This window comes from Polynucleobacter sp. IMCC 30228 (genome assembly GCF_021395205.1).
In the GTDB taxonomy this organism is placed as follows: Bacteria; Pseudomonadota; Gammaproteobacteria; order Burkholderiales; family Burkholderiaceae; genus Polynucleobacter.
The window spans coordinates 1-115343 of sequence record NZ_JAJVCS010000005.1 but is presented as its reverse complement, the minus strand read 5'-3'; the positions used below and the strand labels follow the sequence as shown (position 1 = coordinate 115343).

95 protein-coding genes (1 of these 95 running past the window's edge) are annotated in these 115343 nt (G+C 39.4%); 31 read left to right on the top strand and 64 right to left on the bottom strand.

Going from position 1 to position 115343, the window contains the following annotated elements:
* A protein-coding gene (locus LZT21_RS09825; RefSeq protein WP_233990554.1) for a beta-1,6-N-acetylglucosaminyltransferase crosses the window boundary here: on the top strand, positions 1–847 show its 3' portion. It extends 41 nt beyond the left edge of the window; only the last 847 of its 888 coding nucleotides appear in the window; its start codon lies beyond the left edge, outside the window; its stop codon occupies positions 845–847.
* A gap of 30 nt (positions 848–877) precedes the next feature.
* Here LZT21_RS09825 and LZT21_RS09820 read toward each other — a convergent pair whose 3' ends face one another.
* Positions 878–2548, bottom strand: a complete 1671-nt coding sequence (locus LZT21_RS09820; RefSeq protein ID WP_233990552.1) for a methyltransferase domain-containing protein — start codon at positions 2546–2548, stop codon at positions 878–880.
* 94 nt (positions 2549–2642) lie between these two features.
* Between LZT21_RS09820 and LZT21_RS09815 the strand changes: the two genes are divergently transcribed.
* Positions 2643–4322 carry a DUF6311 domain-containing protein gene (locus LZT21_RS09815; protein ID WP_233990550.1) on the top strand — a complete coding sequence of 560 codons (1680 nt, stop codon included), beginning with the start codon at positions 2643–2645 and terminating at the stop codon, positions 4320–4322.
* A gap of 72 nt (positions 4323–4394) precedes the next feature.
* On the opposite strand, the gene LZT21_RS09810 is transcribed toward LZT21_RS09815, so the two are convergent.
* Positions 4395–6314: a hypothetical protein gene (locus LZT21_RS09810; RefSeq protein ID WP_233990548.1), complete on the bottom strand. Its 1920-nt coding sequence runs from the start codon at positions 6312–6314 to the stop codon at positions 4395–4397.
* Positions 6315–6386: 72 nt separating this feature from the next.
* Here LZT21_RS09810 and LZT21_RS09805 point away from each other — a divergent pair, with 72 nt between their 5' ends.
* Positions 6387–7613: a hypothetical protein gene (locus tag LZT21_RS09805; RefSeq protein ID WP_233990546.1), complete on the top strand. Its 1227-nt coding sequence runs from the start codon at positions 6387–6389 to the stop codon at positions 7611–7613.
* A gap of 4 nt (positions 7614–7617) precedes the next feature.
* Here the strand turns inward: LZT21_RS09805 and LZT21_RS09800 are convergent, their stop codons facing one another.
* From LZT21_RS09800 to LZT21_RS09785, 4 genes are all read right to left on the bottom strand, one after another.
* Positions 7618–8679 (bottom strand): hypothetical protein, encoded by a 1062-nt coding sequence (locus tag LZT21_RS09800; RefSeq protein ID WP_233990544.1) that lies wholly within the window; start codon positions 8677–8679, stop codon positions 7618–7620.
* 158 nt (positions 8680–8837) lie between these two features.
* On the bottom strand, positions 8838–9506 hold the full coding sequence (locus tag LZT21_RS09795) for a bifunctional 2-polyprenyl-6-hydroxyphenol methylase/3-demethylubiquinol 3-O-methyltransferase UbiG (RefSeq protein WP_233990542.1): 669 nt from the start codon (positions 9504–9506) through the stop codon (positions 8838–8840).
* 65 nt (positions 9507–9571) lie between these two features.
* On the bottom strand, positions 9572–10921 hold the full coding sequence (locus tag LZT21_RS09790) for an NAD(P)/FAD-dependent oxidoreductase (protein WP_233990540.1): 1350 nt from the start codon (positions 10919–10921) through the stop codon (positions 9572–9574).
* A 2-nt stretch (positions 10922–10923) separates the two neighbouring features.
* Positions 10924–11862: an NAD(P)-dependent oxidoreductase gene (locus tag LZT21_RS09785; RefSeq protein ID WP_233990538.1), complete on the bottom strand. Its 939-nt coding sequence runs from the start codon at positions 11860–11862 to the stop codon at positions 10924–10926.
* 69 nt (positions 11863–11931) lie between these two features.
* Between LZT21_RS09785 and LZT21_RS09780 the strand changes: the two genes are divergently transcribed.
* From LZT21_RS09780 to LZT21_RS09765, 4 genes are read left to right on the top strand one after another with little or no spacing between them, the layout of a single operon-like run.
* Complete coding sequence (locus tag LZT21_RS09780) at positions 11932–12921, top strand: hypothetical protein (protein ID WP_233990536.1); 990 nt, start codon at positions 11932–11934, stop codon at positions 12919–12921.
* Between the two features lie 56 nt (positions 12922–12977).
* Complete coding sequence (locus LZT21_RS09775; RefSeq protein ID WP_233990534.1) at positions 12978–14174, top strand: hypothetical protein; 1197 nt, start codon at positions 12978–12980, stop codon at positions 14172–14174.
* Positions 14162–15142 carry a rhamnan synthesis F family protein gene (locus tag LZT21_RS09770; RefSeq protein WP_233990532.1) on the top strand — a complete coding sequence of 327 codons (981 nt, stop codon included), beginning with the start codon at positions 14162–14164 and terminating at the stop codon, positions 15140–15142. The genes LZT21_RS09775 and LZT21_RS09770 overlap by 13 nt, the downstream gene beginning before the upstream one ends.
* A gap of 16 nt (positions 15143–15158) precedes the next feature.
* Entirely contained in the window at positions 15159–16010 is an 852-nt protein-coding gene (locus tag LZT21_RS09765; protein ID WP_233990530.1) for a glycosyltransferase, read from the top strand.
* A gap of 21 nt (positions 16011–16031) precedes the next feature.
* Here the strand turns inward: LZT21_RS09765 and LZT21_RS09760 are convergent, their stop codons facing one another.
* From LZT21_RS09760 to LZT21_RS09740, 5 genes are all read right to left on the bottom strand, one after another.
* Positions 16032–17114 carry a hypothetical protein gene (locus tag LZT21_RS09760; RefSeq protein WP_233990528.1) on the bottom strand — a complete coding sequence of 361 codons (1083 nt, stop codon included), beginning with the start codon at positions 17112–17114 and terminating at the stop codon, positions 16032–16034.
* A gap of 158 nt (positions 17115–17272) precedes the next feature.
* The gene (locus LZT21_RS09755) at positions 17273–18043 is read right to left on the bottom strand and encodes a hypothetical protein (protein WP_233990526.1); all 771 of its coding nucleotides are present in this window, start codon (positions 18041–18043) and stop codon (positions 17273–17275) included.
* A gap of 47 nt (positions 18044–18090) precedes the next feature.
* Complete coding sequence (locus LZT21_RS09750; RefSeq protein WP_233990524.1) at positions 18091–18231, bottom strand: hypothetical protein; 141 nt, start codon at positions 18229–18231, stop codon at positions 18091–18093.
* 126 nt (positions 18232–18357) lie between these two features.
* Complete coding sequence (locus tag LZT21_RS09745) at positions 18358–18798, bottom strand: hypothetical protein (protein WP_233990522.1); 441 nt, start codon at positions 18796–18798, stop codon at positions 18358–18360.
* Between the two features lie 4 nt (positions 18799–18802).
* Entirely contained in the window at positions 18803–19003 is a 201-nt protein-coding gene (locus LZT21_RS09740) for a hypothetical protein (RefSeq protein ID WP_233990520.1), read from the bottom strand.
* Positions 19004–19114: 111 nt separating this feature from the next.
* Here LZT21_RS09740 and LZT21_RS09735 point away from each other — a divergent pair, with 111 nt between their 5' ends.
* From LZT21_RS09735 to LZT21_RS09715, 5 genes are all read left to right on the top strand, one after another.
* Positions 19115–20137 (top strand): YqaJ viral recombinase family protein, encoded by a 1023-nt coding sequence (locus LZT21_RS09735; RefSeq protein ID WP_233990518.1) that lies wholly within the window; start codon positions 19115–19117, stop codon positions 20135–20137.
* On the top strand, positions 20134–20895 hold the full coding sequence (locus tag LZT21_RS09730) for a recombinase RecT (protein WP_233990517.1): 762 nt from the start codon (positions 20134–20136) through the stop codon (positions 20893–20895). The genes LZT21_RS09735 and LZT21_RS09730 overlap by 4 nt, the downstream gene beginning before the upstream one ends.
* Positions 20896–21012: 117 nt before the next feature.
* A complete protein-coding gene (locus LZT21_RS09725) occupies positions 21013–21864 on the top strand; it encodes a DMT family transporter (RefSeq protein ID WP_233990515.1) in 852 nt (283 codons plus the stop codon).
* A 14-nt stretch (positions 21865–21878) separates the two neighbouring features.
* Positions 21879–22571 (top strand): NUDIX hydrolase, encoded by a 693-nt coding sequence (locus LZT21_RS09720; protein ID WP_233990513.1) that lies wholly within the window; start codon positions 21879–21881, stop codon positions 22569–22571.
* A 9-nt stretch (positions 22572–22580) separates the two neighbouring features.
* Positions 22581–23639, top strand: a complete 1059-nt coding sequence (locus LZT21_RS09715) for a hypothetical protein (protein WP_233990512.1) — start codon at positions 22581–22583, stop codon at positions 23637–23639.
* A gap of 120 nt (positions 23640–23759) precedes the next feature.
* Here the strand turns inward: LZT21_RS09715 and LZT21_RS09710 are convergent, their stop codons facing one another.
* A complete protein-coding gene (locus LZT21_RS09710) occupies positions 23760–24626 on the bottom strand; it encodes a class I SAM-dependent methyltransferase (RefSeq protein WP_233990510.1) in 867 nt (288 codons plus the stop codon).
* A 275-nt stretch (positions 24627–24901) separates the two neighbouring features.
* Here LZT21_RS09710 and LZT21_RS09705 point away from each other — a divergent pair, with 275 nt between their 5' ends.
* The 7 genes from LZT21_RS09705 (at position 24902) to LZT21_RS09675 (ending at position 38711) form a co-directional block, all read left to right on the top strand.
* The gene (locus LZT21_RS09705; protein WP_233990508.1) at positions 24902–25780 is read left to right on the top strand and encodes a class I SAM-dependent methyltransferase; all 879 of its coding nucleotides are present in this window, start codon (positions 24902–24904) and stop codon (positions 25778–25780) included.
* A gap of 21 nt (positions 25781–25801) precedes the next feature.
* On the top strand, positions 25802–28240 hold the full coding sequence (locus LZT21_RS09700; protein ID WP_233990506.1) for a YfhO family protein: 2439 nt from the start codon (positions 25802–25804) through the stop codon (positions 28238–28240).
* Positions 28233–30179, top strand: coding sequence for a hypothetical protein (locus tag LZT21_RS09695; RefSeq protein WP_233990504.1), 1947 nt, complete (start codon positions 28233–28235; stop codon positions 30177–30179). Before LZT21_RS09700 ends, LZT21_RS09695 begins: the two co-directional genes overlap by 8 nt.
* A gap of 134 nt (positions 30180–30313) precedes the next feature.
* Positions 30314–33235 (top strand): hypothetical protein, encoded by a 2922-nt coding sequence (locus LZT21_RS09690; protein WP_233990502.1) that lies wholly within the window; start codon positions 30314–30316, stop codon positions 33233–33235.
* Positions 33236–33761: 526 nt separating this feature from the next.
* A complete protein-coding gene (locus LZT21_RS09685) occupies positions 33762–34565 on the top strand; it encodes an FkbM family methyltransferase (protein ID WP_233990501.1) in 804 nt (267 codons plus the stop codon).
* Positions 34566–34797: 232 nt separating this feature from the next.
* Positions 34798–37092: a DUF6044 family protein gene (locus LZT21_RS09680; RefSeq protein WP_233990499.1), complete on the top strand. Its 2295-nt coding sequence runs from the start codon at positions 34798–34800 to the stop codon at positions 37090–37092.
* Positions 37093–37103: 11 nt separating this feature from the next.
* Positions 37104–38711 carry a hypothetical protein gene (locus LZT21_RS09675; protein ID WP_233990497.1) on the top strand — a complete coding sequence of 536 codons (1608 nt, stop codon included), beginning with the start codon at positions 37104–37106 and terminating at the stop codon, positions 38709–38711.
* Between the two features lie 76 nt (positions 38712–38787).
* Here LZT21_RS09675 and LZT21_RS09670 read toward each other — a convergent pair whose 3' ends face one another.
* The 26 genes from LZT21_RS09670 to LZT21_RS09545 form a co-directional block, all read right to left on the bottom strand.
* The gene (locus LZT21_RS09670; protein ID WP_233990495.1) at positions 38788–40908 is read right to left on the bottom strand and encodes a hypothetical protein; all 2121 of its coding nucleotides are present in this window, start codon (positions 40906–40908) and stop codon (positions 38788–38790) included.
* Positions 40898–42496 carry a hypothetical protein gene (locus LZT21_RS09665; protein WP_233990493.1) on the bottom strand — a complete coding sequence of 533 codons (1599 nt, stop codon included), beginning with the start codon at positions 42494–42496 and terminating at the stop codon, positions 40898–40900. The genes LZT21_RS09670 and LZT21_RS09665 overlap by 11 nt, the downstream gene beginning before the upstream one ends.
* Positions 42497–42506: 10 nt before the next feature.
* Entirely contained in the window at positions 42507–43886 is a 1380-nt protein-coding gene (locus LZT21_RS09660; protein WP_233990492.1) for a hypothetical protein, read from the bottom strand.
* Between the two features lie 482 nt (positions 43887–44368).
* Positions 44369–44698 carry a hypothetical protein gene (locus tag LZT21_RS09655; RefSeq protein ID WP_233990490.1) on the bottom strand — a complete coding sequence of 110 codons (330 nt, stop codon included), beginning with the start codon at positions 44696–44698 and terminating at the stop codon, positions 44369–44371.
* Between the two features lie 172 nt (positions 44699–44870).
* Entirely contained in the window at positions 44871–45905 is a 1035-nt protein-coding gene (locus tag LZT21_RS09650; RefSeq protein ID WP_233990488.1) for an alpha-ketoacid dehydrogenase subunit beta, read from the bottom strand.
* A gap of 12 nt (positions 45906–45917) precedes the next feature.
* Complete coding sequence (locus LZT21_RS09645) at positions 45918–46892, bottom strand: thiamine pyrophosphate-dependent dehydrogenase E1 component subunit alpha (protein ID WP_233990486.1); 975 nt, start codon at positions 46890–46892, stop codon at positions 45918–45920.
* Between the two features lie 39 nt (positions 46893–46931).
* Complete coding sequence (locus LZT21_RS09640; RefSeq protein WP_233990484.1) at positions 46932–47324, bottom strand: GtrA family protein; 393 nt, start codon at positions 47322–47324, stop codon at positions 46932–46934.
* Positions 47325–47338: 14 nt separating this feature from the next.
* Positions 47339–48118 (bottom strand): glycosyltransferase, encoded by a 780-nt coding sequence (locus LZT21_RS09635; protein WP_233990482.1) that lies wholly within the window; start codon positions 48116–48118, stop codon positions 47339–47341.
* A 110-nt stretch (positions 48119–48228) separates the two neighbouring features.
* Positions 48229–48906: a bifunctional 2-polyprenyl-6-hydroxyphenol methylase/3-demethylubiquinol 3-O-methyltransferase UbiG gene (locus LZT21_RS09630; protein ID WP_233990480.1), complete on the bottom strand. Its 678-nt coding sequence runs from the start codon at positions 48904–48906 to the stop codon at positions 48229–48231.
* Between the two features lie 43 nt (positions 48907–48949).
* The gene (locus tag LZT21_RS09625; RefSeq protein WP_233990478.1) at positions 48950–49609 is read right to left on the bottom strand and encodes a class I SAM-dependent methyltransferase; all 660 of its coding nucleotides are present in this window, start codon (positions 49607–49609) and stop codon (positions 48950–48952) included.
* Positions 49610–49611: 2 nt separating this feature from the next.
* The gene (locus LZT21_RS09620; protein ID WP_233990476.1) at positions 49612–50148 is read right to left on the bottom strand and encodes a hypothetical protein; all 537 of its coding nucleotides are present in this window, start codon (positions 50146–50148) and stop codon (positions 49612–49614) included.
* Complete coding sequence (locus LZT21_RS09615) at positions 50141–50644, bottom strand: hypothetical protein (protein WP_233990474.1); 504 nt, start codon at positions 50642–50644, stop codon at positions 50141–50143. Before LZT21_RS09615 ends, LZT21_RS09620 begins: the two co-directional genes overlap by 8 nt.
* 25 nt (positions 50645–50669) lie before the next feature.
* Positions 50670–51518, bottom strand: a complete 849-nt coding sequence (locus tag LZT21_RS09610) for an FkbM family methyltransferase (RefSeq protein ID WP_233990472.1) — start codon at positions 51516–51518, stop codon at positions 50670–50672.
* 7 nt (positions 51519–51525) lie between these two features.
* On the bottom strand, positions 51526–53328 hold the full coding sequence (locus LZT21_RS09605) for a thiamine pyrophosphate-binding protein (protein ID WP_233990470.1): 1803 nt from the start codon (positions 53326–53328) through the stop codon (positions 51526–51528).
* On the bottom strand, positions 53328–54155 hold the full coding sequence (locus tag LZT21_RS09600; RefSeq protein WP_233990469.1) for an SDR family oxidoreductase: 828 nt from the start codon (positions 54153–54155) through the stop codon (positions 53328–53330). Before LZT21_RS09600 ends, LZT21_RS09605 begins: the two co-directional genes overlap by 1 nt.
* Entirely contained in the window at positions 54152–55159 is a 1008-nt protein-coding gene (locus LZT21_RS09595) for an NAD(P)-dependent oxidoreductase (protein ID WP_233990467.1), read from the bottom strand. Before LZT21_RS09595 ends, LZT21_RS09600 begins: the two co-directional genes overlap by 4 nt.
* A 27-nt stretch (positions 55160–55186) precedes the next feature.
* Entirely contained in the window at positions 55187–56452 is a 1266-nt protein-coding gene (locus LZT21_RS09590) for a nucleotide sugar dehydrogenase (RefSeq protein ID WP_233990465.1), read from the bottom strand.
* Between the two features lie 35 nt (positions 56453–56487).
* Positions 56488–57369 carry an NAD(P)-dependent oxidoreductase gene (locus LZT21_RS09585; protein WP_233990463.1) on the bottom strand — a complete coding sequence of 294 codons (882 nt, stop codon included), beginning with the start codon at positions 57367–57369 and terminating at the stop codon, positions 56488–56490.
* A gap of 8 nt (positions 57370–57377) precedes the next feature.
* The gene (locus LZT21_RS09580) at positions 57378–58286 is read right to left on the bottom strand and encodes a Gfo/Idh/MocA family protein (RefSeq protein WP_233990461.1); all 909 of its coding nucleotides are present in this window, start codon (positions 58284–58286) and stop codon (positions 57378–57380) included.
* A gap of 33 nt (positions 58287–58319) precedes the next feature.
* Positions 58320–59879 carry a PfkB family carbohydrate kinase gene (locus LZT21_RS09575; RefSeq protein ID WP_233990459.1) on the bottom strand — a complete coding sequence of 520 codons (1560 nt, stop codon included), beginning with the start codon at positions 59877–59879 and terminating at the stop codon, positions 58320–58322.
* Positions 59879–60880 carry a GDP-mannose 4,6-dehydratase gene (locus tag LZT21_RS09570; protein WP_233990458.1) on the bottom strand — a complete coding sequence of 334 codons (1002 nt, stop codon included), beginning with the start codon at positions 60878–60880 and terminating at the stop codon, positions 59879–59881. Before LZT21_RS09570 ends, LZT21_RS09575 begins: the two co-directional genes overlap by 1 nt.
* Positions 60877–61875 carry an SDR family oxidoreductase gene (locus LZT21_RS09565; protein WP_233990456.1) on the bottom strand — a complete coding sequence of 333 codons (999 nt, stop codon included), beginning with the start codon at positions 61873–61875 and terminating at the stop codon, positions 60877–60879. The genes LZT21_RS09570 and LZT21_RS09565 overlap by 4 nt, the downstream gene beginning before the upstream one ends.
* A gap of 24 nt (positions 61876–61899) precedes the next feature.
* Positions 61900–62622 (bottom strand): transaldolase, encoded by a 723-nt coding sequence (locus tag LZT21_RS09560; RefSeq protein WP_233990455.1) that lies wholly within the window; start codon positions 62620–62622, stop codon positions 61900–61902.
* The gene (locus LZT21_RS09555; protein WP_233990453.1) at positions 62619–63173 is read right to left on the bottom strand and encodes an HAD-IIIA family hydrolase; all 555 of its coding nucleotides are present in this window, start codon (positions 63171–63173) and stop codon (positions 62619–62621) included. The genes LZT21_RS09560 and LZT21_RS09555 overlap by 4 nt, the downstream gene beginning before the upstream one ends.
* Before the next feature lie 31 nt (positions 63174–63204).
* Positions 63205–63786 (bottom strand): SIS domain-containing protein, encoded by a 582-nt coding sequence (locus LZT21_RS09550; RefSeq protein WP_233990451.1) that lies wholly within the window; start codon positions 63784–63786, stop codon positions 63205–63207.
* 116 nt (positions 63787–63902) lie between these two features.
* Entirely contained in the window at positions 63903–66863 is a 2961-nt protein-coding gene (locus tag LZT21_RS09545; RefSeq protein WP_233990450.1) for a hypothetical protein, read from the bottom strand.
* Positions 66864–67145: 282 nt separating this feature from the next.
* Between LZT21_RS09545 and LZT21_RS09540 the strand changes: the two genes are divergently transcribed.
* Positions 67146–69386 carry a hypothetical protein gene (locus LZT21_RS09540; RefSeq protein WP_233990448.1) on the top strand — a complete coding sequence of 747 codons (2241 nt, stop codon included), beginning with the start codon at positions 67146–67148 and terminating at the stop codon, positions 69384–69386.
* A 59-nt stretch (positions 69387–69445) separates the two neighbouring features.
* Here LZT21_RS09540 and LZT21_RS09535 read toward each other — a convergent pair whose 3' ends face one another.
* The 10 genes from LZT21_RS09535 to LZT21_RS09490 all read right to left on the bottom strand — a co-directional run bounded on the left by LZT21_RS09535 (position 69446) and on the right by LZT21_RS09490 (position 80470).
* On the bottom strand, positions 69446–70639 hold the full coding sequence (locus LZT21_RS09535) for a glycosyltransferase family 4 protein (RefSeq protein WP_233990447.1): 1194 nt from the start codon (positions 70637–70639) through the stop codon (positions 69446–69448).
* 4 nt (positions 70640–70643) lie between these two features.
* Positions 70644–71756, bottom strand: coding sequence for a non-hydrolyzing UDP-N-acetylglucosamine 2-epimerase (wecB, locus tag LZT21_RS09530; RefSeq protein ID WP_233990768.1), 1113 nt, complete (start codon positions 71754–71756; stop codon positions 70644–70646).
* Positions 71757–71886: 130 nt separating this feature from the next.
* Complete coding sequence (locus LZT21_RS09525; RefSeq protein ID WP_233990446.1) at positions 71887–72906, bottom strand: polysaccharide biosynthesis protein; 1020 nt, start codon at positions 72904–72906, stop codon at positions 71887–71889.
* Positions 72893–73801, bottom strand: coding sequence for an SDR family oxidoreductase (locus tag LZT21_RS09520; RefSeq protein WP_233990445.1), 909 nt, complete (start codon positions 73799–73801; stop codon positions 72893–72895). The genes LZT21_RS09525 and LZT21_RS09520 overlap by 14 nt, the downstream gene beginning before the upstream one ends.
* Positions 73798–74979: a glycosyltransferase family 1 protein gene (locus LZT21_RS09515; RefSeq protein ID WP_233990443.1), complete on the bottom strand. Its 1182-nt coding sequence runs from the start codon at positions 74977–74979 to the stop codon at positions 73798–73800. Before LZT21_RS09515 ends, LZT21_RS09520 begins: the two co-directional genes overlap by 4 nt.
* Positions 74979–75881 carry a glycosyltransferase gene (locus LZT21_RS09510; protein WP_233990441.1) on the bottom strand — a complete coding sequence of 301 codons (903 nt, stop codon included), beginning with the start codon at positions 75879–75881 and terminating at the stop codon, positions 74979–74981. Before LZT21_RS09510 ends, LZT21_RS09515 begins: the two co-directional genes overlap by 1 nt.
* A 37-nt stretch (positions 75882–75918) precedes the next feature.
* A complete protein-coding gene (locus tag LZT21_RS09505; RefSeq protein WP_233990439.1) occupies positions 75919–76488 on the bottom strand; it encodes an SIS domain-containing protein in 570 nt (189 codons plus the stop codon).
* 19 nt (positions 76489–76507) lie between these two features.
* A complete protein-coding gene (locus LZT21_RS09500) occupies positions 76508–77491 on the bottom strand; it encodes a GHMP kinase (protein WP_233990438.1) in 984 nt (327 codons plus the stop codon).
* A gap of 54 nt (positions 77492–77545) precedes the next feature.
* The gene (locus LZT21_RS09495) at positions 77546–79501 is read right to left on the bottom strand and encodes an HAD-IIIA family hydrolase (RefSeq protein WP_233990436.1); all 1956 of its coding nucleotides are present in this window, start codon (positions 79499–79501) and stop codon (positions 77546–77548) included.
* 3 nt (positions 79502–79504) lie between these two features.
* A complete protein-coding gene (locus tag LZT21_RS09490) occupies positions 79505–80470 on the bottom strand; it encodes an NAD-dependent epimerase/dehydratase family protein (RefSeq protein WP_233990434.1) in 966 nt (321 codons plus the stop codon).
* 152 nt (positions 80471–80622) lie between these two features.
* On the opposite strand from LZT21_RS09490, the gene LZT21_RS09485 reads away from it, so the two are divergent.
* The 3 genes from LZT21_RS09485 to LZT21_RS09475 all read left to right on the top strand — a co-directional run bounded on the left by LZT21_RS09485 (position 80623) and on the right by LZT21_RS09475 (position 83637).
* Positions 80623–81435 carry an ABC transporter permease gene (locus LZT21_RS09485; protein WP_233990432.1) on the top strand — a complete coding sequence of 271 codons (813 nt, stop codon included), beginning with the start codon at positions 80623–80625 and terminating at the stop codon, positions 81433–81435.
* Positions 81436–81437: 2 nt separating this feature from the next.
* Positions 81438–82229, top strand: coding sequence for an ABC transporter ATP-binding protein (locus tag LZT21_RS09480; RefSeq protein WP_233990431.1), 792 nt, complete (start codon positions 81438–81440; stop codon positions 82227–82229).
* Between the two features lie 274 nt (positions 82230–82503).
* On the top strand, positions 82504–83637 hold the full coding sequence (locus LZT21_RS09475) for a hypothetical protein (protein ID WP_233990429.1): 1134 nt from the start codon (positions 82504–82506) through the stop codon (positions 83635–83637).
* 62 nt (positions 83638–83699) lie between these two features.
* On the opposite strand, the gene LZT21_RS09470 is transcribed toward LZT21_RS09475, so the two are convergent.
* The 3 genes from LZT21_RS09470 to LZT21_RS09460 are packed head-to-tail and all read right to left on the bottom strand — an operon-like array spanning position 83700 to position 87031.
* Positions 83700–85043, bottom strand: a complete 1344-nt coding sequence (locus LZT21_RS09470) for a glycosyltransferase (protein ID WP_233990427.1) — start codon at positions 85041–85043, stop codon at positions 83700–83702.
* Positions 85040–86101 carry a glycosyltransferase family A protein gene (locus LZT21_RS09465; RefSeq protein ID WP_233990425.1) on the bottom strand — a complete coding sequence of 354 codons (1062 nt, stop codon included), beginning with the start codon at positions 86099–86101 and terminating at the stop codon, positions 85040–85042. The genes LZT21_RS09470 and LZT21_RS09465 overlap by 4 nt, the downstream gene beginning before the upstream one ends.
* Before the next feature lie 30 nt (positions 86102–86131).
* A complete protein-coding gene (locus LZT21_RS09460) occupies positions 86132–87031 on the bottom strand; it encodes a hypothetical protein (protein ID WP_233990423.1) in 900 nt (299 codons plus the stop codon).
* Between the two features lie 73 nt (positions 87032–87104).
* On the opposite strand from LZT21_RS09460, the gene LZT21_RS09455 reads away from it, so the two are divergent.
* Positions 87105–88085 carry a glycosyltransferase family A protein gene (locus LZT21_RS09455; protein ID WP_233990421.1) on the top strand — a complete coding sequence of 327 codons (981 nt, stop codon included), beginning with the start codon at positions 87105–87107 and terminating at the stop codon, positions 88083–88085.
* A gap of 2 nt (positions 88086–88087) precedes the next feature.
* On the top strand, positions 88088–89014 hold the full coding sequence (locus LZT21_RS09450; protein ID WP_233990420.1) for a glycosyltransferase family A protein: 927 nt from the start codon (positions 88088–88090) through the stop codon (positions 89012–89014).
* A gap of 9 nt (positions 89015–89023) precedes the next feature.
* On the opposite strand, the gene LZT21_RS09445 is transcribed toward LZT21_RS09450, so the two are convergent.
* The 5 genes from LZT21_RS09445 to LZT21_RS09425 are packed head-to-tail and all read right to left on the bottom strand — an operon-like array spanning position 89024 to position 93251.
* The gene (locus tag LZT21_RS09445) at positions 89024–89812 is read right to left on the bottom strand and encodes a glycosyltransferase family 2 protein (RefSeq protein WP_233990418.1); all 789 of its coding nucleotides are present in this window, start codon (positions 89810–89812) and stop codon (positions 89024–89026) included.
* Positions 89809–90711, bottom strand: coding sequence for a glycosyltransferase family 2 protein (locus LZT21_RS09440; RefSeq protein WP_233990416.1), 903 nt, complete (start codon positions 90709–90711; stop codon positions 89809–89811). Before LZT21_RS09440 ends, LZT21_RS09445 begins: the two co-directional genes overlap by 4 nt.
* A gap of 9 nt (positions 90712–90720) precedes the next feature.
* Positions 90721–91434 carry a glycosyltransferase gene (locus LZT21_RS09435; RefSeq protein WP_233990414.1) on the bottom strand — a complete coding sequence of 238 codons (714 nt, stop codon included), beginning with the start codon at positions 91432–91434 and terminating at the stop codon, positions 90721–90723.
* Between the two features lie 7 nt (positions 91435–91441).
* The gene (locus tag LZT21_RS09430) at positions 91442–92590 is read right to left on the bottom strand and encodes a hypothetical protein (protein ID WP_233990412.1); all 1149 of its coding nucleotides are present in this window, start codon (positions 92588–92590) and stop codon (positions 91442–91444) included.
* On the bottom strand, positions 92583–93251 hold the full coding sequence (locus LZT21_RS09425) for a hypothetical protein (RefSeq protein WP_233990410.1): 669 nt from the start codon (positions 93249–93251) through the stop codon (positions 92583–92585). Before LZT21_RS09425 ends, LZT21_RS09430 begins: the two co-directional genes overlap by 8 nt.
* 141 nt (positions 93252–93392) lie before the next feature.
* Here LZT21_RS09425 and LZT21_RS09420 point away from each other — a divergent pair, with 141 nt between their 5' ends.
* Positions 93393–94487 carry a glycosyltransferase gene (locus LZT21_RS09420; protein ID WP_233990408.1) on the top strand — a complete coding sequence of 365 codons (1095 nt, stop codon included), beginning with the start codon at positions 93393–93395 and terminating at the stop codon, positions 94485–94487.
* 1 nt (position 94488) lies between these two features.
* On the opposite strand, the gene LZT21_RS09415 is transcribed toward LZT21_RS09420, so the two are convergent.
* Positions 94489–96651 (bottom strand): O-antigen ligase, encoded by a 2163-nt coding sequence (locus LZT21_RS09415; RefSeq protein ID WP_233990406.1) that lies wholly within the window; start codon positions 96649–96651, stop codon positions 94489–94491.
* Positions 96652–96786: 135 nt separating this feature from the next.
* On the opposite strand from LZT21_RS09415, the gene LZT21_RS09410 reads away from it, so the two are divergent.
* Genes LZT21_RS09410 through LZT21_RS09400 form a run of 3 tightly spaced genes read left to right on the top strand, consistent with a single transcriptional unit; the run spans position 96787 to position 100427 of the window.
* Entirely contained in the window at positions 96787–98325 is a 1539-nt protein-coding gene (locus LZT21_RS09410) for a hypothetical protein (RefSeq protein ID WP_233990404.1), read from the top strand.
* A 59-nt stretch (positions 98326–98384) separates the two neighbouring features.
* Positions 98385–99257 (top strand): NAD(P)-dependent oxidoreductase, encoded by an 873-nt coding sequence (locus LZT21_RS09405; RefSeq protein WP_233990402.1) that lies wholly within the window; start codon positions 98385–98387, stop codon positions 99255–99257.
* Between the two features lie 60 nt (positions 99258–99317).
* On the top strand, positions 99318–100427 hold the full coding sequence (locus LZT21_RS09400; protein WP_233990400.1) for a glycosyltransferase family 1 protein: 1110 nt from the start codon (positions 99318–99320) through the stop codon (positions 100425–100427).
* 47 nt (positions 100428–100474) lie between these two features.
* Here the strand turns inward: LZT21_RS09400 and LZT21_RS09395 are convergent, their stop codons facing one another.
* From LZT21_RS09395 to LZT21_RS09375, 5 genes are all read right to left on the bottom strand, one after another.
* Complete coding sequence (locus tag LZT21_RS09395; RefSeq protein WP_233990398.1) at positions 100475–102616, bottom strand: DUF6311 domain-containing protein; 2142 nt, start codon at positions 102614–102616, stop codon at positions 100475–100477.
* A 79-nt stretch (positions 102617–102695) separates the two neighbouring features.
* Positions 102696–104639 (bottom strand): acyltransferase family protein, encoded by a 1944-nt coding sequence (locus LZT21_RS09390; protein WP_233990396.1) that lies wholly within the window; start codon positions 104637–104639, stop codon positions 102696–102698.
* A 14-nt stretch (positions 104640–104653) separates the two neighbouring features.
* Positions 104654–106804: a DUF6311 domain-containing protein gene (locus LZT21_RS09385; RefSeq protein WP_233990394.1), complete on the bottom strand. Its 2151-nt coding sequence runs from the start codon at positions 106802–106804 to the stop codon at positions 104654–104656.
* An 8-nt stretch (positions 106805–106812) separates the two neighbouring features.
* The gene (locus tag LZT21_RS09380; RefSeq protein ID WP_233990392.1) at positions 106813–108960 is read right to left on the bottom strand and encodes a DUF6311 domain-containing protein; all 2148 of its coding nucleotides are present in this window, start codon (positions 108958–108960) and stop codon (positions 106813–106815) included.
* 30 nt (positions 108961–108990) lie between these two features.
* Positions 108991–110703, bottom strand: a complete 1713-nt coding sequence (locus tag LZT21_RS09375) for a glycosyltransferase family 39 protein (RefSeq protein WP_233990390.1) — start codon at positions 110701–110703, stop codon at positions 108991–108993.
* Between the two features lie 161 nt (positions 110704–110864).
* Here LZT21_RS09375 and LZT21_RS09370 point away from each other — a divergent pair, with 161 nt between their 5' ends.
* Entirely contained in the window at positions 110865–112022 is a 1158-nt protein-coding gene (locus LZT21_RS09370) for a glycosyltransferase family 2 protein (protein WP_233990388.1), read from the top strand.
* Between the two features lie 581 nt (positions 112023–112603).
* Positions 112604–113227 carry a hypothetical protein gene (locus LZT21_RS09365; RefSeq protein WP_233990386.1) on the top strand — a complete coding sequence of 208 codons (624 nt, stop codon included), beginning with the start codon at positions 112604–112606 and terminating at the stop codon, positions 113225–113227.
* A 26-nt stretch (positions 113228–113253) separates the two neighbouring features.
* On the opposite strand, the gene LZT21_RS09360 is transcribed toward LZT21_RS09365, so the two are convergent.
* Positions 113254–113772, bottom strand: a complete 519-nt coding sequence (locus LZT21_RS09360; protein WP_233990384.1) for an adenine phosphoribosyltransferase — start codon at positions 113770–113772, stop codon at positions 113254–113256.
* A 137-nt stretch (positions 113773–113909) separates the two neighbouring features.
* Positions 113910–115172, bottom strand: coding sequence for a hypothetical protein (locus LZT21_RS09355; protein ID WP_233990382.1), 1263 nt, complete (start codon positions 115170–115172; stop codon positions 113910–113912).
* Positions 115173–115343 lie beyond the last annotated feature (171 nt).

Here is a 115343-nt window from a genome sequence, read left to right as displayed (position 1 = left end):
TTCTCTTCAGGGACTTATCGAGCAGTTATTAAATCTACCTGATGCTCATATTTTTATCAATATCGATGGCCGCAGTAAAACCCTAATTTCACAAACGACAAATTATCTATTAGGATTAAATAACCCTCGAGTCTATTTGCAAACCCAAGTCGTACGTTGGGGTAGCTATGAGCATATGGATGTTTTTATGCAATTAGCACAATTGGCTTTTGATAAAGAATGTGACTACTTTCATACCATTACTGGTCAATGCCGAATTATTAAATCCCTTGCCCAATTTGAAGTTTTTTTTGAGCAAAATCAAAGGCATAGCTATATTCAATATTTTGGCTTGCCAGATGAAAATTGGAATGGACTGGGTGAGCCGAGACTCGACCGAGTTAAATACTATCAGCTTCACGACATCTTAGACGCAAGAAAGTGGGGTATTTTTTTTGTTGGAATTAATACGCTTTTTATTCAAATTCAAAAATGGCTTGGTATTAATCGACTACAAGATCGTAAATACTATGGCGGGATTGTTTATTTCTCCATTAACAAAATAGCCATGGAATACTTATTATCGCAATGGCCCAAACTTGAGCGCGAATTTCGCTTCACTTTCTGCTGCGAAGAAACTGCTCCGCAAACTATTTTGCTAAATTCGCCAGAAATTATCCGCAATACACTGGTTAATTTTGATCTCCGGTTTATTCTATGGACTACTCAGCATGGCGAAAATCCTGGTCTACTAGATGAGCGTAATCTTGAGCAAATTCAAGCAGGCGATTATTTGTTTGCTCGAAAATTTGATAGTCGATACTCTAAGCAACTCATTAAATCAATCAATCAATCAATTGAGCTTTAATGCTATCGTTAATTATCGAATACAACTATTTTAGGTGCTCTTTTTTTTCGCTACAATTAACTTAATATCACCCAACGTAACGGGTATTGCCCAATCTGGAATCCAGCGCACTAAGGTGCTTAATGGTCGATGGGAAAAAGTAGGTAGGCTATAAATTAATTTTTTATAGATGTATTGAACTGAAGCGTAGTGGCGATAGCCTGCTACATGCAAGAGTTCAAAATGATTTTTTTGCAGCATATCCTCTAAAACTGGTTTACGAAAATAATACAAATGCATTTCCATCATCCAAGGCCAATGCCTTCCCATTAACCGAGGAAACCATGAATCTAAATCCAGCGTAGAAAAGGCTAAAATACCGCCGGGCTTAAGACTTTGATTGGCCATTAAAAGCATTTGATTGGGATCGCGAACATGCTCAATGACATCCCATGAGACCACCGCATCAAATTCTTTGGGCAGGTGAATGGCGGCCTCCTCAAAATTCAGATTAAAAATGTGGGCATTTGGATTAGCTAAGCGTGAAAATTCTGCTGCCCACTTTGATGGCTCAATACCCCAACACTGCCAGCCCGCCCGTGTTGCTTCTTGTAAAAATAGGCCGCAGTACGAGCCAATCTCCAATAAAGTTCCTGGAGTGCTTCGAAGAAAAGGTCTAATTTCTCGCAGGGTATGAAGAAAAGTTTTTTGTTTGATTTTAAAATTTTCTAAATAATCACTATCCACTACTTCGCTATAAAGTTGGGTGAGGTCTTTAGGCTGCCTGGACAAGGGAATTTGTTCTAAGCCGCACTGGAGACACTGGGCAATCTGGGGCTTATTCACATGACCCATGCTGCTGCATTTATATAAATTAGATACATGTCCGCCTAAATGGGCTCCCATTAATTCAGGATACTTTTCATATAAAAAAACGCCGCCGCAGTTCATGCATACATCATCTAATAATTGCGATGGTGCGTCAGTACCATTGCTAGTAAAACTACCTAAAAATAACGTAAGTAGTTTGGTGGCGCCTCTAAAAATTTCAAGGCTTGGAATTTTCGATTTTCCTGAATGGCGATTATAAAAATGAATCGGCTCTTCTTTTAATTTAAGTCCATTAGCATGGAGACGTACTACCGACTCTAAAAAGAAAGAGTAGCCAAAGTTGCCAATCCAGTTAAATTTTACTTTTTTGAGCGAATCCACATTAAATACCCGAAATGAGGTCGTGAATTCGTGGATATTAATTCGCATCATTACCCGTGCTAGGATATTGGCGATGCGGCTGAGCTCTTTACGGTAGCCAACATAATCACATTTCCCACCTGGCGCGTAGCGTGAGCCAATTAAAAAGTCGCCATCTCCCAAACCCTGGACTAAACGAGGGATATCTTTAGGGTCATGAGATAAATCAGCGTCCATAGTCACTAAAAGATCATATTGACTGCGCATGGCATAAATCATGGCTAAATAATGAGCTGAACCTAACCCCAATTTACGGGGGCGATGAATGACCTTTAAGCGCTGATCACCTTGACTGATTTCATCTAAAAGCGTACCCGTACCATCGGGAGAATGATCGTCCACAATTAAGACGTCTGCCCAAGGCATCACAGCCCAAATATCAGCTAATAGCAGGGGAATATTTTGCGCCTCGTTATAGGTCGCAGCAAATACCAGAATCTTTTTTTGGTCCAATGGGGGCAAAGCCGTCATGTTGGGATATCTTTAGTTAAAAGCAAGGTAAAACTAATCTTCGTAACAGTTATAGATAAAATAAGGCATTTAAGGCAACCATAATACTGCCACTATGCCACTATTACATGTGCAAGCCATAGCTAGTCATTTTTTAAGAAACCCCATCATTTTGGTGCTGTTATTGGGTTTAATGGGATTTTTAACGCTGGTAGGCTATCGCGCGGTTTCTCCCACCAATATTGCGTGGCTTAACACTAGCGATCCCTCGACCTACTACTTGGGTTGGGAATTTTTTCGTTTTTCTCCCTGGGAATTTCCGCTCGGACTAAATCCCCATTACGGCTTGGGGCTCAGCAACGCCATTTTGTATTCTGACTCTAACCCGCTCTTTGCAATTAGCTTTAAAGTGTTTTCCGCTGTGTTGCCAGAACCCTTTCAATATTTTGGCATTTGGCTGCTGCTGTGTTTTTTGCTGCAAGCCAGCTTTGGCTATCTCCTCATGGGGCTTGCTACCCAAGACCTTGTACTGCGACTACTGGGTGCTACATTTTTTGTTTTTTCACCCATTCTTGCTTGGCGTCTACAAGAAAAAATTGGTCACCTCACAATTGCTGGCCACTTTTTTATTTTAGGCGCGCTTTACCTCACACTCAAAAATTCGACTCGCCCCAAGCGAGATGCGCTAGCTTGGTTAGCGCTTTTAGTAAGTGCAGCAGCAGTCAACTCCTATTTATTAATGATGACTGCCCTATTTTGGGTTACCTCTTTATGCACAGCCAGAGTATGGGAAAAACGGCAATGGCGCTTTACCTTTATCTTGATCAGCATCACAATTGGCCTCATTCTTTTGGTCTGTTGGCAAGTCGGTTATTTCGCCGTTTCTGGCGATGGCCTTTATATCATCTCCGATTACTTCAATTACTTTCGCATGAATGTACTAGGAATCATTGATCCCGGCATTCCTGATTATGGCCTCTGGTCTTATGTGCTACCTGATGTACCCGGGGACAACCACCAGCATGAGGGCTTTAATTTTTTAGGTCTTGGTTTTTTACTGCTCATGCCTTTTGCACTTTGGCCGCTCTGGCAAGGTCGTATGCTTTGGAAGGTGGATATTAAACGCTATGGAATTTTTATCTTGGTTCTTTTGGGCTTAGCTTTTATTTCTTTGTCACACAAAATTGGCATTGGTTCGTGGAACTACCAGCTAACACTCAATGAGTCCCTCTTAAAAATTCTCAATATTTTTCGCGGTCATGGCCGAATGTTTTGGCCCGTCTTTTACTGCATTTATTGGGTGGTCTTGGGTCTAATCGCCTGGGGCTACCCCAAAAAAATAGCGCTATGCATTCTGGGGATAGGCCTTTCCATTCAACTCATCGATACCAGCCGCGGTTGGTTGCCAATTCGTCAATATCTCATGATGCCCATCAGTTCAACCTGGCCTACACCCCTGACAAACCCATTTTGGCAGACTGCAGCGCAAAAATACCAACGGCTTTACCGCGTACCTGCAGGCAATGCCATCCCTCACTGGGTCACTTTCGCCACCTACGCGGGTAAGAACCATATGGCGACCGACTCAGTGTATCTGGGTCGTGTAAGCCCCCAAGCAGTGTCACTAACGCAATCCAAAGCCATGCAAGCAGTCTCTAGTGGAAATTACGAGGCAAACGCGCTGTATGTGCTTGATCCTGGGGTATTACCCCTGGCTCGAGAACACCTGGATCCAGAAAAAGCTGCACTACTATATATCGATGGCTTTTGGGTAGTAGCACCGGGGTGGAAATAAGTCCTGAATTGAACTTACTTGAACTTAGTTAGGACCTAGTTGGATTTCAAGTAACTTGTTGGCCCGGGTCTTTTAGGGCTGAGAAAAGATAATTTCTTTAAAGGTAATCTGATAGCTTTTTTCCCATTCCCATTTTTTATCAACTGGCCCAATAGAAAATGACTCGACTTTTTTTTCTGCTAGTGCCGCGCCACCTTTCATGACGAAATGAAAATCTTGAGAATTTTCAACGAGCGGAGACAATAAAAATCCAGCTTTAGCCATCGCGGGAATCAGCCGATAATAGCGGGTGGTGCCATCTTTAAGTCGCAATGAAATACGTATTTCACTGGTTTTATAGAAAATATTGATCAGCCGGCCTAAAAAAGAAGGCGAAATTGTGATCTCAGTAAAAACGTATCTCGCAGGGTTTGGTATGGTCACCCAGTCACCCATGAAATAATCTTTTTTTTCCAATATTATTTCTTGGGGAGCTATGTTACTTGCGCGCTTCTTTTTTAAAATTAAAAAATCATTAACGGTCATATCAAAGCGGTAATTTTCTAAAATAGTCGGCCAACTAAGACCATCATCTAAACTCGGCAGGCGTTCATCAATGGTGGCAACTTTAAATATGAGATTTTCTGGCGCATTTATTTTTAATAAATGCTGCTGATTTAGCCTCATCAAATCTGCGTTATAGGCTGCATAACTTTGAAAAACCGGCCGCGGATTCCACTCAAAGCCAGCAGCAATTAACCGAGCCTGATCATATGGGTAGGTATCTACTGTCCCCTCTAGTTTTGGAAAGACAATTTCAGCCCTAATTCTTTGGTTAGCGAGATTAAATTCAGTTTTTAAGTTTAAAGGCAAATTTAGACGATTTTTTACACCCTCAATAGCTGAGACAAAAAGCGCTTTACTACCAATAAGAAAGGAATTTTGGACGGCTTTATCATGATGGGCATCGATATAAAAACCGATCATGATGGATATCAATAGTAGCAAGATAGAAAAATAATTAGCAAAGATAATTAACAAGCATAAGCAAGCAAATATCAATGCAATCGCACTATGAATAGCATGACCGTCATGCCTAACGAAGCCACTTTTAAAACTAATCATGAGGTAAAGTGCAAAGAGCAACAGTAAAAAACAATTGGGCGCAGAATATCCGCCCCTCATTACAATTAAAGCCAGCATAAAAACGCCTACTAAGATAAAGCCAATAATTTCATAGGAATTACCGAATAGTGACATCGCCTCGCTATAGCCGGCAATAATTAAGCCCAAAGAGCCAAAGTAACTAGGCAGGCTAAGTAGAGGTTGTCCAGCATAAGCCCAAAATAAAACTAAGGATAGACAAATGGACGCGGGAATAATGACGGCAAGCCGCCAAGAGCCGCGCATTAAAAAAAGGCTAGCTGATAAAAAAGCAACCCCGAAGTACAAAATATAAAGAGTGCCCTTGATTAATGGATATAGACCAAACCCAGAAAATAAGACTGCTAATTCCCAAAAAATATGTCGCCGCTCTATATCAACAATATCCATCTGCGTGATTTGGTAACAATAAATTCCTACAACTAAGGCGTAGGCAAAAAATAGTGCATCATAAGAAAATTGCATGCTTAAAATGACAAAAGCAAAGAGCGGCAGAAAAATCCAAGGCCTGTTTTGCACTATCAATACAAGACTAAAGAAAAATAGTATGGCCAAATAAGTAGCGCCAAATACCATTAGATGGTCTGTCGCAGGATGGTAGGCTTTGGTAAAAATAGATGCATATGGGCCAAAGGTGAACAAAATAGTTTGTCCAAAAACTAACCCTTGCTCAACCGCCTGATTCATAGCATAGACCCAAGAGGGATCTAATGGGTTTATTGCCGAGGGCATCTCAGGCGCTAATGGCACAAAAACAACCAATAGCGTTAAAGCTAAGCCTGCGTACAGAAGCCATTCTGTAAATCGCCAAAAAGCCCGCGAATGCAAATGAAGTTTCATAGCAGGCATTTTAAGACTTTTTTTTATCTATCTAGCCTTAAAATATCTAAAGTATAAAGATTTAAGTACACTCTATTTGTCATGGTACTGAACAATAAGAAAAAAACTAGCCTAGTGGATGGAATTTTGATTAATTCTCTGCTGCTGGTAGCCCTTATTTACCTACTAACTATTCATCGCTTTGCCTTTAATCAACCTTATGGCGATGACTATGATGCGATTTTGGCATTTTTAAATCGCTATGTTCAAGTAAGCCCAAGCGAGCAAATTGAGTTATTTTTCTCCCAACATAATGAGCACCGTATATTGCTCACCCATTTGGCCGAGATTCTTGATTTATCTTTGTTTGGCAACATCAACTTTATTCATTTAATTTGGTTTGGCACTCTTGGCTGGTTTATGGCTATTTATGCCCTATGGTTTTTTTCTAAAAAATATGGCATTACCCTGACTGAATTTGCCCCTGCGGCCATTCTACTTTTGTCCTTCTCTCATTACGAAATGATGGTATGGGCTATGACCTCCATCCAACAGTACTGGCAGGTTACTTTTGGCATTATGGCAATTGGCTTTATGGTACATCGAAATTTTTATCGATCTATGATTTTTTATTTGGCTGCTATTTTTACTAGTGGCGGAGGAATGGCACTCGTCCCACTAATTAATCTCTATTATCTAGTGAACAGACAATGGAAGGATTTCTTCCTGTGTGCAAGTATCACTGCAGTAGTACTCTTAATCTATTTTGCTGTACTTCCATACCAAGCCCCGCCCACAAGACAAATTATTGAAATCCTATTTCATCCACACTTATTTTTAGCTTACTTTTTTGGTTTTATTGGGGGTCTTGGAAAAATTCAGAATCTAGGGCTCGCTTCCTATTTGCTCACTGGCCTTATGCTATTTCTCCTATTGACCAAAAAAGTAATCGAGATAAAAAATCGTTGTCCATTTTACTTTTGGCTCTGCAGTTATGTTTTATTGACAGCGGTCCTGGCTGCACTGAATCGTAGTATTTTAGGAGTGGAAACCAGTGGCGATAGTCGCTATTCTGAATATTCGCTCCTTTTTGCAGCAAGTACCTACCTTGCCTATATTTTTCTAGCCAAGGATAAAGATCGTACGCAGATTATTTGGCTTGGCTTTGCGATTGCCGTGGTGATTTTCACTTACTGGTATGAAACTTCTAAACCTTATTTAATTGACCAACGCTATTGGCTAGAAAACGGGCTGAAAACTCACCCAAATTGGGAGGAGGCTCAAAAAATAAGGGCACGCTCGATTGATTTGGGGATTATTAAAAAATAATTTGCTACTTTCTGTATAGCCAATCTTGTTGCAATAAAGTTTCACATTGCTTGCCAGTTAGGCGAAAACTCCAACTATGCTTGGCACTACCGGCATAATGTACTGGGAAGTCATGCTGCGCTGAATTGATGCAGATCGTAATTTGATCTTGCCAATGAAGTACATCATGCGTTCTCCCCAAGTGCGGAATGGCATTAATAATTGATAGTGACAATAAAATTCCAGCGACTGTTTTTATTAAAAAGCTCGTATCTAAAAATAGAACTTGTATCAAAACCCAACTAATTAATATATAAGGGAAAAAAAAGTACCTTGGGCCGGCATTAATGGGGTTCAGGATCGTGATATCCACCCGATAGATGGACATCAAAATACCTAGAAAACATAAGTAATATAGGGCGCCTAAAGGAACACTGCGATTACGTATGAATCCAATAATCATAAATATCAAAAGCATAAAACCAAAAATCCAATTCCAATTGAAATTCAAGTTCCCAATTAAATAGGATCCTAGAAATACAGGGATAACCAAATAGGCCGAACTAAAATTAAACTCAGCAGGCTTTCCATAGATCGCCATCACGCTGAGTTGGATCGCACAAAAAAGACTTGCAAAAATGGCAATCCAAAGCTCTGTAGAATGCCGCTTAAATATTACGGCCCTTGTCCAAAATAAGGGGAGCGTTACCAAGCAAACTGGCGATGATAAGGATGCTAAACCCAGTATACAAATCCTGAAAATCGTACCCTTATCTTCCCGCCAAAAGACCAGCACGAATAAAAGCAGAGCGCCCCACCAAAACGTATACATGGGTAGCCCAAAACATTCTGGATCAGAAGGGATTAAAAAACAGGCAATGGCTAGAAAATATTGGCCGCGTAGATAAAGCGGGGCTTTTACAATCACAAAAAATACCAAGATCGTAAATGCCCAAGCTAATAAAATACTAATCAGCGGATAGTAGCTAAACGAAATCTTTAGCGCTATAAATGAGATCAGTTTTGGAATTAAAACGAGGTAGCGGCCAACATGCCTAAAAACATCGATAAAGCCGTAATTAATCAAGCCATAAAGATTTTCCGTGCCATCTTATACCCAAACCTCAGGATAAAATAATCTTGGCCATGCTCTTAAGAGGAGCAATTTACTGGCAAGTAAAAAAAGGGCGAGATTGGAATCGAATTTTTTGGCAATTTTCCCCACTGAAAATAGCATCATTTATGCTATTGAATGGGCTTACTAACCACTATTAAAAACTGCTGCCCCATTAGCCTCCAAGCCCATGGAAAAAGTAAATAGAGTCGAACAAGCCATGGGTGGTTTGGCAATCGGTTCTGCGTGGTGTAGGGTAAAAACCGATCAATGCAAATGCCTGGCTCAAAGCCCTTCATTAACAATGCCTCAATTAAAGATAAGTGCGTAAGTCCGAGGTGATGATCGTAAAAATCCCAATAGATACCCGGGATATAACGCAAGTTTGGCCCCAAGATGATGTACTTACCCCCAGGCTTTAGAATCTCCATTACCTGCTCTAAAAATTCACTGAGGGTTTTTTTATCAGGTAAATGCTCCAAAAAATTAGATGTAAAGACCACATCTGCACAGCCTAAAAGATCATGATCAATTTGCAGGGCGCTACACTGATGAAACTCAATATCTGAATTTAAAAATTTGCGGGTATCGGGATTCATATCCACTGCAATTTTTCGCTTAGCAGTAATATTATTGATAAACTCGCCGTAACCACAGGCTATGTCTACAACTGTACTAGATGGGCTGATGAGTTTTTGTAAAAACTGTTGGCAAATCACCTGCCAAATGGCATTTTTGCGCGGTAACTGCTCTTCCGTAAAACGGATTTTATAAAGCTCGGATAAATCGCTGCCATTCATTATTACCGCCCTTGGTAAAACCTAAGTATAAAAGCAAGTCAAAACTAAACGCCTGCCCGTGGCGTTCATCCTGCCGTTGTCGGCATAGTCCCAGCTACATAAGGTGTCGATGCAGCTTTAGCCATTTTTCGACCAAAGTCTACACTCTCAGATATGCCCCGATCTTCTGGATAGTAATAAGAGGTATCCGCCAGCCATAGCCCATTAATGGGTAACTGTACGGGGGGCAAGGTATCAAGGTAACCGGGCTCACAAATAGGTTGCGCAAAGCGATAGCGACTCACCCGCATATCCAAGAAGTCAGTGGCAATTAAGCTAGGATTTAACTTCATGAAGTAAGCGGTTACCTTATCCATAAAGACTTGATCGGAGTCTTGGAATTTAGGATGCTCACCGGGCAAGTAAAAGGGAACGTAAGCAATATGCTCCTTACCCAGGGGACGTAAATTGGTATATTCGACAAGGCCTGGAATGTCCATTTCAGGATCATTCGTATTAAGCCAAAAATACTCAGTAACAGCTTTACGCAATTTAGCAATGACGCACACCACTGCAATATTTTTTTTCGCCGCTAATTGGGCTAACACTGCCGGCGGTAAATCTGGGATAATTTTGGGAATATAGGGTAAGGGAATCGTACTAATGACTTTATCGAAGGGTTCGAACTGACCCCCAGACTCAATACCTTGAACCTGTCCATTAGTAATACGTACGCGCGCAACGGGAGTGCTTAAGCGAACCTCACCGCCACGTTCTTGAATATACTTTTGCATCGCATGTAAGAGGGTTTGCGAGCCGCCATCCAGATAGCCGAGCTTCTCATGCATGAGGTTGTAACGCGAACGACCAAGACGGCGTACGCGACTCCATATCCACGCCGCCGAAAGATTATTGGTGTAGTCATAAAACTTATATTCAAATAAACCGCGCCAAAGTGCTTCATATGCTTCAGGGCCCACCCATTTCTTGACCCAAGTGACAGCATCCTCATGATCTAGCGCACGCCAATCATTGCGACGCACAGACATATAAGCGTGCAATCCATAACGAAATTTAGCAAGTAGACTCAAGCCTTTAAATTGCAGTAGTGCTAAAGGATTACCCCAGGCCTGTAAGCGATTGTTAAACCAAAAGCCCATCCTCGCAGGAACCCAGTGGAGTTGCTTTGATAAACCAAGCTCTCCTAAAATATCCATGAAGGCTTGATCAGACGTGCAATGAAAATGATAATAGCGCTCAATGGTGGTGCCTGAAAAATCAAAGGCGGCAGCCATCCCACCGACGCGGTCATCCGCCTCAAATACCACCGGCACATGGCCATCGAGCGCCAATTGGTAAGCCACCGCTAAACCCATGGGGCCAGCCCCAAGAACGGCTATACGTTCTTTTTTTTGGTTTTGCGAGAGCGTATTCATATTCAAAATTCTAAAGTTACTTTGCTGTATACAGGGTGGGTAAATGTTTCTGTAACGGCCTGTGCAAAAGGAGTTGGCCTAACCCCAAAAATACCGGGCCAATCGATCACTTCAAATTCATCTTTAGCTACTAGGGCTTGTAATTGCTGAGGAGTAAACGGCGGATTTTTATCAAAGCAACTCCAGATCCATAAGAGTCCATAAAATAAGGAATAAGGAATTTTAAGAAGAATTGCCTTAGCGTGAGTGGCTTTTTTAATCGAGCGAATCAAATCAATATAGTCAATTTTTTCAAGCCCAGTAATGTTGTAGATTTTCGCTGGAATGGATTTTTCTAAACAGGCAATGATAATTTCACAAAAGTCACCAACATACAAAGGTTGGCGCATAAACCGACCATTGCCAGGAATGGGAAAAATCGGCACCTTTTGGATAAAGCGCGATAACCAACCTAAATGCTTACGGTCAAACCAACCAAACATCAGCGTTGGACGCAAAATAGGGCAAGCAACATTACTGTCTAAAACGACTTGCTCTTGTTCAATTTTGCTGCGGGTATAAAAATCATCAGCAACTGACTCTACTACTGAAGAACTAATGTGGACCACTTTCGTAATTACGTGCGTACGAATAGCCTCCAAAATGAGACGGGTGGACTCAATATTATTGGCTACAAATTCATCGTAAAAAAGCCCACCTATTTGTGCTTGGAGCATGACTACCATATCAGCGCGCGCAAAGGTATTTTGCCAATCTCCACGCCTAGCTAAATCGACTTCGATTACCTCAACATCCGGATGCAGTGCGCGTAAGACCGCCACATTCTTGGGGTGTTTATCCAAAACAACAATATTGCAATAGCCTTGCGCTTTTAGCCTTGGGATTAAATTTTGACCGACTAAACCTGCGCCGCCAGGCAAAAAAATGTGCTGTGTTTTCATAAACTACGCTAGTTTAACGAATATAAGCTGCGTTTTAGTCTCCTGAGGCGATTCCTTTAAAATCCAGCAATGATTCCATCCAAATCGCCAATGTTTCTGATGGTACTGATTTATAGCTTTTTCTTAAGCCTTTGGCTAGTTTTTCAAAACCCCCTATTAGATAGTTATTTTGCTCTGGGAAATGTCGATTGGTACGCCAATTACGCTAAAACGATTTTTCATCCCGAGCACCTTGCTAAGGTCTTGTATTGGGGCGAATCCATCTTAATGCCCTTAATAGGCAATCTCGTAGGTGCTAGTCAAACGTTTATTGCCTATAAAGTCTTTTGCGCTACTTTACTCATTAGCATCTTGCCCTTCCTAGCTCTTTTATTTCAGCTCTACGGCCAAAACGCCCTCCAAACATTGCTGGTCGTTACAATCTTTGGTATTAGTTTTAAGTTACTGCAAACTGCTGGCCTGGGTTACCCCGATCCCTTAACTATTTTGCTACTGATCACCGCAGCCCTATCACGTAATAAAGTAGTCATCTTTTTAGCGCTGAGCCTTGCTGCGTTAGCGCATTTTTCTATGGCAGCAGTTGGCGCCATTGCTTTATCCCTCTTATTTTTTACGACATTTGAATGGAATAAAAAAACGGGGATACTCTTTGGCTTATCAAGCCTTGCGGGTCTTTTATTTGGCCGGGGGGTGCTGGAGCTATGGTACCGCCATTTTGATTATCTCTATACCAATGGCAGACTAGCAGCAGTCCTCGATAAAGGCATTCCCTTTTTTGCCCAACAATACGTGGCCGATATCTGGGGATTTTGGCTAACCCCAGGAATGCCATTTCTGATTGTTTATACCTGCATTCTTTTGTATCTACTCATTTATAAGCACTATCTTTTTATGTGCACTGCTGTAATTGCCCTTTTGCTAAGTTATGGTGTACTTTTTTTTACTGTCGATGGTCTGCGGGGTTTTGCTGTCACAATTGTGCCGGCCTACGTTTTTTTACTAGCGACCCTGAGTAAATCATTATTTAATAAAACTACATCAACTCCAAGATCGAAGTAAAACTGACGCTTACTCTATATGCACCCTTTTTAATACTCATAAAACCAGCTAATTGCATGCACCTCCTCAAAAAACCCCTCTTCATCATCGTCCTAGGAATTGCTTTAGCTATTTTTAATATTACCCAAGCAATTTTTTGCGATCAAAGTTTAGGGTGTATTGGGGCCTATTGGGGGCAATTTTGGATTACCTCTTACACCGATGGTTATACGCGTCGGGCATTTTTGGGTGAAACGCTCAGGAGCCTTTTTGGCCCTCAAATCTCCTTGATTGCACTGAATTTAGTTTGCCTTGCGATTGCCTTTTTAATTCTTGTGTTTTCCTATGGTCTTTACTTTCGCGCGAAAAAAGGTGCTAGCTATTGGCCATTGCTATGCGCCCTTGTCCTTAGTGGTCCTTACACTTCTTTACTATTTGAAGTTCTAGGCGATCCCTTGCAAGTCAGTATGGCACTCGTCATTGTTTATCTATTTTTGCAGGGCAATGTGTGGGTTGCCAGATTCTTTGGCATATTGATTGCATGCCTTGTCGTGGCTATTCATGAGGCCGCTATTTTTCTCATGCTGCCAGCGCTCTACCTAATCTACGCTTTGGCGCAGAAAAAAACTGTGCATTGGCTAGGTATTGCTCTAACCGTCTTTATCATTGCTATTGGCTATTCTGTTTTCTTTAATCACGCGCAGGAAATGCAAAATAGCATGGCAATTATTACCAAAAATGGCCAGCCATTTCGACTCTATGGTGGGGTATTACCTGATTTGATGACCCTTTTACAAGAGGAATGGCTAGCAAATTTTGGCTCAGTCAAATCCGTTTTTTATATGCTTCTTAAAATCCTGCGGGTATCTTTATGGCCTTTACTTGCCATCACACTCCTATCTGTATTTTTAAAAGATGGGTCACTACTAAAGCGTTTTATTTTCCTCTTAGTACTTTCCTTGCCTTTGTATTTCATTGCGCATGATTGGGGCAGATTTGAAATTTATACTTTTTTACTCAGTCTTAGTCTTGGGTTGATTACCCATAATCAAAAGCTATTACCCTTTGGGCTCGATTCTTTTTGCCAAAATCTATTACAGAAAATAACAATCCGTCCGCTGCTATTGGCTTTTTTCCCTTTTTTCTATCTCTCTTATGGCTATTACCGCGACAATGGCTTAAGCCTAGCAAATACGCTTTATTTACTCTGCACCCTGATGCTCTTTTGGTTTTTGTCTTCCTTTACAGAAAATAATAAACCATGCGAACCTTAATAAATACGGCGCGCGAAAGTTTGCGTCATGGCTTACTTACTTGGATGCTAAATGTAACGCCGCCACGTCAATTTGTGATTCGCAATACCCTCTTTAACTTACTACCCAGCCTCTTTAAGGGCACGTCTCAATTTAATCAGTGGCAAGAAGCTAAGCGAGTCTTACTAGATGGGCGCCCATCTTCAATTCACTTTATTGATTTACAGAAGGCATCTTTTTTGCCGGTATCCGCTGAGAAAAAAATCGCTATTCATGCCCACCTCTTTTATGCGGATCTAGCTAACGAGCTGGGAGGGCTTATTCAATCTTTGCCAATACCCATTGATCTTTTTATTTCTACGCCCCATGAACAAGATCTAGAGCTGATTGAGGCTCTTTTTAGACCGCTGCCCACGGTTAAACAGCTAACCGTTGCGCTCACCCCCAACCGAGGGAGGGACCTTGCGCCCCTGATTTGCACCTTTGGTCCCCAGTTAGCTGGCTATGATTACTTTGCCCACATTCATACTAAAAAAAGTCTCGCCGCCAATTCGTTTGGAGATACCTGGCGGGATTATCTATGGCAGCAATTATTGGGCAGTAAAGATCACCGTATAGAGAAAATACTCACGCTTCTGTCTTCCAATGCGCTTATCTATCCCCAAAAGTTTGCCCCGATTGATGTGATTAATTGTCAGTGGGGCCCAAACTGGGAAACGGCTAATCGACTTTGTGAAAAATGGGGCATTGCAGCACCAGTCAAAGGCTTTATTGAGTTTCCAGTAGGCACCATGTTTTGGGCTCAAAGTCAGGCGCTCGCTCCCCTACTCTTATCGGGCTTGCAGTATGCCGACTTTGATGAAGAACTTGGTCAAACTGATGGCACGCTTGCGCATGCACTAGAGCGGTGTATTACGCATCTAGTTACTTCGCGAGGCTTAGATGTCGCAATTCTTATAACCCCAACCTTTTTTAATCCCTACCCCTAAATGATGCAATGCACTAATGACTGAGCCTCTAATTTCCATTGTCATTCCCACCTATGAAATGAAAGGGCAAGGCGTAGCTTTTTTAAAACGGGCCTTAGCTTCAATTAAAAAGCAAACGGGTATTGATCCTCAAGCCATTGAAATTGTAGTGAGTGATCAGTCTGAGGATCAAGTCATAGAACATTTTTGTAAAACTACCTCACAGGGAGTTCAATATCATCGCACCACGACGCGCCGCGGCATTGCTGCACATAATCTCAATACCGCTATTGCATTAGCAACAGGAGAGTACATCAAAATTTTGTTTCAAGATGATGTATTGGTTGAGGATCACTATTTATCAACCCTTCTGACTATCATCAATATAGAAAAGCCCGATGGTATGTTGACGGGAGCTCTGCATACTACCGATGGAGAGTCTTTTACCAATCCCATCGCCCCGAAAAAAAATCCGTATTTTTTATTTGGTAATAATACTGCGAGCTCTCCCTCGGTCATTACGCTAAAGCGTGAAGTAGCCAAGGCATTACTATTTGATGAATCCCTCAAGATGCTCTTTGATTGTGATTTTTACTATCGCTTATTTGATCAGCACTTCAATATTCTCATCGCTGAGCAAATCCATATTGCCAATGGTATTTGGGAGGGCCAAGCCCAACATCAAATTAACTTTCAGCAATTTACAAAAGAAGTACGCTACCTCAATTGGAAATATCCCCAAGCTAAGCTTAGGGAGCTACTGCCGCCGTACCAAGCCTATTTTGGCAAACTCCATCCGACTGCGCCCTTCCCCTTTAATACCAATCTCAAAGCGAGCCTTTGGCAGCGGGCCTATTGGGCACTAACGAGTAAACAAACACCCGCTTAAACAGAATCTATTAAACAGCGTCTATTTTTTACTGGCCCCAGAAAGCCAATCTTTAAATGCGCGTAGCGGCGCAGTAATTCTCCACGAAGTAGAACTGCGCATCTGGAGGCAATGCTCTTGAGCAATTTTGCTTTCTTGCAAAGCAATCTGCAATTGATTTTGTGCCTCAATTGCCCCGGGTAAATAACTAAAGTCTGAGACAGTCTCTATCGAGAGTGCCTCTGTACTAATACGCTTAAGATAATCGGCAATTGCAGGAGCGGCAACCAAGGCTGGAGAAATCGTCACCTTGCGGATTTGCCACATCGAATAGGTCAGACGCGCTAAATACGCTTCGGTATAAAGGTGTCGATTGGTTTTTACGAACACCACCTCATAAGGGTGAACACTGCGCCCAAAATAGCCTAAGACCTCATTAGGGTCCCCTATTGTTGAGCTCGGATTCGGATTGGTATGGGGTAAGCGATAATCGGTAGCGTTTAGCTCAGGAAGTAAGGAGCGCAAGTTCCAACCAAGCTGTAATACAGATTGGGATAGATGGATTTCATAATTTTCAATCGCTAGTGTTTTGGTAGCATCACGCTCTTCCCCATAAAAGCCCTGTTCAATGAGTTTTTCTAAAACGGAGCGACGCAGGGCGTAGGCCATCGTTTGTACATGCGAATAGGGCGGTGTTCCACCAAAGCGCGCTTGATAATTCAGTGAATGGCGAAAGTCGGCTTTGATGGTGCAAATCGATGTCCCCACCATCCCCACATCCTCTTGCATTTGCTCTAAAAAGAGATGGGTCCAAGAACGTCCACTATAGGCAGGTAAAAAAGGGCCGCGCACCGACGAATTGATAAAAAAGATGTGCTCATAAGGGCCAAGGTCTAAACCCGCATTAATGACGTGTGCATAACCCCCAAAATCACTCTTTTTAGGGGGTGTAAAAAGATAACGTACATTTGGCAGACTTGGTAAGTCAACACTATAGTCACCGCTAATGACAACCAAGTAGTCAGTCTCTGTTTCTACCCCAAAGACCAAGAAATGCAAAAAGTTATCGCGGTAACTCGCGTCTTTTTCGAAATAGTGATAAATCACCAAATTGGGGCTAGGCATGGTCCTATCTTAATGCAGATTCACAGTTCATTTAAGTCTAGAGTCTCTAGCGCATGACTGGGAGTTCGTTTTGCAAAAAACGGTTTAATTCAGCATTGACCTACCAATCCTCATAGCCGAATAGGTAGGCCAAGGCCCAATTAAAACCGCCTGACTCCTTAGGCTGAAGTGCGTACCGTAAAGCTAGCGTCATTAGCTTGTCCACCAGCGGCTTTCAGTTCCACGTTTTTCGCCTCCACTAACTTAGGATCTTCCTTAAGGACTGGTGTGTCTTTAAGGACTTCTGGCAGCGCGATACAAATGCGATCTTCTTTTTGCCAATCTAGATGGGTTAAAGAAGCTAAGGCGTGAGTAGCTTTGATTTTACGGTTTTGAGCGGCAATTAAATAGCGCATCGTTTTCTCGTCAGACACAATTTGCGCCACTACCCGCGCTCGAATGCCGGCGATGATAATTTCGTACCGCTGCCATGCGTAAGCCCATATTAGATGGTGTTTATATTTTTCACCAATCTCATTACTGACTACCCCTAAATTAAGCGTTGGCGCTGACTGCTTAAACCGCGCGCCAAGTACCGCAATAAATGAGGCGCCTTCTCTTTGCCCGCTCATCACATACGAATACAAATTGGGGAACTCTTTGGCAATGGTGGGAACGATGTGATCGCTGTACATACGCTTCAGTTCTAATGCTTCTTCTTGCACTAAATCTACATATAGTGCTCTGCGTTTTTCTTGCTCACCCAATTCATCATCTTGAAAATACCAATGTGGCATCGAAAGATGGGTGCTGGGCGCAAAGCCAGCTTTTTGACAAAACTCCAGTGCCACATCCAAGCTTTGCATTGCCGCTTCAATTTGAATCCGCTCAAAGTTCATCGCCCGCGAGAGGCGCAGATCTGCCTCTTCGATATCGCGAATAAACGTCATGCGCTCTGGATGCTGATCAGCTTTCCAGGTTTTTACTAAACCTTGAACTAGAGCGTGCTGCTCTGTCGGGTCTTCCCAAGGTAAATACGCCTTAGCAAAGATGCCTTTGGTGGTTGCATTTTTGATGCAATGGCTTTGCCCTCTTGTGTTACTGGGCCAGTAGATACGGTCTTACGATTTTGATTCATGATAATTCCTTTATAAAAAAATAAAAAAGTGTCAAAACGACACCCTTAAATTTTCTTAAAAAGAACGGCTTTTTGACAGCCTATTGGGCCCAAGTACCCCCCGGAAATAGGGGTAATTTCTTCAGTTCACTCAGGATCGGATTCAATCAGCGCAATTGCCTTGGCACGATACGACTGATATTTTTCTGCATGATCGATAAATTTTCCAAATTTTTCCCGCTTCAGAATAGGCGCGGCAAATTTAGTAAACGGGGTAGGAAGATTGTGTTTGTTATTAATTTTGGGGTGAACTCCAAACTCTAAAACCCAGATCGAAAATAAGGTGGAGTACAAATATGTTCGCAAAGCCTCTTTATTTTTAGCACCACTTTTGCGTCTGCCTGTTTTGTCTACTTCACTAGGAACCTCTACCGGATTTGCAATATAGTCACGCACCAATAAAATAGCAGCTACTAACATCGCCTTAGCGCGAGCCGTCTTTTTGGTAAAGCCAGCACTCAGAAGATCTGCATCAATTTGCCCTTCTAGTAAAACCTGGGCGGGAGACTTTAAAACGGGGTGTTTCATGGTGTTACCGGGGTAACTTCCAACGCACCCCTGCTCCAGAGTCTGGGGTGCCTATGAATTCGATGCCAGCTGATTCAAAGGCTTTTTGAATAGCGTCCAGGGTTTTAGCTTGAGCGCCCGGTACACCCTCCCCTGGCTCTAGTCGCATTAGCGTAGAAAAAGCTACCCCAGAAGCCTCGGCAAGCTCTTTACCTGTCCATTTCAATAGCGCTCTAGCCGCTCTAATTTGCCCACTTGTAATCAAGTAATTAATACCTTATAATAGGTAATCATTACTCATTAAGAGATAATGATTATTTAATTTAGGAGAGTAAATATGCTTAATAATCAAGATTTTACAGCCAATCGCACCAAATACCTAGGCGGCTCCGATATCGGTGCGATTTTAGGGTTTTCTAAATACCGCACTGCTTTAGACGTCTGGCTTGAGAAAACTGGTCGTATAGTTAATAAGGTAGATAACCTGCCAGTGCGCTTTGGGTCTTTTGCAGAAAGCTTTGTTGCATCTGAATACGCCACTCAAACAGGCTACGCCCTAGTACATAGCGAAGAAGGTGTTGCTCACCCCACCTACCCCTTTATGGTGGGCCATATCGATCGCTTTATCTTTAAGTCAAGCTTGGATAGTGCCATTGATTCTGAACCTCTATTTAATCCTGATGGTTCTTGCGCTGCTGCCCACCTTTTAGAGTGCAAAACAGCCAGCCCCTTTAACCAATCGGATTGGGGCGAATTGGGAACTGATGAAGTGCCAATGAGTTACCTAGTGCAATGCCTTTGGTATTTGGCAATTACTAATTTGGAGAGATGTGATGTGGCCGTCCTTTTTGGTAAAAGTGATTTTAGAATTTATGAGGTCTATCGAGATAAAGAACTAGAAGATTTAATCATTACTAAAGCCGCTGCCTTTTGGAATGACTATGTATTGTCAGATACTCCACCACCTGCGCAGTGCGAAACCGACTACCAAAACCTCTTTAAAAAGGAAGTAGCTGGTAAAGCCATAGAAGCTAAACCAGTCATCTATGAACTGACTGCTAAGTTACAGCTGTTAAATAGTGAGATTAAATCTAAAGAGCTTGAGATCTCTCATATCAAGCAAACCATCATGGAGCAGATGGGGGAAGCTGAGCTTCTCACCTATCAAGGCCAAGTCTTAGCGACTTGGAAGAGCCCAAAGCAAAGCTATCGCTTAGATAGCAAAAGACTAGAACTAGAGCATCCTGAAATGATTTCTCAATACCAAGTGCCGATCCAAAACTCGCGAAGATTAGTGATTAAGGAGCTTGCAAATTCTGTAAAGGTATCAACTAGGATTCAGACGGGAGAGTGCGCATGAAAGCAAATCAAACCACAATTAAAAAAATGGGTAAACGTACCTATACCTTAAAAGAACTAGCACAACGCGATTTTGGCGTTTTACCCAAAACATTAACTGAAGCTACTTCACCTCATTTTTCTTTAGCCAATATCCAGGAAGATCTATTAGATGATGATTTAGATAAAGTAGAAAATAAGCCCGCAGCTACTTCGTCAATCAAAGAAGCTAGTGGTACTAAGGCGAAAAATCAACAAGCGATCAAAGCGCCACCTCCAAATACGCATCTTGTGCTACCCATTAAGCTGCTTACTAACTTGATTGAGAAAGAAATCGCGACAACAGCAAAGCATTTAGCTCTTGAAGTAGCCGAATTACAAGCGTGGATTGATTTACAGGTGTTGGTACCTAAACAAACCTTGTTAGCCTTGTTAAGACTGGCAAGAGCTAATAATTTAGACCCTCTAAAAGAAGAGGTGGCATTAGCCTTATATGAAGATGAACGTTGGCAAGCCTATATTACGGTTGAAGGCTATAGCAAGATCCTAAATAATCACCCCGCTTTTGATGGGATTACCTTTGCCCAATCGCCTGAACATACCAATGACATTCCCCTATGGATGGAATGCACGATTTATCGCAAAGATCGTAGTCATCCCATAGTGATTCGAGAATATTTTGAAGAAGTGAAAGGAGAGCAAGCTATCTGGCAAAAGATGCCTCGAAGGATGCTAAGACACCGGGTGATGAAGCAGTGCGCCAGATTGGCCATGACTTAATACAGTGCCTTAATCAATTGGGCAGAAAAACCAATAAGAATTATGGATAAACAACTAAAATGATGTCTATCACCCTAAAGCGGCCATTCTTTTTAATTATTATAAATACTGGATAAATTGGACATTTTTGTTGTTGCTGCATTAATCGCAGCCGCTCTCTTGCATGCCTCGTGGCACGCCCTCATCAAATCCAATAGTAACCAAATTATTGCCATCGGGGGCATGAGTGTGGCTACTACCTTGGTGTGTGGTCTTTTACTCTTTAAAGCAAGCCCACTATCAAACTGGGCATTTTGCATTATTGCCCTCTCCGTTCTGATTCATTTTGCCTATAAGGTTGCACTAGCAAAGCTCTATCAAAATACCCAACTAAGCCTGGCTTACCCCTTGGCTCGAGGATTATGTCCTGTACTGGCAGTGATCATTGCCTTTTTTGCCCTCGGAGAAAGGCCGGGAATCATTGCTCTTTTGGGTATTTTTTGTGTCTGTGCAGGGGTGTGTTTTTTAGTCACCGATGGATTAAAAAAGCAGGTAACTGTCTTTGTTTTTCTTTTGGCGGGATTTGCTGCAGCAACCGTTGCCCTTTATTCGGTTCTTGATGCCTATGGGGTACGTTATACCGGTAGTGTTTTCTCCTTTACAGCGCACCTTGTCTTTTGGGATGGCTTGGTTTTTATTGCCTACGCCCTATGGGCAACCCAAGGTAAAGCGCTTAAAATTTGGATCGTGGAATGGAAAAATACTGCGCTCACAGGCATACTGGGATTAACTTCCTTTTGGATTTTTATATGGTCTTTGAGTAAGGCCAGCGTTGGCGGGGTTAGCGCCATTCGAGAAACTAGCATTATTTTTTCTGTTCTCATTGGAGCGTTTGTCCTGAAGGAGCGCATTACGGCGGTGCGCTGGATAGGAGTAAGTACCGTAACGATTGGCGTCATGCTACTGGCAGTAGGTAAATTTACTAACTAATGAAATAAATACTGATGGATTCCTCTTTTCATAAACGCATTGAATACTATCTGGAGTTTGCAAGAAAACATCCCCATCACTTTGCCAACAATTTAGGTAGCGTGAAAATTGTATTTGATCCACAAAAAATATATGCCGCAGAACAAGCATCGCTTCTTCGCAATCAAGCCCTTGGCTTGCCTTTAGAAGGGTCACATGTAGGAATAATTTCAGAAGATCCTTGGGTAACTGTCATTCGAGATGCGGTGGAGTTTTCTGATGGCGATATTCGATTACATACCAGAACCATGAATCGTAATAATGAAGGGGTTGCTGTACTTCCCATTTTTGAAAATAAAATTATTTTAATTCGTCATTTTCGTCATGCCTTGCGTAAATCAATCCTAGAAATTCCGCGAGGAGCAATTGATGATATGGCGACAATAGAGCAAACGGCGCGCCAAGAACTCCTTGAAGAAATCGGGGGCGTTGCAGGTGAATTGGTACCATTGGGTTTTATTTATGGCACTACTAATTTGTTTGCCAATGGCTCCTATCTTTTTTTTACCAAACTAACATCATTAGGATCGCCTCAATTAGATGAGGGAGTAGAAGCAATTGAGCGCTACTCTGTGAAAGAGTTTGAATCTTTACTTTTGGCAAGTGAAATACAAGAAACTCATACAATCTCAGCATTTTGCCAAGCGCGCCTAAGAGGATTGGTGTAGCTAATAAATATGAAAATACTAATAATATTTATTATTAATATCTCCTTTACAGTTATCTTGTTTTTTCTAATTGAAGCAGGCTATCGATCATATATTTTAAAGACATGTGATATTAGCTGCGCATTCGATTATGTCAATACAAATACCGGCTATTTAGATGAAAATATAGATGTTGCGCTAACAAAATTTGATAAGCGCTTAGGATCACTTCCAAGACCATTTTTTGATAGTAAAGAAATTGAAAAATGGACAATGGGGCGTTTAACAGTAAATAAAAATGGATTTAGGGGTAATGGAAATCATATTAAATTCAAAAAAAAATTCTTTAAAATATTAGCAGTTGGAGATAGCTTTACTTTTGGTTACCAAGTTGGGGATCAAGAAACTTGGCCAGCCTGCGTTGAATACAATTTAAGGGCAGAAGTAGATAATGGTGGAATATTTGGTTACGGTGTAGCCCAATCGATACTGAGGGCAGACTTGGAGTTAATAACTAAACAATATGATGTAGTAATACTAGCAATTTTAGTGGGTAATGGATTTGCAAGAGATCAATTATTTTTTAGATCAGGTTTTTCAAAGCCTGCAGTAATCTTTGATAATGGAAAAATTGGCTACTCCATACCCATTTCAATTGAGGATTACAAAGCTAAACAGTCCGGTTTTATGAATTTAGCTGGCGAGCTTCGCAATAAATCATTTGTTGCTAATGAGGTGATGGATTATCTTGAAATAACACCCGCAGCCCCAAGAATGAGCCTTAAGCATCCTAGTGCTGCGTCCATTCCCGAGATAGTTAAATTTTCCCTTGAAAAATTTTCAACCATTAGTGCTAGAAAAATCTTAATATTTGACTATCAAGATCCCCGCCCCCAAGGGCTGACGGAAAAGGAAAAATCAGAATTAGCTCTTATTCATAAATTTGCTAGAAAATTGGACATAGAAATTATTGATCCTTTATCTAAATTTAGAAGTTTTCCTGAAAAAATGGTTTGGAATGGCCATCATACTCAATTTGGAAATAAGTTGATATGCGATTTGGTAGTGGACAAATTAAAACAAGATTAAATAATAAAAAAATATCCATGTCCTAAGAGCTTGTGATTGCTAATGAATGGTGAAAGTAAATATAGCACTAACTTTTCAAAATATACATTGCAGGCAGGCTTGTGTTGCAAAAAAATTCAGTTATGTAGTCCACTCATACTTTTTAACTTGAAATGGATATAAAAATCTTGGAACCTTAAAATTTGGCAAACTAAAAATTGGGGCAAATCTAAGTAGGCCCGAACTTCTATAGGTTTTTGTTTCAAAAGTAAATTCTATCCCCTTAAAAGCAGTAGATGCTATTTTTTTTAATTCAGACTCTCGCCAAAAATACATATCTAATTTTTCTTTGAGGGATTTTTTAAGCGCATTCCAGGTTAAGCCTTGAAGTAACCAAACAGGAAACCAAGGATTCATATCAAAAATTATGACTTTACCTCCGGGTCTTATTATTCTTGCGCATTCAGCAAGGACTTTACTGAGAATAATTTTATTTTGATTGATAGAAACTGAATTCATATGATGAATTGAATAAAACATCACCACACAATCGATCGATCTTTCAGCCAGAGGAAGATCTGTCGCCGAACCGCAAATACCGAGATCTATTTTACTATTTAGTCTTATCGAGGGATATGAGGGCTCAACTCCTATGAGATAGCTACCTTCTGGCTTTTCATAACAGGTAGATGGTCCACAACCAAGATCTAGAATCACATCTCCAGCTTTAAAAATTTTTTCAACTTCTAGCTTTTGTCTACGGTAACATAAGCTTTGAATTTCTGGTAATTCATTTCCAGACTCCATAAAATCATATTTCTTATCGAAGTATTCTGGGCTAATATTTTGATTGCTGATAAATATATTGTTATGAAACTTAAAACTTTGAGCACAAAACTGACAGTTTAGATTATTTTCTGCCTTACTAAAACTTGAGAAAGAATTCTTACAGCCTGGACAAACAAGGTTTTTAAAATTATCTAGCAAATCTAACTTTTGTATGTACATAACTTAAGATATATCGAATATATATTTTTTTGATTGAAAATTATATGTGATATTAACATAATGCCATGTATTAAAAAAAATTATCTAATTTAATAATTATTTAACTTCTAGCAAATGGCTTTTATTAGAGTCTATGGAACTTAAATATAGTGCTAGCCGTAATTAAAAAAATATTCAGTAATAAACTGAATGTAATTACTACTAATTAATATAAATATAGAAATAATAGGGTATAGTTAAAATTATAATCTCTCCCGACTTTAGATTGTCAAATCATGAACCCTTTTAGCCCCCTTAAGGCTGCCGCCTTTAGACCTTTATCACTCATGTCTCCCAATCCTTGGGTTGGTCATCTACCTTTCGCTTACTGGGTCATAGGAGCTACTCGTCCACCTATCTTCGTTGAATTGGGTACCCACACTGGTAATTCCTATTTTGCATTTTGCCAGTCTGTCAAGGAGCTCCAACTACCAACACAATGCTACGCTATAGATACCTGGCAAGGTGATAGTCATACTGGCCAGTACGATGACAATATTTTTAATGCTGTGAATACGCATAATCAAATGTACTACGGCGAATTTTCACATTTGCTCCGTATGACATTTGATGATGCGCTTACTCAGTTTGATAACAGTACTATAAATTTATTACACATTGATGGGCTGCATACCTACGAAGCGGTTAAGCATGATTTTGAGACATGGCTACCTAAGCTAGCTCCAAATGCTATAGTACTTTTTCATGACATCGTAATTCGCGATCATGGTTTTGGAGTATGGCAATTTTGGGAAGAATTACAAACTCGCTACAATGCTAATCTCTCCTTTCTACACTCAAAAGGCTTGGGTGTAATTTGCATTGGGAAACCAATCAATCCAAACTCAGCAAATTGGCTTGGAGCACCCCAACTAAATATTCAGGAAGTATATGAATACTTTACGGCTCTGGGAGATCGTCAACTTGAAGTATTTAATTTACGACAAGATGAACTAAAATTACGCCTTAATCATGAAGTCAGTGCCCTTTCTAAAGAACTAGAAGATCGGGATGCAGAACTTTCCGAACTTCGTCAATGGATTAACTCTTGGAAATTATTGATTGCCAGGGGAATCAAACTTTTTATTAATCGCCTTATAGGTATGAATTCATAATCATAGAATAACTAATTCGTCATGAATTTAAATTTATCACCTTCAAAAAAAATATTGCTAATAGATTATTTATTCATTGCTCTATTAGCATTACTTGCCATTTGGCTTTTTAGAAGCCACTTTATAGGAGATGGCTTATGGATTGGAAATCCAGATCGCCTTAACGGAAATCTCAAGTTTCTTAAACACTATATTAATACTTTACATGCGGGGCAAATTTCTGCGTGGGATGATTTTGAAATGATGGGATATGACAGCCTTGCCATGGTTGGTGTATTTCCAAACCCGTCAGTATATTTATTGGCTCTACTGGGAGCTGATAAAGCCTATATAGCTATAGGATACTTTGACATTGGTCTTCTAGCCTTATCTGGCATAAGTGCTTATTTCTTTTTACGTACTTATTTTCCTGCAGGTATACCAGCTTTTATCGGAGCCCTTTGTTATGAGTTTTCATCTTTAACTCTCTTAAAGGTAAGTCAAAATAGCATGAGTTTTGCAGTTTTTATCATGATACCGCTCTTAGCACTCGCAATACGAAAAATTAAAAAAAAATCAGCATTACCAAATTTTTTAATATTAACTATATTAATTGGGTGCATGTTACACCTGATGTTTCTCCAAAAAGCAGCGTATGCAATTTTACTCATATTTACTTATGCTGCTTGGTGCTCATATCGCCAGCAAAAATGGTCAATTTTTGTAATTTTTAGCTTGGCATTACTAGCTGGAATTAGTTTTGCTGCCCCTAGAATTTTAGGAATTGCTTTAGCTATGCGTGAATATAGTAGGGCAATTGATGGCCTAAACCTAAAAGACTTTGAAACCCTATACCAATTCCAAGGAATTTTTCCGTCTGAAATTTTTCGATGGTTTGACTATGGAATATTTGGAAGAACCATGTCCGAAAGGTCTGCGCTTGGGAACTCGATGAATCTTACTGAAGGATTTCTCATTTTTACGTCCCCTATTATTCCACTACTTCTGGCTATGGGGCTAATTAGAAACCCTAGAGAGTGGCTTTTATTAAATAAACAAAGTAATTCAGATACTCCTTTTTTCTTTTGGGTTTTTATTGCCTGTATTTCAGTTTTAATTTTCAAACCAGCAGCACATGCGATCTTCCTATTATTTATGAGGATGGATTTTACTCATGCACGGATATTGATCGCAGGACTACTACCACTTTCATTTTTAATTGCAATATCTTTAGAGGATCTTTCAAAAAAAACTGATTATTTGAATAAAAAATATACTTTTTTATTTAGTGTAGTTTTTGGATTATTTATTGCTATTTTAATTAACGCTATAGCATCACAATTTGGGGGTATATATACCCTTAAAAATTTTCCAGTTATGCGCCAAGAGTCTTTATGTAGAATTGCGCTCTCACTTATTACTTTCGTTGTATTTATAGTTATCTACGGCCTTCGAATTAAAAAATTTAATTCACAAAATATTGTCTATGCATCAATTTGCGGCCTTATCATTGGACAATGTTTAATTGGCGCTAACGCCCAAATTAATGACAGCTATGTCTGGAATTTTAAAAAACCATTTAATTCTGGGGACTTTTATTACGCTAAATCCAGCGAATTTAAACTCCCCAACAAAGAACAGCTAGAATCTCTCCATGAACGCATCAACCCGGATAGATTTCGGGTTGCTCTTGTTTGCGATAAAAATATAGCTGGTGGTTTTTGTGCGGGACATATTCCTGAGTTTTGGGAGCTCCGTACAATAGATGGCTACTATGGCATTGGTGTACCTTACAGGTTGAGAATACTTCCCTGGGGGAATGGTGCTAGCTTACGGACTATAAGCTTTACTGATCTTGCGACAATGCCATGGGATTTATTAGGATTTCTTAACGTGCGCTATGTATTAATAGGAGATGATGGATCTTATAGAAATATAAGCCTCAATAATGATCAAGTGACCGGTATAGCAGATCCCTCGAGTTTCAAAATAATTGAGTCTCCTGCACGAGTAACTCCTAGAGTTTTTTTTACAAAATCTGCTAAGTCTGTTATCTCTCCGAATGAAGCAGTAAAAGAAATTTTTCAAAAAAATGGGATCATCGATCCAGAAAAAGTATCATTTATTGAGGGTATTAATGAATCAAAGAATTTTGAAGATTCTGGCTTCATTACCTTAACAGGGGGCGGTGACTTCATCAGGCTAAATTTCAATAAGTCAGATTCTGAACGTTTACTAATTCTCAATGATCTTTACTTTCCCGGTTGGCATGCAGATATTAACGGCAAAGAAATACCCATTTTTCCTGCCAATGTTGTTATGAGAAGTGTAATCATCCCCCCAGGAGTAGATGAAGTAAATTTCAGATATACAACTTATTTAAAAACAAAAACAGCAGACTTTATTCGTATTTGTGCCTTATTTCTTATTGTATTAGTATCCTTTTTCCTCAAGAAATATTCTAAAAAATTGGATGAATAAGATTTCCCAGAGTAAATTTATCCACCCAAAAAATCATCAGTTATTTCTTTGGGAGCGCCATCTTTCTTTTATCTTAAGTTTAGGATTAATTCTTTTTATAATCGGTTTTTTTATTGCAACTCCTAAATACGGATTAATATTTAGCGAGTATATTATCAAACATCTTCCAGCGTTCACTGATAATCCTTTATCTAAAATTTTTGATTTTAATAATGTAGGGGATTCCAGAGGGCATATCATTAAAAATTTAATGATATGGATTAATATTCATTTTCGAAGGATATTATTACTATATACAGTTATTCATCCATCTTTGAGCTTTAATTGGGTAATTTACCCAACCACACTTTATTTATTTTATAAGGCAATTTGCCTTACTAGCAATAATAAACGACTGCCAATAATGGCAACGTTGCTTTATGCCTCATCCCCAGGGATGTTGGGCATACTTTTAGAATACTACTTGCCTGGAAAAGCTTTAGTAAATTTATTCTTTTCACTCGGCTTTTATGGAATTTCGCTGGCCTTTACAGTCCTTAAACCATCCCGTCCTTATATCGGAACACTTCTATTTATTTTTGCATTTTTAATGGGACTATTATCAGATGAAACGGCTATTTTCATTCCACTTAGTTTAATTTATGTATTAGCAAAAATAAATGTAAATAGATTAGATACAACTAAAATTACAATATTACTCTCAGGTCTATTAATTACAATATTCCTATACGTAACGACACTTACTTTAATTATTCCGCTTATAAATAATACGCTTAATCAATCGCCATTACAAATATTCGATTTAATATTTAAAGGTCCATATTATAATTTTGGTAATTTAATAAAATCTATAAGGCATTATGAGTTTTATGATCCCTTAAATTTATTTCAAGTAATTTTTTCTTCACATTACATACCCAATCGAATAGCCCCTCCAAATTGGGTAAGCAGCATACCATTTCCTAATTTTCTTGCCTGGTCATCTAGAGAAAAACTGGCTTACCTCGCCTATCTAATAACTTTTCTTTGTTTTTTTATCACCATTGAAAAAAATGAAAAAATTAATGCGGGAAAGATTGCATTCGCATTTTTTATATATTTATTTGTTCAAGAATTTTTAATTATATTTACAAATGGTTATTTACAGGATATAAGTTATTATGCAGCGATATCCTCATTTTTTTTATCTCTCTTGGTTGCGCACATTGCAGCTAATTCTGTTAGAAACATAAATTTCATACTTTTCGCATGGGTTTGGGTAGTATGTATCATTGCTTCACAAATTACTAATTTTATGGCTGGAGAGGAGCGTTATCCCTATTTTGGGAAAAATGATTTAACTTGGCATGATCTTAACGATATTAGAAACGAAGTTATTAGCAATCAAAATACCTGGAAAGGTAAGCAATTTTTTGACAGACGTTTTTCTTATGCATTTGAAACTGCTGCTGCTTTGGATTCTGCCAAAGATGTGAAGATTGATTTTCAGCCATTAGAAAATCCGGATCTAAGCCTTTCTAATTCAATAAAATTTCCCCCATATTTTCAAGATCAAAGTTTGCCAAAATTTAATTTTGGCAATTCATCATTCTCTGAACTTGACATGAAGAAAATAGGTGCGATTTTAGTTGGAAAGCCAACTTATTTAGACTATTTTAGCCAAAAAATTCTCTATAGTCATTTAAATGAATGGAATTTTAAGTGGCAGTTTGATGAGCTAAATAATGTGACACAATTATCATGGCGCCCGGGATTGATGCGCGTTTTTACTGACAAGGGAATTATCACAAAAAGAGATGATGAAGTTTGTGTCATTATTCAAGATCGGCAAGTTACATGTTTTTTTGCAATTTATAAATATAAAGATGTCTTCTATGCGTTTGATAAAAATGGCTCTTTAGTTATTAGATTTAAATTAGATCTATCAAACTCAAATTAGAATAGTCTAAATTTATGTTAAATCTAAAGAGCAAATGGAATCTAGAGAATTTTCCATATTTATATGCTCTTCTATTTCTGCATTCATTTTATTATGGCGCAATACTTTTATATAGTCATGGCCTACCATATGTAATGGATGCTAACGAAACTTATTCAGTTTACTGGCATTCATACAATTTATTACACTTTGATTTATTAAAATCTTTTGGGCTTACTGACGAGGCATATGGATTTAGTTCGGCGGCACACCCATATATGCATACACATCAAGGTAATATGCCTCGCCTTTTTGGTGCGTTAATATATTTTCTCGGCGCAACTAGTATTGAAGCGCAAGTCTTAATCACCACCTTTTTCATAGGTACGCTATCTTTAATTTTTTCTTATTTAAGTCTACGGCGTATTGCAAATCCATTATTTTCATTTATTTTTTCTGCGCTCCTATTTACAGATTACTTGCAAATCGGGCAGTGGCAAGTTGTAACTTATAGGGTTTGGTATGGCTTTCTATTCTTTGGAATACTTGCCTGCATTACTAACTTAGACTCTAAATACCCGATTAAGTGGCTTGCAGGATCTTATGGCTTATTTTTCCTAATGTTCTACAACGAGTTAGTATTCGCGGTAATGATAGCAACTTTCGCAATACTTTTTACTGCGTATTGGCACCGCTTAAACATATCTTTAATTTTGAAAATTTGGTTAGCTCAAGCTTTAGGAGCCTTCTCTGCTTTAGCTCTGCTATTTTCACAATTAATTTTAAAATTTGGTTTATCAGTTGTAAAACAAGATTTTTCGACCACCTTTAATATGCGAAATTTTGGCAACAAAGAGGATTGGGCTAACTCATCAATGACTTTTTTTAGTACCAATAAAATAGTTTATTGGACTAACCACACAGATTCTTCTCCCTTAAGAAATTTATTTTCGTTTATTCACGCCCAAACAATGTATGTCTTTCAAATATATACCCCTTGGTTAACCCTTATTGTAATTACAATCCTAAGTGGATACCTTTTTTCTTTAATTTGCAATTCAGATAAATTCAGTAAATTTAATTTAAAAATAAAATACTTATTTACACCGGCAGTTTCGTTTAGCAAGATCTTGCTATTTCTATTTACTTTAGTAACTATAGTTTTTTCCTTAACATATATAAAATTATTTAGTAGTTTTGAATTAATCGATGCTGTCTTTAGTTCCTTGATAGGCTTGATTTTTATGGGTATTATTTATGCAAATCTGACTAACGTAGATTATCTAAAAATTAAATCAAAGTCGGAATATTCTAAGTGGAATAGCTTTAAACCAATATTATTAATACTAACTACCTCTTTTTTAATTTTTATAATTTTTTATGGTCCGAGCCAATTTGTCTCTACTTTTCAGCTACTTGTATTTATATCTACTTGCTTAATTATTTTGTTATTAAATTTAAATAAGATTAAATGGTTAGGAAACATAAAACTATCTTATTTAATTAATTTCATTCTTTTATTTATAGTTATATTTTTAATATTTTTTACACAACGAATTTTTGGATTAAAAATTTTAGCTAATTATATTAATCAACTTAAATCTGGGGTTTACTATATAGTTTTTTTGTCTATATTTTTAGCGGCTCTTATATTTCTAATCACTGAATTATATAAAGATAAGATCATTAATAAGTTAGGCTTAATAAAATTAAGCCTAACTTTGAGAAAAACTTTAGGAAATCATTTATTCACTCAGACTACCTATCTTAGCTTCATAATTCTGATTCTACTCTTCCATTGGCGTCTATATGACCAAGATTATTCAACGGTTTGGATGCGTCCCTTTAATTTTTTTGGCGGAGAACTGCTCGCTCGTTTACTATCAATTTTCAGTATTGTATTTGGATGTTTATTCATTAGCATGAGTCCATATCAATTTCTGTCTAAAAAAATTATCACGCATCTAACTAATGTTTTCATACTTTTTTTTATTGGAGAAATAGCCTTCTTTATTGTATTTTTGCTTTCTCCTGGATACGTAATTAGTGGATATTTACAACGAACTGCTCCATTTTCAGTATTTTTTACAAGTATTCCATTGACAATAGCTATTTATTTATTATTTGCTGTTGGTCTAAATTTAAAAACTAAAGTGTTTTACGATTTTGAATTTTATGAAATTTCTAAACAAAAAAAATATGTGGGATTTACAGGCATTAGAAATCAGTATGTAGCTACTTTATTTTTATCAAGCGGAATTTCATTGGCTCTAATACTCTATTGGGCTGCATTACAATTTAGTTATGCTACAGCGTTACCTCCGAACTACTTTCCCTTTTTAAAGCAATTACAAAAACCTCCTTTTCTTGGAAAATCAGCAATTGTTATGACCTATGCTGCTCCAGTTGCAGCAATGACTGGAAGTTGGGCTTATTTTGACCCCTCTTCTCATTCACACAAAACGACTAAGACAGAAAATGGTTATGAAACAGAGCGGGATATGAAAAACTTTTTATGGTTAGCTGATGGTAATATTAATTTAGATTATAAATATCCCGACTATTTTATCTGCATGTGGCCTCAAAGCTTAAGAAATATTGTTGCAGACCGTATGAAGGGTTTTGAACCCTTTGATAATGTTTGTCCTAGAATGCCAATCGTAATAGAGGCTCAAAATAAATCGAGTGCCATGAAGCATGAGTTGATTGATTTTGATTTATCCCCAAGAGGTTCTTGGGCTATAGTTAAGCTTGATCATGAATTACCACCTTTAGTGAAAGATATAAAAGCAAAAGTTATACGAAAAAATGATGGTTTTTATATACTTCCAGAATATATTTATATTCAGCAACAAGGAACAGCTGAGCAAGATAGCTTAGTGGAAATAATTAGCCTAAATAATTTAGAATCAAACTCACGTGATCAGAATGCTAAAGTTATCGCAAAAGGCTATGGTAAAAAACTGATAAAAATACCTTCTAGTTTTAAAGGGATCATTGCCTTACGCATTACTCCAATCAGCATAAAAAAAGAAGGGGAGTCAACTACCTCAAGCAAATTATATATTTCCGAATGACTATCTTCCTCTGCAGAGTTTTAACCATAATATTATATTAACGTCATAGGTTTTAGTTACTTACTGAAGTATTTCTTATTTCAATTATGTTTGCTTTATATTCAATGATTAATATTAATCTAAATATAAAGCATATTTAGCGGCTCGAATTTATTTTATTTACTAGCTAATGTTAATATATTTCCCTTCATTTTAATTCTTTATTGAATATTTTATAAAATGATAAACTGAATTCTTTAACACTTCTACTATCAATACGCATGAAATATCTTTTATGTAAAAAATAATTCTGTACTTAATTAAAGCAGTCCACTAGCGTATCCGATCTTTCAGTCTTTTAGCACTCTCCTGCCGATATTTCTTATGAAGAATCATTTGATAAGATAGAGATTTCTGGTATAAATACTTCACTATTCAGTTTCATAATCTTGTGAAATAAAAATGATGGTAAAAATCGTAAGACTTTAACGAAATTCTATTGTAAATATTACAAAAAGTAGATAGCTCATGTATCATCAATATTAATATGAATATACTTAGCCAGCTCAAACAAATAACAATAAGCTTACTTGAGTCTCACCCTATTGGTTATATATTTGGACTTAAATTATTGGAATGTGGAAACTTCTTATTGCCCCATGAGTTTGATTATTATGGATTTGAAATCCTTGTTAATAATGGCTATAAAAATAATAAATTAATTTTAGATCTTGGTGCAAATAGAGGACATTCTGCTCGGGGATTCATGAAAATTTTACCAGATTGGAATGTATTCTCTGTAGAGGCAAATTCATTGCATATAAACGCACTCGAGAAAACTAAACAAGCCAGTAAAAATAGAATGGATTACAAAATAGCTGCGGCTGGAGATATAACTGGCCAAACTATTGAACTATTCACCCCAATTTATAAGAATATTTTTTTACATAGCGCAACGTCAACCTCCTATGATGAGGCTAAAAACGCAGTAATGGAGGCTTTTCCGCATTCCTATGGCGCCATAGGAGTAGTGAAATCTATTTCAAATACTATTGCCTTAGATGATTTAAATTTAAAACCAGGCTTTATAAAACTAGATATTCAAGGCGCGGAAAATGCAGCTATCACAGGACTAAAGAAAACTTTAACTATGCATCAGCCAATCTTACTTGTTGAGCAAAATTCTTTATCAGTCGAAACAAATATGATGCTGAGTTTACTTGGATATAAGCCATGGAGTTTTATTGCTAACTCTAAAACTTTCAAGCGTGGGCTACAAGGAGCGTCGAAGGGCCATAAAAATATATTCTATTCTCAGCAACATCATGAGAAATTTTTTAATTTGAAGTGACTTTAAATAGTCTTTAACGCTATAATACGATAATTTACTTATTCTATAATAATATTTTTTTTAATATAAATTATCATATTAATTCTCATTAGTAAGAATATAGCCGTATGCTATCAGATTTTAAGTAGCGCTAATTTGAAAGCCCTAGTTTTATTCTATTGTTTAATAATTCTCCACTTTTCTCATTTGAATTTGACTTAAGATGGGATATTAATTTCAAACTAATCTAAATATGTTGAGTGCATTTATAAAATATTTTAAACTTTACCCGCATTTTAATAGAGACCTTCTTTTTTCCACTCTAATAGCCTTCCTTTTCTCTTTTGAGTCTTGGCTATTAGGTCCTCTTTCTTGGATGTATGGCTATGGTAGCGGACTAGAAACTATCCCCGCCCTCAAGGCTTTATCGTTTGAAGATAGAAATCTTTCCCTTTGGTCTCCATTTGTAGCGGGTGGACTAGATAGGTTAGCCTTTTGGGGAAATGCTAATCCTTATGGCCCAGAATATTTTCTATTCAAATTTCTTCCGGCTTGGCTAGCAAATGGTATGCATCGGTTTTTACAGTATTTCGTGGCTTCTTACTTTGCCATCAAGGTTGCAAAAGAACAACTTAAACTTGAAGAATCATGGGCTTTTTTAGTTGCCTTGCTTTTTGCTTCTTTTTCTTTTTATACAGTAGGAGCTTTATTTACGCTTCCTGGAATTCCCCTAATTCTTTGGCTACTCGATCATTCAATACATGGGACCAAAAAATACTTTAAATGCTTTCTAAGTGCTTTATTAATTTCCTTTACTACAACTTTTACCTTTGGCGTTCCTTATATTTTATTTTTTTGTTTTTTATGGTTTCTAATAATACGTAGAATTAAGATAAGCCATTTTTTTTGGCCTTTTCTAGTTTTCACTTGTGTACTTTGTATTTTTACTGCGCCCCAATTATTAGCAATTTCAATCAATGGGTCACAATCGCATAGAGTTGGTTGGGACATTGAATCTCTCTCATTCTCAGTTGATGGTCTATTTTATAGACAGCTTCAATTTGATTTGTTTGGTCAAAGTAATTTCTTAACCTTATTAACAATGAATCTTCCAGTATTAATTTTTATGGTTGGGATGGTATTAAGTTTTTATAGTATGAAAATTTGCGGTGAAAGTAAAAGAGTATCTATTAATTTTTTTGGAGTTTCAGCAATATTTTTTCTCCTTTCCCAAAAATGGGCATGGATTAGTTTACAGTTAATTTTATCGAATCTTTTGCCTTTTATTAAAGGCGTTTATATGGGAAGGTTTTTTCAAATACCAGCCCCCTTCTTAATTGCATGTGGCTTAACATTATCTTTTCGTCTAGCTTGGCTGTTATGGAAAAAAATACTACTAGCAAAATTTTTAATCGTGATTTTTACTGTATCACTAGCTTTAGTTTTACTTATTACGCCAAAAATTCATTTATTTTATGATTTGGGGGTTCATGATTGGGGCGAAAAAAATTATCAGATAAAAGCACTTGATGAGTTACGAGAAATTCCTGACATTTTTAGGGTTGCAAGTGTACTGCCATTACAGCCGGCATATGCATATGCTCAAGGGCTAGAAACAGTTGATGGTTGGGCCAATCTTTACCCAAGTGTATATCGTGATCTGTGGCTAAAAATGTTAACACCTACTTTTAATATAAATCCCTATAACAAAAAAATATTTGGTGTTGACACTGGAAAAGCCGAGGATAATTTTATCTTTCTAGGATCTGATTTATTTTCCCCAGGGCTTGGGTTATTGCCAAATGAGAAGATCGAAGTCGCTCTTAAAGAAGGATTTAATGTTGAAAATAGATATAACCTAAATTTGCTAAGATTATTGAATGTACGCTTTTTACTATCCTCATACCCCCTCCAAGGAGAGGGGGTTAAGCTTTATCATGATATTTCTAATAAGCCCACTTGGGCCGAGAATCGCAGCAGAAACACTGGTCTGGTAGTGGGTGAGCGGCAACCCCCCGAAATGAGGCTGCCTCAAAACATCTCATTCTTTCAGCCATTTTGGGACTATTATCAGTTCAATAAAAAAAAGCTGAAAGGTAAAGATATATATATATATGAATTAGAAAATAGTCTACCAAGATTTAGATTAGTGGAGTCTATTAAGCTAACTTCAGATAAGGCTGATACCTTGAATCGCTTATACTCAATGAGCCTAGAAGAACTAAGAAAATCTGTAATCATACAAAAAAGTGATACTTTTACTCCCAAGAAAAGCAATAATCTTTCTAGCGGGAAAGTTATAGTTATGAAATATTCTCCAGATGAAATTATATTAGCAACTAATGCAGAATATGATTCATTTTTAGTCATAGCAAATACATGGAATCCATACTGGATTGCTGAAGTTGATAACTATAAAACTAGATTAGTTAGGGTAAATCATGCGCAATTTGGCTTAGAATTAAGCCCAGGCAAACATACAATAGTATTGAAATATATGCCTCCATATAGCTTTCTTAAGAAACCAATCGATTGGCTAGCTAGATAATTTTTATTTATATGAAAATCTCACAGAAATCCAATTATTATCTAGAGATAGGGCTAGCACTTTTTGCGGCGCTTATTTATGCAATTCCACTTGAATTTTTGATTCTCACCGGAGGATCGCAACTTCCATTTTCTAATGAAAGTATTGCATTTCGATACTTTACGGCATTACGGATTTTGAGTGGCGAAGGAGGAACGGTCTGGACGGCACAAGGACAGTTTACTAGCTTAATACAACTCTTAATTTTTTGGGCAAGCGAAAAGGTTAATGGTGCGGGTCTAACTAAAGAAAATCTAGATATTTTTTCAATTTTAAGTACTGCAGCTACAAATTTATTTATGCTGATAATTTATTTAAAAGTTGCAAGAGATCAGTTCCTTACTTTTTCAGATAAAGCCTGCATTTTCTTTCTGGGCCCAACTATTTTATTTGCAACTGTAAATGCTGGCTTTTATTACTTTTTACTGCCAGATTATTTAGCATTTTCAATGGTAATAATTTCATTATCTGCATATCTCACAATTCATGTATATCGCAAAGATAGTAAATTCACTTGGAATCATTTATTAATACTTTCATTTATATCTGGATTGGCCGCTTCAAATAAAATTACTTTACTTGGTATATCAAGTATTCCTGTGTTGTTAATGATATTAAAAAAACCTCTAGATTCAAAAGTAATTTTTATGCGTATGATATTTTCGGGATTCACCACAGTAAGTGCATTTGTACTTATTTTTTATTTTCTATACCTCTTCAATCTTCATGCCACATTAATTGCACTTATTAATGCAGCTGGCTTTCTAAAATCAATAGGCGGGGAAACGGGATTTTGGGCTCAAAACTTTAAATTATTTCAAACTGCATATGGCTATGACAAAATTTTTTATTTTTGGCTAGGTTGTACAATTTTTATGGCTGTAGAATTATGCCGAAGAAGAGAGTTTCGTGGGCTACCAATAATTGCTTCCTGTATTTTTACAGCCTTACTTTTGGGAATAGGCTTGTATAAAAGAGGGGCCGGAACGACATTCTTTGAATTATCCTGCATTCTTGGAGGGCTCACCTCAATTGCAATATCTATTGCAATTGGATCTACTACAAAAAATATTTTTATTAAATTTATTCCTATCCTTATATTTATCATCTCTATTTTTAAATTTGATTACGCCCATAATTGGATAGTAGTCAATAGATCGGTTGGGCTTTCTGGAATCTCATGGGAAGTATTTGATTATTTAACAAGCCTTAAAAGACCAGTTCAAGTCATCATAATTAATGGAATGGGAGAATATGAAACCAGTGGAGTCATAGATTTGAGTAAAGGACTAAGACTACTGAATACCAATGAATTTTCAAATGATTACCCGCTTGTTAAAAAAGTATTTCCAAATATTGAATTTTTGACACAACCGAAAGTCTTTGAATCAGGGACTGCAGTAATGTGGGTTGAAAGATGGGACCCTATTTTAAGCGCCCCGCTAAAGATTAGCGATCAATCCGAATTAGATCATTTAAATATACTAAACGAAATTGCTAGTAAAAATAATTGTAGGGAGTGGCTTACGGGCTACTCAAATCAACAAAAAATCCATGCTTGCATTATTGATAATTTATAAATTCATCCTTACCCGAATAGTGGACATATAATGAGAATAATTCTAAATTTTATTATATTTAAAACATTAGCTTTATTTAATCTTCAGAATTTCTGATTCGATATACATTTACACCACCAAAAGATTCAATTGCAGTTAATTTGTTTTTATCTTTTAGCATTTGAAAAATTTCTTGTTCTAATGGTTGCCTGGACATATCACCAACGATTATTACTTTGCCAACGCTACTGATGTCATTAATATTAGCGTATGCTCTTGCTCTCAAAATTTGAGACCTATCATCTACCATTGAATGCGTTAATCCCAATGGGTTATTTTTACGAAGAGCAAAAAAGAGGGTTGCGGAGTCCCATGTAAAAATATACCCATCACTATCACTGAACCACTTTTTTGCCATTATATACATTGCAATATTTTCACCTCCCATTCCTGTCGGAATTAATTGCCAAAGATTTTGGGAGGCGCTAGAAGTAATTGAATTTGGCCCAATAAAGCCAGTAGGCCATTGAAACTTATCTTTAATTCCTGCATAAAAACTACGTTTGAAGCAGTCTTTATTTAATTTGGGCAGAAAACATTCGCGCAAAATTATGCTATTAGATCTTATAGGGCTTACTGGTCGAAATAACCTATCAAATAATACCCCGCCAAATAAACTAAAGCTAATTATAAAAATAAAAAATAATATTGCTATTATATTTTTTGGTGAAAAGAGATTTGTGCTGATCTGCCAAAATTTATATTCCGATATTAAGCGGTCATAAAAATAAATAGCAATTATTACTAAAGGGAAAGAAATAAACACTAGGACTGGAGTTACAGCTCTTCCTGCATAATAGGAAAGCTGCATAATTCCAAGTAAACTAATACAGCCTAAGATAATTACATTTCTTAGGTCGCGGGAATCTCCTTTCAAAGTCCATAACTTAAATGCAGTATAGCCAACGCTAATAGAATAAAATAAGCCAAATAAAATGTAAGTACGAATTTGTGGATCTGGGGCTACTATCCAACCGCTAGAGGATACTTGGCTTTTTATAAGCTCAAAATAAATATCGTACCTTGGCCAACTCTTGAAAAATAATAAACTTAGCGTAATGAGGCATAGATGGGGAACTAAAGATAGTAATTGTAATTTTCCAGATTGGATTAGCACCCTTTTAATTTGGAAAGAATTTTTTGATAATTCTTGAAAAATAATATAGGCTTGGTAAACAATTAAACTATAAATAAAAGATTCTAAGGACCATAAGCAGGCGACAAAAAAAATACAAACAGAAAGAATTGAAAAGGTCTTGTTAAAATTTAACCTTGTAAAGCTATATATTAAAAATAAAGGGGGGAGGTACCGAAATGAAAGTGCTGATGGTGTATATGTGGGGTTGTATAAAAATGCACTAATTAAAAACAATACTAAAAAAGAAGCTAATACTGTCGATCTAATCTTATTTCTAGAAATACTGATGCAGATTAATATGACTACTAATATATAAAATTGATCCAATGCTGCTACGACCAAACTTACACTAAATAAGGACCAAGGCAAAATATACAAAGCTAAAGTAATGAGAAGGTAATTTAAGCCATATTGAGAAAAAACGTCAGTAAATGGACTTAAACCAAGAGCAACTGAACTCGCTGGTCCTATATATGGATCATAGGATAAAGTATCATGTCCCATTTCAGGCCTAAATAATGACAAGATAAATATAAAGATAAATCCTGCTATTACTATATTTTGATATTTAAATTTTTTAAAATTAAAATAAGTTACGGCAAGTAGACTTATAAAGCTAACAACAAACCCATAAATAAATCTTTTATTCGAAAACTGAAATCCATCTATATCTAAAATATTCTTGTATTCGAGTGAATATACAACACGATCTATGCCAATTAATCCATATGAAAATACAAACAGGGGTAACAAAAAAAATATAAAATTTATTTTTGAAGAAGACTTATATTTTTGATAAAAATCTGTACGTGCTATGAAATTTCCCAAGAAGATAGCTAAGGGTATAAATAAAACCATGCCAGTAAAAAAGGCTACGTAAAGATATAGTTGATTACTGACAAAGGTTGATTTAATTAAAATATAAAAAAAAGATACTATTATTAAAATAAATATCCCAATAAATCTCAGCATTTGATCTTGGTCATTATTTTGCATAAAATATATCTTTTTATTTAACATCTTTTCCCCCCAATAGAGGGAGTAATGATGCTAATGTAACTAAAAATAAGGGTGTTGTAAGTGCAAGTTCGGCTATAGTATGCGGGGCAGCGTATCCTACAATAGAAGGGACCATGCTCCCGAAAAATAGTATTCCAGATGTTGCCACTACAGGTATGGCTTTTTCCTTGCAAGGGTATATTCTTGCTAACAAATAAAATAACAACGCAAAAAAAGAAATTCGTAAGATCCAATAAAAACCTCTTTCTCCGTATCTATCCAGTTGATTAGAGGTAAAAATAAATTGTTCTTTTACTACGTTACCAATTTCCTGGTGTTTCGAAACAAATAAATCTATATTTGGAGGATATTTCTTCAATCCATACACCCAGGCAATAGTCCCAATCATTGCAATAGGTTTATACCAAAAAAAACTAGTAATACAATCTAAAAAATATGATGAACAGCGATCAACTACTAGCTCTTTAACGACTAAATCATAAGGAGTCCAACTAATAGTTGTATAGTTTTCGGAAGGTCCATTAATAATAGCCCATTCATTAGCTCGTCCATTATCTTTTAAGAATTTTTCAACTGCCTCTAGAGTGGTGAAGTCATCGATGCGTAATTGCTCTCGAATAGAAAAATTTGGATTAAAAGCAAACCCTGAATATATGTTGTGCCAAAATACTCTTGTTGCAATTTGCCCTTTTTTATAGTACTCATCCGGCAATCCTCTGTACAAAAATAAGTTTAACGTTGAGTAGAAAAATACTAAAAAAGTAAGAATTAAGGCTGCGGGATATATTTTGAAATGATATTTTTCTATATTGATTAAATTAGGCTCTTTTCTCAATGTAAGAACAACAATACTAATTATTATAATCAGAGCAAACATCCAAACTGTTGTAGATCTTACAAAGATGATGAATGTAAGTAACCCAATCTGAAAAAATACCAATACAAATTGTAAAAGCCTAATCTTTTTTTCAAAAAAAAATAATATGCAGTGTAATAATGGTATTAGAGCTAATAATGGAATGCATCGCAACGCCAAAACTCCTGCTAATTGTCCATCATATTTAATCATCGGAAGAATAAGTCTATGACAGAAGTAAAATGTTGCTAATAATAATAAAGCATAAGGATTATGACGATAAGCATAAGCAAATATAATCCCAGCAAATCCTAATATTAAATAATAAATATAAAGAACGCCCTCCACCTTAAAGCCAAATAATTTAAATGCAAGCTCAATTAGAATAACAATACCTTTATCCTCTCCTGGCATCGTCAGTTCTTTCATTTCACTTGTTTTTTTAACATTTTTTAATTCAGCCATCCCCTTATTTATCGTAGCTGCGCTAGTATTAATAGTTCCATCATTAAATTTTATATGTATAAAATCTAATGTCATAAATCGACGCGTTCCAAATGCTACATTTGAAAACGCAGGCGGAACTGCAGCCCAAACCCAATAAGGTGGCTCAGTATCCATTTTTAGCTTTAAAGCAGCATTAAAGCTAATAAAAAAAGTAGCTATGGATAAGCAAATAAAAAATATAGACAATATGAATTTTTTTTTGTTTGGGGCTATAAAAAATTTCATATTGTCTATATTATTTATTAGAGCTTAAGCCTAATATTTTTCTAAGTCTTTGTGAGTAATTATCCGTTCCCATAGGATTTGCAATGTAATATTCAAATTGCTTTCTAAGCTCTACTTCTTGTAAGAGATTTAAATCTTTTAATAATCCGTCATATCTATTAACAAGTAGGTTGGAATTAAATACCAATGGATTAATTGTAACTATTGGATAGATATGAATTATTTTTACAATTTCATTGATCTTTTGAAAATTATTAAAGTTAGTAAATGTGGTGTACATACAAAGTAAAGCCAGTAAATAAAGTGCATATTTTGAAATTGGCTTTAAGTTTAGGTATATAGAAATTACACATAAAATAGAAAGGGGGGCAATTGAGGCATGGTAATAATAGGTCAATTGACCTAAGTTATTTTTAGTAGTATTAACTCCATCAATAAATGTGAAGAAAAAACTAGTTAAGCTAATTGCAATTAGCCAAATAATTACTAATGACCATTTTTTGTAAAAACTAAAGATTAAGGTAGCCACTAAAATTAAAGCCGTAATACTAATTGATGGACTTATAAAACCAAAAGTAACTGAAACAGCTGTCGCTAAATCCTCAATAGCAAGATTCCAAAATTTAATAGTAAAAATATTCTGGAATAACCCAATAATCATTTCTGAATTTAATACACTATTTCTTGGACCAGTTTTACCGAATTCTTCGTATATTGGCGGTAATAAAACTTTAGAGACTATAAAAAATATTGGCGGAAGAAGTAAATACCATATCTTATAATATTTTGTAGAATAATTCCAAATCAATAGTCCGAGAATCAACCAAAATATATACCCAGCTTCATCAGAAAAAAAGTTACAGAATGTCACCAAAAGTGCAAGTCTAATATACCAATCTTTTCCAGTTAGCCTATAGCGAAATGCAAAAAAAACTAAGCAGCACAATCCTAGCATAGCCAATCTTTTGGCAGGCCTTATGTATGGTACAAAACTAGATAGATATGCTATTGAAGAAATAAATAAGCCAGTGAAGAGTAGCGCCTCTATTCGTGATAGGCCCATTGATCTAATTGCTCCATAAAAGAAAAATGGCGTTGTAATAGCAATTATTAAACTTGTAAATGTAATGCTTGGATGATGTGAAAATAAATTATTGGAATATGGCCTAAATATTGCGTCAATAACCTCAAGGAAATCACTTAATATGCGTAATCTTGTGGGATTAGAATCGAAGTAGGTCCAGTCAAAAATTGCCTGCAGCCCTCTTGAGCTAGCATATTCTGAAATATTTAATAGCTCAAGGTGAAACCAGCCACCAACAATCCATAAATATAGGGCTGTTACTGCAACAGCTAGCATCCAAAGTCTGGATAAACCATATAAATTCATATTTTATATATTTATATTGCTAGTTAAATTCTTGTGTCTGAAGAAATTTTTCATATAAAAAAAACTTTTATTGAGTACTTTACCTTTATTAGTAGTACTTAATACTCCATCAATTTCAATTAAAAATTTATTATTTAACAATCTAGCTACCCTAGCATCTACCATTTTTTCATAATTAGTAATTTCGTTACTAATTTTAATTTTTTTATTAAAACCTATGTCTAGAATTAGATTTGCAGAAATACTACTCATAATTAACGTGAAAAAGAAAATATATAGTTCACACATAAAGAAATAGGAAAATAATATTGATAAAGATTGAATTGATATAAAAAAATCTAAATAAGATTTCCAAAATAAAATTAAGCCTAAAAAACTGCTAATGATAGCAAACGAAATAACTGAATTACATTTAATATATCTCTGCACTATGGAGTGAACTATTACTGATATAGAGAAAAATAAAGCCGAATATATAACTATCATTTTATATGTTGATATTTACCATTCACTAACCAATGAATAAAATTTAAAACGGTAAATACTAGCCTTCCTTTTGGTGTTAATTCAAAGTTACCTTTCTCTTCAAGCAGAATTTTTTTATTCAATAGTGATTGAATTCTGTTCGTAAATTTTATCTTTCCTATTGTTGCTAATTTATTTATATCGGGTTTTCTATACTCGTATTCAGCAATCCTAATTTCTTCAATTATGGATAGCGAATACCCTCCTTGAGCAAGTGACCAAAACTCCAAAAAGGAAATTGCATATATTCCATATAAGCTAATACAAAGTATTAGGTCAGCTAACACTATGTTCTTTAATGTAAACCATAAACAGATAGCAATTCCAGTTATTAGCAAACCGGGTATTAAGTGATATAGGAAAATTCCTTTTTCAGATTTAAAAATATAAAGATTTCGAACTATTAATATATATAAAATAAATTGTATTAATATAAAAATTAATACGTAATAAAACATATCAATAAGGCCCCTTAAAACTTTCAGTTAAATCAATTAAACCAAACTCCTTGGACTCAACTCCAAGCATTGAACAAATGGCTTTTATTAAAGTTGATGATGATGGATAAAATACTTTTTCAAGGGAATTCGAAACAGGGGCTGGACAATCTGCTATTGTTATTCTCCTCGCCGGGCATTTCAAAAAATTAAATGCTTTTTCTGCAGCTAAAGCTACTATTTCACTTGCAACTCCACACAGTTCCCAGCTAGTGTCTGCGACTATTAATCGACCGGTTTTTTTTACTGAATTTAATACGGTTTCCTCGTCTAACGGACGTATACTTCTTAAGTCCACTACCTCGATTGAGATCCCGCTTTCTTCTAATTTTTTAGCCGCGTTTAATGCTTCAAGTGACATGAAGGACGTTGCGACTATCGTTAAGTCTTTGCCTTCTTTTATGACCTTTGCCTTACCAATTGGTGTCGGAATTGGTTTTTCAGATACTTCTCCCATAGTATCGTATAAAGTACGATACTCCAAAATAACAACTGGCCCAGTATGTCGTAGAGCACTAATCATTAATCCTTTAGCATCCTCAGGAAAGGCGGGCATAACTACTGTTAAACCAGGGAAGTGTGCTAAAGGAGCTTGTATACTTTGGGAGTGTGTCGAGCCCTGCCCCCAACCTCTACCTATAATTCCTCGAATTACGATAGGTACATTTCCAGCATTTCCACCATACATATATCTCCACTTTGCAGCCAATTGCAGGAGCATGTCAAACGAAAGGAACATAAAATCTACCCTTGGATGAACGAGTATTGGCCTTTTACCAACGGCGGCGGCACCAATTGCAATACCAGTTAACGCATTCTCCATTGCAGGTGAATCAAAAACTCTGGAAGGTCCAAACTTTTTAAATGCCTCTATAGTTGTTCCAAAAATGCCCGAAGGATAATCGACCGCTATTCCGGTAATAAATATATTTGGATTAGACTCCATTTCCTGCACGATTCCTTCTGATATAGCCTCTGAATACTTAATACTTCTCATGGTTATTCCTAATCAAACATTTTCAAAAAGAGTTTTTGGATCTGGCCAAGGGCTTTCATATGCCTTTTCTAAAGTCAGAGATATTTCTTGTTCTATTTGATTATTCCAATTATCAATGGCTTGAATAGTGGCTATCCCTTCATCAATCAAATATTTACGAGCACGAATTACAGGACATTTTTTTATCCACTCATCAAGCTCTTCTTTTGTTCGATATGTTCTATTTATCTCGTAATCCCACATGGGGCCTACATGTTCCCGCCAGCGATATGTCATACATTCTAAAAACATGGGGCCATGACCATTTCTACAATAATTTAGTGCATTTATTGCGGCATGGTAGACATCAAAAACATCATTTCCATCTATTTTTTTAGCTTTAACTTGAAAAGATTCTAACCTTTTGCATAAATCAGCTTCACTGTGCTGTCTTACAGACATCGGGCTTTCAGTAGCATACAAATTATTTTCACATACAAAAAGCACCGGTAACTTATTGACAGAGGCATAATTAAAACATTCCCAAGCGGCCCCTTCATCGCAAGCCCCCTCTCCAAAGAAGGCAACAGCCACTTTGCTAGTATGATCCATTTTAAAAGCCAGTCCAGAGCCACTTGCTAACGCTAAAGAGTGTCCAAGAATTGGTGAGGATCCCAAAAATCCAACAGAACGATCAACTAAATGAACTGAACCGCCCCGCCCCTTTGAGCAGCCCCCGTCTCTTCCCAAAAGTTCTGCCATAAGCCCAAAGAGACTTCCACCTTTACCTAGGTAATGCGTATGACTGCGGTGGTGCGTATAAATCACGTCATCATCATTAAGTGCAGCGCAAACCCCAGTTGCTATGGCTTCTTGACCAATTCCAAAATGGGTGGGTGTTTTCATTACCCCTTTCCTATACTCATCAGATAATATTTCCTCAGCTCTCCTGATGTAGAAAATATTTTTATACAATTTAATAGCAGTATTTTGATTAAAATTATCCATATTTTTCTTACTTTAGCTTTTAAATATCAGCATGGTTGTTTAATGCTTCGATTTCTTCCAAACCCAAAAAAAATTACTATAAAAACTAATTGTGGTAGACAAAATAACGGCTACTGTACTTGCTATCAAATAATGCATCCCTAAGATAGCAAAAACATTTACGGCAGTCCACCATACCGCTATCGCAGCTAAATTGGCAATATGATATTTAATTAAGTCTCTAATACTTATTTTTTCCCTGAAAACAATATAACTATTTGCAAAATAGCGTAATATTGTTGTTAATTCAACCGTAACTAAAGTTGCTACTAAAATGGAAAAATACAATACCTCAACGAAAAAGAATAAAATTAAATTAGTAACCCCAAGAAATATTAATCCCATGCATAACCATAATGCTATTTTTTTATAGTTTTCTTTTAAATAAAGCATATTTTTTGACAATTCTATTTGGGCAATACTTCGAACTCAAAGTCTACTCGGCTGGGCCGTTTTGTATATTTAGAATTTGACTTTATATGCACTTCATAGATTAAATGCAGATAGACTTTTATTACTTCAATGAAGCTTATAAAACTAGCTGATGTACTCCCTAACATGCCGACCTGCCTTGAACTAGGCAATTCAAGAAAACTTAATCCTTGACGCAGCAACTTTACATTAATTTCCACAACAATACTAAATCTTGTTGACTTAAGTTTTAACTCTTGCAATAGTTTAGTAGGATAAACTGCGGGCCCATTAACATAAAGCATATATAAATCAAAAGAACTTGTGTAAATCACTTTAAATAAAGAAGATAAAAGATATCTTTTTCTACCGCGACATTCATCATTTGGAAAATACGTCATTACAACATCAGCAAAAAAAGCATTACGAAAAAGTAGTTTTAGGGTAGATAGTGGTAGATCATTATCCCCGGGTAAAAAAATAAATTTTTCCATTTGAGCGCATTGAATTGCTTTCTGAATAGAAGCCCCAAGACCTAAATTCTTTTCATTTTGAATAAGTGTAATTTCAGGATGAATTCTGATTTGATTTAACACAATTTCGGAAGTAGCATCGACGGATCCATCGTCTATTACTAATATCTGCGTTTTCAAATTTGGAGTACTTGCCAGAGCATCTAGAGTTGTTTGGATAGCTTCTCTTATAAATTCTTGCTCGTTATACGCACAAATGGCAATAGTAAGAGAACCTTTACTCAAAGATGGATTGATTAACAAAAGAGGCCCCTTTTAGATACTTGTATATAGTTCTATTATACTAAATATCATTTAATGCATGAAGAATAATATCTAAAAAATTTTATATACTTAGTATTGGGTTTTATTTTTTACTTCTTATTGCACCCAATAGCAAATAGGTAATGTGCCATCTTATAGTAACCTGTATGAATTACCTCATCATTCATAGAAAACATAAAAACGTTATTAAAATATTTTTGCATAGTAGATTTTAGGTCGGGCATGGATTTGCAGTTCACATGCCCCTCCTTGCTCATTGGTGATGCATAATCTTGTGACTCCAATGACGGCATTCCGATTACCAAGACTCCATTTTCAGAAAGTGAGCTTACAATGTTTCCTAGGAACAAACTCTCATTTGCAGGCAGAATATGTTCCAACACATCCAAAGCATAAATTCCATCAAATTGATCCTTAATCGGACCTTTTAACATATCGTGCACTAAGCAGTCGAAAGCCCACTTGTCACCCATCCTTGCAAGGGTATCCTCAACAAATAATGGATCAAAGTCAATTGCAGTTAACTTTTCAACTTCCTGCTTTACTATTCTCGTTGCAAAAGCATCGGCACACCCAACCTCAAGAACATTTTTGCTTCCTGCCAACATCTTCGCAGCAAACTTATATCGTGCTAAGGTGAAGGTTAAACGTTTTGGGTCATCATACCAAGCCTGACTTGTCATCAATCCAAGAGACTCTAGGCCCTGCTTATCTCGGTAATCAAGCATGACCGTATATTGCTTTTCCTGTGTGTGCATTTTACTCATTTGCTTAACTCTCTCTCCAAGAATTTAAACGTTTAATTGCAATTCAATCTACTTCTAGAATTGTCCAATAATAATCCCCATTAAACCCTGCTTCTTTAAAAATTTTATTCCAATCATTAGGTGTTCCATAGGTTTTTGCAGTAAGCATCCAATCCTCAAATATTTTTTTTTCACTTATATTTCGATAGGCATCAACTTGAACGTAAGATCTTCCTGGGGCTACTCGCTCAATCTCCCCTAAAGCAGCAATACAGTCTATGCGTTCAAGATTGTGAATGGTATTAATTGAAATAACAGCCATAAAGCTATTATCTGGAAAAGGTAATTTTGTGGCATTGCCCAGATGAAGTCGTCCTATAACGTCGGGGTGTGCATTGAAAAGTGCATACTCAGATATATCAAGGCCATAAACTTCTAGGCCAGGAAGGGTCCTCATTAAGTCATGAACTAAAAATCCTTTTGCACATCCTATATCTAAAACCCGGTCACCGGGCTTGAGATTAAAATGCTGGATTATATCTTTAGCAATGGGCAACCATCTGCCATCATAATAATATCCTCCGTACCCCTGCTCTCGATCTCCATCAAAATATTCTTTCCCAAATTTTAATGCGACTTCACGAGCACTCTCTTTATTTTTAATTCTATTTTTTATAATACGTTTAGACTGTGGATATCTAGATAAGAGGTTTTTTTCAGACATTTCTATCTTTTATTTCTTAATAAAATAAAACGCAATCCATTAAAAAAAACTGCAATCATTGCTACACCACCTTTTCTTGCAAAGTATCGATTGTCATTTAAGTAAATTTGATTGCCTGCTGTTAGTCGCTCAATACGTACCGCTAAAATTTCGCTCGCTGAATATTTTCTGAGTAAAACCTCATCCGATAGTCCTTTTTCACCAACTATCGCATATTCTTTTAGCATTCTAACCCTCAAAGAAGAAACATTGGCATTAATAATATTAAAAAGAATAAATGCAAACTCAAGATAAATAATGCAATACAGGATGCCATATGAAATATTATTAAGAAGGCTTAATTCTGCATCCCATAATAAAAAAATTAAGAAAGATAAAGTGACAATTAAGCCAATTGCTATTGAAATAAATTGAGTACCTACATGCGCACCTTTCTTATTTATTCTACTTAGAATTATATGCGCAATAACATCAAGCAAGATGCCAATCAAGGGACTAATCGGTAAATAGTTAATAAAACTACTATTAATGTTATGCATTTCTTTTTATATTAAAAATCTTAGATATCAGAGTCGCAATTACTGCGGCCTTTTGACCTTTTGAAGTTAATTGATACTCACTGCTTTCTGCAATTTGAACCAAAATGCCATTGCGCCTCAAAGCATTAATTCTAGGTTTAATGAAAGTATCATCAGTAATTACTTGGGCCAATTCTTTACTGGTGCAGCCTTTTTGTATATTTTTTTGGAGTGCCCAAAAAATTGCTAAGGATGGGCTTGTTTCCTCTACCGCCGTATAAACTATTAAATAGCAGCCTAAAGTGCCAAGATAAAACATTGAAATTCCAAGCAAAAGTGGAACACTAAAAGTGTTCACTAACCAACTAGGAAATAACAAAATAAAGCATACTGCTACAAAAATAAATATCTTGATTAATGCTAATGATTGATTTTTTGGTGTGTATATTTGCCAAAGCAGAACATGAGTAATCCAAGCAAAAATAAATAGGCCTATTGATAGTAATAATGCATTCATATGTGCTTAGCTATAGGAGTTACTTTTATTTCCATGGCATTTGAGTCTTGCTTGAAATAAACAAACTACCTTCACGATGAGAAATAGGCATATCTTCTACTTTAGATACAGCACCCCATCCAAGCTTTTGAGAAAACATATTTACGCTTGTACCATTAAAGTGCTTAAATACTGCTTTTGCATTTTCTGGATTACCAATTTCTACGATAATATCAAGGCTCTTCATTAATTCCGGAGTAGCTGCTTGTAGCAATTCCTTTTCATGACCTTCTGCGTCTATTTTTGCTAAATCTGCCCATTCAAACAGTGGCTTAACAGCACATACTGGAACGATAAAGGTTTCTTTTTGTCCATAAGAATCTTTTGATCCCGCAAGATGACTTCCTGTTGTATTGCCTAAAACACGGACAAATTCAGCCTTGCCATCGCTTATCGATACTGCCTGTTTAAATGATGTTACGTTCTTTGCGGAGTTTGCAATTAGATTTTTTGTCAGCATTTCATAATGCCACGGATCTGGCTCGAAAGATCTAACGCTATAATCGCATCTAGACATTACAATAGAGTGTAACCCCAAGTTTGCGCCAACATCTATTACTCTTTTATATCTATTACGATTTACATGATAAAAGGAGAAAATGATTAGCTCATCTAAACCAAATAAGTCTAAAGAATTAATTGCTCCCATTCTAGTAAAGGGCAAAGAAATATCCCCAAACGGCCCAAATGAACTAGGTCTTCCCTCTGGAGAATTAAAAAGGTCTTCGATTATCTTCAGAACAACCTCCTTATTAAGCTTATAAAATGCTGATGAGCGATAGTGAAGGGACGGACTCTCTATGAGAGCATCAAATACATTTTCTAATAGTTTCATAATTTTTTTAAGTTAAAGAGATTGGAAGGGGTTGGATTATCATATTTTTTAAAAATTCTTCGCGCTCAAGTAGTGGTTCAGAATCTTCATTTGGTCTACCAAAACGTACTTGAGGGGCAACACCAAATTCAGGATTTATTTCCACATTCACCAAACATGGATCACTTCCTTGTAAAATGCTTTTAATCTTACTTATGCAATCGTCGCTTGATTTAATAGATTCAACACGAAAGCCATATGCTTTTGCAATTCCTATAAAGTCCGGATCAGGTAACCCGCCAGCAGTAGACGTTGCATAGTGATTACCATCTAACCACATATCTTGAGTCTGCCGAACCATTGCGTGCCCATGATTATTAAATAATATAATTTTAATTGGCAACTTGTGATGGGCTATTGTAGCCAACTCTTGAATATTCATTTGGAGACTTCCATCTCCAGTTATACAAATAATATTTTGTTTCGGCCTGGCAAATGCCGCTCCAATTGCGCCTGGAACGGCATAACCCATTGGTGTGCTATTAAATGCGTGGAAAAAACGCTGATCTTTTTTAAAAATAAATCCTTGCATCATCCATGCTAAAGCACATCCAGTATCGGCAAAAATAATTTCCTCATTATTAAGTAAGGAAGAAAATTGCTCCATAAACCAGTATGGATTAACTTCACTATTTTTTATATCTTTTTTTACATAAATTGGGTATTGAATTTTCCATTGATTAATACGTGAAACCCATTCAGAAAAATCAGGCATATCTTTTGCTAAATCTCTTTGCGCAAGATTGCCCAAGAGAAGTCTTAAAAATTTTAATGCGTCTAAATTGGCTGGCACATCAATCTTCACATTTAAATGTTTGAATTTATTAATTTCGGTGACATCGATATCAACCATAACCAACTTCGCCTCACGCGCAAAACTAGTTGGGGGCGTGCCTGTTGCCTTTGTATCTAACCGCGATCCAATGGAAATTACCAAATCGGCATTTTGTACTGCAAAATTTGCTGGGCGCGTCCCATGCGTGCCAAATCCACCGGCAGCAAGCGGGTCTACAGACTCCAACAAATCACGCGCTGCCCATGTTAACGCAATTGGTATTCCCAGTAAATGGCTTAGCTCAATCGCTTCATATTGAGCGCCAGCTAAATGCACCCCCCAACCATATATTAGAATTGGTCTTTTAGATTTTTGAATCAATTTAACCGTTTTATCTATGATGGACATCTCTTTTTTAATTTTCTCAGAAGTTTTAACTTCTTCAAGAGGGGTATATTTCTTTAGCTTTGAAACATCGATATCCATTCTTTGAATATCGTCTGGTATATCAACCAAGACTGGCCCTGGTCGGCCAGTTTTTGCAATGTGAATAGCCTTTCCAAGTTCAAACAATACTTCATAGGGATCTTGAATAAGTACTCCATATTTTGTAATCGATGAGCACATATCAACGATTTCCGTCTCCTGAAATCCCATTTGTCTCACGCCAGTATCTTTTTTAGATCTAAATGTAGCTACCTGTCCTGTTAAAAAAAGTACTGGCACCGAGTCATAGTAAGCGCCAGCAATTCCAGTAATCAAATTAGTTGCACCTGGCCCACTGGTAGCAATAGCACATCCAAGATTGCCAGTAACTCGTGAATAGGCATCTGCTGCAAAAGCCCCTGATTGCTCGTGCAGTGGGCATACATAATCAATGCCAGTGGTAGCCGCAATAGAATGAATTAGATGCAGTGAAGCTCCGCCAGAAATAGCAAAAACATGATAGATTCCCTGATCTTTTAAAAATTGAGCTACTACATCAGATAATTTCATTATATTTTATCCATATTTACATTTATATCGTTACCAAATCTACGTAATTTATACATATCCAGATCTTCTTTCAACGCATTTGAGAGTGAGACTCCTCCGTCTACACGCCATGCATCATAGACAAGTGAAATATTTCTACCTCCAATAACAGCTTTACCCTGATGCATACACCACATCAAACACTCAAATATTTCTTGATGACTCGTTCCCGGGCTGCCAGAATCTAAAAATTTCATTAATTTTAAATAATTTGGACCACTTTTGATAGGCTCTTTTAATGTCTGCTCGTGAATCTTGGTTCTTACAATTCCAGGGCCAATGATAAAAAATTGAATATCAGGAGTTTCTGCATCCAATAACTCGCACATCTTAATCAGCATTATTTTTGAAGCGCAATAAGCAGAATATGCGGGAGCAGCATTATTTGTACCCGATCCTGAAAAAAACACAACACTTGAAATTTGGGCGGTATTTCGCAGTAAATACAAGTCTCTAATCATTCCCAGGGGGGCTAGGGCATTCACGCGAATGCTTTCATTCCATACCTCTTCAGAACTATCCCAAAAATTTCCAATAGGCTCTTCAGTACCAGTCGCAATAATAAATAGATCCCAGGAAATATTGTTTTTCTTTAAGTGCTGAAGAAAGCTATGCCTTGTTGAAATATCCAAAACATCGCAAGGAAATATATTAATGCCCTTTGGGAAACTAAAGGACGGCTTAGTACGATAAGTTCCCCATATTTCCCAGCCATCTTTAGCCAATCGAACAGCCAATTCATAACCTATATCACTACTAATTCCAATAATAATGGCTGTTTTTTTCATTTTCTGGCATCCTGATTGAGTTTTTCTTTATCAGCTAAAGCCTTTTGCTCGGCATTTACTAACTCTGAAATTCCTTCTTCCAAAGACGTAAATCTAAATTCAGGAAAAGAATTAAAGATAGCTTTATTAACAAAAGTTCTATGTACGATGGATCCAATGGGGCGCCCTAAATTATAGATAAATCTAAAAATTTGAGTAAACTTATATGGTCTATGAACTACGGGAACAAGCCTTGGTAAAAACTCAATCCTTACGGAAGTATTTAATTTCATGCGCACTATATTAGCTAGTGTAAAAAAAGTAGTGGGAGGACTAATAGCTACATTTAATACGCCTACACTTTTATTTTTTACTACAAGGCCCACTAGGCGAATAAGATCATCAATAAAAACAAAACTTCTTTTTTCCTCGCCTCTCCCGTATATCTTTATATTTCCATCGGTTAATGCGCTTCGTACAAATTGATTTGGGCCATAGGCATTATGCGTATCGCCAAATCCATAAATTGCTGTTAAACGTAAGATTGTTAATGGTGCTCCAGGAATATTTTTTTGAAAAAAATCCCCCAAAAGAATCTCACGAGCAGAATGAGATAGCGCATATAAACTTATAGGCTCGCGAGAGGAATCTTCATCTAGTGGTATTTTTTCAGCATCATAAACTGCATCAGAACTCAAATATATAAAATGACCGCATTTTATATATTTGAGGGCAGTACAAACAGTCTCTACCATTCTTAAATTTCGCATTACAGATTCATAATCTAACCCAAATTCAGGGGTAAGCATTGATGTCATTACAATTACATCGTCCTCACGCAACAAAGAGGATAAGAGCTGAGCGGAACTAAAGTCAGCTAAGTCAACCTCATCTTGGCCAATTAGCCTACATTCAATATGATTGTCTTTGGACCACCGAGCAAGGTGGCTCGCTATAAAGCCATGTGCACCTAAAATTACCAGCCTAGTAGGGGGGACAGGAGAGGAATTTAGGTTAGTCAGCATATTATCATTTGATAATTTAGAAAATTACTATTTTCCAAGCGTCACATACTCTACATTTAAATCATCAATTTTATTCATCTCTAGCACCCCGTAGGGATCGATGATTAACTTCCCTCTCAACATCTCAACAATATCATTAGATCTTAAGGCTGAAAATTCTTTCCATGGGGTCATTATTGCTACCGCATCCGCATCTTGACAGGCATCCATTGCAGATGATGCCCCGTAACAATTAGGATGATTAACTACCGAATTTGAAACCAATGGATCAAAGACTCGAATATTACACTCTTGCAATTTTTTGATGAGCGCTATTGCGGGAGAGTTTTTAATTGAATGGGTATCTTCTTTATATGCCAATCCCAAAATTGCAATTACTGGTGATTTTGACACGGTCAGCAATTTTTCTTTAATAATCTTGAAGGGCCATTCCTTTCGATACTCACTATTTTTTATCCATGCTCTTACAACACCTATATCGGTACCATTTTTTTGTCCAAAATGACATACGGTAGCTAAGTCACGCTCTAAATTTCCGCCTGATATTCCAAGTCCTGGAGATAGGTAAGAGAACTGCCCTATTCGGCGATCTAACTTTAATGCAGGCACAATTTCAGACCAATCTGCTCCAATCTTCTCGCATAGTTCGGCAAGCGTATTTGCAGTAGACACCGAAGCAACTAAACACATGTTGATAGAGATTTTGGCTAGCTCAGCACTTTCAAAGCGCATCGGTAAAATCGGGCAATCATGCGCCTCCAGGAATTGCGCAAACGCTAAAGGAATCGGTACTTCAGGATTCTCACAGCCAATGATGTATCGCTCAGGATGTAAGGCGCGATGTATAGCTTGACCAAAAATTAATGTTTCAACTTGATAATAGAGAGAACGGCCAGCTTTTAATTTTCCGCGTGTAAAACCTGGCGGCACTTGGGAGAGAACCACAATCACACATTCGAATCGCGTGGCCTCTAAGGCAAGATCAAGTAATGCGGTAATGGTAGTCAAGTCACTCTCACCTTGATCGTTTGTAGAAACATCAGGTGCAACATAGACTACATCACATTTTTTTAATTCGTTAATATCAGAAGTAAAGCTCAAGTGGGACTTATTTTTTTGCGCTAACTCAACTAGCTGTGGTTCAGATACCGGAAAATGACCAGAATTAATTTCGCTAATTAATTGCGCGCTTGGATCAAAACCAATGAGCTCAAACCCTTTTTCTGCAGCGGCAATGCAAGAATTTAACCCTAAGTGGGTCATTCCTACAAAGCCAATCACTGGTTTAGACATAAAGCACCTTACTATTTACAAATTTTATATATCGATTATCCCACTGCATTGGCATAAACCTCGGTAAGGCCTGTGTGCCAATCTCTAAATTGAAAACCTGGGAAGACTATTGATGCAACAGATGGCTCAAAGGGGCGATATCCATCATGGGGCATTACCCCAACACGCTGCGTTTCAATGACGACGCCTGTTGAATGAAAGAAAGTAGTAGCAAATTGCGCTAACTCATTAAAGGAAACAGTTTGATTTGATACCGCATTAACTACCCCAACCGCGCGATGCAAAATGAGTAAACGAACTAACTTAGCAATGTCTTCTACATACACATGGTCACGTTTTTCCTCGCCCTTACCAAATAAGACAATCTCGCCGCCCTCTTTGGCTAAGCGTCCAAAACGATTAGGGCCATATCCATTGTGCGGATCCTTGATGCCATACACTAAAGTTGGGCGCACGATAGCAAAGGGGCCCTGGTACTGCTGCCTTAAAATAAGCTCCCGGGCTAAATGCATTAATCCATGCAAACTCTGCGGCTCAGCACAAGATTTTTCAGAGATAGGCTCCTTAGAGTCTTTATAGACCGCATCAGAACTAATGTAAATAAGTTGAGCAACGCTTTGTAAGCTAAGTGCTTTGCCTACCGCTTTAGCCATTTGGATATTATCTTGCAACATATCAACATCTTTACACGGTGCTTTAGCAGAAGCAAAAACGAGTACATCGTCTGCGCGTAACTTTAGTGCTAAGTTCTTTGCAGCATTATCGTCAAGCAAATTCAGTGAACTACTCTTGAGAGTTAAAACCTCAATTGAATCAGCAACTAAATGCTCGGCAATAGCCCCGCCGATAAAACCGCTGCCTAAAATAACTACGCGCCTGGGCTTAAGAGGAGATGGCTGCAATAGTGTCAGTGTCATTTTAATCTTTACAAGTTTGTACTAAGATTATTCAGAGTTCGATTAATCCAAATATCATTTTTTATATTACTCGTACCGTGTTTACATAAATCTTTAAAATGGGCATACTCCAAAGCCCAAGTTGGATCCGACTCAATCAAAGTAATTGACTCCTCATCAGGTCTACCACTAGGTAACTTGCGATCCCGATATATAAAAGTACTAGGTCCCCACTTACACAAGGATTGGATATGGGCCGTACCCTTTTCTGCATAAACATCTGCATAAAAATGATTTCGCCAAGAAAGCAAACTCACTTCTAACTGCACAACCGTATCTGCATTAGCCCCAAACGACACATGATCATAGGCCAGGTTCTCAAAACGGTTTGCAGAGTAAATAGAAAATCCCTCAACCGGCTTTCCTAACCAAAAATTCACGGTATCTAATAAATGCGACCCTAGATCGGGAAGCACACCTGTACCTTGATCACGCCAGGCAGAATCACGCACTAGCCGCGCAGTGCCATTGCCGTAAAACATTCGAATGCTATAAATCTTGCCTAGTCGCCCTGAGTCAATTAATGCTTTCATGCGAATAAAATGCGGCTCAAAACGGTGGTTATAGGCCGTATAACAAACCACACCATTCTTTTTTGCTAACTCTTCTAGCACCAATAAATCTTCAGTGCGATTTGCAAATAGGGGTTTTTCTACGAGCAAATGTTTCTTATTTGTCAGTAGATATTCCAACATAGCTATTTTGGGCTCATCGGGAATGCAGAGTAAAGCTGCATCATAACTTTCCAAAGGAACATCTTCAATTTTGCGATAAGTCGCATCAGGATGCACAGGATCAATAGTAGCCACGACCTCTTCACCAGCAACGGCCTGTCGCTTTTTTCCCTGGACACCAAGACCAACTACAATGACGCGCATGAACTATCCCAAGCAACAGCTAAATGTAGTTGTTCATGTCCCATAACGCGCAATCTTTTCTACGGCGTCAATTTTATGCATCACCATTTCTGGGGTAACGGGAATATTACCTTCTTGCTCACACTCAATACCAGCGGCCATGTTACCCAAAATAGCAGCAATCACTTCATTTTTTGTTGCCATCATGGATAAAGTTGCATAGGAGAGCAACGCATCTCCCGCACCGACTGCATCAACCACCCTACCAGCAAAAGAGTCAATCGCAAAAAATGCGCGGTAGTCATCTGGGGAATCCATCCGGTAAGTCACAATTCCTCTATCGCCGCACTTCAGGATTAGCAATTTTGCATGGGATTTTCTAAATAGTTCCAAGGCTAATGGGCGCACTACTGAATCTTGATCTCCCAAAGAAAAGCGGGCCTCTTTTTCATTGGGGGTAATTAAGTCAAAACCTTGAAATTCTAAAATATTGCCCCAGCGACTAGCTACCTGACTATCGGCAACTCGAAATACTCCCTCAGGAATACTAGCGCACAAAACTGGTGCTGTTGCACGATTAAAAATACCATGTCTAAAGTCAGAAAAAACGATTGCATCTGTTGGAACAGTTTTAATTTGACTTTGAATACGCTCTAGAATTTTGTCAGAAATTGAGCGGTTATCTAAGGTATCCACCTTTAGTAACCGGTAAGTATCAGCAACAATGGCATTCTTATTAGTCGTAGGACGCGTTTCATCAATTATCGGAGTGCAATGAATCCCCGCAGCCTCTAGGTCTTTTAATACTAATTCTTGCAAAGCATCTTTTCCTAATACAGTTGTAAAAGTAACGTCCGCTCCTGCTGCTCTAACGTGCTTTGCAACTACTCCTGCACCACCTACATAATCGACTTTTTTCTCAAAGAGCACACTCATGGTTGGTGTTTTCGTCATACCGCCAATTAAATGACAATAGGTAAAACTATCGACAATCGTATCGCCCACCACATGAACCTTCAATCCCTTTAACTTACTTAAAGCCATACGCAAGTCATTAAAATTTAATTTTTCACTCTCCATCAGCGAGAGCAATTTATCAACGCCGATAGTTGGAGGCGCTAACTCTATTAATGCTGATGAGGAATAAACAATATCACCTGGCGTAAAAATAACTTCGCCGCCATAACTTTCTAAAACAGCAATCTCTTCCTGGGTCTTAGGATTTGTAGCGCCTGCAGTATATTCATAGCCCTTAGCAAAATAATCTGGTTTGATCAGTTTAAGATTTTCTAAGGGGGTAGGATCTGCATCTATTAATACGTAATCCACCATTTCTAAAGCGGCTAAATTGACTGCGCGTAAATTTTCCGGCACATAAGGGCGTAAGTTGCCCTTTTTAATGTGCTCATCTGCAGTTAAGCTAGCAATTAAGATTGGCGCCTTGGTTTTTGCATAAAGAAGATGGCGAACATGCCCGGGATGCACCACATCGAAAGTGCCGTGACACATAATGGCTTTTTTGGAGCGTGGGCGATCTCCAATTAATTGGGCAATTTCAGCTGCCGTTTTAATCTTATGAGAAAACATCTTTTGGCTTTCGTGGTCCATCGCCATTACCTTTCAGACATAAATTCAAACCATAATTTTGTGGCGCCCTCAATAGATTTAGGATCCCACAAAGGCGCGTTTTTCCAATAGTCAATATTAGCTAAAATTTTTCCTACGCCCTCTTCAAAACTGACCTCCGGCTTCCAACCTAATTCTGCCTGAATGCGCGTGATATCAGCAAATGTGCAATCTGGTTCACCTGGTCTTTTAGGTAAATGCAAGACCTCCCCACCGCCGAGCAATTCAACCAAACGATTGACTGATTGCGGCTTTCCGGCCCCAAGGTTGTAAACCTGTCCTACTGTTTTGGATACTCCAGCAGCATAAAATGCTTTAGCCACATCGGTGACATATAAAAAGTCTCGTGTTTGTGTGCCATCACCCACTACCGTGAACGGTTGCTTACCAATTTTTTGGCGTAAAAATACCCCAAAAACTGCGCCATACGCTCCAGAAGTGCGTGAGCGCGTTCCATAGGCATTAAAAATACGGACAGCATTGACCGGTAACTTATAGACCTGATGCCAATGAAACGCTGCTTGCTCGCCTTGATACTTAGAAAGTGCGTAGGGATACTTGGTTTCGATGGGATGATCTTCTGTGGTTGGCGTTTTAGCTAAGCCATAGCAGGACGAAGAAGCGGCGTAAACAAATTTATCGACACCAGCATGCCGAGCACACTCGAGCATGCTGACGGTACCCTGTACGTTTGCTGACATATACTCAGCCGGATTTTCAATGGAGGGCACAATATCGCCAATGCCAGCAAAGTGAAATACCAATTTTGCCTTTGTAAACAAAGGGTCTTTGGCAGAAAAGCTGCGAATATCGCGCTTTTCTAGAGCAACATCTGAGTTGGCAGCATACTGGGAAAGATTTTCTTCGCGTCCTCCAACCAAACTATCAATTACTCTTACGGCATAGCCTTGATCGACCAAATGATCAACCATGTGGCTGCCAATAAAGCCAGCTCCCCCTGTTACTACTGCAATGGGTTTAACACTCATTTAGCACCAATCAATTTCATCGTGCGTACATTGAAATACTTATCATCATCAAAACTGTTTGGGATCTTGCCGTCTTGAAAGGCTTGGCATAGGCCACGCACTGCATCTTCTACGGAATACTTAGGGGCAAAGCCCAAGACCTGCTTAATTTTGTCCGAGTTAATATGGTAAGAACGATTGTCATTGGATTCGGTCACTTCAATTGGCAAATTGCCTTTCTCAGGGAAAAATTCTTCTACGACCTTTTTCACTGCTTTAGCGATATCCATAATGCTCATATTCTGGAAGCCGCAATTGAAAATTTGATTGGCTACTTTATCCGCTGGTGCTGTAAGCAGCAATTTACATAAATCGGCGTAATCTTGTACGTGCAAATTAGGACGTAATTGAGCGCCACCAAACACCATGATTGTGCCTTTATTCACAGCAAAATTAGTCAAAATATTGACGGATAAATCTAAGCGTAAACGTGGGGCATAACCGCATACGGTTGCAGGTCGAAATACCACGCCCACAAAATTCTTATCAGTGTGCTTTAGTAATAATGGCTCGCACATTCCTTTGTACTTGTTGTATAAGGTCAATGGGATTAATGGATGGTCTTCAGTCACGTTGGGTGAATCTGAGACACCGTAAACCGAGCTTGATGATGCAAAAACAAAACGTTTAACACCAGCCTCTTTAGCGGCAATGACTAGTGGCTCAAAAGAATCTAAGTTCACTGAAGTAGACAAGTTTTCATCAAGCTCAAAACTTGCATCATTAGAAATACAGGCTAAATGAAGTACGTGATCGCGATCTTTCAGGGCCTCTTTAACAGCCTTAATATCCCGCACATCGCCCTTGATTAAGGCAAGGTTGGGGTTCTTAGGAAAATGATCAGTACCATACCAAAAGGTATCGAATACCCGCACGTCCCAACCCTCTTCTAATAACTGAGGAACTAATAAACTAGCGCAGTATCCACCGCCGCCAAAAATAACTAATTTCTTCACAAACTACTCCTTCGATTAATAAATTTAAATTTGAATATCAAACCCGGCTGCTTGGGCATCACGATAAAACATTTCAACTGTCTCTAATGAATAGGCATCCAGGTTTTTATCAACTAAGGTTAATTTTTTCAAAATATCATTTGTTGCTGTAATAATGTGACAACCTACTTGATGCGCCTGGAAAATATTCAGTAGCTCTCTTGGACTAGCCCAAATTAACTCTGCTTTAGGTTTAGATTTTAAGATTTGCACTGCCTCAGCCATCAGCGGAACTGGATCCACCCCGGTATCGGCAATCCGACCTGCAAAAATCGAAACAATCGCGGGTGAATTGATATTCAGATTCTCGACAATTTTTCTTACTTGATCCAAAGTCATGACAGCAGTGACATTCACATTAACGCCTGCATCTGACAAGGTTTTTACCAAAGGGCCGCAAAATTCACCTTTGGTATTGGTTACGGGAATTTTTACATTCACATTTTTACCCCATGATGCAATCTCTTTGGCTTGCTTTTCCATGGTCGGAAAATCATCGGCAAAAACTTCAAATGCCACTGGCAGCGTAGGTACGATCTCCAATACCTTTAAAGCAAAGGCTTTGTAATCGGTAATGCCAGCCTTGCGCATTAAAGTAGGATTGGTCGTAAAGCCGCCAATCATTGGGTTTGAGGCCATTTCGGCAATTCCAGCCAAGTCTGCCCCATCAGCGAATAACTTTACTTTTAATTTTGTAAGTGTGCTCATACCTTTTCCCTTAGTTTTAGTAATTGGGTTTCTTCTAAAATAATTTGTACGGCTTCGCCTAAAGTACGCACGATAGTATATGGAGGCTCAGGTTTTTTTTTACTATAGCCATAATCAATAAAAAAATTAGTTTTGCATCCTGCTGCCTGACCGCACTCGATATCCCTCCACCGATCGCCGATCATATAGCTTTGAGTGATATCGATACCATACTCTATAGCTGCACTCACGATCATGCCAGGTAGGGGTTTTCGACAATCGCAATGATCAGCCTCTATATGTGGGCAAAACTTGATGTCATCTATTTTTAACTCAGTAAAACAGCATTCTTGAATAAGGCGAAATTGCTCCGAATCTATTTTTCCAGTGCTAATGTCTGGCTGATTGGTCACCACAATATTCATCAAGCCAGCATTTTTTGTCAGTGATAAGGCCTCTTTGACTCCTGGCAAGAAATTAAAATCAGCGAGTAATGTTGGCGCAAACGGTCTACCATTTTGTACGAGAGAGTGATTAATTACACCGTCTCTATCTAAAAATAATGCACGCATAAGAGAGTCTGACTAAGGACTTAGTGAAGACCTACCACTTTGTGGCCATTTGCTGCAAAACTGGATGGGAAACAAGACAATGCCATACAACACCTTGAAAGGCTTCGGCATGTGGAGTAACACGGCTTGCATCTACGGTAGGCACCACCACTACGCAATCACCCACCTGTTTGGTATAACCACCATCGCGTCCAACTACGCCAAAAATTTTAAGGCCTCGCTCTTTTGCTAGCTTTAGACCCTGCACAATATTGGGACTAACGTTTTTTTCCAGGTTGCCACCACCTACAGAAAAGACCAAAACAGCATCATTTTTATTGGCCTTACTAACCTTAAGCCAGCCTGAAAAAATGGTATCCCAACCTTCATCATTGGTTCGGGCGGTAAGCTCCGATACATTATCCACTGGCGCGTAGGCTTCGATGCCGCACAGCTTTCTAAAATCATTGACCGCATGGCTACAGTTACCAGCGCTACCACCAACACCCAAAATAAAGAGGCGTCCATTACGATCCCTTAAGTCCTTCAGTTCATGGGCTAGGGTTTCAATCGTATTTAGATCAATCTGCTGAGCAACTTCAACAACTTCTTTGAAAAATACTTGGGTATGCATGTTAGGCCATCTCTTAAAATTAAATTTTTCCCTCAAAAAAGCGGTTAAAACGGTAATTTCCGCAGGCTTTTTGGGCGTTTTTTTGATTTAATTATTATAAATGATTGGCTTTGGCCTTAGGAAGTGCTTTTTTTGGCGATCTTTAGAGCTGGAACATGAGTTGACCAGGGCGAGCAGGCCCAATCGGTGCATCCCCGTATCCGGATAAAGTGTTGTTGGGCGTCTAGAACGGGTCCAACATTTAGATCCCTTTTTTCACCGTCTATTAAGGTTATCCCCGTAAAAAATTGCCCATCGAGGGATTTTTGGACCTCAAAATACCTTACATTCTCCCCTGTGCGCCAACTTAAGGTTGCCCGCCTGCCATCTAAATTTGATTTGACTTCGATATCTAGCGGTGACTCAATTGGAATTCCGTGTCCACAATACACAGGTGTAGTGTCAGCCATACTAAATGGCTCACTCCAGAAAGTCTCCCCATACTTAGTGGTTGATTTTGGCGTTACGGAAACTTGTAATGTCCCAGTTCCCAAATGAGCTAAGGCAATAGTGGGGGCAGTTGTAGAAAAAATGAGCTTTGGATCATTGGTTTGATTGCAAGAGTTCAGCCTATATAACCTGATAACAGAATTCTCCTCAGCTTTTTTGAACTGCTGCTGATATTGATAATCAATTCGAATTCCATTACTAGTGCCAACAATATTGATGAATCTAGGATTATTTTTCAATGCTAAAAAGGGTGGAAAATCATTATCCAGCGCTACAATCGCCCAACGTCCTGAGCCACTGGGGTCTGAATCAATTAATTTATGGTCAATGAGATCTGAAAAATTTTGATTTTTTACCCCACTCATAAGATTTTTGATGAGTGGAATATCGATATCGCATCTTGGATTAAATCCTACTAAAAAATCATAATTTGCCTGCAGAAAGCAAATGAAATAATCTGGATTTTTATAAGCATTATTTTTTTCTTTATCGCTAAGCCAGATATATTTATCTTCTATTTCATAAAAATACCCATCATTAGTTCGGTTAATTCTTCCCGAAGAAAATGTTGGGCTAAAGTACGCCCATTGATTGGTTTGAACTGCAAAAGGTGCTGCATAAGTATTGGCAGCAATACTAGCAAATTGATATCGGGGGCTGGCTAGTTTTTCCAAAAGAATATGATCTGTTGTTTTAAACTCCTTAAAATAGATTGTTTGTAAGCCAACCCAAGTACCAATAATAAATAAGAAAACGATAGTTAAAGGTAAAATTTGGATGCTATTTTTAATCGCCTTAATCAGTGCGTCCTGAGTAAGGCTAAATTCTTGAGTAATTCTAGCAACCGCACCTTTAACTAAAAGTGATAAAAGATAGATGGGAATAACAATGAATAAAATTGTGTTGTACTCAAAAAGTGGTGCGTACCGCATGTAATACCCCGACAATATGTATCCTGGTACTAGCCACCAACAAATACCCCAAGCTAAGAACCCTGAAATAATAAACGGCACTAAATTTAAAATTCTTTCTGCCTCTTTGGGTAATTGATAAAATCGTTGGTTTAATATAATGAAAACTCCAGTTAGCAAACTAAAGCACCAAATTATTTTAGGAACTACTCCCCTTAACTCATCAAAAAATAATATTTTTTTCCAGAGTGCCTCATACACCTCTATTGGCGGACCAAACGATTCAAATAGTTTGTGATTTATTAATCCAAAACCCAATAAAAGGCCAATAAGCGCAATGATGATTAATACCTCGTAGAGCTGCACGCTTACCTCAGAGGCGTCTCTAAGTCCTCGCCATACCCAGGCAGTGAGAATAATTAAAGTTGATAATGTTACAAAAATTGATGCTTTACTCATTGCATATTGATGTATGTCAATATGTGTAACGATGGTAGTTTTGAGGGTAACAAATAAAACGATACCGAGCATCAAAACCGCTATACCAATTTTATTAGTATTACTTTGAGTATTTAAGATGGTGAGTAGGTAGTGTTTGTCACTTTTAAAAAAAGACCTATCTCCAAACTTATTGGCAATAAATTTAAATGCAAACACAGCGTTAAATATCAGTAGCACTAAAATTAAAAAAGGCGTATAAATCATTAGGTTATATTTAAAATATAACTGGATTGCCAAAAATAGAGACCTTAGATTTGCAGAACTTAAAACAAAGTTATCCCAAAATACTAACTTTTTAGCGTCAACAAAATCCCAAATTTGGCTTGTCATCGCTGCAAATTCAAATTGATTAGCTATGTTGTAATTTCGGGCTATGAAAGTTAGCCTTAGGTCATTTAAAAACCCATCTAATCCGTGGTAATAAAAGATGGTTTGGGTTATTAGCACACTAAATCCTAGAATTACCCCAGTAAAAACTAAACTAATTGGGTAAAACCACAATTTTGGTTTTTTCAATTGAAAGATCAACATTCCTGCTGATAAGATGCTAATAAATACAGCAAACGTCATTTCAAAATAGGCTAGACAACTGAAATTTAAGAGCAATAGCGGGATGTAAATTTTATTACTCATCGTTTTGTATTTTTCAATTAACAATAGTGATGAGAACATAAAGAAACAATGCCATACTCGCCAGGTATTGAACTGCCATTGAAAATGCATCACATAATCAGTTAATAAAATGAGGCAGTAAATTAAAGCAAAAATAGGGGCTATTTTTTTTGCAAAAAAAGTATAGGCAAAATACAAGGCTAGTGTATTAATTATGGCTATATGAGCAATAATTTGCGACTGAATGCTTTTGAGTCCCAATAAATAGAGAAAGGCGGCAAATAGTCTGGGGAAGTTCCCTTGGTGTGTATATACATAGGGATGGGCACTTTCTGTGACCCCATAACTTTCATCAGTCAAACCAAAACTTTTTAAAAAATCAAACTGGAGCAGATTTTTAGCATGAATGATCGATGAAAAGGATTCATTATTATCAAAGACGTAAGGCAGGCCCTGGTATTGAATTAGGTAGACAATCACCAAAACTATGTAAATCGACCCCAAAATCAACAAACCATTACGATAGGATAGATTTTTTTGCTTTTGCAATAAGGGTTCAAGCATCTAATGAGTGGTCTTTTTATAGTCTTAAGTAGTTTAAGCGATGAACCGACTTGAAAAAAGGCTTTTAACTATTTTGCTCAAACTCCATGCCCCAATGAGGATGCCTATTCCAATACCGCTACAGACGCTATTTTGAAGCATAGACTGTGTCAAACTAGGCATGCTTGCGCCATTTTAATAAGGAATGGCCATGCGCTTCTTTTTTTGGCGCTTTTGGCCTTATTTACAATTTCACTGCTTTAATGAACGCTCTTAAACCTGCCTTTATCTCTACTAAAGCCCATGCGTATAAACCTTAGTATTGCGAACCCGCAGCTAAATGGGTTAACCCTAGCAATTGGCTTTCTTTGCCTTCTGAAGCTAACCTACGCTTACTTTATCCCCCTTAACCTTATTCCCTACCTCATCCACGATGATTTTTTATTCTATCGACTCGCTAGCCACCTAGCAGAACTGAAATGGCTTGGCCCTTATGAGGCCACGACATTGATTAAAGGGTTTGTCTATCCTGGGTTTATTAGTATCTCGTTATATACCCACCTTCCCATTCGGATTTTAGAGGCGGCATTAGTTTGCCTTAGCTCCTACTATTTCCTTCGCAGCATGCAAACGTTTTGGAATAAAACACTGCTCGTCCTATTATTTGCGACGCTACTTTTTTACCCATTGCAATATGGGGCGACCGAATTTCGCTTGGTACGTGACACCATTTATCCGCAACTGATGTTGCTCCTTGTGACATCGTTATTTTTTATCTACCTTCAGCCGAAGATCCAATTTAATTGGCGCAAGAGTTTTCACGCGGCAGTTTTTGCATTAGCCTTATTTTTATTTCTCAATACTCGAGAAGAAGGTATTTGGATTTTACCGGCACTAGGCTTTCTTTTGCTCTTTATTGTTGTTCGGTATTACCAACAAAAAAATCTGCTTTCTTTACTCAAATGTACTATTGTGGCGAGCGTTGTTTTTGCAGTCTTGCACCTGGGCCTTTTGGCTACCAATGCCAGGGCTTACCACAGCGCTGTGACGACCATCTTTCAAGATAAGGCATTTAAACATGCTTACCCTGCTTTACAGCGTGCATCTTCTGCTCGCTTACCCCTTGACGGCATGGCTAACCGTGACTGGGAAAAGTTATATCTCATCTCGCCTGCCGCCTTAGAGCTTAAGCCTTATCTGGAGAGTAAGCATTACGCCAACTGGGCTAAAGTCGGTTGCGCCACTCTTCGCTCCTTGGGTCAAGATATGTCCCAGTCTAATTGTGACCAAGCGGTTCCCGTAGGGCATTTTATGTATGCATTTTTAGATGCCATTGCCAGTGCTGGATACAAAAGCTTGCCGGAGGTGCTGGGCTTTTTAAACCGCCTTAGTGGGCAAATTAATCAAGCTTGTGATCAAGCACGCATCATTTGCAAATCCTACAATACGAGCACGATCGACTTTGCATTACTTAAGGAGCCTGGCGCAATGGGGAGTATTGCGCACCTTATCAAGCAAGCGCTCATGATTACCGTCAGCTATCAAAATCCAACCCTAGCCCAAATCACTCCAACACTAGAAGGAAGGGAGCCTTATTACGAGATGAAAAAACGTTTGCGGGCCTTTGGTTTTGATAGTCCATTTAAAAATCTTCAATTACACTCAGAGCAACTTACACTCAGTGCCTACCCATTAGCAATGGGTGGTAGTGGTGTAGTTGATCGAATTAGTTATGTCAATGGCATTTTGACGGTGGGTGGCTGGGCAATGACCCAAAGCAATCAGCCTTTTAGCCTAATAGAAGTTGAACTGAATGGGCGTCCCCTGTGCACTGTTAGTCCAGATGGATTTCGCCCTGATATGGCGCATCTTAGTACCCAAAACCTCGGCTTTTTATGTTCAGCAGTGGCCGCAATTACCCCGCAAAAGCCAGTTGTATTGCGCGCCTATGGAGTTGATCCTAACACCCGCACTAAATTCCCTTTAATTCTTTCAGATGCAGTGCGTGCCAGCCTCACGAACGAGTGGAATGAGGCTTGTTACCTTGAGGCTAACCCAGCAATTAAAGAAGCGGTAGTGGCTGGGCGTATGACAGCACTGATGCACTGGAATACCTTTGGCGTGCATGAAGAGCGGCCCTGTGCACCCCTTTTTAATCCCCTATATTCACCCCAAAAAACTTACTGGAATGCGCGAGTGAGTATTTTGGCCAACTCGCTCTTAGAGACACTCTTTTTTTGGAACTCGAAGCTCTATCACTATTTTAATCTGCTCTTTGTACTAGTAATACCGCTTTCCTTTGGGCTTTTGTATAAACAAAAAAATAGTGCACTACTCCTTTTAAGTAGTACTTTAGCGCTGCTATTTTTCACGCGCATTGTAGTAATTTCTATATTAGATTATTTAGGTCTCGCGCCCATTTGGCCAATCTACCTGATGAGTGCTTTTTATGCCTACTTTATCTTGGGCTGCGTAGCGCTTGTGCATCTCTTATCCTTGTTACCAAACTATTGGCAACAACTACAAGGTCGCAGATCTATCTAACTAATAGAATTGGCTACTTATGCTAATAACGCAAAACTATCTTCGCCGCCAGATAAAACCTAGCGTTTAAAGTGTTTGGCAATCTGCTGCATAGCTGTTGTTGCAGAAAAAAAAGTGGTAGCTAGCTCGGTGCACCGTGCACTTAGGTTGGCATCGGTTTGACGTAGGTGCTGCACAGTCAAAGTAGCTTCTAACAGCTGAGCTGAATCAGTGATTGCTACTCCCACTCGGTTTTTTTGCACCACCTCTAGTAAATCATTATCAGGATTAACAAGCGCAACAATGGGTAAGCCAGACTGTAAATAGGTTAATAACTTACCCGGAATATTGTGGGTGGTGTGCCTAGAATCTAAGGCTATCAAGCCGATATGGCACTGCGCAAAAAGACTAGGAATAAACGCCGGATCAATTTCATCTAAAAAGAGGATATTGGTTAAGCCTGCATGCGCAGCACTCGCTTTTAAGCGTGGGACTTCGCTACCGCGCCCAACAAATAATAGGCCCAAGTTAGAATACCCCTCCAAGGACCGAGCTAAATCTAGGAGCGCGTCCATTCCTTGGGCTAAACCCATATTGCCAGCGTAAACCAAGATTGTTTTACCTTTAAGTAGGGTATTTGATAGCGTTATAGGACAATTCAATAGCGTCGGTGCACCGATCCAGTTCCAGAGCACCTCCATCTTTTTATTAAGATCAGGAAATTGGCGCTCTAAATACTGAGCGTTATTAGGAGATTGTGCGCCGATCACATTAGCCTGTGCATATTGATAGCGCTCCACCTTTTTTAAAAAGGTATAGATCGGGCCTTTTTTTAATACCCCTAAATCAAGCGCCCAATCAGGAAAAAGATCGCGCAAAATTAAATAAGCAGGGCAGCTAAACTTTTTTTTAAGGCGACGTACCAAGGGTCCCCAGAAAATCGTGGGCGAATACCAAATTACACCATCAATTTTTTTATGCTGAAGTGCAGAAGTGCTTTGCAAATAAAACCAAATCCAAAAGGGATTGATGAACTCGGCTAGAGTGCGGCGCACGTAATTAACATCTTTGGTTTGAAAGGCTCGCACCGTAATTACTTCGCAACCGTGGTGCACCTCACGTTTAACTCTATTAGCCTGTGAAGCCACTGGAACAATCACTGTGATTGCGTGGCCAGCCTTTCGAAACGCTTGGCCCAAATCAAAGAGTTGCACAGCGCCTGAGGTACGCATCGGGGGATACGCATCGGTCACAATTAGAACGTGAAAAGCCAAAAACTTAATCCTGTTTCCAGGTTTTTTGATTGATGAAGTCGGTGTAACTCAACAGAATACGTAATACCTTTGCAGAGACGTTGGTAGCAGCGTAATCGGCGACCATCGCCAGCCCGCGCTTTGTCCCGCGGCCTTGTGTTTTTAAAACTGCCAAGGCTTGTAATACCCGCTCTGGATTCAAGCCTACCAACATCACTGCGCCCTCCTCCATTCCCTCTGGACGCTCATGCACGGCGCGCAAATTAAGGGCTGGAAAGTTTAAAATAGAAGACTCTTCGGTAATCGTGCCACTGTCTGAGAGTACACACTGCGCCTGAGTTTGCAGTGCGATGTAATCAAAAAACCCAAAGGGTTTATGTAAGCGCACAAGGGGATCAAGTTTAAGTTTGGCTGCAGCCAAACGGGCTTGGGTACGCGGATGAGTAGAAAAGACAATCGGTCTTGAAAATTGCTTAGCCAAGGTATTTAGTAAGCCAACAAGTTTGGCAAGGTTTTGAGGGACATCAACATTTTCTTCACGGTGCGCGCTTACCACAAAATATTGCAATGGCTTTAAATTGAGTTTTTTCAAAATCCGTGAGCGCTCAATTGATTTTGCATAGTACTGGAGCACTTCACGTAAGGGGCTTCCGGTTTGAATAATCTGGTCGGGTGGTAAGCCTTCGCGAAGTAAATATTCTCGCGCAATTGTGCTGTAGGGTAAATTAATATCTGCAATGTGATCCACAATGCGCCGATTGATTTCTTCGGGCACACGAAAATCAAAGCAGCGGTTGCCAGCCTCCATATGGAAAATGGGTATGTGACGCCGTTTAGCAGCAATCGCAGCTAGGGCACTGTTGGTATCACCCAAAATCAACACCGCTTGGGGTGCGTAGCGTTCAAGCGCTTGATCGGCCCCCATAATCACCTGACCGATAGTGATGGCTGGTGTCTGGCCGGCAGCCTCTAAAAACACATCGGGCTTACGAATTCCGAGTTCTTCAAAAAAAATCTGATTTAGCTCGTAATCGTAGTTTTGCCCGGTGTGAACAAGTACATGCTCACATTCGCTATCAAGCTTAGCAATCACACGTGACAGGCGAATAATTTCAGGGCGAGTACCCACGATTGACATGACTCTTAGCCGCGCACTTGCTTGAGACTCACGCGTACCTGGGCTAGATTTTTTGAGCTTGGCGGGGGTTTTCCTGCTTGGCTTAGTTGCTGACTTAGTTGCTGACTTCGTTGCTAACTTCGTTGCTGGCTTAATCATGTAGCACCTTTGTAATCAGGGGCGACTGCATGAGGAGTGCTTTAATCGCAGCTACATCCAAACGCTGGGTATTGTGTGAGGTGTAATCATCTTGTTGAGAAAGCGCTAGCTCGCCTTCACTAAAGTATTTGTCGTAATTCAAATCGCGCCCATCTGCTGGAATCCGGTAGTAAGCTCCAAGGTCTTCGGCGCGCGCCATCTCTTCACGCGAAACCAAGGTTTCATAGAGCTTCTCGCCATGTCGGGTACCAATGATTTGCAGTGCATTGGGTTTTTGCAAGAGTTCAGTAAGTGCCAAAGCTAAATCACCGATCGTTGAACTTGGTGATTTTTGGACAAAAATATCACCGGGCCGTGCATGCTCAAAAGCGAACAAAACGAGATTAACGGAGTCATCTAAAGACATTAAAAAGCGGGTCATATTGGGATCGGTAATTGTTAAGGCCTGACCGCTTTGCAGTTGCTTGATGAATAATGGGATTACGGAACCCCGCGAGCCCATCACATTACCGTAGCGGGTTGCACACACCACGGTTTTATTATGCTTTCCCAGATTTGATAAACGCGCCTTAGCGACCATCACTTTTTCCATCATTGCCTTTGACAAACCCATGGCATTAATCGGGTATACCGCCTTATCGGTACTTAGCACTACGCAGCGCTCAACCCCACTGGTAAGTGCAGCGCGTAGTACATTTTCAGCGCCCAAAATATTGGTCTGCACGGCTTCCATCGGATAAAACTCACACGATGGCACCTGTTTTAGTGCGGCAGCATGAAATACGTAGTCCACGCCCTGCATAGCGTCCATCACACTATCAAAATTACGTACATCGCCAATGTAAAACTTTACCCGCTCGTTTTTTAAAGCAAGGCGCATGTCTTCTTGTTTTTTTTCATCACGACTAAAAATCCGAATCTCACCCACATCCGAATGCAAGAAACGCTCCAACACAGCGGTGCCAAACGAGCCTGTGCCACCAGTAATTAAGAGGGTTTTATTTTTGAACATAGCAAGTCCAATGGGTGTGCATACGCGAGATTAATTCAGGCCAATCTGGCGTATGGTAACCAGTCGCTTTTTCAAACCGCGCGCCATTTAAGGATCGATCCAAAATCGGGTTGGCAGAAGGCACTATCGCAATATCCATATTAAACGTGTTCGCAACCATCTGTAGCAAATCGAGTTTCGTAATGGGCTGCGCAGATACCTGATATAAGCCGTTTAGCTTGGTATTGGGTATAACTACATCGCGCAGAATTTCTGCCAGTATAACGGTGGGTAGACCTGAGAAGACGGCCCGGCTATAACCAGGGCAAGAGCCAGTTTGAGCCATAAACCAAGCCAATAGGCCATGGCTGGCTTGACTGGGTAATTCCGGACCAATGATTGAGGTGCGTAAGGTCATGGAATTGGGGCTACTTAACTCGCCCAAATACTTGCTTTTGCCATACCAGTCTTGCGCATCGCAAATATCCTCTTCGGTATAACCCCCTTTTTGCCCTGAGAAGACACAATCAGTACTAATGTGAATCAAGCGCACGGCGTGCTTTGCACACCACTGCTCCAAACGGTGTGGCAAAAGTGCATTTAGCGTAATGGCCGCTATTGGATCATTAGCGCTTTGGTCTTGCTTAATTAAACCCACGCAATTAATCACTACATCGGGTTTGGCTAAATCTAAAGCATCTTCAAGCGCTACTAAATCGGTAACATCCACACCTGCGATCACCTTGTCTGCATAAGCCGGCAAAATACTCTGAAGCATTTTTTTGGCTTTGCTACTTCGTACGGTGCCTACTACATGCCAATCTCTCACGCTAGAGAGTACTTCAAACAACATGTGGCCGAGCATGCCATTGGCGCCCAAAATTAAAATTCGTAGTGATTGAGAAGCAGAATTCATGCAAGTGTCGATCGGTTTTGCATAGCTATATCACCTAAAAAAGTAAATGTTTCTGAGGCACACTGCTGCCAAGCATACTCTTTTGATAACGCTAACGCCTTTGTTTGGTTGGCTTGTCGCAGCTCAGGTGAATGAATCAAGGTATCAAGTGCATACATTAAAGATGGGGTTGATTCAGGATCAAAATAGGCTACGCAATCTTTGGCAATTTCAGGCATAGCGCTACGATTAGCGCAAGCCATGGGTAAACCCATGGCCATCTCTTCGAGCAAAATAATGCCAAAAGTTTCACACGAGGAAGCAAAAACGCCCACTTGCGCTGCTTGATATTTGGCCTTTAAATCTTCCGTTAAAAGTGGGCCTAGGTATTGCGCCCACTCGCCCTGTGGATCTAAGGCATGCAACTGCGACTGCAATTGCCTAAGGACCTTTGGAACTGCTGGGCCGATAAACTCCAGCCGCAAGGGTAATCCCTCCTTACGTAGGGCTGCCACTGCTTTTAATACTGTCCCAGGGTGTTTATAGGCGTCAATATTGCCCACGCATAAAATTAAAAACGGCTGCGCTTGAGAATATTGATTAATTGACAGCGGCATAGTTAGCGCTGCCAGATCAATCTGAAAGTTAGGAACGAGGCCATGCGCAATCACTTGCGTTGGACAAGCTAAAGAGCCAGTTACTCGTTCAACTGCAGATTTTGCGTAGCAGCTGAGAAAAATGAGACCTTGTGCTCGACGAAAACTAAAGGTCTGCACCCACCGTAAAAGTAACATTTTGAGGGTGTATAAAGAAAAGCTACTTCGGCAAAGCTCACGCCACTCAAAGGGAAGTAAATTTTGACTCATGAGCACCCGCGGCGAAAAACTGCCAACAAATGAACCACCTGGCACAAAAAGAATATCGCATTGATTAGCACGTACTTGTTCACTTAAATAGCGCACCTGCCAAAATATCCGCCATAACAAACCCCGATTAAGCATTGCAATGCTCATTTTACGTAGCCACGGTGCGTCCGGTAAACGGGTAAGCGTTATATCCCCACCCCAGACAATGATCTCTGTAAAGGTATGGCTCTTAGGACTAACCGCGCGTAATAATTCAGCTAAATGGGTAATGCCCCCACCTTGGCGTAAATTACTCGCATCAATGCCAATACGAATAGGTTTTAGTAAGCCCATTAAAACCCCTGCACTAGTTTTGCCAGTACGCGTGCACTAATCCATGCTGGCGTCTTAGCTAGAGCACGCCAACGAATCGGTGTATCAGATTCACTACTTAATAAATGCGCAGCTAAAAGTAAGTAGCCAAAGCGGGGCACTGGTAAATCTTGAGGGTTCCCTAATAGATAGGTTATGGCACTAGCTAATTCGGGAATTTGAGTGCGTACAAAATTGCGACGTAAAGCATGCATGGCAGCTCGATTCTCACGCGCATTTACCTTTGAGAGTGCACTGGGTAAATTGCGATATAAAAAAAGGGTTGAATTTACATTACCTAAACGCGCACCACTTTGTACCATGCGACACCACAAATCATAATCTTCTACGGGTACGCCAGGATGGTATTGTAGTTGATGCTTTTCTAAAAACGCTGCGCGCAGTAAAACCGAGCCGTGGGCAAAAGGGACGGTGCAAACGAGTGTCACCAAAATACTGCTAGAGGAAAGGGGCATTGGAATAGCCTGGCCCCATCGTCCATTTGCATCGATTTGCTGCACATGACAACCACAAGCATCCAAATTATCTTTTTCCATAAGCGCTACTTGAAGAGCTAAACGCGTAGGTAAACTCACATCATCTGCGTCCATACGGGCAATAAATACTCCTTTAGCTTCTTGCAAACCTAGATTCAATGCGCCCGTTAAACGCTTGCCTAATCCTTTAATAATTCTCACCCGCGCATCGCGCGCAGCAGTTGCTTGCAATATCGCCAGCGACATATCACTTGATTCGTCATAGACCGCTAGAAGTTCAAAATCCGTGAAAGTTTGAGTAAGGATACTCTCTAGCGCTTCTGATAAATGCGCTGCTGCATTAAACACCGGCAGTACTACTGAGACTCGGGGTGATATTTCAGGCATGTGCGCCATTACTTAAGTACAAAAAGAAGTCTATTACTTACTTTGCACATAAACGCTGCATGACAATATGACCAAAAACAAAATGCACATCTTCAGCCAGCTGCATATCATCAGCGTCTACCCAAATTACCTGCTGCGCTTTTTCTTTGAGTCGCCCGCCCCGGTAACCACAAAGCCCCAAGGTGATAGCGCCATGACTATTGGCGTAATCAACGGCACGAATCACGTTTTCCGAATTGCCACTGCCAGATAAGGCAATCACCAGATCGCCTGGCTCTAAAATATTTTTGAGTTGCTCACTAAATACATCCTCAAAAGCAATATCGTTGGCGTACGACATTAATAAACCCACGTTATCCACTAAGCTACGACCCCGAAAAGGCACGCCATGACTTAAATAAATGCTTTTATTCCAATCGTTAATATAGTGTAAAGCCGTTAAGGAACTCCCTCCATTACCAAGCGTAATTATTTGTTTACCTGCCTTCCAAGCGGATTCAATAAGAGCCACAGCACGATCGATTGCTGCGTGATCGAGTTGTTTTAAAACATGACTTAAACGCTCGGTATAGGTTAGCGCACTTGTTTGATTGGTAGAGGTATTCATAGACGGTTTCTTTTTATATTTACGCTTGCGAAAAAATTATTTGACTTCCCAAAGCCTCAAACTGAACAGGTACCCGGCGGAGTGGCGCTAGGGCTTTCTCAATAGCAGGGTGGGTTTCTGGCGGGCCATAGAGCATTAAAAACCCCCCTGCCCCTGCTCCCAGTATTTTGCCACCCAATGCTCCTGCATTGCGGGCCTTCTCATACCAGGAATCGATCGTATTCTCACTAATGTCAGCCAGCAGGCTTTTTTTGAGCATCCATCCCTCATGCAATATAGAGCCAAAGCTATCTAGCTGATTATTATTTAAATCATCTCGCAAGCGATAGGCTAAACCCACCATCTGGGCCATCACTTCTTGACTAGTAGAACTTTCAATCAGTAACTGTCCTTGGCGGCGCAATAAATCACTAGCCAAGCGCGTTTTGCCGGTATAAAAAAGTAATATTCCTGCTTGCAACTGGGTTTGGGTCGCAGCTGAGCACATCATGGGCTCAACTACAACAGATCCATCAGAAGCAAACTCAATAAAATTAAAACCGCCTAGGGCACTCGCATATTGATCTTGCTTACCTATGGGGTCATGGCACAAATCTAACTCTACATGACAAGCCTCTTGCGCCAATTGCAATGCAGAAACGGAGTCGCCCAAATATGCATGTAGGGCATTTAAAAGGCCAACCGTAAACGTACTCGAAGAACCAAGGCCAGTTCCACTAGAGGGAATATCAGCAATCGTAGTAATTTCAATTCCACCATGAATTTTTAATAAGGTTAGCGCATTGCGTACCAGCGGATGCTCAATCTGCGCGACCTCTTTGACTTCTTCATTTTTGGCATAGCCAACCCGAATACCCTGATCAAATTTAGGATTGACATTGACATACACAAAATGATTAATGGCTGTGCTAATTACTGCACCGCCAAATTGCTGATAGTAAGCAGGCAAATCACTGCCGCCACCGGCAAAGCTCATGCGTAAAGGAGTTTTACTAATAATCATTTTTTCCGTAACTTATGCCAAGTCTCATCCTAAGCCTTGTCCTTAACTTAAACCTTAACCTAAACCCAAATCCAAAACGCGTTGGGCGTTCTTGCGACTCTCTAGTACGACTGGATTTTCATCTAAAAGGCGCTTTTCATAAATACTAACAGCCTCCTCTAGCGTTTTAGCACGTAGGGCGTATTCGCGTAAGACCCGCTCTTTACGCACTAACTCGTCAATCTCGACAAACCAGGTATGTACGCCAGGACACTGCACAGCCGGCGCTAGGGCTGCCCCCACTACACCCTCAATGATGATTACATCTTGAACGCCTATCGTGAGACTTTGTTTTATTGCTTGAGCCGCGCGGGCCTTTTTATCGTAAATCGGTACTGCTAGGGTCATGGGCTCATGACGATTAACGCAAGCCTTAAGTAAGTTCGTAATTGCCTGCACATCGTAGCGACCCAAGACACCATACTCACGCTCATCTTCTGGCCTTAACCAGCCATCTAAAGCAAGGGTATGCGTAGTGATGCCGCGCTCCATCAGCGCTTCTTTTAAGGCGCTAGCGAAAATACTTTTGCCGCTACGCGATAGTCCGCCGATCACGATCACCTCTCCAGGCATCACCGGTAAAACCCATTCTTTACATTGCTTTAAAAGCTCGGGGTGGGTCTTGAGAATAAATTCCACTGCCATCGCTAAATTAGGCAAAGTGTAATCAGCCACAATGGGATAGCGCGCGTCAAGTCCGCCATAACCGGTTTCTAGAAGAATGGAACGCACACCAGCATTGTGGGCAGTTTGCATATCCACTGTGGTGTCGCCGATAAACCAAGAATGTTCTAGATCGATATTCCAGTCTCTCTGCGCCTCTTCAATCATGCCAATGGCAGGTTTGCGACATTGGCACGGTATTTTTAGTGCGGCAACTTCTCCAGCAAAGCCTGCATCGGGATGATGGGGGCAATAGAGGATACGATCTAAATAAGCCCCTTCGCGGCCGAGTAAAGTCTCTAACTTATTGTGAATGCCTTGTAGCTCATTAACAGTGCAATCACCCCGCGCAATCACAGGTTGATTGGTAATCACAATAGCGCGGTAAAGCGACTCATTTAAGCGTTTGAGCGCTGCGCCCACTTGCGGTAATAAGCTCAACTGCTCTGGCTGATGCAAATGATGTACCTCGTGAATTAATACGCCGTCCCGATCTAAAAACACGGCCCGTTGTGGCTCCTTCAAACTAAAGGCAGTAATGCGCCCACTAATAAAATCCTTTGTTACTTTATCTAAGCGTGCAGGCGTGCCACAATCCTTAATGTATTCAGGGCTGATATATCCCAGCAGCTCTTTGCTTTCAGTTAGTAAAGCAGGGAAAAGATCGCGCCCAAAATCCATGAGCTGAGGCGAAGTCTGCGAAGTGAGCTGCAGCGTGGTCTTAAGTTTGGTTCGCCACGTAGTCTGCCAACTCGCTAATGCGTTTTTACGTACTACATATAAACCGGCATTAACTAAATTAGGTAAAAAAACTTCTGGCGAATGCGGATAAGGATGAAAGGCGATCACCTGCCCAGTAGAATTAAGTTCTACTAAATCTGAGTCATGGGGATGATCGTTAGGATGCAAAAATAAAGTTGCCGCCACTTCAGGATGCGACGCGTGAAACTTAGTCATGCGCGCAAGGTCCGCCTCTAACATGGTGTCACCATAGACTACTAAAAAATCATCAGCTAAATAATCCCATGCTGCAAAGGTTGCCCCGGTAGTTCCTAAAGGTACACCATCATTAATGAATGTGATCTTTAAACCCCAGTTTTGATGCGTCTCACAAAACTTATAAATCGCCTCGGCCTGATGATTTATAAGTAAAACTACCTCATCAATACCAGCGTATTTAAGTAACTCGATTTGGCGTTCTAATAAAGCTTTGCCGGCAATATCGATGAGTGGTTTAGGTAAACCGTTTAAACGCGCTGCTAAACGAGTGCCTTTACCTCCCGCAAGGATGACAGCTTGCTTTACCATCGACTACGCACCCAATATAGCAGTGGCAATCTGATCAACGGCTTTTTGTACAGCTTGGTTCGAATGTAGTTTAGGTTGCCAACCTAAACTGCGTAATTTTTCAATCGAGTAAGTAAATTTAGGTACATCTCCAACCCAGCCTTTATTACCCTGCCCATAGTTAATTTGCGCCTGTGAAGCAACCCGCGCTACGACTAATTCGGCAATTTCTTTAACGGTAATACCACCATCATCTGCGCCAATATTAAAATAATTGAGTGGGTCCTTAGCATGCTCTGTTATAAAAAACATCGCATCTAGCAGTTCTTCAACATGCAGATAACTTTTTTGTTGCGTGCCATCACCAAGGACGGCTAGTCTTTGCGAATTACTTTGTAATTTATGAATGAAATCGAGAATGACGCCGTGCGTAGCGGGTAAGCCAATTACATTAGGAAAGCGAAAAATAAATGCCTGGGGTAAATAATCTTCTACTGCGGCGCTAATGAGTGCTTCAGAAGCGAGCTTCATAGCCCCGTAATTAGAGATGGGGAAAAGTGGTCCCAAATCTTCGGTGAGTACTTGATTACCAAAATCGCCATATACGGCTGAGGATGATGCAAAAGCTAGGCTAGGGATTGACAATTGCTTCATCACTTCAAGCGTATTAAATGTCGTCAAAAAAGTATCGCGTAGATCCACGCCGGCATCAGCAATACCTGCCGGAATATCAGAGTTGGCGGCTAAGTGCCATACTACTTTGATCGGGTCTTTCGCATGATAGCTACCAATGCTACTTTTTAACGCGGAAAGATTGTTTAAATCTAATTCGGCAAAGGTAAAGCGAGCATCCGCTTGGTAAGCACGCAAATTATCTAAAGTGCCGCGACTCAAATTATCAATCGCCAGCACATTATTTCCCCGTGAAAGACATCGGGCTACTAAATTTGCGCCAATAAACCCTGCTGCACCAGTAATTAGGATGGACATTGAAAAATCGCGTCGCCTTTTCTCGTAAGCGCCTATTTTACCACTTCAGCAGCCTACTTTAAGGAGACCAAACTAAGCTTAATCATTGAATTTGCAAGCATTTTTAGAAAAAATTGGGCCTAACTAGGAGTGATGCCGATATAATTTGAGTCATGTTGATTCTTGAAGCCAAAACAAACCCGAAGAATTACTGGAAGGCTATTTGGCAGCGTCGTTCTTTGCTGTTTTATGTCACGCGCCGCGATTTAACGGTGCGCTACAAGCAGACCTTAGTTGGCATGAGCTGGGTTTTAATTCGCCCAATTCTAACCATGCTGATCTTTAGTCTACTTTTTGGCTCAATCGCTAAGCTCGATTCAAGTGGCTTGCCCTACGGCTTTGTGGTCTTTGCTGGCATTGTGCCGTGGTTTTTATTTGCTAATCTCTTTGGCGAAACTAGTAACTCGATCATTGCTAATGCCACCATGTTCACTAAAGTCAACTGTCCCCGGTTAATTTTCCCCATCAGCACCTTAGTTGTTGGTCTAGTCGATTTTTCTCTCGGATTTATTCTGCTGCTAGCAATGATGCTCTGGTATGGCATACCGATTCAATTGGAAATTATTTGCTTTCCTATTTTTATTTTATCTGCTGCGATGCTGGCAATTGGTCTTGGATTAATGGCGGCAACGCTCAATGCTCGGTTTCGAGATTTTCAACAACTCATTCCCTTTGTGTTGCAAATGGGTATCTATCTCTCACCCGTTGGCTACCTCAATCAATTAGTGCCAAAAAAATGGGAGCTGCTTTATGCCCTTAACCCCGTTGCTGGAATTATCAACGGCTTTCGCTGGAGCTTAACGCCCAATGTTATCGCGCCTTATTGGCCTGGTCTAATTTATTCGGTGGTGATTAGTATTGCGATGCTCTATTTAGGTATTAAATTTTTTCGCGCAGCCGAAGATAATTTTGCGGATACGATCTAATCTTGACAACTGCCATTCACATTGAAAATATTTCTAAGCGCTATGTCATTCAGCATGGCTCTGCAGCTGGCTCTCTAAAAGAGTTAGTAGAGCACTATCGACGCCTCATTACCCGTAGATTTATTCCGAACTTCAAGCGTGGGCAAAAAGATCCATATGAAGTGACAACAGAAGAATTTTGGGCTCTAAAAGACGTTTCGTTTGATATTCCTAAAGGCGATAAGCTTGGCATTTTAGGTCGTAATGGCGCTGGCAAATCGACTCTTTTAAAAATTATGAGCCAAATCACGAAGCCTACTGAAGGGCGAATTGTGATTTATGGCCGTATTTCTAGTTTGCTGGAAATGGGTACGGGCTTTCATAGCGAGCTTTCGGGGCGGGAAAATATTTTCCTCAACGGCGCACTTTTGGGGATGGGTCGCACTGAAATTACCCGGAAATTTGATGAGATCGTTGCATTTTCAGAAATCGAGCAATTTATTGACACCCCTTTTAAACGCTACTCTAGTGGTATGCAAGCGCGTTTGGGGTTTTCGGTTGCGGCCCACTTAGAGCCCGATATTCTCATTCTTGATGAAGTGCTTGCCGTAGGAGATGTGCAATTCCAAAAAAAATGTCTCATCAAAATGGAATCCATTAGCAATAGTGGTGCTACCGTGATTTTTGTAAACCACGGCATTGATGCTATTAAGCAATTTTGTAAACACGCCATTGTGCTCGAAAAAGGCAGGCTCATTTTAGATACGCATGACGTTGATGAGGCAATACGTTTATATTTAGGTGAAAGCGTGTAGCGCACCACTATCGAACTTAGGTTTCCAAATAAACTAACGGTTTTGTCAATGCATATTAGCTATTTTGAAGTAGTAATATCAACAGAGATTTTTTCTTAGACTTATTTGAAGAAATATTTCATCATAGGAATCAAGTACATTTTTTAGTAGACAGATTTTTGTCATTGAACTTGTTGATAAAAGATTACAAGAATTAAAAAACTTTATGATTCGCTATCCATTTCTGTTGCCAGCATTCTCTTCGCTTATAATGCTATGGTGTATTAGCTATTGGGTGCCTATTAATTTAAATGCCCCATCGATTTACTTTGGGGTAGATAATTTTCATGGGATTCAACCTCGAGCAATAATTGGAAGTTTTATCTATTTATTGCCTCTTGAAAAAAATAATGTTAATTTCATTGGTAACCTTATAAGATTGGTTTCTACCTTTGCTTGGTTATTTTTTATCCACTTACAACTAGGCCGATCTATTTTTAGCACCAAGCTAAAACATATTGAACTCAATAAGGCTATTCTTTATCTAGCGCTAGGATTTATTTTTGCCGCCTCATCAACTAGTTATTTATCTTTTAGCTCTTCAGGAATTATTGATGCCTTTCCCTCGTCAATCATTGCTCTGGTTGTAACTTCAGAATATTTAATTGGCAGCAAGAATCAATGGCCCTTTAAAGTGTTCATTATTAGTGGACTTCTCGTACTAGCGACATGGGCGCATGAAAAAACTCTTTATGACATTGCAATTTTATTTGTTTGGTTTTCCTATCGATGGGGATTAAAGCGGTCCTCTTTATATTTCTTGCCAGGATTATTTTTATCCCTAGCCTTGATAGTTCGCATGGCTCATAAAGTCACATCAGGAGAAACTCCTGCAGGATATCTGGCAATTCTTTCTTCTGGGGTTGAATTTTTTTGGATACATGCATTTAGTATCTCTGGCGCTGCCATCGGTGGTGGCGCTCTTTGGGGTATCTATTGGCTTGCTTCTTCGAAATTAATTCGTACTACAAAATCTTCATGGGACTATTGGACGGCTGTATTCAGTATTTTCCTGATGCTTGTGATTTGCTTTTTACCTTTACTGGTTGCATTAGATACTAGTCGTTTATGTGCGCTTATTTGGTTGCCGGCTTTATTAGTTTTAAAAGAGATTAATCCGACTGAATTATTTTCCTCCACGACTCGTAAGTGGGTTCTATTGGCTCTGTGTATTTTACAGGCCTTGATTCCGCCAATGTTGGTTTACCAGAAAGGAATTGCGCCATTTAATTGTTATGGCTTATGGCTGGGACAATTTTTACCCCCTCGATCCGAGGTTGATATACGGTCTTTGGGTCTATTTGTCCTATCTACCCATACGCGGCCAGACTACACGGATTTCTTTATTAATCAGTGCCCAAAAAAGTAGGGTTTTCGTTCTCTTCATGCCTTTATGGCGGCTAAAGGGTAACTAAATTATAGGTTTGCTATTTAAGTTGTTTTGCGGTATATCTCTCTAAACCAATCGATGTAGCGTTGAGCTTGTAACTCCAGAGTAAAGTGTTCGGTAACCCGTTTAACACTCGCCACCCCCAACTGGTCTCGTATTTTGGGATTAGCCAAAACATATTCCATCTTTTTACTTAAAGCTTCACTATCACCAGAAGCCACTAGATAGCCCGTGTGACCATCGATAATTTGCTCAGGGATACCTCCAACGGCTGTGGCAATAACTGGGGTAGCACAAGCCATCGCTTCTAAAATGCTATTCGGAAAGGTATCGGCTTTAGAGGCATGCACATACCAGTCTGCTGCTTGGTAATACTTTGCGACTATTTTTGGATCTGATACTTTCCCAAGATAACGAATGCGTACTGAATCTATTTGCTCATCTGGTACTTCTTCACCTAGGGCAAGGAGCAAAATATCTTGGCTTGTTCGCTTAGCTAGTAATGCAATGGCAAGGTGTAGGGTTTTGTAATCTTTAAAGGGATTACGACGAATGCCATTGGCAGTAAAAAGAAAAATGGCTTGACTATTTGGTAGACCTAATTCCAGCCGCACATCAGCTTGCGTTCGAGGATAAAAAATCTGCGTATCTATTCCATTCGGAATGACGCGCGCCTCTTTTATAGCCGGGGCCAAAATTGAGTCTTTCACTTGATTCATGAGCCACTGTGAAGGGGTAGCAATATAAAGGTGGCTACGTGCATAGATCCTTTTTTTGCGCTGCCAATTTAGCGCTGTAGAGTCACGCGACAAACCTGGGTAAATATGAATATCGGGGCAATTTCCGCAGCCCATTTGCCAGCGCGCGCAGCCTAGTGAATGCGCGCAATTGCCACTTAAAAGCCAAGCATCATGTAAAGTCAGTACCACTGGAACCTGCTGCGATAAATCTTCTAGTGCGCGTAAATCAAAATACCCCCCATGTAAATTGTGCATTTGCACAATATCGGGTGAAAATTGGGTAAGCTCAAGTAACTGTACTGAAGCGGGAAAATGAAACTCTTCCATCCCTAACCAGCGTGGTATCGCGTCGATCCCAATTGCTAAATCGCCAAGCCATTGGCGCATTCGCGCAATCCCGCGAATTTTGCCGTGTGCAGGCATGAGCCACTGCTGCAAACCCAAACAAAAGCGTGCCCACGGAGTTTTCCTTTCGCTTTTGGCTATTTGGATGACCGCAGGATTTTCGCCTCGCTTCTCGCCAACAGCCAATAAGGCGCTATGCTCAGTCTGATTAATCGCTTGCGTGAGGTTTATAGCAATCTGCTCCGCACCGCCGCCCAAATCATATGTATTAACTTGCAATACCTTCAAAGACTGCTTCATGGCAAAATTCGCTTTTTTAGCGACGCCCACAGTTGAATCAAAGAGCGGGTGCGCAAAATATAGATGAGACGCTGCAATTGCCAGGTTTGTTCCATATAAGTGTAGTACTGATAATCTAATTCAGACAGTTTTGCTTTTGCAAGACGAAGCACCTGAGGCTCATTAAAGCGCTGTGCAATTCGGTTGGCGGCTTCTTTTACACTTGCGCGAATGCGCACGTAGTTTGGTTTTGGGCTCACTCCCGCAAAGTACCAATGGCATAAAGCCCCAAAATCACGATCTTCTAAAGTGGGTTGTGACCGTCCGCATGCAAAGGCTAGATTTTCTGCAGAAAAAAGGCTAATACGCGACAAGATAAGTTGTGCTTTCTGATTATCAGGTAAGCGCAAAGCACTGGATTCGCTTTGGGGTGTCTCACGATAAATCAGCAAATACTCCGGCAAATTGGCGAGCTCAAATTGACGTGCTACCCGGGAAACAAATTCAAAGTCTTCCATTGGTATCCGACTTGACTCTGTAGCGTACATTCCAACGGTTTCTAGCAACTCCCGGCGAAACATACAGGAACTTAGAACAAAGGGTGAATCAAAGAGTAAAGCAAATGCGAGCATCCCCGGGCTCGTGGGATGATCATGCGTTCGTGAGGTAGAAGTATCGCCCATCCAAATTTGGGCCCGCGTGCCGACGTAAGCACATTGAGGATGGGCTTGGAGATGTTCAACCTGCTGCGCAAACCGAGTAGGTAAAGATATATCATCGTGGTCGTGGCGCGTAATATATTTGCCGCGCGCCATAGCTAGACCTCGATTAGAAGCTCTAGAAACCCCTTGATTCTCCTGCTTTACAATTCGCATACGGGTATCCCGATAGGACTCTAGTATTTGCCAGGTATTGTCAGTGGAGCCATCGTCGATCACGATAAGTTCAAAATTACTAAAGGTTTGCTGCAAGATCGAATCGATTGCCTTTTGCAAAAAAATCCCGCCATCTTTTACTGCCATCACTACCGAGAGTAAAGGCGTGGCACTCGCTTGCGACCCGACTACAAAATCAAGCATACCTGACCCCAACAGAAAACATATTTCATTTCAATTTGACTGCGGTGGTTTATTTTTGTAATACGCCAACCACTCGCGTATGCGCGTCCAAATACCGTGATGGGTCATGAGCCGTGCTTCTAAGCGTTGGCATTTTTGATGCGCTATTAAATAGAGCTCTTGATACATAGCTAGTGCTTCTGTTGGGCTAAGTCCTTGCAAAACCTTCGCCCCTGCAGTGCCACGACCTTGCATTTGCCGAATCTCTTGATGGGGTTTTTCTAAATGCAAAATATAGGGATTGCGATCCTTGGGTGGCGTGACTGCTGGCCAGGCAAACTCTGCTGATAGGGCAAAACAGGGATGCTGAGCTAAATAAGCATTTAAATACGACTCATCATGCCAAATGGGAATCTGACCCAAGAGTAAATCGGCTTCTACTTGCGCCTTGAGCGAGAAAATCAATTGCTCAAAGGCGTGGCGCTCACCCCCCCAAAAACAACCCTGAAAATAGTGCTTACGTAATGGCGGTGCTACATAGGTACTATCTTGGCGATCGAGCTCAAAGGGGCCTTGGGCATTTAGATAGCCCGGGTGTTTAACGGCAATTAATGGGTGCTCAAAAATCGTCTTGGGAATGGGACGAAGCACTTGCATATCCGCGTCCATATACAGTAAAAAATCATGCTGGGACAAGGCTTGCCACTGCTCTTCAATTAAGTGATAGCGCAGTAAAGTACTAAAAGGCCAAGCCTGATGCGTTACGGCAAAATGGACTACGCCTGCAATAGTAGCGGGTTGATCGGTAAAGCAATATACCGTCACAGTCTGGTGGTCTACATCAAAAAACTGCTCAATGCTACTAACGAGGGTTGGCATGAATTCTGGGTAATACTTACCCGTAGCAATCGTCACAATGCCCACAGAACGTTTTGGGGTAGTATCGGTCATGCGAGGAAATGCATCCTTTTCGTCAGGGTTTGCGATATTCTTGCCTTATTGTAGCTTTTCACCTTCATAGTCTATGTCAAGTCCACTGGTCAGCGTTTTACTTCCGGTTTATAACGGGGAGCGCTATCTGCAAGCGGCGATTCAGAGCATTTTGAACCAATCGTTTACCGATTTTGAATTAATTGTGATTAATGACGGCTCAAGCGATGGCACAGCTACGATTGTGGATTCGATCCAAGATGCGCGCGTGAAAGTGCTGCACCAAGCGAACGTGGGTCTACCGATTACACTAAACCGCGCCATTCGGCTTGCCCGCGGAACCTATTTAGCGCGTCAAGATTCAGATGATTTGTCGCTTCCTACGCGCCTTATTAAGCAAGTCCATTTTTTAGAGCAGCATCCCCAGTGTGGATTACTCGGTACTTGGGCGGATATTTTACTAGAGGATGCGCCAACCAACCGCGCACTTTGCCACCCCACTAGTAATGGCCAGATACAAATTCAGTTGCTATTTTCAAATTGCTTTGTACATAGCTCAGTCATGATTCGTAAATCCATTTTGGCAGTAAGTGGTTTATACCCGGAAGAACCCGAAAAGTTTCCGCCAGAAGATTATGATTTATGGCTTCGCATTGCCAAACACGCAAGTGTTGCTAATTTAGGTGAGGCTTTACTCCTTTACCGTGAAATGCCCACAAGCATTTCGAGAACCAAACTAGCAATTATGCAAAAACGGGCTGAAGGCATGTCACTAGAGGCTTTACAAACGCTGCTACCCAATGAAACTCCAACTGCTCCTACTGAGCGTCTGATTAAAGCTATGACTAATAGCATAAGTCCATTTAGTTATTCTGATTACCAATTCGGTTTACGTTTATTGCAATCCATCTACCACATCAAACTGCAGCAATTTCCAGATGATGGCGTTGATCTTGCGGCATGTGTACTAAGCAATCAAGGCCGCTTAAAAGATGCTTTTCTTAAGGCTTGGGTAAGGCGCTTTGCGCCTTTGTTACCCTTTGATTTGGTGGCCCTTTTAAAGCGGTTTAGGTAGATATGCGCGCGCAAATTGACGTTGTCATCCCCGCCTTCAATGCAGAAGCGTATCTCACGGAAACCTTGCAATCGGTAACTCAGCAAGGTGACGTCCTTGCGCAGATTATTGTGGTGAATGACGGGTCTACTGATCATACTGCGGCTTGCGTGAAGCAATTTGCCGGGGCTCACCCACAATTGAATATTGTGCTCGTAGAGCAAGCTAACCTCGGATTATCAGCTGCGCGTAATACCGGTATTCGTAAAAGTACCGCGCCCTATATTGCATTTCTTGATGCCGATGACCTTTGGCAAGCCCATAAATTAGACGCCCAACTACAGCTCTTTTTGTCTTCTGTCGACCCCAAACTGGGTGTTGTTTATACCGGCTATAGCCTCATTTCAGAGAGTTCCGCGCCTTTAAGTGCTAACACTAGACTTGTAGCACCTAAAGTGAGGGGTGATGTGTACCAGGCTTTACTACGGGGAAATTTTATTTCTGGTAGTGGTAGCAGCGTACTCATTAAGCGGGAGGTATTGGATGTAGTTGGCGGCTTTGATGAGAAATTACACGCATCTGAAGACTGGGATATGTGGCTACGCATAGCTAGGCAATTTCATTTTGATTTTGTTGATAAGCCCTTAGTTGCCATTCGAGTACACGCAAAAAATATGCAAAAAGATCGCCTGCGTATGTTAAGTGCTGAACTCATGATGCTCAATAAATTAACCCAAATGCAAGCCGATAATTACTTTCTGCTATGGAAAATTCGCACTATCTTAGTTGAGCAAAAAATCGCTGCTACACAAATTCCGGGATTTGATGAGTGTAATCCCCGCCTTCAGAAACAATTAACGGGCCCAACCATGCAACTCAGTAAAATATTGATCACGCCCTTGCAGTATTTAGCCAAAGCCTATTTGGCCTATCAAAAGCAGGTGCGCTAAGAAGACGCGCTAATCGGGATGATGATTGAGCGCAGCAAGGCGCGATTTGCGGGTAAAGCGCGCTCCCCATAATTTTGCTGGGATTTTTAGTAGCAACATCGCTAAATTGGTATAGATGCCATTGTCTTTACAGGCTTTAACAATCTCTTGATTTAGGACCCAATTGCGCTGCCAATTGGCCGTGCTAGCCCCGCCAACCCGCATCCGTACTATGGGTTTGGGTAAGTAAGCGTAACTGGCTTTTTGCGTAAATAAAATACGAATGAGCATTTCATAATCGGCGGCAATTTGATAATCGGTAGCAAATGGCCCAACTAGTGCATACAGCGTTTTTTTCACAAAAACGGTTGGGTGAGCGGGCATCCAGCCCCAGCGAAACCGACTAGGCTTAAAGTAGCTAGAGTCGTAATAGCGCACTGGTTTATCCGTTTTTATGGGATCAACCAAAATCAGGTCGGCAAATACCACATCGACTTGTTCTTTTTGCATAAGACCCATGAGCTTGCTGACTGACCGATCGCTCATATACACATCATCAGAGTTAAGAATACCGATCACTTCCCCGCTTGCCTTAGCAATGCCTTTATTCATGGCGTCATACATCCCAGTATCGGGCTCAGAAATCCATACAGCTATGCAGTCTTCATATCGCTGAATAATTTCTAGCGTCCCATCTGTTGAGCCGCCATCAATCACAATATATTCAATTTCTGGATAGCTTTGGCTTAATACCGATTGAATGGTTTTTTCAATCGTGCGCGCACTATTAAAAGCTACCGTAATAATCGACACCTTCATACTTGCGTATCCAGTACCTGCGCAATGGCTTTTTGCGCACTGAGCTTTTGGGTTTTCATTTGGCGCTTAACTAGGGCGACATACTGATCAGCTAAATTGCGATACCAATAGGCCTGTAAATAATGAAACTGCGCTCCTACGCGACCATCTAAAAAACCCGCAAGTATAAAGTAGCGTAGAAAAAAATACGCCATCGCCCTTGCCCCACCAGGTAATTTGGCATAAACCGACTCCTTAATGCGCCGCTTAAAACTAATTTGAGTTTGCATAGCAAGATGATTTTCCCCACTAATTGTCGGATTAAATTGCAATTCTAAATTGAGTAAATCAATCGCCTCGCGTTTGGCATAGTTGCGGTGTTTTTCTTTCCACCAGGATAAGGAATGCAAGTTGTGATCAATGATGGCGCCATTCAGATGCACTATTGGGCCACGCACGCTAATATGCTCATCCATCCAGCGGCTCTCAGACTGGCCATGTCCATAGCGAAATAAACGTAATACGACATTGGCACCAACGCCGCCAAAGCGAATCAACTTGTCCTGAAATATCATTTTTCGGTAGCACGTAATGCCATTCACCTCATTGCCAAGTGTTGGCAAAATAGCCTGAATTTGTGCGATGAGTTCTGGAGTGAGAATTTCATCGGCGTCTATGCGCATCACCCACTGGGTATCTTTGGGTAGTTGCGCTAAGGCCCAGTTGACTTGCGTGGAATGGTTGTTTTCCCAGGCCCGCTGTAAAAGTGTCGCGCCAGCCTCACGGGCAATTTCGCAGGTCTTATCGCTTGAATACGAATCTACCACCACCATATTCGGCGTTAAAGCCTGCACGCTCTCTAAACAGCGCTTTAAGTGCAGCTCTTCGTTATAGGTCAAAATTAAAGCGGTAATGGACATGCTAATAACTCACCTTTTTAAAGCCCACTGCAAATACACCGATTTAAGCAAAAAAACTGCATGGGCCCAAATTTTAGGATAGCCATTTTGAATTAACGCCATCCGGTATTCCGCTAAGACTCGGGGTAATTGCGCGTCGGTACCATAAGGTTCATTTTCAATCAAGATCGTCTGATCGCGCCTCATCCGCAATGCTTGACCTATCACGCTACCAAGGCGGCTAATACGCAAGTAATGTTCAAAGTCAGCTGCTAAACGGTAATTTTCATCAAATCGCTGCGCAAGTAAAAGGGTTTTTTTATAAATAATCGCCTGGTGAGAGGTGGGCATCGACCAAAATCGCCAGGCTTGCGGTCTAGGTAGGCGAGTTTTGCCACGCACCGTAAAACCAAATAAGTGAATATCCATCTTGGGATCTAAAGACAAAGAAGCGATGGATTTTAGGCTAGATGAAAAAACATCACCACTATTTAAAAATAGGAGATCTTCCCCACTTGCGTGCAAAATCCCCTTATTCATCGCGTTATAGATTCCGGTATCAGGCTCGGAAATGAAGACATCGCCAGTAGTCATAAACGCCCTTGCGAGTCCATCTACTCCATCACTTGAGTCGCCATCAATACACACCCACTGAAAATCACGACTTTCTAGCGTTTTCAGTGAAGCAATAGTTTTTGCTAAACCTACCCGATTATTTTTATTGATCGTAATTATGCTGAGCATGGGTTTCTTAAGCAAGGGTTGGTGGACGATGGGTGTATTGCAAATAAGCAAAGACCGAAAGTAGTAAACCCCAGAAAGCTAAGCCATTAGAAAAACCCCCAACCGAAGTCGCAACACAGGTTATGGGCGTGAGAATGAGGATCGCTAATCGCCAACCAGTTTCTTTTTTAATTATAAGAAAAAACAATACGGGGATAAGCAAGGTAACGTAAATGCCAAATTGAAATAAGGCACGCGTATAAAAAGCCTGCAGCATGAGGGGATCACAATTATGACTATTGCCTGTAAACCATTCAGCAAAATCAGGTAAGCGACTACAAATATAGCCTGGCACTTTCTCATAGATGCCAAAGCCAAAGGGTTTAGCTAGAATTTCAGTCCAACTAAAATCGTAATGCGTAAGGATGGCCTGAAGTGACTGCACACGGTCGATGGTGCTTACCGGCGCATTAATATTCCGACCTTTGCCAATATAAGCAGCTGCTAATAATGCCAATAGAGTCGCAATTAATTTTTGTCGCCAACTTACTGTGAAAAAATAAAAGAGACAAACTGCTGCAAATGAAAGGAGCCCAGAACGACTTCCCGATAATGCGATTACCGCGGCAAGCAGGATAAAATCAAACCACTTTCTTTCTTTGACGATAAAGAAAAGTACAATAAAGCAGTTCAAATACAGGGTTATCTCAAAATTATTCTCGAAAATGAAATAGGGGCGAATCATCATTAGCTGCCCTAAATTCGCATTTTCTTTGAGGTAAACCAAAAAGAGATCCCACAATAAAATCAGCGGATAAAGATATAAAAATAAGCGCATCCATTTGGCAAAATTGACGCGAGGCGCGTTTGCTGAATATAAACTTAAAATACAAATGTAGATAAAAGGTTTTAAAACAACAATAAAATTATTTTGGTATTGGGTATCGGGCGGAATCGGTGATAAAAAATAATAGCCCAAAAAAAGCATTAAACTAACCCAAAAAACCGAAGATACTTCTTGATTTAAATCACGAAATTGATAAACTAAGTAAAGTAATAGCACTAAGTCTGGTAGAAAAAAAACTGGCGGATGATAGAAAAAAATACCCGTGTGAATTGCCAAACAAAGTAGCAAAATACCAAAAAAAGAAAGTGGCCGATAAAAAAAATTAGGCACGGTATTTATTTCGTAAGCTAACCCCAAAAATAGCCAATAAAAATCCTGCAATTAGCGCCGCTAAGATTGTTTTTTGGGGATTGGGATAGATATAACTATCGCTTAAAGTAATGTCTCCAATGACTACCGCCTTTTCCAGCTGCTTTATCTGAGGTGCATTTTTTCTCGACCGGCTGTCATAAATACCATCTAAATCTTGAATGATTAAATCCCTAAATAGGATGGCGCAGTGCAACACCCTTTGCCGGCCTTCGAGTCTTAAGGAAAAATGAATAATGTCACCACTACCCATGAGGGACATCTGTAGTGTCTGAATTAATTGCTTGCGGCTTGCATTAGATACATCGCCCATACATGTCTGAATCAGTGCATTGGGATGACCCATTGGATTTTGAATGCCGCGCAAAAAGTCTAGGCCAGAAATTAATAAAACCCACTGATTTTTCAGGCTTTGGGCTTTAGATTCATCTTTTGAGGTATCACTGGTACTACTGATTTCCATTTTGGGAAGTCTGACCGCAAAATTGGCCTCATAGATGTGGGGCGTAAAGTATAAAAACGTGCCTGCAGCTAATAAACTCATGCATTCAAGCGCCAAAAGTAATTTAAAATTTTGACGAAACCAAGTGCTTACGATGGCGTAGCTGATATACATAGTCAATTTAATCCATATTCCACTCAGAATTTTTAATGATTTTACTTCTAAACCCAAATGAGGTGGTGTTTTGAGGCTAGAGTGTTACAGTTGCTTATCATTTCATTAATTCTTTTGGGTTGAACTGTATTAATTAGCCGCTTCCTTATGTCTGCCATCATTTTCTCTTTCTTTATTTCATTTTTACTTTGCTTGGTATTAATTCGTTATCAGCATCTGCATGCGAAATTTACTGGCGATGGTGATTTGACGGGGATTCAAAAGTTTCATACCAGCATAGTGCCGCGCATTGGTGGTCTACCCATTTTTTTTGGCCTAGCCGGCGCTTTATTGATTCGTTGGCCAAGTAATGCGCAAGTCGGTACTTTTGCTAGCTTATTATTGGTCGCTGCTCTACCCTGCTTTTTAATGGGTTTGGCAGAAGACATTACCAAGAAAATTCGAGCGCGCGAGCGCTTATTAGCGACGATGGTTTCAGCTGCCATAGCAAGCCAGCTTTTAGATGCTTGGCTTACTAATGTGCAAATCTTTGGCGTTGATTGGATCTTAGCCATACCACTTATTTCCATGATCTTTACTTGCTTTTGTATTGCAGGTGTAGCTCATTCATTTAACCTGATTGATGGCTATCATGGACTTTCAAGCGCGGTTGCAACAATCATTTTAATTGCGCTTGCCTATGTCGCTTTTCAAGTAAGAGATTACCCAATTATGATTTGCTGCTTTGCGGGCATTGGGGCTATTGCAGGGTTTTTATTTTGGAATTACCCCAAGGGCTTAATTTTCTTAGGTGATGGTGGTGCCTATTTAATTGGCTTTTGGATCGCCGAACTATCACTCTTATTGGTTTTGCGAAATCCGATTGTGTCGAAATGGTTTCCGCTGCTCTTATGTTTTTATCCTATTTTTGAAACCCTCTTTACTATCTACCGTCGTCTATTTTTAAAACGCATCAGTCCTGGCATTCCGGATGCAGCGCATCTGCATCAAATTATTTATAAACGAGCTGTTCGCTGGGCTGTTGGCACAAGCGAGGGTGAACTCAAAACCCAGCGCAATGCCATTACTGCACCCTATTTATGGCTCTTATCGAGCTTAGCCGTCGTTCCTGCAGTACTCTTTTGGAATAATCACATTGCTCTCAAATTATTTAGCGGGCTATTTGCGCTGACGTATATTTGGCTTTACTGGTCGATCGTGCGCTTTAAAACACCCAAATGGCTCATTATTAATAAACAATAAGTTACCAAAATATAGGGGGCTTCATTTGAACTCCCAGACGACGACTATCGGCGCTAATGCCTAGATTTCTTGGTGTATAGCAACTCGATAATTCTAAACGCGCAGAAATAACATTGGGAGAGTTGACATAGGCTTCAGGTAGCAATAGATTAAATTTACTAGCTTCATTCACAGTCCACTGTATAGTCTGGCTAGCGATGGGTACTTTCCCTTTACCTGCTTCCCAGGATAAGAGTTCTAGCTTGGCGCGCAATGGTTTATGCGAAAAGATCGGGCGATTTGGGGTTAAGTCAAGCGTAATGCCCTTTGCACCCCGAGGAATTAGCTCTTCCCATGCGCCTGAAGTCCAGCCATCGTCGCTCAGGAGTTTTGCTGTTTTATAGCAATCATTTCCTGCATAAAATGGCAAACGATAAAACGAAGAAATAATCTCTGCGCCTGTCCCCAATATGAGTAAACCAATCAGGCCATACCCATACCAGGGCATATTCTTGGCCGTACTAGAGTGCATTTCTGCTGGGCTATAGTTACTTTGGTCCCTTTGGTTTCTTTGGGGCCAGCTATACATCAGACCCAAAAGGGCTGCGCCGAGCAATAAATTTTCTCTGACTAAAAACGCATGGGCAAAAAGATTACCTAAAAATAGGCCCATTAAGCCAATCACCGCAGGATATAGCTGCTGACGATGAAGCACCTTAAACCAAGGATATAAAAATGCCAGTAAAAAAACGGCGCAGCCAATGAGGCCTGTTTCGGTTAAGGTTTGCAAGAAATAATTATGGGCATTTTCACCGCCATAGTGCTCCAAAAAATAGGAGCGGCTAAAACTCGGATTTGATGACAATCGATAAAACTCACCTTGGCCAATTCCCAATAAGGGATAGGAAAAGAACATTCGTAGCGCTGCTGCCCAAATTTCAATTCTTGAACCTAATAAGCCGCTCCAAGCACTCAGACTTGTTAAATCCAGTTTTTTGATTTGCTCAACCAGCGGGCCAAACCACCCTAGGTTACTTAGAGCTTCTGTATTAAAGAACAGAAAGATGCAGCTTATTCCCACGCATACACAGAGCACAAAGAAATTAGTCCAAATCAAAAAACTTTTTTTATTGGCTTGTTTTTTTGTTTGTTCTTTGGTTTGCTGTTTTGATAATGATTTCTCTTGCCATAGTTGATAGCTAAATATAATCCAGCCGATACACAAAGCGCTTAGTCCAAAAAAAAGTGAGGCACGCGATTTGCTGGCAATTAAGCCAATAAGGGATAACACAATAATGGCTAGAACTACTTTGCGCTCGCTAGATTGGCGCGTGCGCTGACAAAGCCAGTAGTAGCCCCATAAACCGACTACCCCCAGCAACATATGGGCAGCAAAGGCATGTAAATCAGGTTGTAAGCCAATAGCGGCATAACCAAATGCATCTTTGCGAAAATCTAGGGTGGACTCTACTAAACCAAACCCGGTAAAGCTTTGGATAAGACCTACGATACTTGCGAACACTAAGCCGAATAAGAGGGGTCGAAATATCACGGCATTGCGAACTTTCTCGGGCAAGGCTTGTAAGTTCCACACCACTAAGGCGACCATTGCACTTGCTATTGAGTAAGCAATCCAATCGCGCATGGGTAAAAAATCAGCTTGCCAATCAAGCGGGCGAAAATGAATCAGATTAAAAATAAAGCCGTGGATAGAAACAGCGCTAGCTGATAGATGTAGATTGCGAAAAATACTTAAGAGTACAGAAGCCGTAATGAGTAAGGAGACTAAACCCACAGGCCAAGGCATCACTGCCATTGGTATTTTTTTGAATCCTCTAGTCAAGATTATTTGCGCAATAGTACCTAAAAATAGGCCTGCAACTAAATCTAAACCAACATTTAAGACGGGTAAAAATTGAATTCCCGTTAAAGCACTGAGCTGTGTATGAAGGCCTGCTGATAAGGGTATTAAAGCAATGACGCCCATTAAGCCCCACGGTTTAGGTAGGAGCGCAAATAATAAGCCGCACAGAAAAAGATAGGTACTTGTGACTGGAAAAGCAGCACCCCAGTGGACCCAATCATTCACTAATACCGCCAGCGATCCGAGCAGCGCTGCGCCCAAACCAAAACTCGAAAGAATGGATAAATATCGACGCCTTACTAAATCAACTGAAAACTGCATTAGAACCTAGAAAATTGCATAGTTAAACCCATCTCAAGGTGGTAATAATGGTGCTGAATACTAAAACAAGTATTTTAAGTGTTTGGTGGGAAAATAGTAACGATATTATTTTATCTTTGGAATATAGGAAAAGTTGTGATGACTTTGATGGCTCGGCATAGAAATGAAATTGCCAAATTAGTGAGTGCGATATTTGCAGGTATCTTACTTTACCTCTTCTCCCTATGGGTACCGTTTGTGGATGGATTTTATGATGAATGGCAAAAAGGAGATTTGTTAGTCGAAATTCGACCGCGCGCCCTTTTGGGAACGGTTGCAAATATATTTAATTTTGGCAGCTCTGGCTTTGGAATTTTAAAGTTAGTCTCGCTTTGGGGCTGGCTTACATTAATCATCTGGCAAATTTTCACAGCATTAACGCTTCCAACCAAGAAAATTAATCTCTACACCACATTTGTCTTGATTTATTTAAGTTTTATATTTGCCTTTAGCACAGTTGCACAGATGACCTTTGGGCCAAGGATGTTTATAGACTCTGTGCCGTATTTTTTAGTTATGATTGCCTATTTATTTTTCGTAAAAAAAGAAGGAGGGTTAGTTTGGCGCCCCATCATTTGCACCCTTTTACTATTAACTGCCATTGCGATACATGAAAAAACCATTTTTGATGTCTCCATACTTTCAGCATACCTTTTATACAAAAAGGGAGTGACTAGAGCACTAATTCTGATCGGCCCAACTTATATTTTTAGTTTTATATTTTTACTTCTTATAAAAGATAGGGCCCTAGCAGGTGAGTCGCCAGAAACGTATTTCAATATCCTCAAAAAAGGATTTGATTTTTTTGTAGACTATTCTTTTGATTTGCCTACTCTGTTAATAGGAGGCGGGGCTCTTTGGGTTTTGTATGGAATACTGTGTGGCTTTTTTATTCAAACAAGTCCGAATCGCAGAGAAAAGAGATATAGGGTAGTTTTAATAATAGTGATGTTGCTTGGTTGTTTTGCACCCCTGCTAGTTGCTTGGGATACAAATCGACTAGTGGGTTTAATTTGGTTACCAACTATAGTTCTTATAGTTGAAACAGGTGGCCTAATCTTCATTAAGCCCAATAAGATTCAATTTATTACGCTATTTCTCCTATGCTTTTTGCAATTAGCTGTACCTCCAATATTGCGCTATCCTAACATGATAGTTGCTTACAATTCATATGCAAAGTATATATACGGAGAGAAGGCAGTCATAATGATGCCACCAATACATAAAGGTGATTTTTTGTACTTTAAAGATCAATCTAATGGCAGTGCCTACTTAAGAAATGGTTGGAATGGCCCAGAATCATGGGGTGTTTGGAGCCGAGAAAAGGACTCAACCATCATTATTGATGCAATTCGAGACCCATCAATAACATATTTAGTTATTGATTTTCAGGCGATGGCATCCGATAAACTGCCGCAGTTTTTAACAGTATTTATAAATAATCAATTAGTTAGTGAGTCCACTATTACAAAAATGAATGGCAATATGATTAAATTAATGATCCCCAAAAAGACCGAGGGGGAGATGTATTTGCGATTTAATTTATCTAATCCGACCACACCAATTGCGCTGGGGATATCAGCTGATGATGGCCGTATGTTAGGAATTGGATTGGTATCAATCCAATTTGAGTAAAATTATTTTTTCAGTTAAATAACTATCTTGATTAATATTAAATGGGGGCTAAGCCTCACTTGAAATCTCAAAAAATTCTCCTTACCGGTGCTAATGGCTTTACCGGGCGCTGGTTTGCCGCAATGGCGAAAGAGACTGGGCAAGAAATTGTCGCCTTAAACGTGGATTTGATGGACGCTGCTTTAGAGACTGAAATACTTAAATACAATCCAGACGCAGTAGTTCATCTTGCTGGCATTAGTTTTGTAGCCTCAAAAGATCAAGAGGCTTTTTATCGTGTTCACGCGCTTGGCACTAGCCGCTTACTTGAAGCGCTAAGTAAATTACCCCAGCCGCCTAAAAAAGTGCTTCTAGCCAGTAGTGCTACTGTATATGGCAATATTGGCCCTGCCCAATCTTTAGAAAATCAAGCGCTCTCGCCCATTGACCACTACGCGACTAGTAAAGTTGCGATGGAGGAAATGGCAAAAACTTTTTTTCATCAATTGCCAATTGTGATTGTGCGTCCCTTTAATTACACGGGCCCCGGACAAAAACCGAATTTTCTCATTCCCAAATTAATTGCCCACTTTGCAGAAAAAAAAGCCACTATTGAGTTGGGCAATCTAAATATTGAACGCGAATTTAATTCTGTCAAAATGATCTGTGCAGCGTATTTTGGGTTACTGCAATTTGGCGAGCCTGGCGAAATTTATAATGTTTCTTCAGGTCAGGCGCATTCACTACAATTTGTTATAGATAGTCTCATTAAGCTTACTGGGCATACACCAAAAATTCGGGTTAATCCCAATTTTGTGAGGGCTAGTGAAGTGCGCCGCATGTGTGGTGACCCGCAAAAACTAAATTCTCTTTTGCAAGCGCATGGTGTTTTACTGCCTACTATTTCGCTTGAATCGACCTTTCAAGAGATGCTCTTAGATGCAAAAAAATAATCCTCTACTAAGCGTAAATCTACGAACCTTTTTGGTGAGGTTTTTAGTGAAAGTCTGGGCTTGAAACTGGCTTTTGGTACCACCCTTTTAGAGCGGGGCTTGCAGGCTAATGGAATTGATGGGATTGGCCAATATTGTCAAGAGCTGCTCTATCAATTTGGAAAAAATCCTCAAGCGGTAACTGCGCTGCCTTATACCTTTGGTCTTGAAGCAAGTAACCCGAATGCTCATACCCATCGTTTCCCAAGCTATGGGCGCTATGCAATCGCAAGCCAATTAAAAACTAATCAAGCCAGTTGGTTTGACTCTGTAGATCTAGTGCATGCTACGGACCAACTCATGCCACTATGTCAAAAACCCGTAATTGCGACTGTAATGGATGTGATTCCACTAAGCCATCCTCAATTCATTAAATCCCCTTCGCGCTTTTTAAAAGCCAATCTTTGGAAATATTTAACTCGACGCGCTGCCCGCATCATTACTATTTCAGAATTTTCAAAAACCCAAATTGCCCACTATTTTGACTATCCTACTACGCGGATTGATGTAATACCGCTGGGGGTCAATGCGCAGTATTTCGAACGCCTTAGTGAGCAGATGAAAAATGACGTATTAAGCCGTCTTGGGATTAATACGTCATTTTTTATTTTCATTGGCTCAATACAGCCTAGAAAAAATCTCCAGCGCCTACTTTTAGCGCACGCCAAATTACCGCGCGATCTTGCAAGGCAATTTCCACTTGTGATTGCAGGAAAAGTGGCTTGGGATGATGGTGACATTCTCAGTTCCATTGAACGTGGGGTTGCAGAAAAGCGCTGTATTTATTTGAATTATGTAAGCGATCTTGAAAAGCGCTGCTTACTGCAAAGTGCTTTAGCCATGCCCTTTGTTAGCCTGTATGAAGGTTTTGGATTGCCGATTCTAGAGGCTTTTGCTTCTCAATTACCAGTCCTTACCTCGAATTGCTCGGCTATGCCAGAAGTGGCACAATCCGCCGCTCTTTTGGTCGACCCAATACAGGAATCTGCGATTACTGAAGCGTTGCTAGAACTGATTGACAATCGCAATCGTTACGAAGAATTACAAGCTGCTGGCTTAGCGAGAGCTCGTGAATATTCTTGGGAGAACACCTTTACGCAAACACTAGCAAGCTATCAAAAGATGATATAAATTTTAAAGCTGAAGTATTCAGACTCTATTCAAACTCTACACAGACTCTAGTGATAAGTCGCTGATACAAGTCCAATACCTAAACGTCGATCATCAGTAGAACCCACGCCTACGTCTTTTGGGCTAGCTGGATTTTTTAAGGAAAAAGTGATTTCAATAAACTGCTTGCCGGGCGAAAGTTCAGGCATGGGTAAATCGACCTGATTGGCTTCAAATAGACCTAGTGTCGCAATGACTGGGGGCATGCGATCAATAAAGATCTCGATTTTTTGCTCAGGATGATTTGGTGTTACAAAAGCCCGAAGATTGAGCGTTAAGCGCTTGGGGCTTGAGCTAACGGGCAATGGCAACATTAATTGTGCTTGGTTGCCAATCGTCCAAGCACCCCACTGCTCAGGCCATGCCCAGCTACCTCCCAGGCCATTGAAAAACTCACTACCCAGTTGGCCTTTGCCAAAAGAAATCGGTTTATCAAGCTTAATTTGGGCAATGCGAGCTTGCATCTCTTGTCGCAGGTTATCTTGCATCGGCGGGCAAGTAGCGCATTTCTTCCAATTGGGTGCTAATACCGTGACCCCGTCTAAATTCATTAACAAATCCGTATTGGGATTAAAGTGAAAATAGGCCGGCAAAACTAAATTGGCTTGCAAAATATAAAGTACGCTGGGGTCCCAATATCCTTGGCTTAATTGAGACTCAAATTGCCGTTGCGCTTGATCTCTTTTTGCGGCATCGATCCGTGTAAAAAAAACTGCGTTGGTTGGTAAATGGTATTTTGCCGCATACAAAGCAACTTGTTCCCACCCTAAGGACTTATCCTGTGGCGGCATGAGAAGTACTTTTTTATAGTGCTTTGCGGCTTCACCCCAAAAAGGATCTTTAAATTGGAGGTCATGCTGGGACTTATCAATGATCGTAAAATTTTTCCTTAATTGACGCCAACCAGCACTACTATCAATTACTTGAATACAAAATGCAAAGCCCATTAGTAGAATCAACAACTTCGACTTAATTCCACGCAGGACAAAAAATAAACAAGCGATCGATAGCCCATAAAATAGAGGCCAAAAGAAACGTCCAGAGGCCCTAAAAATACTTGCCACAGTATAAATTTGCTCAGAAATTGCAAAGCCAATTTCTCTTGTTCCTAGGGCGATATGATTCGTAATGGCAAATAAAGCCATCATTACCAATCCTAGTATTAAGCAGGCGTTTTGTTTAAAAAAAATTAAGATTGCGGGAATAAAACGTCTTGCCTGAAAAATTGCAAACGGCCATAAGACTAAAAAACCGAGTCCCCAATACATATAGCCCTCGCCATAATCCATTAGGGTTGGTAAAGGCCGCATGAAATAAGACCAGCCTTTAGCATCAAATGGCGAGAGTAAATTCATGCGGAAAAAGCCATATCCTTCCATGGCACCTGAGCCTGAACTCATCACAAAATAGCCAGCCTGCCACAATAAAAAAACCAAAATCATACCCATACCAATAATCTCAACTACAAGTTGAGGCCACTGTTTTTTTATGATTGGGCGTGACCGCCAGAGCAAATCGATTCGGTTCGTTAACCACATTACCAATACCATCACAAATAGTGAAAAATGAATCAACAGACTTACTGAAAGTAAAGCAGTCCATGCTAAGATTCTTGTAGGTGAATTGGAAATTTTTACTTGACGTAAAATTAAATACCACGCTACCAAAATAAGGAAATGTCCCACTAAAGCTGCGTGTTGATTAATACGCCAAAGCATCGGTGGCGAAAAAAGTAATAACCCACAAGCAAAAAATTGTGCCCACCGATTGGTCGTGATAAGACCTACAATAATCCAGGCGAAATAGGCTTGTAGAATAAAGCAGATTAGCGTCCAAAGTCCCAAGTACTGAAATGGCTCCGGCAAGAATTGGCGTATGGACTTAAAAAAAATGGCTAATAAAGGTATTGAATCGGTAAAAACGACTGAGTTACTAAATTCAAGTCCATAGCTGGGATTTAGCCCAAGCGGAAAAGTCCAGGGCGCATTGCGAAAAAATATCCAGCCTATATAGTCTTTAAATGGATCAACCCCTTGGGCAAAATCAAGCCGAGTTGGGTTTAGTGCTCCCGGCCCAACGACGATAAAAAACGCAATGATGCCTAAAAAAGTAGGAATCAGCAGTGTAAGCCAAGCAAGTGGGATTTTCATCCCTGAATTCGCTTGGTTTGAAGTATTTTCGAACATCACTACGCATTCTACCTAAAGCCGATTTTCAAACAATAGATACTTAATCTTTTTTGATCGCTTTTAAGTTAGCTAAATATTGATTAAATAATAACTCGGCACCAAACCGATTGATATGCCAACCGTCAAAATAGTAGGTACGACCTTTTCCATTAGACGCCCTACATTGCCCGTTTTCACAAAAACTTGGGCTTGGATCAATGATGGTAATAGCTGGGAATTTCATTCGTAAATGCTCCCCCAAAAAAAGGTTGGCGGCTACAATATCTGCACGCATAGGCGCAATACATGTTTTCTTGGAGAGCGAAAAAGGCCTAATAACACAAGATTTAGGATCTATGCCATGAGGAATAGTTAAAAAAATAATTACCTCTCTATTTTTTTGCAAATGACTGTTAATCGTATTATCGAGGCTTACTAGAAAATTATCTTTAGCGAAATTTTTTTCATTCCAAATTGCTTGATCCGCATTTTCAGCATAAAAAACATAGTTAGCGGCCATCACCACGGTCTTAATATTGTCCTTGGAAGCAAGTACTTGATTGACATGAGCGCCATCTTTTAGGCAATCATTTACACCATACCCACTCAGTAATGGGCAGCTGCCCTTACCAATCTGAGTGACTTTTTTACCAGTTTGTTCACGTAATAATTGCAGCGCTGGACTTAAGGCATAAGCAAAAGAATCACCGATCAATAAAATCGAGGCTTCATTAATGCCATCAAATGGATTGCAGTACCCCTGTATTGTGATATTTAATGCTGGGTCACACGCGGTTTTAATTTGCAACCGATTTTCAAAGGATTGATTAAACGCCTTCGCAACTTGCCTAAACCCAAGCCCATCTCGCAAATATGTATTACTACCGATAATACCTAACACAGCCATAAAGACCAGTAATAGGATTGTGCCCAATTTCCTTCCTCGCTTCCCAAAGCGAATTGGCTTTTCAATAAAGAGGTAAGTAACGATTGCCAATAAAAAAGAAACTAAGAGGGCAATCATTCTATGCGTCCATGGTGCTTTTTCTCCATTCAAGATCACTAAAAATGAAAGTACTGCCCAATGCCATAAGTAAAGTGGGTAACTTATTAATCCCAATTTCACCAACCAACGATTGGACAGAAAGATTCTGTTTATCCAAGCGTGTGGGCCAGCAGCAATAATCAGTAAAGCACCGCATGTCGGCAGCAACGCCCACCACCCAGGAAATGCATAGGTCGGCTGGATAAGAATTAAACCCAAAATAATGAGGCTTAAACCGCTGCCTGAAGCATAATTATTAGCCTTTTCGCCCCCCCAGCCCTGACTTAAATGACTTTTATTATTCTGCAGCAAATAAACCAAAATGGCTCCTAAGAGCAGCTCCCAAAAACGCGTTTGGGGCGAATAAAACCCGGCTAATAAATTGTGACTGACTGTGAGCGTCAAGATATTTAAAATAAACGAAGCTATCGCAATAATCACTGTCGTCAACAGCAAATTAAAACGTAATCTGTAAGCCAGCCATAAAATAAAAGGCCATATTAAGTAAAATTGTTCCTCGATGCCAAGCGACCAAAGATGCAATAAGGGCTTAGTGTCAGCAGATACATCAAAATAGCCCACCTCTTGCCAAAAAAAGAAGTTTGATGCAAACGCGGCGCCAGCTGCTATATGCTTACCTAGTAGGCTATATTCGTCAGCCAATAATACAAACCAGCCAAAGATATAACTACTAAGCAAAACAATAATTAACGCTGGAAAGATTCGTCGGATTCTGCGGGCATAAAATTCACTAAAAGAAAAATTCTGAGTCTTTAGCCCCTGAAAAAGGATTCCAGATATTAAAAACCCCGAAATAACAAAGAAAATATCGACGCCGATGAAACCCCCTGGCATCATTTCTGGAAAAGCATGAAAAAATACAACAGCAAGAACTGCTATTGCCCTTAGGCCATCGATGTCTGAACGGTAGTTTATTTTTAGCCCAACTAGGTTTATCAATGCCCTAAATTATCTCATTCATATTCGATAAATTCGATACCCATTGCAAGCGGTCTGGTATCAATTCCAAGACCCAAGGATTGCGGTGAAATAGCGTCGGGAAATTGGAATTGTAACTTTATTTGTTGCTGCAAATTGAAGGCTCGAGGAAGGGGTAACTCTATCCTATTCTTCATTCGGTCTAGTAAAATGACTTCCTTAATAAAAATTTGGTTAATATAAATATTAACGCGCTGCTGCGGGTGACTACCGGTAATGAATGCTTGAGCATGAATGATGAGCTTCTTGGGATCTTCTGCTGGCAATGTCAATTGAATACTTGCCCTTTTTTGGATTGACCATGTACCCCAATTTTCAGGAACCGACCAACCTGACTCTAAAAATACGGTTGCATATTTTCCAAAACGCGATAAATCAATTTTCTCACCCAATTTAATTAATCGAGTTGTGCTTACTTTGGGGTCAATTTCATTTTTTGAATTGATCTGCAAACAATCTTTACATAATTTCCACTTAGGGGCAAATACATTGATTTGGTCAAAACGGGCCAATACATCAGCACTTGGGTTCATCATCGCTAGAAACTTAGGGACCTCAACGTCCTCAACTACATAAAGCGTATCGTCATCCAACTTACCTGATTGAATTTCGGCCTGTAATTTGACATTGGATGCATCTATTTTATTTTTATCCACGCGTCCCATAAAAACAGAATTGGTTCCCAAATGGTATTGCGCAGCATAGCCAGCGAATTTCTCCCACACCGCTTGCTCATTCCAGACGGGAACGCGGACGACTTTTTTATAGTGCTTTGCAGCTGACTCCCAAAAAGGATCAGCCAGCGGTGACTCTAATTGGGTTAAAGGATGATTGATTTTATGGCGAATGGGTAGCCAGCCATTGCTGGTATCAGCAACTTGAATGACAAGGCATATCCCTAAAATGCTGATTGCTAAATTCTTAGAATAGCCTTTGATCAAATAATAAATACTTGCTAGACTAATCACATAAATAACTGGCCAAAACATACGCCCTGATGCACGCATAATACTCGCGATTGAAAAAAGTGTAGGTGATAGCGGCACAGTAAAGCTCCAAGATCCAATCGCAATTTGGTTTGAGAGCGCAAATACTGTGAGACTCAATAAACAAAGTAGGACAAATATAAATCGTCTAGCTAATTGCTTGATTTGTCCTAAGTGCTTTACCGCGACTGGCAGCGCTAAAAGCAAAATCAGGATCATTCCTAAGCCTAAATAGCTAAAACCTTCGTAATTATTTTTAGCCCTCACTTGGGGAAGACTAAATAAATAGGACCAATTTTGCGAATCAAACCCACTCGAATCAAATAAAGCCAATAAGTTCATCCGATAGGTACCAAACCCAGTTTCACCTGGGCTCACGCTCATGAAATAGCCCATTTGCCAAGCAAGCAAAATGGTAGTGCTAAACACCAGCAAAACCTCTTTAGCCACTTGCTTCATGCGAATTTCATGCTGAATAAATAAACGATCTAATAAGTCCGCGATCCATAGTGCCGAAATCATGGCAAAGGTATAGGGATGAATTAAAAGCGTGCATGGTAGTAGTAATGTCCACCACCACAGGCGATAGGTTTGTTGTGGCCTAAAAATTAAATATAGGGCCGTCAAAATAGGAAAATGACCAACCGTTGAATTATGAAAACCAATCTGAAAAAGCATGGATGGTGAAAAAGCTAATAACCCAGAAGCAAAAAAGCGCAGCAAATTATTGCTTGTCATTAAGCCAATAAGCTTCCATGCAATCCAAGCCTGTAATAAAAAACATAGGAGTATCCAGATTCCCCAGAATTGAAAAGGCTCGCCTAAAAGAGGATTAAACACTTTAAAAATAGGTGCAAAAATTGGTAGGGAATTTGAAAAAATGATCGAGGAGCTAATATCTAATCCAAAATTGGGATTCATACCAATCGGGATAGTCCACGGGCTATATCGGTAAAAAGCCCATCCCAAATACTCTAGCGTCATATCAAAGTCAGCCAGTAACCAGCCGACATTTCGAGGATTGAGTATCCCAAACCCCACTACCAAGATGAAGAAGCCTAAACCCAAAAGTAAAGGCACTGCGATACTGAAATACGCTCTGCTATTCTCTTTGGTGTTTAATCTGGTATTAATAGCCATGATTTACGTTAGCGAGTAAATTGGATCGACTGGAGTCCAATACCCAGTAAACGCTCATCTGCACTAAGGCCCATATCTTTTGGACTCACAGCATTAATTGAGCGAAATTCTAAATTTAAGATGGGATTTGCCATCACCTGATCTGGCAATGTCACTTCAATTTGATTTGCATCGGATTTTTTGAGGATTGCCTTGCCCAACAGACTTCCATTTCCCCAAACTTCAATTTCTTGTTGAAGATGCTTAGGAGCTAGGAATGCTTTTGTATTAATCACCATTTTTTTAGGTTTGGATGAGGGGAAATTAAAAATCAGTTTCGCTTGGGGCGCTATAGCCCAAGTTCCCCAATTTTCACCATACCCCCACCCCTCCAACATGAAATCGACCCTACCTCGACCTTGACTAGAAAATATAATTTTCTCGCCCAAAGAGATTTCTGGAGCAAGCTGGTTTAACTCAGAAGCTTCACTTGCAGTTAATTTTTCCACTAAAGCCTTCTCGCTCGCACGTGGTGGACAATTCGCACATACCTTCCAGCCGGGGGCCAAAACATTAAAGCCATCAATACGTGCCAATAAATCCACCTTCGGATCAAAGCGAATCTGCTGAGGTGAATCTTTCCAATCTCTAAAAATATAGAGCGAATTTACATTAAGTGGGCCTTGATTTACTTCTTTTCTAAGTTTTTCCATCGACTTATTGGCTTTGCCATCATCAAGTCGAGCAAGATGAACCATGTTTGTCGAAAGTCCATATTGCGCAGCATAGAGTCCAAAGGTTTCCCAAAAAATCGGACGCTCATTCATCACCACATTTTGATAATGCAAACCAGCTGCTTTCCAAAAAGGATTTTTTAAGGGGGATTTAAATTCAGATGAAATCGGTACATTCATGATTTTTCGCATCGGCCGCCAACCGGCGCTAGTATCGATTATCTGGAATAGTGCCCCAATAACCAATATAAGATAAGTCGTTTTTTTTGAATATCCTTTAATAATCCAATAGAGGATTAAAAAAATACTGGCGTAATAAAATGGCCAAAATAGTCTAGCAGAGCTGCGCACAAAGCTAAGTACGCTTAAAAATGGGGTAGGAAGATCCAATCTGAAGTTCCAAGATCCAATGCCAATATGATTGCTAAAGCTGATTAGGGCCATTGCAAGCAAAGCCAGCAATAGAAAGAGATATTTTTGCCATACCACTTGTAAACTCAATTTCCGCTTAATTAAAGCGCAAATTGCGCATAGCAACAGGAATAAATTACCAGCCCCTAAATACTGAAATCCTTCACCAGTTGCTGCTTCTACAGAATCATGCAAGTTAATTGGTTTAAGCCAATAAGACCAGCCCCGTGAATTAAATAAGGCGAGTAAATTCGTGCGGAAATCACCAAATCCCCGTGTTGCTCCAGATGCACCGCTAACAGCAAAAAATCCGGCCTGCCAAAGAGTGAATAATAAAATGAAAATGGTGATGCCAATCTCAATCAAAATAAATTTAGGCGAAGCGGTTTTTTTTACTAAGGTACGGCCAAGAAGATCGGCAATCCACAGCACCAATAGCATCACTAAAAAATAAAAATGGGTTAAAGCACTAACCGACAAAAGTAAAATCCACCATACAGCTTGATTTTTATCTTGAGCCCTAAGGTTTAAATAAAGACCCGCAAGAATTAAAAAATGGCCCATCAAACTTTCATGTAAACCCATCCTAAAAATTAGGGGCGGTGAAAATACAAAGAAGAATGTAGCTAGCGCACACACTAATGAATTAGCTGAGACTAGGGCGACAAGCTTATAAGCAAACCATGCTTGCAATACAAAACATCCCAAAACCCATAGGCCAAAGTACTGAAAAGGCTCAGAAAGAAAACGGGAAATGACTTTAAATGGGATTGCTAGTAGGGGTATGGAATCAGTGAAAACAATCGAGTTACTAAAGTCCATGCCATATTTTGGGTTTAAACCAAGCGGCCAGTCCCAAGGGCTATTGCGGAAAAATGCCCATCCAAGATAATGTTGAAGGGAATCACCTCCCGAGAGCCACGCAATATTTAATGGATTTAAAAAATGGGGGCCAGCAATTAGGAAAAATGCAGCCGCCCCAATTAAAAGAGGTAAAAGAAATAAATACAAATTTACTTCCCGCTTAACCATTTAATCTATTCATTGATGCCCCTAAACGCATTAGTCAAACTGAACTGATACCAAACCAAAACCTAAAATACGCTGATCGCTAGAAGATACACCAGCCTGGGTTGGAGAAACTGCGTTTGGGGTTCTAAATTCAATATTTAATAGCTTATCTGGATTTAGATCATCTGGTAAATTTAGGCTAATCGCATTACCCGTGGCCCGATCAATTCTTATTTTTTGCAACAACCGCCCATTAATCAAGATTTCCAAGTCTTGATATGGGTGTTGGGGAGTTAAAAAAGCATTAAATTGTATTTTAATTTTCCGTGGGTTTCTATTTGGTAGTGGAATCAATAAGTCAGCATTTTTACCATCGGACCAAATTCCCCACGCTTCGCGATCATGCCAATGCTTATTTAAATAACTGGTAATTGGACCTTTGCTATCTTTAGCAAAAAAAATTGTCTCGCCGATGCGGGTATTGCGATCCATAATTTTCACCTTAGCTCTTACTTCATCACAGCTAGATTCGCCACTAAGCAGCTTTGGATACAAAATATTATTTGAAAAACCCGCCTCAAAAGCCTCTTGGGAAAAATAGGGGTATTTATAAAAATAAAAGTATTGATATAAGCCAAAAAAAATAACGCCCAAAGCAATAAAACTTAAAGCTATTTTTTTTGATCTTAATATATCATTTATTCGGGACAAAATAATGCCAGTCATTAACGCATAAAACGGCCAAACTGAAATTGCTCTTAAGGCATGGGGCGAACCTTCATTAGTTAAGGCGGCTGGGATTATGCCAACTACGACACCTATTAAAGCAATACCTAAGATTTGATATTGGACATCCTCAAATATGTTTGGGATTCTCCTCAAAACTCGTGCCCCTATGAGGCCCAATATACCAATTAATGCTAAAAAATCTAACCAACTTAACATTCCAAAAGATTGTATTGAATGTCGAAGATTATTTTCTCCAGAAATAAATAGGAACCGAAAAGAAAAATGTGCGCTAAAGTTCCTCAAGAAAATGGGAATGAGCTCACTTAAATCTAAATGTCGATAAGGATTATAAAAAGCAGGGCTCCATAAAGCCAACATATTAGAGCGATTAGCAAAATTCTCATCTTGGAACTGAAAGAGTAGGGGAATGCAAAAGAATCCAGCAATAAGTAAAACAACAATTTTTCTTCTCCAAGTAATACCTGGGATGAGTAGCCAAATTAAAGGCGCAATGATACGTAAGGGTGGGTAAGAGTAAATGGCAAGGGCTATTGGAATTCCGGTAAGCCACCACCGCTTTTGCCACGTAGATATCCATAAAGCCATTATGAGAAATAAAGGGGCTAAGGGTGGATCCCATGCAATTCGAGAAAATTGAAAAGCCCAAGGCATGATGCTTGCAACAAAAGCAACATACATAGCCGTCCTATAATTGATCTTATTCTTTACAAATAAATAGAGAAATAAAATCGTAAGAGTTGTTATAAAAGCAGGAAAAGCACGAAATGATGTAATCGAGTAACCAAAAATGCTAGTCCATAGAAGTTGACCATATAAATACGTGGGAGTGTAAATAGGCTCGCCAGGACCAGAAATTGCAAATAGAGGTAAAAAATGTCCAAAAAAATCTGCTCCAGTCTGCCGGACGCACATTACTTGAGTAGCACCATAGGACTCATCTGCGTAGAAACCTGGTGGAGATATTTCTAGCCCGCTAAAACGTAATGCGTTAAATAGAATGATGAGATAAAGCATTTTTTTAAATTAAATATTTCAATTTATATTTGTTTGCAATAATAATCGCTTCGATTCTATAAATTGAATCAATCAAAGATATTATTTTTATAAAGCATAATCTCTTATTAAACCGTCATAATGACATATTGAGCAAGTAAAACTTGGAGTATCTACCCTGAATGAAACTTAGCATCCTTATGCCCTGCCTTAACGAAGCAGAAACTTTAGAAAGTTGTATAAAAAAAGCAAATCAGTGGATTAGTCACTCTAGAATCGACTGCGAGGTCATCATTGCCGATAATGGCAGCACTGATGGGTCACAAGCGATTGCAATTGCCAACGGTGCACGATTGATTTCTGTCTCGCAAAAGGGTTATGGATCAGCCCTTTACCATGGAATTAAAGCCGCTCAAGGTCAATTTGTCATCATGGGTGACTCTGATGACTCCTATGACTTTAGTCAATTAGACGCCTTTATTAAAAAGCTTGAGGATGGTTATGACCTAGTGATGGGTAATCGTTTTTTAGGAGGCATTAATAAAGGGGCAATGCCCTGGAAGAATCGTTACGTTGGTAACCCGATTCTGACTTGGATTGGGAGAATTTTATTTCAATGTCAAGCCAAAGACTTTCACTGCGGGCTGCGAGGATTTTCTAAATCTGCTTTTGAAAAAATGGATCTACGTACCACTGGAATGGAATTTGCCTCAGAAATGGTCATTAAAGCCAGTCTATTTGGAATGCGAGTAACCGAAGTGCCAACTATTCTCTCAAAAGATGGGAGATCAAGGCCGCCACATTTGAGGCCCTGGCGTGATGGTTGGAGGCACTTGAGGTTTATGCTGCTCTTTAGCCCAAAGTGGTTATTTTTATTTCCCGGCTTATTTATTCTGGGTCTGAGCACTCTTATTTATATTCTTCTTGTTCGTGGTCCTGTTCACATTTATTCTGTTGAATTTGATATCCATACACTTTTTTATGCGCAGGCAGGCATGATCATTGGCTATCTCACAATAGCTTTTGGAATGATCATTCGCTTATTCGGTATGCGCGAAGGCTTACTACAAAATAATGTATGGCTAAGAAATTTGAATTCCTATCCATTACTAGAGCTAGGTGGAATGATTGGCATTTGTTTGACTATTCTAGGGATATTGATAGGTAGTTATGCTTTAAATAGTTGGAGATTGCTTGAATTTGGGAATTTGAATGACCATGTAGTTTTAAGAATCGTTAGTATTTCAACAACATTCATTATCTTTGGCGCGATTACCATTCTAATTTCATTAATTATGGGATTTATAGCATTGCCGACCAGAGAAGATCGATTTGATTAGTTTGCTCTAAGATGCAGATACAAAAAAGTCTTATCCCATGGATCTTGACCATATCAATAGCCATTATTTGGCTTATCGTTTCCTTTCAACACTTCGAGAGCGGTATTTTCTGGGATCTGGGCGTTTATACCAAGGCCATTAATATTTTTAATAATGGGGGCGACCCCTATTCCCCCAATCAACTGGGCGGCTACCTCTCATTCGTCTACCACCCTCTTATATTGCACGGTATGGCTTTATTCGGAAGTTGGCTATTACCTGTGTTAATCACGTTTTATTTCGCAAGTATGGTTTATTTTCTTTTTAGCCTCAGAAACAATAGTAATTTATGGTTATCGTTATTTCTAGCTTTCGCCTATTGTGGCATTGGCCTTATCTCGCTTGCCAGCGGGAATCTCACAGTCTTTTTACATTTGATTTTGCTGGCGATCTTAGTAAAGAGTTTGTCACAAAATTTAGACCAAAACAAGAATCAAAATTTGAGCAGTTTTACTTATACTAATACCACTTTTGTAATCCTAGTCATTGCATTTAGCTCTATCAAGCCCTACTTCTTAGTTTATTTAGCAATTCCTTTAATAATGCAATGGGGAAAGAATGAAGGAGTTGCCAAAACAATTAGACTCGTATTAACGTGGGTTAGTATTTTTTTTGCCTTGATGATTTCTTCATCCCTTTTTTATAGCACTGAATTTTCTGCTTTTATAGCGACATTACAAAACCAAACTCTAGGTAAGCGCGATCTTGGTTATGGCTTTGTGATGTTTTTTTATGATTACTACTTAAGCGCTGGACCATTAATTTATCGCGCTTTCGTTTTACACTTCGCGATCGCTGTTTTATTGCTTTTAATCGTAATATATTTGGCCATTAAAAATAAATGGTTAAGTGTAAATAAATTAAATTCTGCCTATTTTCCATTTTTACTTTACTTTTTATTAACCTTGTTTAATCCCCGTCTTAAGGTTTATGACCTCTTTCCAGCATTCTTTGCCCTGTACGTCTATTTTTTCTCTCTTAAATCAACTACAGTATCACGGCTCTTATTTTTAGTTGCGTATGCGCTTTCTTTAACTCAACTCACCGGTAGCGTCTTCTTTGCAAGCCAAGGAATATTCGCAAACCCAATAAATGCCTATTACTGGTCGATGGGTATTATCTTTTTAATTATTATTGTCACCTTAGCAAAACCAGCTCCTAACTAAAGGTTACCAATAAAAAACTTTTCCCTCTAAAGTGACAAAACAAATTTACTGGTAACTTGTTTTTTCTCTAACTCTATTTGACCACCTAAACCCTGAATTTCTAGGAGGCAAATTGTGCCAACCACTATGCCGCCTACTTGATTGACTAAACTAGTCGCAGCCAAAATGGTACCTCCCGTTGCTAAAACATCATCCACGATAATTGTGCGTGAACCCATGGGTAAAGAATCTGCTTGAATCTCTAAACTGTCCTTACCATATTCTAAGCCGTAGGCTTCTTTATGCGTCATGAGCGGCAGCTTGCCCGGCTTGCGTACCAAAACCAAACTTTTATGCTCGTGATGGGCGAGTGCCGAGGCAAAAATAAAGCCCCGTGACTCAATCCCGACAATATGGGAGAATTCCCAATCTTTTACTAAGTTAGCTAGCTGCTCTATGGCATAGCGAAAGGCCTTCGGATTACCTAAGAGTGGAGAGATATCTCTAAACATAATTCCAGGCTTGGGGAAATTGGGAACGCCTGGTAGATAATCGAGTAAATTCATATTTATTAATATTTTTAAGACTCTTATCCTATTTTAAATCTTTCAAAAGTTTCGCGAAATAAGGTTATTTTTAAAAAAATCAGGAGTGATTTTTTATCCCTATCTAATGCATTTAGAAATTATTTTTAACAAATTACTCAAAAAAAAGTAATGCTTTTCAAACCTATCCCTAAAAGCCTTGTATCTTCAGATAATCCCAGCTGCTTGGGAGATCTTGCATTGGGTAATGTTATATCCATTCTTAAAACATCATTTTTACTTGCAGGGAAAGGTAATTTAATTTGGATAATATTACTATCAAATTTATTTATTTTATATTTTTGAAGGGGGATATCAGGGCCGGCTATCTCAATGACCTGCTCTTGCATTGGGGGGCTTACAAAGCCCCTAATATCCATCCGCATGCCCATTGCTCCCTCTGGTATTGGCAGCAAAATTCTTGCCTGATTAGTACTTGACCATATTCCCCATGATTCATGGTTATTATCCCAACCCTTAGATAAAAAACAGCTAGTATTTGGGTCAGAAAAAACAATGGGTTGATTTATTTTTACATTAAGCAACCCTCCTTCAAGCGGCACTTTTCGCTTAAAAATTACATATACTGATTTACCTCCAGACTGAACGGTATCAAATATTTCAAATTCATTTTTTTTCAAATACTCAGAATACTTATGACTTTTAATTATGAGGAAAATATAGTCTGAACATTCTTCCGTGCGGTGTAAAATAAGTTTTTCCTGATCTATCTTTGACAACATCAGCACCGATTCAAAAGGCGTTCTTTGCCAAACTGTAGAGTTAGATCCAGGAAATTCACCAAGAGCATTTCCCTTGTCGTCATAGTAAACATTGCTAAAAATAGAAACTTTTTCAGCAAAACTTTTATCAACTATTTTTTGCAATGAATTTTTATATGCAACCCCCCAATAATCAACGTCAAATTGACGAATCCAATCTTTAGGCAACGAATTAAAGTATAAATATTGATAGGGGTGATCTTTAATCATCCAATAAATAGTAGTGGATAAAGAAAAAATTACGATACCCCTCAAAATATTTAATAATATTTTTAACTTCATTGATAAAATAAAGCAATACCCCCTAACGCATAAATATATAAACGATGGGTAAATGAAATATAAATGTCGCCATCCGTTATAGAGCACTGAATTTAAGACGACTACCAAAATAATTGGCCCAAAAAAAAGAATTAGAAAAAGGTAATCCTGTAATTTTTCATCAAATATAGTTTTTTTATTGGTAACTGTTATGCCAAAAATACCAATAAAAAAAAGAAATATATATAGTAAGGGTGTTGTAATTGTTATCCATGTTGGTATATAGAACCATGGGAGGTTTCCACTCCATGTTATTTCTCCAAAAAATAACATATTCAAATTGGTTCTAAATTTAGACATATTCTGGAATGCCTCGAGAAAATTGAACTGACCTGATTTTTAGTACCACTCCAAAAGAGAGGATTTTTGATAATCTTCACCCTAAAGGAGTGCTAATCATGGCTAAAGGTCAACGTCTTAAACCCGAACAAATTGTCACCCTGTTACGCC

What these genes read in the sequence shown, in the direction of transcription:
- LZT21_RS09820 (WP_233990552.1), bottom strand. Translation starts at nt 2,548, where the DNA reads ATGACGGCTTTGCCCCCATTGGACCAAAAAAAGATTCTGGTATTTGCT.
- LZT21_RS09815 (WP_233990550.1), top strand. Translation starts at nt 2,643, where the DNA reads ATGCCACTATTACATGTGCAAGCCATAGCTAGTCATTTTTTAAGAAAC.
- LZT21_RS09810 (WP_233990548.1), bottom strand. Translation starts at nt 6,314, where the DNA reads ATGCCTGCTATGAAACTTCATTTGCATTCGCGGGCTTTTTGGCGATTT.
- LZT21_RS09805 (WP_233990546.1), top strand. Translation starts at nt 6,387, where the DNA reads ATGGTACTGAACAATAAGAAAAAAACTAGCCTAGTGGATGGAATTTTG.
- LZT21_RS09795 (WP_233990542.1), bottom strand. Translation starts at nt 9,506, where the DNA reads ATGAATGGCAGCGATTTATCCGAGCTTTATAAAATCCGTTTTACGGAA.
- LZT21_RS09790 (WP_233990540.1), bottom strand. Translation starts at nt 10,921, where the DNA reads ATGAATACGCTCTCGCAAAACCAAAAAAAAGAACGTATAGCCGTTCTT.
- LZT21_RS09785 (WP_233990538.1), bottom strand. Translation starts at nt 11,862, where the DNA reads ATGAAAACACAGCACATTTTTTTGCCTGGCGGCGCAGGTTTAGTCGGT.
- LZT21_RS09780 (WP_233990536.1), top strand. Translation starts at nt 11,932, where the DNA reads ATGATTCCATCCAAATCGCCAATGTTTCTGATGGTACTGATTTATAGC.
- LZT21_RS09775 (WP_233990534.1), top strand. Translation starts at nt 12,978, where the DNA reads ATGCACCTCCTCAAAAAACCCCTCTTCATCATCGTCCTAGGAATTGCT.
- LZT21_RS09770 (WP_233990532.1), top strand. Translation starts at nt 14,162, where the DNA reads ATGCGAACCTTAATAAATACGGCGCGCGAAAGTTTGCGTCATGGCTTA.
- LZT21_RS09765 (WP_233990530.1), top strand. Translation starts at nt 15,159, where the DNA reads ATGACTGAGCCTCTAATTTCCATTGTCATTCCCACCTATGAAATGAAA.
- LZT21_RS09760 (WP_233990528.1), bottom strand. Translation starts at nt 17,114, where the DNA reads ATGCCTAGCCCCAATTTGGTGATTTATCACTATTTCGAAAAAGACGCG.
- LZT21_RS09755 (WP_233990526.1), bottom strand. Translation starts at nt 18,043, where the DNA reads ATGACGTTTATTCGCGATATCGAAGAGGCAGATCTGCGCCTCTCGCGG.
- LZT21_RS09750 (WP_233990524.1), bottom strand. Translation starts at nt 18,231, where the DNA reads ATGAATCAAAATCGTAAGACCGTATCTACTGGCCCAGTAACACAAGAG.
- LZT21_RS09745 (WP_233990522.1), bottom strand. Translation starts at nt 18,798, where the DNA reads ATGAAACACCCCGTTTTAAAGTCTCCCGCCCAGGTTTTACTAGAAGGG.
- LZT21_RS09735 (WP_233990518.1), top strand. Translation starts at nt 19,115, where the DNA reads ATGCTTAATAATCAAGATTTTACAGCCAATCGCACCAAATACCTAGGC.
- LZT21_RS09730 (WP_233990517.1), top strand. Translation starts at nt 20,134, where the DNA reads ATGAAAGCAAATCAAACCACAATTAAAAAAATGGGTAAACGTACCTAT.
- LZT21_RS09720 (WP_233990513.1), top strand. Translation starts at nt 21,879, where the DNA reads ATGGATTCCTCTTTTCATAAACGCATTGAATACTATCTGGAGTTTGCA.
- LZT21_RS09715 (WP_233990512.1), top strand. Translation starts at nt 22,581, where the DNA reads ATGAAAATACTAATAATATTTATTATTAATATCTCCTTTACAGTTATC.
- LZT21_RS09710 (WP_233990510.1), bottom strand. Translation starts at nt 24,626, where the DNA reads ATGTACATACAAAAGTTAGATTTGCTAGATAATTTTAAAAACCTTGTT.
- LZT21_RS09705 (WP_233990508.1), top strand. Translation starts at nt 24,902, where the DNA reads ATGAACCCTTTTAGCCCCCTTAAGGCTGCCGCCTTTAGACCTTTATCA.
- LZT21_RS09700 (WP_233990506.1), top strand. Translation starts at nt 25,802, where the DNA reads ATGAATTTAAATTTATCACCTTCAAAAAAAATATTGCTAATAGATTAT.
- LZT21_RS09695 (WP_233990504.1), top strand. Translation starts at nt 28,233, where the DNA reads ATGAATAAGATTTCCCAGAGTAAATTTATCCACCCAAAAAATCATCAG.
- LZT21_RS09690 (WP_233990502.1), top strand. Translation starts at nt 30,314, where the DNA reads ATGGATGCTAACGAAACTTATTCAGTTTACTGGCATTCATACAATTTA.
- LZT21_RS09685 (WP_233990501.1), top strand. Translation starts at nt 33,762, where the DNA reads ATGAATATACTTAGCCAGCTCAAACAAATAACAATAAGCTTACTTGAG.
- LZT21_RS09680 (WP_233990499.1), top strand. Translation starts at nt 34,798, where the DNA reads ATGTTGAGTGCATTTATAAAATATTTTAAACTTTACCCGCATTTTAAT.
- LZT21_RS09675 (WP_233990497.1), top strand. Translation starts at nt 37,104, where the DNA reads ATGAAAATCTCACAGAAATCCAATTATTATCTAGAGATAGGGCTAGCA.
- LZT21_RS09670 (WP_233990495.1), bottom strand. Translation starts at nt 40,908, where the DNA reads ATGTTAAATAAAAAGATATATTTTATGCAAAATAATGACCAAGATCAA.
- LZT21_RS09665 (WP_233990493.1), bottom strand. Translation starts at nt 42,496, where the DNA reads ATGAAATTTTTTATAGCCCCAAACAAAAAAAAATTCATATTGTCTATA.
- LZT21_RS09660 (WP_233990492.1), bottom strand. Translation starts at nt 43,886, where the DNA reads ATGAATTTATATGGTTTATCCAGACTTTGGATGCTAGCTGTTGCAGTA.
- LZT21_RS09650 (WP_233990488.1), bottom strand. Translation starts at nt 45,905, where the DNA reads ATGAGAAGTATTAAGTATTCAGAGGCTATATCAGAAGGAATCGTGCAG.
- LZT21_RS09645 (WP_233990486.1), bottom strand. Translation starts at nt 46,892, where the DNA reads ATGGATAATTTTAATCAAAATACTGCTATTAAATTGTATAAAAATATT.
- LZT21_RS09640 (WP_233990484.1), bottom strand. Translation starts at nt 47,324, where the DNA reads ATGCTTTATTTAAAAGAAAACTATAAAAAAATAGCATTATGGTTATGC.
- LZT21_RS09630 (WP_233990480.1), bottom strand. Translation starts at nt 48,906, where the DNA reads ATGAGTAAAATGCACACACAGGAAAAGCAATATACGGTCATGCTTGAT.
- LZT21_RS09625 (WP_233990478.1), bottom strand. Translation starts at nt 49,609, where the DNA reads ATGTCTGAAAAAAACCTCTTATCTAGATATCCACAGTCTAAACGTATT.
- LZT21_RS09620 (WP_233990476.1), bottom strand. Translation starts at nt 50,148, where the DNA reads ATGCATAACATTAATAGTAGTTTTATTAACTATTTACCGATTAGTCCC.
- LZT21_RS09615 (WP_233990474.1), bottom strand. Translation starts at nt 50,644, where the DNA reads ATGAATGCATTATTACTATCAATAGGCCTATTTATTTTTGCTTGGATT.
- LZT21_RS09610 (WP_233990472.1), bottom strand. Translation starts at nt 51,518, where the DNA reads ATGAAACTATTAGAAAATGTATTTGATGCTCTCATAGAGAGTCCGTCC.
- LZT21_RS09605 (WP_233990470.1), bottom strand. Translation starts at nt 53,328, where the DNA reads ATGAAATTATCTGATGTAGTAGCTCAATTTTTAAAAGATCAGGGAATC.
- LZT21_RS09600 (WP_233990469.1), bottom strand. Translation starts at nt 54,155, where the DNA reads ATGAAAAAAACAGCCATTATTATTGGAATTAGTAGTGATATAGGTTAT.
- LZT21_RS09595 (WP_233990467.1), bottom strand. Translation starts at nt 55,159, where the DNA reads ATGCTGACTAACCTAAATTCCTCTCCTGTCCCCCCTACTAGGCTGGTA.
- LZT21_RS09590 (WP_233990465.1), bottom strand. Translation starts at nt 56,452, where the DNA reads ATGTCTAAACCAGTGATTGGCTTTGTAGGAATGACCCACTTAGGGTTA.
- LZT21_RS09585 (WP_233990463.1), bottom strand. Translation starts at nt 57,369, where the DNA reads ATGACACTGACACTATTGCAGCCATCTCCTCTTAAGCCCAGGCGCGTA.
- LZT21_RS09580 (WP_233990461.1), bottom strand. Translation starts at nt 58,286, where the DNA reads ATGCGCGTCATTGTAGTTGGTCTTGGTGTCCAGGGAAAAAAGCGACAG.
- LZT21_RS09575 (WP_233990459.1), bottom strand. Translation starts at nt 59,879, where the DNA reads ATGGCGATGGACCACGAAAGCCAAAAGATGTTTTCTCATAAGATTAAA.
- LZT21_RS09570 (WP_233990458.1), bottom strand. Translation starts at nt 60,880, where the DNA reads ATGAGTGTTAAACCCATTGCAGTAGTAACAGGGGGAGCTGGCTTTATT.
- LZT21_RS09560 (WP_233990455.1), bottom strand. Translation starts at nt 62,622, where the DNA reads ATGAGCACACTTACAAAATTAAAAGTAAAGTTATTCGCTGATGGGGCA.
- LZT21_RS09555 (WP_233990453.1), bottom strand. Translation starts at nt 63,173, where the DNA reads ATGCGTGCATTATTTTTAGATAGAGACGGTGTAATTAATCACTCTCTC.
- LZT21_RS09550 (WP_233990451.1), bottom strand. Translation starts at nt 63,786, where the DNA reads ATGCATACCCAAGTATTTTTCAAAGAAGTTGTTGAAGTTGCTCAGCAG.
- LZT21_RS09545 (WP_233990450.1), bottom strand. Translation starts at nt 66,863, where the DNA reads ATGCTTGAACCCTTATTGCAAAAGCAAAAAAATCTATCCTATCGTAAT.
- LZT21_RS09540 (WP_233990448.1), top strand. Translation starts at nt 67,146, where the DNA reads ATGCGTATAAACCTTAGTATTGCGAACCCGCAGCTAAATGGGTTAACC.
- wecB (WP_233990768.1), bottom strand. Translation starts at nt 71,756, where the DNA reads ATGTCAATCGTGGGTACTCGCCCTGAAATTATTCGCCTGTCACGTGTG.
- LZT21_RS09525 (WP_233990446.1), bottom strand. Translation starts at nt 72,906, where the DNA reads ATGTTCAAAAATAAAACCCTCTTAATTACTGGTGGCACAGGCTCGTTT.
- LZT21_RS09520 (WP_233990445.1), bottom strand. Translation starts at nt 73,801, where the DNA reads ATGAATTCTGCTTCTCAATCACTACGAATTTTAATTTTGGGCGCCAAT.
- LZT21_RS09515 (WP_233990443.1), bottom strand. Translation starts at nt 74,979, where the DNA reads ATGGGCTTACTAAAACCTATTCGTATTGGCATTGATGCGAGTAATTTA.
- LZT21_RS09510 (WP_233990441.1), bottom strand. Translation starts at nt 75,881, where the DNA reads ATGCCTGAAATATCACCCCGAGTCTCAGTAGTACTGCCGGTGTTTAAT.
- LZT21_RS09505 (WP_233990439.1), bottom strand. Translation starts at nt 76,488, where the DNA reads ATGAATACCTCTACCAATCAAACAAGTGCGCTAACCTATACCGAGCGT.
- LZT21_RS09500 (WP_233990438.1), bottom strand. Translation starts at nt 77,491, where the DNA reads ATGATTATTAGTAAAACTCCTTTACGCATGAGCTTTGCCGGTGGCGGC.
- LZT21_RS09495 (WP_233990436.1), bottom strand. Translation starts at nt 79,501, where the DNA reads ATGGTAAAGCAAGCTGTCATCCTTGCGGGAGGTAAAGGCACTCGTTTA.
- LZT21_RS09490 (WP_233990434.1), bottom strand. Translation starts at nt 80,470, where the DNA reads ATGTCCATCCTAATTACTGGTGCAGCAGGGTTTATTGGCGCAAATTTA.
- LZT21_RS09485 (WP_233990432.1), top strand. Translation starts at nt 80,623, where the DNA reads ATGTTGATTCTTGAAGCCAAAACAAACCCGAAGAATTACTGGAAGGCT.
- LZT21_RS09470 (WP_233990427.1), bottom strand. Translation starts at nt 85,043, where the DNA reads ATGAAGCAGTCTTTGAAGGTATTGCAAGTTAATACATATGATTTGGGC.
- LZT21_RS09465 (WP_233990425.1), bottom strand. Translation starts at nt 86,101, where the DNA reads ATGCTTGATTTTGTAGTCGGGTCGCAAGCGAGTGCCACGCCTTTACTC.
- LZT21_RS09460 (WP_233990423.1), bottom strand. Translation starts at nt 87,031, where the DNA reads ATGACCGATACTACCCCAAAACGTTCTGTGGGCATTGTGACGATTGCT.
- LZT21_RS09455 (WP_233990421.1), top strand. Translation starts at nt 87,105, where the DNA reads ATGTCAAGTCCACTGGTCAGCGTTTTACTTCCGGTTTATAACGGGGAG.
- LZT21_RS09450 (WP_233990420.1), top strand. Translation starts at nt 88,088, where the DNA reads ATGCGCGCGCAAATTGACGTTGTCATCCCCGCCTTCAATGCAGAAGCG.
- LZT21_RS09445 (WP_233990418.1), bottom strand. Translation starts at nt 89,812, where the DNA reads ATGAAGGTGTCGATTATTACGGTAGCTTTTAATAGTGCGCGCACGATT.
- LZT21_RS09440 (WP_233990416.1), bottom strand. Translation starts at nt 90,711, where the DNA reads ATGTCCATTACCGCTTTAATTTTGACCTATAACGAAGAGCTGCACTTA.
- LZT21_RS09435 (WP_233990414.1), bottom strand. Translation starts at nt 91,434, where the DNA reads ATGCTCAGCATAATTACGATCAATAAAAATAATCGGGTAGGTTTAGCA.
- LZT21_RS09420 (WP_233990408.1), top strand. Translation starts at nt 93,393, where the DNA reads ATGTCTGCCATCATTTTCTCTTTCTTTATTTCATTTTTACTTTGCTTG.
- LZT21_RS09415 (WP_233990406.1), bottom strand. Translation starts at nt 96,651, where the DNA reads ATGCAGTTTTCAGTTGATTTAGTAAGGCGTCGATATTTATCCATTCTT.
- LZT21_RS09395 (WP_233990398.1), bottom strand. Translation starts at nt 102,616, where the DNA reads ATGAAAATCCCACTTGCTTGGCTTACACTGCTGATTCCTACTTTTTTA.
- LZT21_RS09385 (WP_233990394.1), bottom strand. Translation starts at nt 106,804, where the DNA reads ATGGCTATTAATACCAGATTAAACACCAAAGAGAATAGCAGAGCGTAT.
- LZT21_RS09380 (WP_233990392.1), bottom strand. Translation starts at nt 108,960, where the DNA reads ATGGTTAAGCGGGAAGTAAATTTGTATTTATTTCTTTTACCTCTTTTA.
- LZT21_RS09375 (WP_233990390.1), bottom strand. Translation starts at nt 110,703, where the DNA reads ATGCTTTATCTCATCATTCTATTTAACGCATTACGTTTTAGCGGGCTA.
- LZT21_RS09370 (WP_233990388.1), top strand. Translation starts at nt 110,865, where the DNA reads ATGAAACTTAGCATCCTTATGCCCTGCCTTAACGAAGCAGAAACTTTA.
- LZT21_RS09365 (WP_233990386.1), top strand. Translation starts at nt 112,604, where the DNA reads ATGCAATGGGGAAAGAATGAAGGAGTTGCCAAAACAATTAGACTCGTA.
- LZT21_RS09360 (WP_233990384.1), bottom strand. Translation starts at nt 113,772, where the DNA reads ATGAATTTACTCGATTATCTACCAGGCGTTCCCAATTTCCCCAAGCCT.